Genomic DNA, 107,812 nt, shown 5'->3' on the forward strand with positions numbered 1-107,812 from the left:
GGGGCGCGAATCGGGCGTCGATCGGCCCGTAGTCGGCGAACTGCGTCGTGGTGATGGCGATGCGGCCGTCCGCCTGCGAGGTCGCCACCTTGGTGGCCCCGATGTGGATCGCCACCAGGAATCCTGACAGCAGGATTGCGACCACCACGGGCACTGCGATGGCTCCTGAGATGGCCGCGGTGCGGGACCGGTCCGAGCGCAGGGCATTGAGCGCGATGGTCAACGTCGCTCCGTGCGACCGGTCCGGTTTCGGCCGCAGGCTGGTGATCGCCTGCGCGCTCAGGTATGCGGTGGCCAGCAGCAGGCCGATGAGCGCGACGACCGCGCCGGCGTCGGCGATGACGGCCTGCCAGGCCACCAGCGCGCCGGACAGCGTCGCCAGCCGTGCCGCGATCACCCCGGTGAGGCCGATCGCCAGCAGCAGCAGCGCCTTGAACCAGATCTTGCGCTGAGTGGTCTGTTCCTGTGCCGCCCGTCCGGACAACTCGGCCGCGATGGGGGTGTTGGACGCCGAGACCGCGGGGCCGATCGCGGCCCCGACCGCCAGGAAGAGGCCGGCCAGCACGCCGACGATCAGGATGGCCGGCTTGAGGATCACCGGGACGGTGACGCCGACAAAACGTTCGGTCAGTTCACTGGCGCTGGCCACGATGGGTTCGGAGATCACGATCCCGGTCAGCACACCCATCGCCGAGCCCACGGCTCCCAACAGGGCGGCCTCACTGAGGAAGCCGGTCATGATCGACGCCGGTGAGGCGCCCAGCGCAGAGGCGATTGCGATCTCGCGGCGCCGCTCCTCGACCGAGAGCCGGGTGATCTGGGTGATCAGGATGACTCCGACGCCGATCGAGATCAGGGCGAAGATACCCAGCAGCGGCAGCAGAACGTCATTGACGTTGTAGCCCCGCGCGGGCTCGCTGCGGGGCTGCACGCTGTAGGTGGGACCGAGGGTGGTCTTCAACCGCTGCTGGACCTCGCCGGCATCGGCGTCTTTGTCCAGGGTCACGTACAGCATGTCCACCCGGTCGCCGCGGGCGAACTGCACCTTCGCCATGCTCAGCGGCAGCACCGCGACCAGGCCGTTGTTGACCTCGTCGAGGTCGGACACCCGCTGGAACTTCTCCAGCGACAACTGCCCGACGTCGGTGACCAGGGCCGCGGAGTCGTCCAGGGCGTCCCCCAGCGACTTCGAGATCGCCGGCGGCGGCTCCTGCTGTCCGGCCTGGCAGACCTTGGGGTCGACGATCCACTGCGCCGAGCAGTCCACGCCCAGACCCAGGCCGAAACTGTCCTTGCCGTCGGTGCGGATCATCGTCACGCCGCGGATGACGGGCACCACGGCCGCCACCCCGGGCACGGCCCGGGAGTCTTCGACGACGGCGGGACTGATGCCGCCGCGGGTGGCCGCACCGATCACCCGCAGGGGTGCGGGACCGGCGATCTGATAGCCGACGTCCTCGACGGCCTTGGAGACGCTGGTGACCTCGATCATGACGGCCACCACGACGGCGACGCCGCCGCCGAGCGAGAATGCGGCCAGCGCCGCCCGGAATGCGTGTTTACGAACAGCGCGGAAGTTGATTATCCGGAGCAGTCCGAATGTCGCGGCTAATGTTCCGCGAGCCATGTCACATTATTTGCCGCGTGAACCATTCCGCTGTCGGTCTCGATTTCACCGTCGAGTAAGGAAACGAGACGCGGAGCGTCGTCAGCTATTTTTCGATCGTGAGTCACCAGAACAATTGTCTGGCCGGCTGCATTCAGGTTGTACAAGGCGTCGATAACGCGTTGCCCATTTACGGTGTCCAGGTTGCCGGTCGGCTCATCGGCGAGAATCACGTCGGGTTTCATGAAAAGTGCCCGCGCGACCGCAACCCGCTGTTGCTCGCCGCCGGACAATTCCGACGGGACGCGCTTGGACTTGGTCGCCAGGCCGACCTGCTCGAGCAGGCTCATCGCATGGGCGTGCTGCGAACGGCCCGATTTGCCCGCCAACAGGCCCGGGAGCATCACGTTCTCGACCACCGACAGTCCCGCCAGAAGATTGAAGGCTTGGAAGACGTAACCGAGCGTCTGGCATCGCACGGCGGCCAATTGCCGGCGCGAGAGCTGTGAGACGCACTGGCCGTTGATCAGGACGTCACCGCTGGTGGGCGTGTCCAGCAGCCCCAGAATGCTCAACAAGGTGGACTTGCCCGAGCCGGACGGCCCGACCATGGCGACGAATTCTCCGCGCGTTATCTGGATATCGATGTTGCGCAAAATCGGCGTCGCGGTATCGCCCTGACCGAACTGTTTGTTGAGTTTGCGCGCTTCGAGGACCACGGGAGGCCTGAGAACGGCCGACGGCGTGTGTCCGTTCCGGGCGAGCTCCATATCCATGGTGTGCATCTCGGTCCTGATCATGAATCTCCGGCGGGCTCGTAACACTACGATGATGCCCGCGTTGGGCGCGTTTTCTCAATTCGTTACGCACTCCGCGAAGTTGGTGCGCTACGCGGCGCTGCGGCTGATCATAGGCGACGCAGGTCGCTGCCGAAAATCGTTCGGCGCGCGACCGCGGTGCCCACCCGCGGCTGAGCGGGAACCCGCTGCCCGTCGCGCTCAGCTGGGCCGCGCGGCCCGGGTGGCGGGGTGAATGGCCACTAGGCCCAGTTCGTTGCGCCGCTGGCAGATCGCCGCCAATTCGGCGTAGGCCGTGGCGCCCAGCAGCTCGGTCAGCTCGGGCGCCAGGCTCTGCCAGACCTGGCGGGTGCCGATGTGGGTCGCCGGGTCGCCGGTGCAGTACCAGTTCAGGTCCTCGCCGCCAGGACCCCACCCGCGCCGGTCGAACTCGGTGATCGTGGTCTTGAGGATCTCGCTGTCGTCGGGGCGGGTGACCCATTCCTGGCTGCGGCGGATCGGCAGCTGCCAGCAGACCTCGGGCTTCATCGTCAGGGGCTCCACGCCCAACCGGACGGCCTTGATGTGCAGGGCACAGCCCGCTCCGGCGGCGAAGCCGGGCCGGTTCAGGAAGATGCAGGCACCCTTGACCGTCCGGGTGCGCAGCTGCTCCTCGCCGTCGTTCTCGTCGTATTCCAGATAGCCCTTGCGGCCCAGGCCCTTGTCGCGCAGCTGCCAGTCGGCATCGGTGAGCTTGGCCACGGCGTCATCGAGGTTGGCCCGGTCGTCGTCGTCGCACAGGAACGCGCCGTGCGAGCAGCACCCGTCGTCGGGGCGGCCGGCCAGGATGCCCCGGCAGGCGGGGGTCCCGAAGACGCAGGTCCAGCGGGACAGCAGCCAGGTCAGGTCGGCGGCGATCAGGTGCTCGGGGTTGTCGGGGTCGTAGAACTCCACCCACTCGCGGGGGAAGTCCAGGCCGACCTCCCCGGGGTGGGAGCGAGGCTGCTCGGGGGTCACGAAACTCCACGCTAGACCAGAAATTCACGTTGCCTCACATCGTCTGGGCCGCGCACCACTAAGTTGGTTGGGTGCGATTAGGGGTGCTCGACGTCGGCAGCAACACCGTCCACCTGCTGGTGGTCGATGCCCACCGTGGTGGCCACCCGACGCCCATGAGCTCCACCAAGGCCACGTTGCGCCTGGCTGAGGCGACGGACAGCTCCGGCAAGATCACCCGGCGCGGTGCCGACAAGCTGGTCTCCACGGTCAGCGAATTCGCCACGATCGCAGCGAGTTCGGGTTGTGCGGAGCTGGTGGCGTTCGCCACCTCCGCGGTGCGCGACGCGTCCAATTCCGAGGACGTGCTGGCCCGGGTGCGGGCTGAGGCCGGGGTGGAACTGCAGGTACTGGCCGGCGAGGACGAGTCCCGGCTGACGTTCCTGGCGGTGCGGCGCTGGTTCGGCTGGAGCGCCGGGCGGATCAACAACCTCGACATCGGCGGCGGTTCCCTGGAGATGTCCAGCGGTGTCGACGAGGAGCCGGACGTGGCGCTGTCGCTGCCGTTGGGTGCCGGACGGCTCACCCGGGAGTGGCTGACCGAGGACCCCCCCGGCCGGCGCCGGGTGGCGATGCTGCGCGACTGGCTGGACACGGAGCTGGCGCCCGCGGCCGCAGCCGTGCTGGACGCCGGTCCGCCCGATCTGGCGGTAGCCAGCTCCAAGACATTTCGTTCGCTGGCGCGGCTCACCGGCGCCGCTCCCTCGGCGGCCGGGCCGCGGGTACGGCGCACATTGACCGCCACCGGCCTTAGGCAGCTCATATCATTTATCTCTAGGATGACCACGGCTGATCGGGCCGAATTGGAAGGGGTGAGCGCCGAGCGGGCGCCACAGATCGTGGCAGGCGCGCTGGTGGCGGAAGCGAGCATGCGAGCGCTGTCGATCGAAACAGTGGAGATTTGCCCGTGGGCGCTGCGGGAAGGCTTGATCCTGCGCCGACTCGACAGTGAAGCCGACGGCGTCACTCTCTTCGGATCCCCTTCGATGGGGCTGGCCCGCCAGGGAGGGGACCGATGACTGGACCCAAGCCCGACCCACGCGACGTCGAGACGCGGCCGATCTCGGTTGCCGAACTGCTCGCCAAGAACGGCACCATCGGTTCGCCGCCGGTGTCCGGACGGCGCCGCCGCAGGCGCGGCAACGCCGACGCCGTCACGGTGGCGGAGCTGACCGGCGAGATCCCGATCATCCGGGACACGGCCCCACCCGAGACCGAGGCCGGCCCGCCGGCCGCCGCCGACGGCGCGCCGAGCGGTGCGCTGCCCCTCGGCCCGGCACCCGGCTTCGTCGAGGACGACCGACCCCCGACCGGTCCGCGGCCGGCGCAGCGGGCCGAACCCGCCCGGCGGCCGGTGGCCGAGCCGCGCTGGCCCAAGTCGCCGCCACAGCTGCCGCAGGAGTCCGGCCGTCCCGAGCAGAGCGAGTATCCCCGGCCGCTGCGCCGGCGGGACCCCGTAGCCGCACCGGACGGTCCGCCGGCCGAGATTCGGCCGACGGGCTCGGGCGCCGAGGGGATGCGGCCCGACCCGGTCGACACCTACACCGACATCGCCGTCGACGTGATGGACGCCGACGTCCGCGACGCGGGCCTGCCGAGCGGGGACTCCGCATTCGTCCGGTCGTTTTTGACCAAGGGCGGCTCCGCCGGCCGCGCGGTGCAACCTGCCCGGGAAGACGAGGGCGCCGACGAAGCCACGGTGGCCGCGCAGGCCGCCGCGGGCGAGGAGGCGGCCGAGGACTACGCAGGGCGGCCTGGCCTGGTGGGCGCCGCGCTGGTGGTGCTGCAGTCGATCCTGGCGGTGGCCTTCGGTGGCGGCCTGTTCATCGCTTTCGACCAGCTGTGGCAGTGGAACAGCATCGTGGCCCTGGTGCTCACCGTCCTGGTCACTTTGGGCCTGGTGGCGGCGGTGCAGGTGGTCCGCAAGACCTCCGACATCGTCAGCACTTTGATCGCTGTCGCGGTCGGTTTGTTGGTCACACTGGGGCCGCTGGCACTGCACGCCAATTAGCCGGTCAGTATTAAGCCGTGCGCCCTGCCATCAAAGTCGGATTGTCGACCGCATCGGTCTACCCGCTGCGGACTGAGGCAGCCTTCGAATACGCGGCCCGGCTCGGCTACGACGGCGTCGAACTGATGGTGTGGGGCGAGTCGGTCAGCCAGGACGTCGGAGCCGTCCGGCGACTGTCCCGCAAGTATGGGGTGCCCGTGCTGTCGGTGCACGCGCCGTGCCTGTTGATCTCCCAACGGGTTTGGGGCCCGAACCCGATTCCCAAGCTGGAACGCAGCGTTCGGGCCGCCGAAGAGCTCGACGCCCAAACGGTTGTGGTGCATCCGCCGTTTCGCTGGCAGCGGCGCTACGCCGAGGGCTTCAGCGATCAGGTCGCGGAATTGGAGTCCGGCAGCGGCGTGGCGATAGCGGTGGAGAACATGTTCCCCTTCCGGGCCGACCGCTTCTTCGGCGCCGACCAGTCCCGCGAGCGGATGCGGCGCCGTGGCGGCGGACCCGGAGCGGGTATCTCGGCATTCGCGCCGTCCCACGACCCCCTCGACGGAAACCACGCGCACTTCACCCTGGACCTCTCCCACACCGCAACCGCAGGAGCCGACGGGTTGGAGATGGCCCAACGGATGGGTTCCGGTCTGACGCATCTGCACCTGTGCGACGGCACCGGCCTGCCGGCCGATGAGCATCTGGTGCCCGGACGCGGCGACCAGCCAGTCGCCGAAGTGTGCCAACTGTTGGCCGCCAGCGACTTCACCGGCCACGTGGTGCTGGAGGTGACGACCTCGCAGGCACGCTCGCCGCAGGAGCGCGAGGCGCTGCTGACCGAGTCGCTGCAGTTCGCCCGGACGCATCTGCTGCGCTGAGCAACACCAGACGTTCGCCGAGAACCCAGGGAGGCCCCGCGTGACCTCGTCCACGCTGTTCACCGACGCCATGGCCTTGGAGCCGATAGCCGGTCACCACGGCGACGATGTCGCAGTGTTCGCCGGTGCGCTCAACGAACACTGGACCATCGGCCCCAAGGTGCACGGCGGAGCGATGCTGGCGTTGTGCGCCAAGGCCGCGCGCACCGCGCACGGCGGGGGACTGCAGCCCGTTGCGGTGTCCGCCAGCTATCTGTGGGCCCCCGACCCCGGTCCGATGCAGTTGGTGGCGACGATCCGCAAGCGCGGCCGCCGCGTCAGCCTCGTCGACGTCGAACTCAACCAGGGGGAGCGCACCGCGGTGCGCGCGGTCATCACACTCAGCGAGCCGGAGCACGAGGCGCCGCCGCTGCTGTCGTTCAACCCGGTGGTGCCGCTGATGACACCGGAGCCGCCGCCCGGGCTGCAGCCGATCGGTCCCGGGCACCCGATGGAGCACATCGTGCACCTGGCCCACGGCTGCGACATCCGCCCGGCGCTGACCACGCTCGGCCCACGCTCCGACGGGGGCCCGCCGGTGATCGAGATGTGGGTGCGGCCTAAGGGCACCGCGCCCGATGTGCTGTTCGCACTGCTGTGCGGGGACGTGTCGGCGCCGGTGACCTACGCCGTCAATCGCACCGGCTGGGCGCCCACCGTGCAGCTCACCGCCTACCTGCGGGCGGTCCCGGCCGACGGGTGGCTGCGGGTGATCTGCAGCTGCGTGCAGATCGGTCAGGACTGGTTCGACGAGGACCACACCGTCGTCGACTGCAAGGGCCGAATCGTGGTGCAGTCGCGTCAGCTGGCGATGGTTCCCGCGCGGTAGCTCCGCCGCGCCGGGCTCCGCCGCGCTTGCGATCGCCCGGTGTTGTTGCGGGCGACCCGCCGCGCTCGGCTCCGCCGCGCTTGCGATCGCCCGGTGTTGTTGCGGGCGACCCGCCGCGCTCGGCTCCGCCGCGCTTGCGATCGCCCGGTGTTGTTGCGGGCGACCCGCCGCGCTCGGCTCCGCCGCGCTTGCGATCGCCCGGTCTGACATGCTGTCGCCATGGCCAGAATCGCGATCATCGGTGGCGGAAACATGGGCGAGGCAATGCTTGCGGGTCTGCTGGCCGCCGGACGTCCGGTCAAGGACCTGGTGGTCGCCGAACGGTACGGCGACCGGGCCCGGCAGCTGGCGGAGAAGTACTCGGTGTTGGTGACCTCGGTCGCCGACGCGGTGGAGAACGCCGCCATCGTGATCGTCGCGGTGAAGCCGCAGGACGTCGACTCGGTGGTCGAGGAGTACGCCAAGAACGTCACCGCCGCGTCCGGGGACAGCGCCGAGCAGGTGCTGGTCACCGTTGTGGCCGGTCTCACCACGGGATACGTGGAATCCAAGCTGCCTGCGGGCGCCGCGGTGGTGCGGGTGATGCCCAACACCCCGGTGAAGGTCGGTGTCGGGGCCAGTGCGCTGGCCAGGGGACGGTTCCCCACCAACGAACAAGTCAAAGAGGTGGCCGCCCTGTTCGAGTGCGTGGGGACGGTGGCGATCGTTCCGGAAGATCAGATGGATGCGGTGACCGCGGTGTCGGGTTCGGGGCCGGCCTACTTCTTCTTGATGGTCGAGGCGCTGGTCGACGCCGGAGTCGCGGCCGGGCTGAGCCGGCAGGCGGCCACCGATCTGGCCGTGCAGACGATGGCGGGAAGCGCGCAGATGCTGCTGGAGGAGCGCGGTGCCGACGAGGGGCAACCGAGGACCGGAATGGACACCGCCCCGGCTTACCTGAGAGCGATGGTGACTTCACCGGGCGGGACCACTGCGGCGGCGCTGCGCGAGCTGGAGGCCGGTGGCCTGCGGACCGCGGTCGATAGGGCGGTTCAAGCCGCAAAAACACGCTCTGAGCAGCTAAGAATTACATCAGAGTAATTCACTTATTTTTCACATATTGGCTCTCACTAGTCGCAGGAACCCCATCCGTCCCGCTATTCTCCTCTTGTCTGTGCGTGTTGGTGCAGCGGTGGGGAAGCCGCTGGGACTGCACGTGCCTGATTGAAATGGGTAACGATGACGTCTGCGAACGGGCCTTCGGCACGTGACTCGGCTGGCAGGGCGGCACGCGATGCCGGTTCTGCGGAGTCGGGTCGAACACAGTTCCTCACCGTGGCCGAGGTGGCCGCGTTGATGCGGGTCAGCAAGATGACGGTGTACCGCCTGGTGCACAACGGCGAGCTGCCCGCGGTACGGGTGGGACGGTCTTTCCGGGTGCACGCCAAGGCGGTGCACGACCTGCTGGAGACCTCCTTCTTCGACGCGGGCTAGCACCGGTCGACACGTAAGCGCCCCCCGGGCGTCGCCGTGCGGCGACGCCCGGGGTCGGCTGTCTTGGTGGCCGCGGTCGGGGTGCGGTTTTCCGGTCCGGGCCTGCCTACGGGTAAAGTAACCGGGTCGATCAAGTTCAGCAGCGCCAACACGGCGGCGCGGGCAGAAGCAGATAGCGGAGTTCATGGGTTCAGTCATTAAGAAGCGGCGCAAGCGCATGTCGAAGAAGAAGCACCGCAAGCTGCTTCGCCGTACTCGCGTCCAGCGCAGAAAACTCGGTAAGTAGCCCGTTCAGGCCCGTCTCGGCCGCAGCAGGAGGTGCCGATCGCCGGTATTGCTTTTGCGGCGTGGCCGTTAGGCTGACGGGGTGGACGAGGCCGGAACCCCCAGCGACGGCACGCGCAGCGACACCAGGCAATACCCCAAGGTTGTGTTGGTGACCGGCGCGTGCCGGTTTCTGGGTGGATTTCTCACCGCACGGCTCACGCAGAACCCATTGATCAACCGGGTGATCGCGGTGGATGCGGTCATGCCCAGCAAGGACATGCTGCGCCGGATGGGGCGCGCTGAGTTCGTCCGCGCTGACATCCGTAATCCCTTTATCGCCAAGGTGATCCGAAACAGCGACGTCGACACCGTCGTGCACGCCGCGGCGGCGTCGTACGTGCCGAGGTCCGGTGGTGGAGCGGCGCTCAAAGAGCTCAACGTGATGGGCGCGATGCAGTTGTTCGCCGCCTGCCAGAAGGCGCCTTCGGTCCGGCGGGTGGTGCTCAAGTCGACCTCGGAGGTCTACGGGTCGTGTTCGCGTGACCCGGTGATGTTCTCCGAGGACACCCTGAGCCGTCGACCGCCGACTCAGGGGTTCCCCCGCGACAGCGTCGACATCGAGGGCTACGCCCGCGGGCTGGGCCGACGGCGGCCCGACATCGCCGTCACGATCCTGCGGATGGCCAACATGATCGGTCCGGCCATGGACACCGCGTTGTCGCGTTACCTTGCCGGCCCACTGGTTCCGATGGTGGTCGGCCGCGACGCACGCCTGCAGTTGCTGCACGAGCAGGACGCCCTGGGCGCGCTGGAGCGGGCCACCACGGCGGGCAAGGCCGGCACCTTCAACGTCGGGGCCGACGGCATCATCATGATGTCGCAGGCGATCCGCCGGACGGGCCGCGTCCCGGTTCCGCTGCCCGGTGCCGGACTGTGGGTCATGGATTCGCTGCGCCGGGCCAACAATTACAGCGAGATCAACCGGGAGCAGTTGGATTATCTGAGCTTCGGCCGGGTGATGGACACGACTAGAATGCGAACCGAACTCGGGTACAGCACCAAGTGGACCACCGCCGAGGCGTTCGATGACTACGTGCGGGGCCGCGGACTGAACCCGATCGTCGACCCCAAGTGGGTCCGTTCGGTGGAGCGCCGAACAATAAGCGCAGCGCAGCGCCTGGGGGATATCGGCTTGAGCAGGGCGCGGGGAGGTTAGCCATGGCTGATGATGTGAAAGCGAAAGTCATTCCGCTGCATAAGCGTTCGAGTTCGGTGCGCCGGCACCCTTCGGCGCTGGCCGCGGAGAACGCCTCGGCCGGCCAGGTTGCCGCGGTGGTGCGCGAGCTCGACGAGCGGCGCGCGGCCGGAGCCTCCGGTGCCGCCGCGCCCACTCCCAACGAGTTCGCCCGCCGGGTGGCCGCGGTCGCGGGATTTCTGCGGGAGCGGATCACGGGGGACTACCAGGTCGACGAGTTCGGCTTCGACCCGCACTTCAACGAGGCAGTCATGCTGCCGGTGCTGCGGTTTTTCTTCAACGACTGGTTCCGGGTCGAGGTCAGCGGTGTGGAGAACCTGCCGGTCGACGGGCCCGCACTGTTGGTGGCCAACCACGCCGGGGTGTTGCCGATGGATGCGCTGATGCTCTCGGTGGCGGTGCACGACCATCACCCCGACCACCGGAATCTGCGAATGCTCGCCGCCGACCTGGTGTTCGACCTGCCGATGGTCGGCCCGACCGCCCGCAAGGCCGGCCACACCATGGCCTGCACCGCCGATGCGAACCGGTTGCTGGAGTCCGGCGAGCTGACCGCGGTCTTTCCGGAGGGTTACAAGGGCCTGGGAAAACGCTTCCAAGATCGCTACAAGCTGCAGCGGTTCGGCCGCGGCGGGTTCGTCTCCGCAGCGCTGCGCACCAAGGCGCCCATCGTGCCGTGCTCGATCGTCGGCTCCGAGGAGATCTACCCGATGATCGGCGACGTCAAGCTGTTGGCGCGGCTGCTCGGCGTGCCCTATTTCCCCATCACGCCGCTGTTTCCGCTGGCCGGCCCGGCCGGGTTGGTGCCGATGCCGTCCAAGTGGCACATCGCCTTCGGCGAGCCGATCCCGACCAGCCACTACGAGGCCGGTGCCGCCGACGACCCGATGGTCACCTTCGATCTGACCGATCAGGTGCGCGAGACCATCCAGCAGACGCTGTACCGGCTTCTCGCCGGCCGCCGCAACATGTTCTTCGGCTAGACCGGCTGCCAGCGACTACTTCTTGCCCAGGGCCCGATCGCGCATCGCCTCAAGGGCCGCGATGGTGGCCGCCTCGGTCTCGGGGTCCTGGTTGACCGATTCGCCGAGCATGGTGACCACGCTGGTCACCACCGGTTCGCCGTTGGCATCGGTGATCTCGCTGCGGACCTCGCTGACCACCGTGCCGTGGGACTCGATCACCGAGTCCAGGTAGGTGTCGAAGAACAGCTTGTCCCCGGCCACGATCGGCCGGTGGAAGGTGAACTTCTGGTCGCGGTGCAGCACCCGGGAAATGTTGATCGGGATGTCGAACTTGTCGAAGATCTCCAGCTGCACCTGACGTCCGGCGACCGCCAGGAACGTCAGCGATGCCACCAGGCCGGGATGCCCGGCCTCGGCCGCGGCGGCCTCGTCGAAATGGGCCGGGTGCTCGTCTTTGACCGAGCGGGCGAACTCCCGGATCTTCTCCCGGCCGACCTCGAAATAGTCCGGGAATCGGTAGTGCGTACCGATGACTCCCTGCGATTCGGTGTGTACTGACATGCCGGTTTACCCCTCCGCTCGCCGTGGTGCTCGGCGGCGGAAGTTTATCAGCGAGCAGCTCAGCCGCGCTCGTTCCGGTGCGCCACGGTGTTTGATTCGGTCGACCGGTCCTCGCGCGCTTCGCAAGCTCAGCCGCGCTCGTTCCGGTGCGCCACGGCTGCCGCCAGGGCCCCGCCGACGGCCCCCAGCGCCAGCGCCGAGGGCACGCCGATGCGCGCCGCCCGGCGGGCGGTGCGAAAGTCGCGGATCTCCCACCCTCGTTTGCGGGCCATCTCGCGCAACGCCGCATCGGGGTTGATCGCCACCGCCGTGCCCACCAGCGAGAGCATCGGCACGTCGTTGAAGCTGTCGGAGTAGGCCGTGCACCGCCGCAGGTTGAGCCCCTCCCGGATCGCCAGCGACCGCACCGCGTGCGCCTTGCCCGGACCGTGCAGGATTTCGCCGACCAGCCGGCCGGTGAACACCCCGTCCACCGACTCGGCGACGGTGCCCAGCGCGCCGGTCAGGCCGAGCCGGCGGGCGATGGTCTCGGCCAGCTCATAGGGGGTCGCGGTGACCAGCCAGACCTGCTGGCCGGCGTCGAGGTGCATCTGCGCCAGCTCCCGGGTGCCCGGCCAGATCTTGTCGGCGATGATCTCGTCGTAGATCTGCTCACCCAGATCGACCAGCTCCGACACCGGTCGCCCTTCGATGAACGCCAGGGCTTTGCGCCGGCCTGCCGCGACGTCGTCGCTGTTCTCCTTGCCGGTGAGCTGGAACTTCGCCTGGGCGTAGACGATGCCGACGACATCGCGGTAGGTGAAGTAATTGCGGGCGGCCAGACCACGTCCGAAGTGCACCATCGAGGAGCCCTGAACCAGGGTGTTGTCCACGTCGAAGAACGCCGCGGCGGTCAGGTCGACCGGTGGTGGTGTGCCGGTGTCGGCCATACCGGCAAGCGCCCGTTCCGCGCTGGCGTCGTAGGGCAGCGATGTCACCTCGGTTGCGGATTCGTGTTCGGGGCCCGGTGTCGTCATCACCTGACTCCTTCCGCAGCTGCAAGGGCCGGTGCTCCGGCCGTTCTCAACCCTATCCGGCCCCACCGCCGATGACCCGCAGGTGATCGCGCAGATCCCCTTTGAGATCGAACATCGAGTAGTCCCGGAAACTGAACCGCCAGACGCCGTCAACGCGCTCGAAGCTGTCGTGGTAGCGGCCGGCGGCGATCACCTGCAGCGCGACATCGTCGGTCTGCTGCAGCACGGTGTAGTAGGAGCGGCAGGTCGCGGTCCCGGTGACTTCGTCGATGTCGAGGATCGGGTTGGTGATCACGTGTTTGGTGCGCGGCGTGCCGTCGGCGTGGATCACCACGAGCCCGCGCCACAGCCCCAGGATTCCGGCGCTGTCCATGACGACGGTGCCCTGCGGGTCGGCGTTGATCCGGGCGTGGGCGAAGAGTCCCGCGGCGCCCTCCAGGTCGCCGGAGTCCATCAGCTCCGCATAGCGGTAGAGCAGGTTCGTGATCGACACGGCGCTGGAAGTCATGGCTCGCCCTTGTCCGCCCGAGGGTCCCGAGATGAGATGGTGCCGGCCGGTGGCCGGTCACACCGTAATCAATTCGCGGCGCCCCGTAGCGGCAATCCGGCCAACCCGGTGGCCGCAGATCAGGCCGGGGCTGCTGCTGCGACACTGAGACCATGGCCCGCCACCAGGTACAGCTGCTGACCCGCGAGGGCTGCCCGGTCTGCGTGCAGGTACACGCCCAGCTGACGCGGCTGGCCGACGAACTCGGATTCGACCTGCAGGCCGTCGACGTCGATGCCGCCGCGGCGGCCGGCGACACCGGTCTGCGGGCGGAGTTCGGCGACCGGCTGCCGGTGGTGCTGCTCGACGGAAACGAGCACAGCTACTGGGAAGTCGACGAGCCGCGTTTGCGCGCCGATTTGGCCGAATTTGGTAGGCCAGCACTTTAGCCTCTACCGTGGAGTGAAGTTTGTTCACTGGTGACAGCAAGGAGCGGACCAGGTGATATTGCCGTGAGCGTCCTGCTCTTCGGGGTCTCGCACCGCAGCGCCCCCGTCTCAGTACTCGAGCAGCTCAGCACCGCTGAATCCGACCAGGTCAAGATCGTCGAGCGAGTGCTGCAGTCACCGCTCGTCACCGAGGCGATGATTCTGTCGACCTGCAACCGGGTCGAGGTGTATGCCGTCGTCGAGGCGTTCCACGCCGGGTTGTCGGCGATCGGTCAGGTGCTCTCCGACCACTCCGGCATGCCGATGGCCGACCTGACCAAGTTCGCCTACGTGCGCTACAGCGAGGCAGCCGTCGAGCACCTGTTCACGGTGGCCAGCGGCCTGGACTCCGCCGTTGTCGGCGAGCAGCAGGTGCTGGGCCAGGTGCGCCGTGCCTACGCCTCCGCCGAGGCCAACGGCAGTGTCGGCCGGGTGCTGCACGAACTGGCGCAACGGGCGCTGTCGGTGGGCAAGCGGGTGCACTCCGAGACCGGCATCGACGCCGCCGGCGCCTCGGTGGTGTCGGTGGCCCTGAACATCGCGGCCAAACAGCTGGGCGACGACGCACTGCGGGGCCGCACGGCGGTGGTGATCGGCGCCGGTTCCATGGGCGCGCTCTCGGCGGCGCACCTGGTGCGTGCCGGCATCGAACACATCCACGTGGTCAACCGCTCGCTGCCGCGCGCGCAGCGACTGGCCCGCAAAGTCCGCGACACCGGTGTGACGGCCGACGCCGTCGCCCTGGACCGGATGGCCCCCGCACTGGCCGTCGCCGACATCGTGGTGAGCTCCACCGGAGCGGTCAGCCCCGTGGTGTCGTTGGCCGATGTGCACCATGCGCTGGCCGGCGGCAACCGCGACGAGCTGACCCAGCCGATGGTGATCTGCGACCTGGGAATGCCACGCGATGTCGACGCCGCGGTCGCCGGGCTGCCCGGGGTGCGGGTCATCGACATGGACCGGATTCAGCGCGAGCCCTCGGCACAGGTTGCGACTTCCGACACCGAGGCCGCGCGCGGCATCGTGGCCCGCGAGGTGGCCACCTATCTGGCCGGCCAGCGGATGGCCGAGGTCACCCCGACCGTGACCGCGCTGCGCCAGCGTGCCGCTGACGTGGTCACCGCCGAGTTGCTACGGCTGGACCACCGGCTGCCGGACCTGCAGGCCGCCCAGCGCGAGGAGGTGGCGCGCACCGTGCGCCGCGTCGTCGACAAGCTGCTGCATGCCCCCACCGTGCGGGTGAAACAACTCGCCAGTTCGCCCGGCGGCGATAGCTACGCCGAGGCGCTGCGCGAATTGTTCGAACTCGACCCGACCGCGGTGGACGCGGTTGCCACCGCCGGCGAGTTGCCCATGATCCCGGGTGGGCTCGATGTCGGCGCCGAAACCGGGTCGGCCGGGTAGACGTTTTGGATCCAGTAATCCGCATCGGCACCCGGGGCAGCCTGTTGGCCACCACCCAGGCCGGGACCATCCGCGACGCCCTGGTGGCCGCCGGGCATCCCGCCGAACTGGTCGTGATCAGCACCGCCGGTGACGTCACTTCGGGACCCATCGCCAACATCGGGGTGGGCGTGTTCACCGCCGAGCTGCGTGAGGCCATCCTCGACGGCAGGGTCGACGCCGCCGTGCACTCACACAAGGATCTCCCGACCGCTGCTGACCCGCGGTTCCTGATCGCTGCCATACCGCGTCGTGAGGACCCTCGAGACGCTCTGGTGGCACGCGACGGACTGGTGCTGGGAGAGTTGCCGGCGGGTGCCGTCGTGGGCACTTCGTCGCCCCGGCGGGCCGCACAGCTTAGAGCACTGGGTCTCGGTTTGGAAATTCGCCCCCTACGAGGCAACCTAGATAGCAGGTTGAACAGGGTAAGCAGCGGCGCACTCGACGCCATCGTGGTAGCCCGGGCGGGTCTGGCCCGGCTGGGACGCCTCGATGCCGTCACCGAGACGTTGGAGCCGGTACAGATGTTGCCGGCTCCGGCCCAAGGGGCACTGGCGGTGGAGTGCCGCGCCGGTGATTCCGCACTGGCGGCGCTGCTGGCGGAGTTGGATGACGCCGACACCCGCACGGCGGTCACCGCCGAGCGGACCCTGCTCGCTGAACTGGAGGCGGGTTGTTCCGCACCGGTGGGCGCGATCGCCGAAGTGGTCGAGTCCATCGATGAGGACGGCCGGGTCTTCGAAGAGCTGTCGCTGCGCGGTTGCGTGGCGGCGCTGGACGGATCCGACGTGATCCGCGCCTCCGGCATCGGCAGTCCAGACCGTGCCCGGGAACTGGGCGTGTCGGTCGCGGCGGAACTGTTCGAGTTGGGGGCGCGCGAGCTGATGTCGGAAGCTCGGTGAAACGGTGCGTGGGAAGTGACTGGGAGTAACGAATGGCTCGCCAAGTGAGCGTGCGAGGGCAGAAGCCCAAGCCGGGCCGCATTGTGTTCGTCGGCTCGGGTCCGGGCGATCCGGGCCTGCTGACGACGCGGGCGCGGACGGCGCTGACGAACGCCGCGCTGGTGTTCGTCGACCCCGACGTGCCCGAGGCGGTGCTGGCGCTGGTCGGCACGGACCTGCCGCCCGTCGCAGGTCCGGTGCCCCCGGCCCCGGATAAGGCCGACGACGCGGCCGGCGACGACGCCGCCGAGGCCGTCGACGAGGCCGCTACCGTTCCGGGCGGGCCGGACATCCGGCCGGCGCTGGGCGAGCCGGCCGAGGTGGCCAAGACGCTGACCGCGGAGGCCCGCTCGGGCGCCGACGTGGTGCGACTGGTGGCCGGGGACCCGCTGTCGATCGACGCGGTGATCACCGAGGTCAGCGCGGTCGCCCGGACCAATATCGCGTTCGAGATCGTGCCGGGCCTGCCTGCGACCAGCGCAGTGCCCACCTACGCGGGCCTGCCGCTCGGTTCGTCGCACACGGTGGCCGACGTCCGCGACCCGGAGGTGGACTGGGCCGCGCTGGCCGCGGCCCCGGGTCCGCTGATCTTGCAGGCCACCACCTCGCACCTGCCCGAGGCAGCCCGCACTCTGATCGAGTACGGACTGTCCGACGGCACACCGTGCGTCGTCACCACCTCGGGCACCACCTGCGCGCAGCGCTCGGTCGAGTCCAGCCTCGGTGGTCTGACGGAGGCTTCGGCGCTGGCCAGCATCGATCCGGTCATCCTGCCCAACGGCCAGGAGACCTCGGCCGGGCCGCTGGTGGTGACCATCGGCAAGACCGTCAACAACCGGGCCAAGCTGAACTGGTGGGAGAGCCGCGCGCTGTATGGCTGGACCGTCCTGGTGCCGCGCACCAAGGACCAGGCGGGCGAGATGAGCGACCGGCTGGTCGGGCACGGCGCCTCGCCGATCGAGGTCCCGACCATCGCCGTGGAGCCCCCGCGGAGCCCGGCCCAGATGGAGCGCGCCGTCAAGGGTTTGGTGGACGGCCGCTACCAGTGGGTGGTGTTCACCTCGACCAATGCGGTGCGCGCCGTGTGGGAGAAGTTCGCCGAGTTCGGTCTGGACGCTCGCGCGTTCTCCGGGGTGAAGATCGCCTGTGTCGGCGAGGCCACCGCGGAGCGCGTCCGGGCCTTCGGGATCAGCCCTGAGCTGGTGCCGTCCGGCGAGCAGTCCTCGCTGGGCCTGCTCGACGAGTTCCCGCCCTACGACGACGTCTTCGACCCGGTGAACCGGGTGCTGTTGCCGCGTGCCGACATCGCCACCGAGACGCTGGCCGAAGGCCTGCGCGAACGCGGCTGGGAGATCGAGGACGTCACCGCCTACCGCACGGTGCGGGCCGCTCCGCCGCCGGCGAACATCCGCGAGATGATCAAGACCGGTGGGTTCGACGCGGTGTGCTTCACGTCGAGTTCGACGGTGCGCAACCTGGTCGGCATCGCCGGCAAGCCGCACGCTCGCACCCTGGTGGCCTGCATCGGCCCCAAGACCGCCGAGACGGCGGCCGAGTTCGGGCTGCGGGTGGACGTGCAGCCCGAGACCGCGGCGGTGGGACCACTGGTCGACGCACTGGCCGAGCACGCCGCCCGGCTGCGGGCCGAGGGTGCGTTGCCCCCGCCGCGTAAGAAGAGCCGCAGGCGCTAGCGGTGACGGCGAGCGGGGCACGATGACTGCATTTCCTCGCCAACGCCCGCGCCGGCTGCGCTCCACCGCGGCGCTGCGCCGACTGGTGGCCGAGACCTCGCTGGAGCCCAGGCATCTGGTGCTGCCGATGTTCGTCGCCGACGGCATCGACGAACCGCGGGAAATCGGTTCCATGCCCGGGGTGTACCAGCACACCCGCGACTCGCTGCGCGCCGCGGCCGCCCAGGCGGTGGCGGCCGGGGTCGGCGGGCTGATGCTGTTCGGGGTTCCGGCGGCGGCCGACAAAGACAGCACGGGATCGGCCGGTGTTGCCGCCGACGGCGTGCTCAACCGCGCGCTGCGCGATCTGGCCGCTGACCTCGGCGATGCCACCGTGTTGATGGCCGACACCTGCCTGGATGAGTTCACCGATCACGGGCACTGCGGCGTGCTCGACGAACGGGGCCGGGTCGACAACGACGCCACTTTGGAATGTTATGTCGAACTTGCTGTGGCGCAAGCAGATTCGGGAGCTCACGTAGTCAGCCCGAGCGGCATGATGGATGGCCAGGTAGCCGCGATCCGGGATGGGCTGGATGCCGCCGGGTACGGCGATGTGGTGATCTTGGCCTACGCCGCGAAGTTCGCGTCGGCGTTCTACGGCCCGTTCCGTGAGGCAGTGGCCTCCACCCTGGCCGGTGACCGGCGCACCTACCAGCAGGAACCCGGCAATGCCCGCGAGGCGCTGCGCGAAGTCACGCTCGACCTCGCCGAGGGAGCCGACATCGTGATGGTCAAGCCCGCCATGGGGTACCTGGACGTGATAGCGGCCACCGCCGCCATGTCCTCGGTTCCGGTCGCCGCCTACCAGGTCTCCGGCGAGTACGCGATGATCGCGGCGGCTGCCGCCAACGGCTGGGTCGACGGGCGTTCGGCGGCGCTGGAATCCCTGATCGGTATCCGGCGTGCCGGGGCCGACATCGTGCTGACGTACTGGGCGGCCGAAGCGGCCGGTTGGCTGGCGTGACGGCCCCGCCCGAGGGCACCCGCCCCCCGGCCGAGGGCGCGCCCCCCCGCCCCGCCGATGTCGACACCGCGTTCTGGCTGTGGCTGGTCGCCCTGCCGCTGATGACGTGCGAATACGTGGTGAACATGCTGACCGGCCCGCAGATCGCGGGCCCCGAGATCGTCTATCCGGTCGCGGGGCTCACCGCGGTCGTGGTGATGGTCGTGGTCGCGACGTTTCTGATGTTGATGCGTTCGGGCTACCGGTGGGCGCGCACCGTGCTGACCGGCGGAGGAATCGGCGCCATGGCGTACGGGCTCAGCGGGCTCACCGACGCCGACGCACGGCCGTCGGTCGCCGTCCTGGCTGCAATCACCGGAATCGTCGGATCGGTGCTGATAGCCGCGGGCACGTTCCTGGTGCACCGCGCGGAGGCCAACGCCTACTTCGTCCGGTAGTTACCCGGCCGCCGACGTCACGACGACCTCGACGGTGCCGGCACCGTCGGCGGCGATGACCAGCACCGGTGCGCCGGGTGCCGAGACCACGTGCCCGCCGGTGACACTGACCTGGTAGCCGTCGGGGTACTGAATGGTCGGCACCGCGATCTCGGTCTGGGCGCCGGCAGCGAAGTGTCCTGCGCCGCTGGCCATCTGGGTGGAGTAGCTGAGCTGGAAAACGCCGGCGCCGTACGACCAGGAGATCGGGGTGCCGGCAACGACCTGCGCGTAGGGCACCGCCGACGCCTCCAGCCTGGCCCAGTCGACGTTGTCGCCGACCGGCGGCTTGCTGGGGTCATAGACCAGCGCCGCCCAGGGGCCGCTGCCGGTGAGGCTGGGCGTGCCGTTGTAGGCCCACTGCGACCAGCCCCACATCCGCTGGTCGGCGTTGTTCATCACCCGCATGATTTCGTCGGCGCCGTTCGCCGACCCGTACTCGGTGATCAATCCCGGCACCTCGTACCTGCTGGTGTAGGCCTCGCCGTTGGCGGCCAGCAGGTCGATGTAGTCCGGGCACAGCGGCGAGAGGGCCGCGCTCACGCTGGTCAGCATGCAGTAGTCGTGGAATGCGAAGACGCCGTGGGGGTCGTCCACCTCGCGCAGCTGCGTCGGAACCGCCTCGTTGAACAGGGTGTTGGGCTCGTAGATCATCGGTGTGGTCGGGTCGACGGACCGGATCGCCGCGCTGACCTGGTTGTAGAACGGAGTCAGCTGTTGAGCTTCGAAGTAGGAATTGCCGAATATCGTTGACAGCCATGTCGACCCGGGCCACGGTTCGTTGATGATCTCGTAGCCGGCGATGTTGGGGTCGTCCTTGAAGTAGTCCGCGACGGCCTGTGTCATGCGCGCGTAGTGGTTGAGCAGCCCCACCCCGTCGGGGCCTTTGGTGTTGGACCAGAACGCATCCCAGGCGTGGTTCTGGGCGGGGTTCAGCGGGTAGTTGAGCCCGAAGCCGATGTCGGGGTTGGGCAGTCCGCCGGTCTGGGTGGCCCACTCCGGCGCGCCCTCGCCGCGGAAGACCGGGCTGAAGTCGTCCTGGTGGAAGTCGATGATGCTGACGATGCCGTATCTGCCCAGGATCTGCACGGTCGTCTGGATCGAGGCCAGGTAGTTGTAGTCGATGACACCGGGCTCCGGCTCCACTCCCGCCCAGATGACGCCCAAACGCACCGAGTTGAAGCCGTTGGCCGCCAGGAACGCCGCGTCGTCCTCGTCGAATCCGCCGGCGGCCGGCTCGTAGGGCGGAATCTTGTAGACCTCGTTGAAACCGTGCATGACCAGCACCCGGCCGTCGGCGCCGGTGATCCAGGTCCCGGTGGTGCTGATGCCGGCGACGGCGGCAGGGGCACCGTCGAGCGTGCCGAAGTGGCCGTGATCGCCGTGGGCGCCGACCAGCAGGCCGGCGTTGCCGCCCGCGCCGCCGAGGGCGGGCAGGTCGCCGGGGCCGCTGTAGACGCCGTTGCCGGCATCCCCGCCGAGGCCGCCGATGCCGATCAGCCAGCCGCCGTTGCCGCCGTCCCCGCCGTTACCGCCGAGGCCGCCGTCTGCGCCGTCGCCGCCGTCACCGCCATTGCCGATCATGCCGGCGTTGCCGCCGGCGCCTCCCGTCCCGCCGGAACCGGTGTTGTCCCAACCGTCCCCACCGTCGCCGAACAGCCAGCCGCCATGGCCGCCGTTGGGTGCGGCGGCGGTACCGTCCACGCCGTCGCCGATCAGGGGGCGACCGGTGAGCAGGAGGGTGGGCTGGTTGACCAGGCTGAGCAGTAGTTGGCCGAGGTCGCTGTTGACCACGTCTTCCAGGCCGTCGTGGATCGGGGTGTAGAGGTACTGCAACAGCCAGGTGTTGGGATCGACGGCCGGTCCGGCCAGGGCTTCGCCGCTGAACGCGTTCAGAGCGGCATCCCAGTGGTCGGGGCTCAGGAAGGTTTCCCAGGCGTCCGGCGAGAACACCGCATCCCAGTCCGGCGCACCGGTCGTGGCGTCCAGAAACGGTTCCAGGATCTGGTCGGTCATCGGGTCGAAGAAGTCAGCGTGGGCTCCGGGCGCAGCGGCCAGCGGCCCCATCCCGAACGTCAGCACCGCCCCGGTGGAGGCGGCGAGACCGACGACTCGGGTGTGCATGGCGGGCTCTGCTGCAGTGCGGTAGCGGCGCATCATCCGAACCCTCTCCAAGGCAGGGACAAACCTGTGCAAAGCATGTATGCAGGCCAAAATCTAACTCGACCTACTTGCGCGTAAGGTAAGGATCGCCGAAAATCCCGCCACCCCGCGGCCCTGTGCACCGCGTTTGGGCGTCGCGTTAGGCTGACCCGACATGTCTGATTCCCAGCCGCAGCCCGCACCGCTGTTCTTCGAGAGCGGTGCCAGCTGGTACTGGGTGCTCTTCGGTCCGATCTCCGCGGGCCTGCTGTTGGTGATCCAGCACTCCAGCGGCTTCGGTTTCCAGCCGCTGGTCCCGGCGATCCTGCTGGTGCTCGTCTCGCTGATGCTCGCCATCCAGGTGAAAGCCGCACGCATCCACACCTCGGTCGAACTCACCGAGGACACGCTGCGCCAAGGCACCGAGACCATTCGGGTGGCCGACATCGTCGCGCTCTATCCCGAGGCCGAACGGCCCACCGGTTGGGGCAAGCAGGTGCTGCAGAAGTGGCAGGAATCCCGCGCGCTCGGGGAGCTGAGCGGTGTTCCCCGACGCCGGGTGGGGATCGGCCTGCGGCTGCGCGGCCGGCGCACCGTGCAGGCCTGGGCGCGCGACCACCGCCGACTGCGTGCGGCTCTGGGAGAGCTGATCCCCGAGACCGTCCCGCCGGGCGGGCCCGCTGAGACCGACGTCGACGACGGATCGTCGTGGTGAGAACCGGCCCGCTCATCCGGTCCCTGGTCGAACTGGCCCTGGCGGCCGCCGCGGCGGTGGGCTGCGCGGCCAGTTGGCTGCAGGTGCGCTACCCGGTGGTGGTCGCCCCGGTCATCGACGGCGAACCGGCCACCGTCTCGATCGGCTACCACCCTCCGATGCTGCTGCTGGCATGGGTGTTGGCGACGACGGCGGGGGTACTGGCGGTGGTGGGCGCCGCGCGGTTGCGTCGCGCCCGCCGCACCGCCCGGGGTCAATACCCCACGGGGGTATCATCGGCGGCGTGATCACCACCGACCTCGAGCTGCGGGGAATGACGTGTGCGTCGTGCGCGGCGCGGGTGGAGCGCGCTTTGAACGCCCTGGACGGGGTGGCGGCCACGGTCAACTTCGCGGTCGAGCGAGCCCATATCGAACACCAGCCCCATGTCTCGCCCGCCGACCTGGTGAACACCGTCGAAGCGACCGGATACCAGGCCGCCGTGCTCGGCTCGGCCGGCGAACACCATGGCGGGCACGCCGACGTATCCGCCGGCCAACTGCGCACCCGGCTGATCGTCTCGGCCCTGCTGGCCGCGCCCGTGGTGGCGCTGTCGATGGTGATGGCCTGGCAGTTCAGCGGTTGGCAGTGGGTCGCCCTCGCGCTGACCACCCCGATCGTGTTCTGGGGCGGTTATCCGTTCCATCGTGCCGCTGCGCGCACCGCCGTGCACCGTGCCGCCACCATGGACACCCTGGTCTCGCTGGGCACCTGCGCCGCCTATCTGTGGTCGGTGGTGGCGGTGTGCACGGGGGCGGGCCACGTGTACTTCGAAGTGGCCGCCGTGGTCACGGTATTTCTGCTGGCCGGCCGGTTTGCCGAGTCGCACGCCAAACGGTCGGCGGGCGCAGCGCTGCGCGAACTGCTGGAGCTCGGCGCCAAAGACGCCACGGTCATGAGCGCGGACGGGTCCACCGAGACCCGGGTGCCGATCGCCGACCTTCGGGTCGGTGACGTCATCGTCGTGCGGCCGGGGGAGCGAGTCGCCGCCGACGGCGTCGTCGTCGACGGGGCCAGCGCCCTGGACACCGCGGCGATGACCGGCGAACCGCTGCCGGTGGACGTCGCCGTCGGCGATTCGGTGCTGGGTGGTTCGCTCAACACCACCGGGCGGGTGTTGGTTCGGGCCGCCAAAGTCGGCGCCGACACCCAGCTGGCGCGGATGGCCACCATGGTCGCCGACGCCCAGGCCGGCAAGGCCTCGGTCCAGCGACTTGCCGATCGGGTCTCGGCGGTGTTTGTGCCCGCAGTGCTGGGTATCGCCGCGCTCACGCTGGCCGGCTGGCTGCTGACCGGCGCGTCCGCCGCGGCGGCGTTCACCGCGGCGGTGGCCGTGCTCATCATCGCCTGCCCGTGCGCGCTCGGGTTGGCCACGCCGACCGCCATCCTGGTCGGCACCGGCCGTGGTGCGCAGCTGGGCATCCTGATCAAGAACCCGCAGGTGCTCGAGACCGTCAAGGACATCGACACCGTCGTGCTGGACAAGACCGGCACCGTTACCAGCGGCGTGATGTCCGTCGGCGGCCTCGCGGCCGAACCGGGCGAGGACCCGGACACGGTGCTGGCCCGAGCCGCCGCCGTCGAGGCGGCGTCCGAGCATCCGATCGCCACGGCCATCGTCGCCGGGGCCAAGGCCGCCGGCCTGCAGATCGCCCCGGTGACCGATTTCGTCAGCCGGCCCGGCCACGGTGTGACCGGGGTCGTCGACGGCCTGCGGGTCGAGGTCGCGCGGGCGGCCGCCGCGGACGAGACCGGGACCGCGGTGGAGGTCTGCTGGGAAGGGCAGGTGCGCGGGACGATCACCGTGACCGACACGGTTCGGCCCACGAGCGCGGCCGCGGTGGCGCAGCTCAAAGCCCTGGGCATCACCCCGATCCTGCTCACCGGCGACGGTGCGGCGGCGGCCCGCAGGGTGGCCGGGCAGGTCGGTATCGACTCCGGCAACGTCATCGCCGACGTGTTGCCCGCGGACAAGGCTGCCGAGGTCAAGCGCCTGCAGGCCGACGGTCGGCGGGTGGCCATGGTCGGTGACGGCGTCAACGATTCGGTGGCGCTGGCCACCGCCGATATCGGGATGGCGATGGGCACCGGTACGGACGCCGCCATCGAGGCCGGTGATGTCACCCTGGTGCGCGGCGACCTCGGCACGGTGCCCACCGCGCTTCGGCTGTCGGCGCGCACCCTGCGCATCATCCGGCAGAACCTCGGCTGGGCGTTCGGCTACAACGTGGCGGCCATCCCGCTCGCGGCGGCCGGGTTGCTCAACCCGATGATCGCGGGCGCGGCGATGGCCGCCTCATCGGTCCTGGTGGTCGCCAACAGCCTGCGGCTTCGTCGTTTCGCGCGATAAGGCCGGGAACGCCGGCCGGGGTGTTGCGTGTGTCGGGCCGGAGTCAGGAGTCCAGCCAGCTCAACTGCGCCGGCAGCTGGCTGCGCCAGTAGGACACATCGTGGCCGCCGGGCGAAAAGCCCCCGGCCGGCGGCGGATTCAGGTGGGCGACGAAACTCTTGGTCGCGTAGGCGAAGCTGTCCCCGGTACCGCAGTCCACCCGCAGCGGGATCGGCGCCAACCGCGGCACCAGGTTGAACACCGAGTTGGTCCGCCAGTCATCGACACTGTCGAATGCACCGGCGGGCGCGCCGAAATACGTCATATAGATCGCCGGGCTGATGGCGCAGATGCCGGCGGTGCGTGCCGGGCCCAGACGGGTGCCCAGCAGCAGTGCGCCGTAGCCGCCCATCGACCAGCCCATGAACGCGACGCGGGAGGTGTCGATGCCCTTTTCGGTCAGCATCGGGATCAGCTCGTGCAGCACCATGGCGCCGGAGTCCTCGCCGGAGCTGTGCGGCCGCCAATAGGAGTTGCCGCCGTCGACGGCCACCACCGCGAACGGGGGCCGGCCGGCCGCGGCCAGCCTCGCCAGCTCCTCCTCCACACCCAGATCCATCACCCATGCGGCATCGCCGTCCTTGCAGTGCAGGGCGATCACCGGCCGCAGGGGAGCGGTCTGCCCCGGCGGGCGGGCGATGATCCAGTTGGTCTCGACGCCACCACGAGCCGCCGACACAAACGACCCGGATTCCCATGTGGGGTAACTGTTACCGGTGGCCCGGGAGGCGGCCGGGCGCCGAAGCGCACCCGCTCCGAACAGGCCCGCAGCCCCCACCGCGCCGACCCCAAGGCGCAAAGCAGCCCGGCGGGTCACATCAGCCATGGGCAGCATCATCGCGCGGCGGCCCCGGGCGGATCAGCTCGGCGCACCACCCTTGATCAGGTTGATGCCGGTTCGTTAGGAACGTCCGGGTTCGGGTTGCGGCCGAAGCGCTCGCGGAACGCCTCCACGGTGTAACCGACCAGGGTCGCTTCCCGGGGTGCCCGGACCGCAGCCGAGCGCGGAATCCGCACCAGGGGCCCGAGCGGACCGGTGAAGTGGCCGGACTTGCCGATCTTGAGCGGGCCGCCGCCGGGGTCGCCAGGATGCGGGGCGATCTCCACCTCCCCGTCGGTGACCACGTAGATCAGGTCCTCGACGGTGCCCTGTTCCAGCAGAACCGAGCCGGGCCCAAGCCGGACCGGGGCCTGCGGGGACGGCTCGGGCATACCGGACGGGGACAGCTCGACGACGATGTCGGCCAGGGGCACGATCCGGGTGTCGTGGGTGGCCACCACCACGACGCGGTCACCGGCGGCCAGCAGCCGCAGCAGTTGCACCACCTCGCCGGCCCGGGCGTAATCCAATTGCGCGGTGGGCTCGTCGGCCAGGATCAAGGGCGGATCCAGGGCCAGCGCGCGGGCCACCGCCACCCGCTGCTGCTGGCCGCCGCTGAGCTGCCCGGGCCGGTGATGCGTCCGGTCGGCCAGGCCGACCCGGGTCAGCAGGTCGCGGCCGCGCTCCTGAGCCGACCATTGTGTCCAGCCGGCCGCCCACATCGGGACCATCACGTTCTCCAGCGCCGTCAGGCTCGGCACCAGATTGAACGCCTGGAAGACGATTCCGACGGTGCGCCGGCGGTAAGCAGTGAGGTCGCGCCTGCGCAGTGCGGTGACGTCGGTGGCGCCGAAGCGGATCTGGCCGGCGGTGGGGCTCAAGATGCCGCCCAGGCAGGACAGCAGGGTGGTCTTGCCGCAGCCGCTGGGGCCCAGCACCACCACCAGCGAACCGGCCGGGACATCCAGGCTCAAGCCGTGAATCGGACGGACCGGGTCCCCGCCGCGGGTGGCGTACTCGATCACCAGATCGCGGATCCGCAAGTCCCCCATGGGCTAGGGCCCCCCGAACGCCAGCACCGGGTCCACCGCCACCGCATGCCGCAAGCCGGCCAGGCTGGCGAGCAGACCGATGCCCACCGCGGTCACCATCAGCAGGGCGAACGACGACGGCGTCACCGCGACCAGCATCGGGAACAGCGGGCCGACGGACACCGCGAGCACGCCGCCGAGGACGGCCGCGCTCACCGCGACCACCACCGCCTGCAGCGCCAGGCCCGCCAGCACCATCCAGGTGGTGACGCCCAGCGCCTTGAACACCGCGAAGTCGCGGGTGCGCTCCAGGGCCGACAGGTAGACCAGCGAGCCGACGATCAGTGCGGCCACGGCCCACAACAAGATCGACATGTAGGACAGGGCCATCTGCGCACCCGCCAGCGGGCGGACCATGTCGTCGACGGCGGCGGTCCGGTCCACGACGCGGTAGCCCGTCGGCACGTGCGCCGGGTTTCCCCGCACGCCGATCGCGGAGGCCACCGGTTGACCCGAATACATCAGCCGCTGGGCGCCGGCCACGGTCAGGAAGCCGTTGGGCTGGCCGGCCAGCGTCGTCGACTTCTCCACCAGCCCGACGATCCGTAGCTTCTCCGCGCCGAGCTCGATCTCATCGCCGAGGGAGCGCCGCAACGTTGTCGACATCGCGATCTCGTCGGGTGCGGCCGGAACCCGCCCGGCGCTCAGTGGCGGCATCGCGTCGCGGGGCACGCCGTAGATGTTCACGTTCAGCGGCGACCGGCCGTCCTGCACGATGGTGTTGCCGTAGACCACGGGCAACGCCGCCTGCACGCCGGAGATCCGGGCGACGTTCCCGGGCTCGTTCTGGGGGAACCGGGACGAGCCCATGAACGGTCCCACCGCGGCCGTCTGGATCAGGTAGGCGTCGATTCCCAGTGAATCGACCACATGTTCGGCCTCGACCCGGAAACCGTGGGTCAAACCGGCCAGCACCAGGGTCAGGGCGAAGACCAGCGCGGTGCCCACGACGGCCACGATGAACCTGCGTAATCGCCATTGCAGATCGCGAAGAGCGGTGATTAACAGCCGCACGCGCGCATGTTATCGCAGCGTGCGGCGCCTATCGTGGACGGCGGCCCGCCCGAGGGGTTGCGGCAAATCCGGAATGGTGGGTTAACCGCCGGGTTTTGGGCTACAAATACACTCACGCCAGCTTCATGGGCCCGGCGTACGCCGCACGGAGGGGGTCGGTGATGGACTACGCTGCGCTGCCACCGGAGATCAACTCACTGCGTATCTATACCGGGCCGGGATCTGCGCCGATGCGCGCGGCCGCCGCCGCCTGGGGTGCGGTGTCGGCCGAGCTGCACGCGGCCGCCGCATCCTATGAATCGGTGATCGCCGAGCTGACCGCCCAGGCCTGGCGGGGGCCGTCCGCGACGGCACTGGCACGGGCCGCCGACCTCTACGTCGCCTGGCTGGCCGCAACCGCGGCGCAGATCGACCAGACGACGGCGCAGGCGAACGCGGCGGCGGCGGCCTACGAGGCGGCGCACAGCGCCACGGTCCCGCCCTCGGTGGTGGCGGCCAACCGGGCCCAGTTGCTGCTGCTGATCGCCACCAACGTGCTGGGCACCAATACCGCGGCGATCGCTGCCAACGAGGCCGAGTACGGCGAGATGTGGGCCCAGGACGCAGCCGCGATGTACGCCTACGCCGCGGCGTCCGCGGCCGCCACCGGGCTCGCGCCGTTCGAGGAGCCGCCGCGGACCAGCAATCCCGCCGGGCCCGCCGGCCAGGACGCCGCCGCGGCGAGTGCCGAAGCCACGTCGTCGTCGCTGGATGTGCAGTCGCTGCTGGGGCAGCTGGCCTCGGGGATCTTCGGGTCGCCGCAGAGTGCCGCCGCGCAGGTCGGGACGGCGGCCGTGGTCGGGCCCGCCCAGGGGATCGAGGACATCTTCACGCTGCCCAGCCTCTCCGACATCTTCGGTCTCAACGCGCTGTCGGCGGTTGCCCTGGCGCTGTCCGCCGGTGCCTGGTCCTCGGCCAGCGCCAGCACCCGCGAAATCCTCGCCGAGCAGGATCAGCTGGAGCTGGTGGAGTACGAGATCCTCAACGCGATCGACCTGTTCTCGCCGTTGACCCCGTCGCGGCCGGCGGTTCCCGGTGTCGGGCTGTCGGCGGCGATGGGAGAGGCGTTCAGTGCCGGGAATCTTTCGGTGCCGGTCAATTGGGCGGCCAACGCCCCGGAGATCCGCACGCTGTCCTACACCAAGCCGCTGGTCGGGCCCGGCGTCGGCGCTGCGCCGGCGGCATCGCTGGCCGGCGCCGGCACGGCGTTCAGCCAGATGGCGCTGGCGGGCATGGGCGGCAGCGCCCTGGCCGGTTCGGTCAGTCGGGGCCGCGGCGGCACCGACGCGCCGGCGCGGGTCCAGACGCCGCAGCGGGCCGCCGCAGATGCCGGGGCCGGCGCCGCAACCGGAGATGGCGACGGCGTCCCGGCGCCGACGAAGATGGGTATCGCCGCCGAGATCCGCGAATTCGCCGAATTGCGCGACCGCGGCCTGATCAGCAACGACGAGTACAACGAACAGAAGATGCGCCTGCTGGGCCAGTGACCCGGCGCGGTGTCAGGCGCGGGTCAGCAACAACGTGTACGGGACCCCGGCGCGCCCGAGCAACTGACGCCACGGGGGCTTCAGCCGCCCGACCGCCTCCTCGGTCGACACCACCCGGGGATTGGTCACCGCGAACGTCTTTCCGCCGACCTTGACCCGCCCGCCGCCGGCGGCTTCCAGGTTCTTCACCCAGTCGCGGCGGGTGCCGTACGGCAGCAACACCGCGACGCCGTCGTCGGTGTGAAACATCGAGACCGGGGTGCGGTAGGCGGTGCCGGAACGCCGGCCGGTGTGCTCGACGAGCGACCACATCGGCACCCACCCGCAAAACGGCCGGAACAGCGGGTTCGTCACCACCCTGTTGAAGCGGGCGCGCCGGTCGGAGAAGCGCACCATCTAGCCCTGCCTGGTGAGCAGCACCGCCTGCTCGAACGGCAACCGGGCGAAGACGTTGCGGGTGCGGGGGCTGACATGCTCGGCCGCCTCGGCCCTGCTCACCACCCGGGGATTGGTCACCTCGAACGTCTTACCGCGGCGGCGCATCCGGCCGCCGCCGGCGGCCATGATGTTCTTCAGCCAGTCGCGGTCCGGGCCGTAGGTCAGCAGAACGGCCACGCCGTCATCGGTGCTGAACACGCTCAGCGGGGTCCGGTAGGGCTTGCCGGAGCGCCGGCCGACGTGCTCGAGGATGCCGAACGTAGGAGCCCAGCCGGCCCACATTCGCTGGATGGGGTTGGTGACGTACCGGTTGAACCGGGCCAGCCGCTGCGGTAGTTGCATGAGAGTCATCAAACCCCGTGGTCGTGGCCCCACTCAAGACCCAGTCGCAGTGACTGACTCCTACACCCCGTAGTCGACCGGGCCGGATCGGCTGGGACACTGGGCGTCGTGGGTAATGCGGAAGGTGCCACGGCAGTATCGGAACGGTTGTTCGCCGAGGCCTGCGCGGTGATCCCCGGCGGGGTGAACTCGCCCGCTCGGGCGTTCGCCGCGGTGGGGGGCACGCCGCGCTTCATCACCGAGGCGCACGGCTGCTGGCTGACCGACGCCGACGGCCACCGCTATGTCGACCTGGTCTGTTCGTGGGGACCGATGATCCTGGGCCACGCCCACCCCGCGGTGGTCGAGGCGGTCCGCGCCGCGGCCGGCGCCGGCCTGTCCTTCGGGGCGCCGACCCGAACCGAAACCGAGCTGGCGGCCGAGATCATCGCCCGGGTGCCCGCGGTGCACAAGGTCCGGCTGGTCAACTCCGGCACCGAAGCCACCATGAGCGCCCTGCGGCTGGCCCGCGGCTTCACCGGCCGGGCCAAGGTCATCAAGTTCTCCGGCTGCTACCACGGCCACGTCGATGCCCTGCTCGCCGACGCCGGATCGGGGGTGGCCACCCTGGCCCTGCCGTCGTCGCCGGGGGTCACCGGCGCCACCGCCGCCGACACCATCGTGCTGCCCTACAACGATGTCGACGCCGTCCGCGGGGCCTTCGCCGAGTTCGGCGACCAGATCGCCGCCGTCATCACCGAAGCCAGCCCCGGCAACATGGGCGTCGTGCCGCCGGCGCCCGGCTTCAACGCCGAACTGCGCGCGATCACCGCCGAACACGGCGCCCTGCTGATCATCGACGAGGTGATGACGGGTTTCCGGGTGAGCGCCGGTGGCTGGTACGGCCTGGACCCCGTGGACGCCGACCTGTTCACCTTCGGCAAGGTGATCAGCGGCGGCCTGCCGGCTGCGGCCTTCGGCGGCCGGGCCGACGTGATGGACCGGCTGGCGCCGCTGGGGCCGGTCTATCAGGCCGGGACCCTGTCGGGTAACCCGGTGGCCACCGCCGCGGGCCTGGCCACCCTGCGCGCCGCCGACGACGATGTCTACGCCGCGCTGGACAAGAACGCCGACCGGCTGACGGTGCTGCTGGCCGACGCGCTGACAGCCGCCGGGGTGCCGCACCAGATTCCGCGCGCGGGAAACATGTTCAGCGTGTTCTTCGCCGACGAACCGGTCACCGACTTCGCCGCCGCCCGGGCCAGCCAGACCTGGCGCTTCCCGGCGTTCTTCCACTCGCTGCTGGACGCCGGCGTCTACCCGCCGTGCAGTGCCTTCGAGGCATGGTTCGTCTCGGCGGCCCTCACCGAGGAGGCGTTCGACCGGATCGCCACCGCATTGCCCGCCGCGGCCCGTGCCGCGGCCACCACCACGGAGCCCAACCACTGATGGCCGAAGAAACCCGCGTCCACCTGATCCGCCACGGCGAGGTGCACAATCCCGACGGCATTCTCTACGGCCGGCTGCCCGGTTTCCGGCTGTCCGACACCGGCCGCGCCCAGGCCGTGGCCGCCGCCGAACTGCTGGCCGGCCGCGACATCGTCGCCGTGATCGCCTCGCCGCTGCAGCGCGCCCAGGAGACGGCCGCCCCGATCGCCGCCCGGCACAACCTGACGATCGACACCGACCATGACCTGATCGAGTCGGCCAACATCTTCGAGGGCAAGCGGGTTTCGCCCGGCGACGGCGCCTGGCGCAACCCCCGGTTCTGGTGGCACCTGCGCGACCCGTTCACCCCGTCGTGGGGCGAGCCCTACGGCCAGATCGCCGCCCGCATGGCCGCCGCGGTGGACAAGGCGCGGGCCCGCGCCGCCGGCCACGAGGCGGTGTGCGTCAGCCATCAGCTGCCGGTCTGGACCGCCCGTCAACACCTCACCGGCAACCGGCTCTGGCACGACCCGCGCCGCCGGCAGTGCGACGTGGGGTCGGTGACCACGCTGATCTACGCCGGTGATCGTCTCGTCGACGTCGATTACCAGGTCCCGGCCGGCGGCTGACGATGCGGGCGGTGCTGATCGTCGGGACGGTGCTGGCCGCCCTGATCTCGGGGTGTTCAGTCGGCGACGACGCCGTCACACACGGCGGCACCTTCGAATTCGTCTCCCCCGGGGGCAAGACCGACATCGTCTACGACCCGCCGGAAACCCGCGGCCGGCCCGGTCCGATCTCCGGGCCCGACCTGATGGACACCGGCCGCACCCTCAGCGTGGCCGACTTTCCCGGGCAGGTCGTCGTCGTCAACGTCTGGGGCCAGTGGTGCGGGCCCTGCCGTTCCGAGGTCAGCCAGCTGCAACAGGTTTACGACGCCACCCGCGCCCAGGGCGTTGCGTTCCTGGGCATCGACGTCCGCGACCCCGACCCGCAGGCGCCCCGCGACTTCATCGCCGATCGCCGGGTGACGTACCCGTCGATCTACGACCCGGCCATGCGCACCATGATCGCGTTCGGCGGACGCTATCCCTCCTCGGTGATCCCGGCGACCATGGTGCTCGACCGGGCGCACCGGGTGGCGGCGGTGTTCCTGCGCGAAGTCCTTGCCGAAGACCTGCAGCCCGTCGTGCAGCGGTTGGCCGCCGAGGCGGCGCCGTGAGCGGCTTCACCGCCACCGTCACCTCCGGTCCGTTGCTGCTGGCCGTCGCGGTGTCGACCCTGGCCGGGCTGGTGTCGTTCGCCTCGCCGTGCGTGGTGCCGCTGGTGCCCGGCTACCTGTCCTACCTGGCGGCGGTGGTCGGCGTCGAAGAAAGGCCCGACCTGCCCGATACCGGTGCAGCCCCTCCCGGCGCCCGGTGGCGCGTCGCGGGTTCGGCGGCGCTGTTCGTCGCCGGATTCACCGCGGTCTTTCTGCTCGGCTCGGTGGCCGTGCTGGGCATGACCAGCACGCTGATCACCAACCAGGTGCTGCTGCAGCGGGTCGGCGGCGTGGTGACGATTCTGATGGGGTTGGTGTTCGTCGGGTTCGTGCCGGCGCTGCAACGCCCCCTTCGCTTCACCCCTGCGCAGCTGTCGACCGTGGTCGGGGCACCGCTTCTGGGTGCGGTGTTCGCGCTCGGCTGGACACCCTGCCTGGGGCCGACCCTGACCGGCGTGATCGCAGTGGCCTCCACCACCGACGGCGCCGGGGTGGCCCGGGGAGTGCTGCTGGTGATCGCCTACTGCCTGGGGCTGGGGGTGCCGTTCGTGGCGCTGGCCTTCGGGTCGGCCAGCGCAGTGGCCGGGCTGGGCTGGCTGCGCCGGCACACCCGGTCCATTCAGGTGCTCGGCGGCGTGCTGCTGATCGCGGTGGGCCTGGCTCTGCTCACCGGCGTGTGGGATCACTTCGTCGCCGTGATCCGAGACGGCTTGGTCTCCGACGTCAGGCTTCCCATCTGATGGCCGCACCCACCACCGCCCCGGCCCGTCGGGGACCGATCGCGCGGCTGGCCGCCCGGGTCCGCAACACCTGGCGGGCGCTGACCTCGATGGGCACCGCGCTGGTGCTGCTGGTGCTGCTGGCGCTGGCCGCGATCCCGGGGGCACTGCTGCCACAACGCAGCCTCAACGCCGCCAAGGTCGACGAGTACTTGGCGCTGCACCCGGTACTGGGGCCCTGGCTCGACCGGCTGGAGGCGTTCGACGTCTTCTCCAGCTTCTGGTTCACCGCCATCTACGTCCTGCTGTGCGTGTCGCTGATCGGCTGTCTGACGCCCCGGACCCTCGAGCACCTGCGCAGCCTGCGCGCCGTACCGGTCGCCGCGCCGCGCAACCTGGCCCGGCTGCCCAAGCACGCCCAGACGCACCTGGCCGGCGACCCCGAACAGCTCGGCGCCCAGATGGCGGACGCGCTGCGCGGCTGGCGCCGGGTGATCCGTTCGGAGCAGGGCACCGTCGAAGTGTCGGCGGAAAAGGGCTACCTGCGCGAGTTCGGCAACCTGGTCTTCCATTTCGCGTTGCTGGGGCTGCTGGGCGCCGTTGCGGTGGGCCGGCTGTTCGGCTACGAGGGCAACGTGATGGTGATCGCCGACGGCGGGCCGGGTTTCTGCTCGGCCTCGCCCGCCGCGTTCGACTCGTTCCGCGCCGGGGCCACCGTGGACGGCACCAAACTGCATCCGTTGTGTGTGCGGGTCAACGACTTCACCGCCGACTACCTGCCCACCGGGCTGGCCACGTCCTTCACCGCGCACATCGACTACCAGGCCGGCGAGGACTTGACCACCGGGCAGTGGCGGCCCTACCGGCTGGAGGTCAACCACCCGCTGCGGGTCGGCGGTGTGCGCGCCTACCTGCAGGGGCACGGTTACGCACCCACCTTCACGGTGGTCTTCCCGGACGGGCAGACCCGGACCCAGACGGTGCAGTTCCGCCCGGACAACCCGCTGACCCTGTTGTCGTCGGGCGCGGTCCGGATCGACCCGCCGGCCGGGACCTATCCCGACGCCGCCGAGCGGCGGAAACACCAGATCGGCATCCAGGGGCTGTTCGCGCCGACCGAACAACTCGACAACCGGCTGCTGTCATCGGCATTCCCCGCGATGAACGACCCCGCGGTCGCGATCGACGTCTACCGCGGGGACACCGGGCTCGACACCGGCCGGCCGCAGAGCCTGTTCAGTCTGGATTCCCGGCTGATCGACCAGGGCCGGCTGACCAAGGTGGCCCGGTCCAATCTCAAGGCCGGTGAAGAGATCCGTCTCGACGACGGCACCCGGGTGCGTTTCGACGGCGCGCTGCCGTTCGTCAACATCCAGATCTCGCATGACCCGGCGGAGATCTGGGTGCTGGTGTTCGCCATGACGATGATGGCCGGCCTGGTGATCTCCCTGGTGGTGCGCCGCCGGCGGATCTGGATCCGGATCACGCCGGTGGGACCGAGTGGGCAGCCCGGTACGGTGAACGTCGAGGTGGGCGGGCTCGCTCGCACCGACAACTCCGGCTGGGGTGACGAGTTCGAGCGGTTGAGCACCCGGCTGTTCGGCAAGGAGACGTAGGTGAATACGAGTCATATCGACATCGGGCTGGCGCGCTACTCCGACTGGGCGTTCACCTCGGCGATGATCGTGCTGGTCATGGCGCTGCTGCTGCTGGCCGTCGAGCTGGCCTACAGCCGGGCACGCACCCCGGCCGAGGCCGAGCTGGTCGCGGCCGGCGGGGTGCGCACCGACAGTGCCACGCCGGGGCTGGTGGTTCCCGCGCAGCGCCGGCCCCTGGGCGAGCGGGTGGGCCGCGCCGGCCTGGCCCTGGTCTACCTGGGCATCGCCCTGCTGCTGGCCTGCATCGTGTTCCGCGGCGCCGCCACGCTGCGCCCGCCGTGGGGCAACATGTACGAGTTCATCAACCTGACCTGCTTCTCCGGGTTGGTGGCTTCCGCCGTCGCGCTGCGCCGGCCGCAACACCGCAGCCTGTGGGTGTTCGTGCTGCTGCCGGTGCTGATCCTGCTCACGGTCTCCGGGCGCTGGCTCTACGCCACGGCGGCGCCGGTCATGCCGGCCCTGCAGTCGTACTGGCTGCCGATCCACGTCTCGGTGGTCAGCATCGGATCCGGAGTGTTCCTGGTGGCCGGGGTGGCCAGCATTCTGTTTCTGATCCGCTCCTCGCGGCTCAGCGACCCCGAAACGCCCGGTGCCCTGGCGCGCATGGTGCGCCGGCTGCCCGATGCGCAGACCCTGGACCGCATCGCCTACCGGACCACCATTTTCGCGTTCCCGGTGTTCGGCTTCGGCGTGATTTTCGGCGCGATCTGGGCGGAGGGGGCGTGGGGCCGCTACTGGGGCTGGGACCCCAAGGAGACCGTCTCCTTCATCGCGTGGGTGGTCTACGCCGCCTACCTGCACGCGCGGTCCACCGCCGGGTGGCGCGACTACAAGGCGGCGTGGATCAACGTGGTGGGCTTCGCGGCGATGATCTTCAACCTGTTTTTCGTCAACCTCGTGACCGTCGGCCTGCACTCCTACGCCGGAGTCGGCTAATAAAGCTGTCAGTTTCCTTTATGACGGCTGCGCTACCCTGCGGTTATCGGCGTCCATCGACGTCCCAGCCACGCTGACAGGGGAGAATCACGTGTCCGACCACGCATCCGGTGATACCACTGCGAGCCACGACGTGACCGACCATCCGACCACCCAGTTCCGGCCGTACCAGCACGTCGGCGAGGCAGCTGACCGCCCCGCCGCCGGAACGGATTCCGGGGCCACCGGGTCGATCGACCAGCGTGCCGAGGCACCGGAGACCCGTTCCTTCGGGGGCTTCCGCACCGAGCGGCGGTTCTCCGAACCGGTCGACCCGTGGCCGCCGACCCCCGCGGAGGGCCGCGGCCGGCAACAGTCGTGGAACCCCAACGCCTCCACCACCTGGATTCCACAGCCGATGGAGAACCCCGCTCCCGTCTTCTACGGCGGCAGCCCCGGCGGTGCGGCCCATGCCCCCCAGCGTCCCGCCGAGTCCATCGCGCCGTTCTCGGACCTGTCCACCACGTCGTTGTTGCGGCAGGTCAAGCCGCCGCCGACCTCAGGCTGGCGGCGCCTGCTCTATGTGCTGTCCGGTCAGCTCATCAATGTCGGCGAGAGCCCCCGAACCATCCGGTTCAACGACTTGGTGTCGCAGGTGAACCGGCCGCTGCAGGGCTGTCACCGGATCGCGGTGCTGTCCCTGAAGGGCGGCGTCGGCAAGACCACCATCACCGCGACCCTGGGCTCGACGTTCGCCTCCATCCGAGGCGACCGGGTGGTCGCCGTGGACGCCAATCCCGACCGCGGCACGCTGAACCAGAAGGTGCCGATGGAGACGCCGGCCACGGTGCGGCACCTGTTGCGCGACGCCGACGGCATCCAGCGCTACAGCGACGTGCGCAGCTACACCAACCAGGGGCCCAGCCGCCTCGAGGTGCTGGCCTCCGACAGTGACCCGGCGGTCTCGGAGGCCTTCAGCGGCGAGGATTACGCCAGCACATTGCAGGTACTGGAGCGGTTCTACAGCCTGGTCCTGACCGACTGCGGCACCGGTCTGATGCACTCCGCCATGTCGGCGGTGCTCGCCAAGGCCGACACCCTGATCGTGGTCAGTTCCGGTTCGGTCGATGGTGCCCGCAGTGCCTCGGCGACGCTGGACTGGCTCGACGCGCACGGCCACGAGGACCTGGTGCGTAACTCGATCGCGGTCATCAACGCGGTGCGGCCCCGCTCCGGCAAGGTCGACATGCAGAAAGTGGTCGACCACTTCTCCCGCCGCTGCCGCGCGGTGCGGTTGGTGCCGTTCGACCCGCACTTGGAAGAGGGCGCGGAGATCGACCTATCGCGGCTGAAGCGGGAGACCCGCGAGGCACTGGTCGAACTGGCCGCCGTCGTCGCCGAGGCGTTCCCGGGCGACGACCGGTTCAACCAGCACTTCGTCTGATCGGACGGTTGCGGCCCGGGTGCAGCTCTAGGGCTGGTTGTCGCCGTGGCTGATGCGCCACAGGAATTCTGGATCGTCGTCGGGACCGATCACGCGCGTCTTCGGCCGGCTGCGAGCCGTACGCAGGCCGAGGTAGATCAGCGTTCCCAGGGTCAGGACGAGGAGCAGGTAGAGCACTCGCGACACCTCCTGGCGCCGAATATACCTTTAGCGGCCAACGAACCGGTCCGGCCCGTCAGTACCCTTGATGATCGTGGAGACAGGTCGGGCCCGGGCGGGCCGTGCGGTACTCGATGTGGCGCTGTACACCGTGGCACGGTTGGCGCTGGTAGTCGTACTGACTGCGGTGATCTACGGGCTGGGCCGGCTGATCGGGCTCAGCGACTTCCCGCCGATCATCGCGGCGATGCTGGCGCTGATCGTCGCGCTGCCGTTGGGGATGTGGCTTTTCACGCCGCTGCGCAGACGGGCGACTCAGAGCCTGTCGGTGGCCGGGGATCGCCGGCGCCAGGAGCGAGCGGAACTGCAGGCCCGGCTGCGCGGGGACACCGAGCCCGGCGGCGAGTAGGACAACGCGATCGCAGACCCAGGTGACTGTGCCCCGGGTCTAGAAATGAATCACCCCGCGGATGTTCTTTCCGGCGCGCAGATCCTGCATGGCCTCGTTGATCTGGTCGAGCTTGTAGCGCTGGGTGATCAACTCGTCGAGCTTGAGGGTCCCGGCTTCGTACATCGACAGTAAGCGCGGCATCGCCTCACGCGGATTCATCTCCCCGTACAGCACGCCCTTGAGGGTCTTGCAGGAGCTCACCATGTCCGGCAGGACCAGCGGCACCATCATGTCGGAGACCTTGGCCATCCCGGTCAGCACGCACGTTCCGCCTTTGCGCAGCAGCATCATGGCGATCATCACCAGCTCCGTCGGTACCACGCCCGGGCACAGCACCACCCGATCCGCCATCACGCCCCAGGTCAGCTCCTTGACCAGCTCGAGAGCGGCCGCGGCGTCGGGAGCGGTGTGGGTGGCGCCGAAGCTCGGCGCGATCTCGCGTTTGAACTCGTTCGGATCCACGGCGATCACATGCTTGGCACCGGCGGCCTTGGCGCCCTGCACGGCATTCATGCCGATTCCGCCCACTCCCACCACGACCACGGTGTCGCCGACCTCGGTGCCCGCCGCGACCGAACCCGAGCCGAAACCGGTTGTCACACCGCAGGACACCAGCGATGCCGCCTCCAGCGGGATCCAGTCGTTGATCCTGACCAGTGAGCGTTCGGACGCAACGACGTACTCAGCGAACGTGCCGACCTGCATCATGGCCATCAGGTCCTCGCCGCCCAGATGGCGGCGCCGGGTGTGGTCGGTGGTCATGTCTTTGCTGTAGATGTCGGCGCCGACATCGCACAGGTAGGTCTGGCCCACCACACAGAACCGGCAGCTGCCGCATGCTGGAAAAAATGAGATGGCCACATGGTCGCCGGGCTTGAGCGTGGTGACACCCGGTCCCACTTCTTCGACCACTCCGGAGCCCTCGTGTCCGCCGAGCATCGGGAACCATTCGGGAACCGGCACCCCGGCGGCCCGCATCATCTCCTCCATGTCGGGGCTGGGCACGCTGTCGCCGGAGTAGAAGTGTTCGTCGGAGTGGCAGATGCCCGCATAGGCCATCTTCACCAGCACCTCACCCGCTTTGGGCGGGTCGAGTTCGATTTCGGTGACTTCCCAGTCGATTCCGATGCCCCGCAGGACCGCCGCCGCGCACTTCACGGTGCCGGCCAACCGACGGTCTTGGTCTCGGTGAAGATCTCCAGACCCTCGAGGCCGCACTGGCGTCCGACCCCCGATTGCTTGTAGCCGCCGAACGGGGCATCGGCCCCGTACCACAGGCCACCGTTGATCCCCAGGGTGCCGGTGCGGATCCGGCCGGCTACGGCCTTGGCGCGCTCCAGATCATTGGCGAACAGCACGCCGGACAGGCCGTAGATGGAATCGTTGGCGATGCGCACCGCCTCGTCGTCGTCGGCGAAACCGATCACTGACAGGACCGGCCCGAAGATCTCTTCCTGCGCAATGGTCATCGAGTTGTCGACGTCGGCGAATATCGTTGGTTCGACGAAGAATCCCCTGGGGGTGTCCTTGGGGATGCCGCCGCCGGTGACCAGGCGCGCGCCCTCGTCCTTGCCCTTCTGGATATAGCCCAGCACGCGTTCCTGCTGCCGTCGGGAGACCTGCGGCCCCTGCAGCACCGACGGGTCGGTTGGGTCCCCGTACCTGTTGCGCTCCATGGCGACCTTCACGATCTCCACGGCCTCGGCGTAACGGGAGTGGGGCACCAACAGCCGGGTGGGCATCGCGCAGCCCTGGCCGGCATGCATGGAGATGAAGGCGCTGCCGCCGACCGCTGCGCTGATGTCGCCGTCGTCTTCGAGGATCAGATACACCGACTTGCCGCCGAGCTCGAGGAAGGTCGGCTTGATGGTCTGGGCGGCGGCGGTCATGATGCGGCGGCCGGTGGCGGTGGAACCGGTGAAAGCGACCATGTCCACCAGCGGAGACGTCGACAGCACCTCGCCGACCAGATGATCGGATGAGGTCACGATATTGATGACGCCGGGGGGGATATCGGTCTGTTCGGCAATGATCCTGCCGATGCGGGTGGCGTTCCACGGCGTATCCGGCGCCGGCTTGAGCACCATGGTGTTGCCCATAGCCAGAATCGGACCGATCTTGTTGAGAATGATTTCGACGGGGAAGTTCCACGGCGTGATGACCCCGACCACCCCGACGGGCTCTTTCCACACCTCGCGGCGGGCAGGGGCCCCGATGCCGAAAGCATCTTTGTCGGGAAGGGAACGCTTCCAGGGGAATTGGCCGATCATGTCGGCCGGCCAGGTGAGCGCCTCCTTCAGCGGCACGTCGAGCTGGGGCCCGTAGGTGCTCAGCAGCGGACAACCGGCTTCCGCGATCAGTTCGGCACGGACCTCCTCGCGTTCGGCTTCCAGTGCCGCCTGCAGTTGCCGTAGCCCGGTGGCCCGCAACTCGCCGTTGCGCGACCAGTCCGTGTTGTCGAAGGCGTGCCGCGCGGCGGCCACGGCCCGCTCCATATCTGCGCGGGTGCCGTCGGCGGTGCTGCCCAGGACCTCCTCGGTCGCCGGGTTGATGTTGTCGAAGGTACGTCCGGTCTCGGAATCGACGAGCTTGCCGTCAATGAGCATGCGGGATTCGTGAGCCATGTGGTTGCTGTCCTTTACCACTGTCGAAGTTCCTTGACCGCCGCCGATGGCCGGGGCGCAAGCGTCAGATAGGGGATGAAACTGCTGTTGCCGCAGACCAGTACGGAGTGCACGACATCGGCCAGGTGACCGGCGTCGACGAGGCCGCCCTGCATCTCGCCTCGCTCCATCCACAGTCGGATCGCCTTCTCGAAGTCGGCGGGGTCCCAGTTCTTGTTGAATTCGGTCTGCGAATCGCCCTGACCGCCGAAACTGTCGCCGACTGCGAGCCGGGTGAAACCGATGTTGGGATGTTCGATGCGCCATGCCTCGACGAGTTTGTCGAGCGCGGCCTTCGTGACGGCGTATGCCCCGAGCAGGGGCCACGGATTGGTGTAGGACGCACTCAGCGATGACAGGTAAACCGCCGATCCGCCCGAAGCTGCCAGGTGCGGCGCGGCCGCGGCCGTGGCCAGCGATGCGCCGGTGACGTTGGTCGCAAACAGTTGAGCCCACTGCCCGGCATCAAGTTCGGCAAGCGGTGCCAGGATGCCCATCCCGGTGGTGTAGACGATGGCGTCCAGGCCGCCGAATGTTGCGGCCACCTCCGACATCGCAGCCCGGCACGAGTCGGAGTCGGTGACATCGCAGACCACGCCGATCGCCCCGTTGCCCGCCTCGTCGGCCGCTTTGGTCAGCCGCTCGCGGCGACGCGCGAGAAAGGCGACCCGCGCTCCCTTTCCGGCCAGACCCATGCCGATACAACGGCCCAGGCCGGCGGAGGCGCCCACCACGGCCACCCGCAGCGAACCGTTTTGGTCAGACATTCGGCTTCTCCCCCAGTGGAGGCGTCCGATGGTCGGCCTGGTCGATCATGAGCCTCCTCCGTTTGTCGAGAACGAAATTATCACGCAACAGAAACCTCCACTCGTCAAATCTGATAATTTCAATTTTCACGATGGTGCAAGTGATCGCCACGATGCGATATTGCCTAGGGCAACAACGTATTTCGATCGCGTGAGCGGAAGCTCAACAGGAGTCGGTTGAACGCCCCGGCGGCCCGCTTGCGGGCGGTGTCCGGCTGGACGGCATGGGCCACGAGCAGGGCTGCTTCCTCCAGCGCCGATACGAGCATGTGAGTCAGTTCGGTGACCGGCTGATCATCGATGATGCCCTCGGCGATGGCGTCGCGGACGGCCTCCTCGATCAAGGCGATGCTGTTGCCCTGCTGGATGGCGCGCAGCGTCTCCCAGCCCAGCACAACGGGGCCGTCGAGCAACATGATGCGCTGAACTTCGGGCTCGAGCGCCGCGTCGAGGAAGCCGTGCAGTCCGGTGCTGAGCCGCTCCCACGGGTCGCTGCCCGGCGGCGGCGATGCCAACGAGCGCAGCGTGAGGTCGCGTTCGACTTCCTCGAACACCGCCCGAAACAGCTCCGACTTATCCCTGAAGTGGTGATAGAAGGCGCCCCGGGTCCCTGCGCCGGACCGGCTGACCAAATCGCCGATGCTGGTGTTGAAGAAGCCCTGTTCCACGAACAGGACGCGACCGGCATCGACGAGGTCGCGCCGGGTCTGATCACCGCGTTCGCGGCGTTCCTCGTCAGTGCCTCCGCGCTTGGCCACGCCTGCGATCCTATCAACATTCATAATGTATGTTGCCGATATGGCTGACGACGAAGTTCGGGCATACGGTTCGATCGCTCCGCTGAAGGTGGGCCTGCTCAACGACTATCCGACGCGCGGCGATACCGACGACGACACCTTCGCCGCCCTGTCGCTGGTGATGGAGGAGGCGCACGCGACAGGCCTGATCGATCGCCCGGTCGAGATCGTCCGGCGCGACGTGGTGGGGCTGCCCAACGGAACTTACCGCGTTGTCGAGCAGGCCTTCGATGAGCTTGTCGCCGACGGTTGTCTTGCCATCTTCGGGCCTTGGGTGTCGGATAACGTGGTTCCGCTTCGTCCCCATGTCGACGCAACGGCGCGTACCCCGATCATCACGCTGTCCGGCTCGGAAGGCGCGCTCGGCAAGTGGTGTTTCGCGCTGAACAACGGCTCGATGGCAGAGGAGCCGGTGATGCTGGCAGCGGTGATGATCGGAGACGGCCGCTCGCGGATCGCCATCGCCTATGAATCCTCGCTGATCGGAAAGGAGTACCTCGCAGCCTCCGAGAAGGCTTACAGCGCAGCCGGTCTCACGATCACCACGACCGTGGCGATTCCGCAGGTGGAGGCCGAGAAGGGGGCTGCGGTCGAGCGGTTGCGTGCCACGGACCCCGACGCGCTGGTGCATGTGGGTTTCGGCCACGGGCTCTGGGGTTTCTCCGACGCACTGTTGAGCGCCGGCTGGGATCCGCCGCGCTACACGACCACCGCCTTCGAGATGGCGCATATCAACGCCGAATGGATGCAGCAGCTGCGTGGCTGGATCGGTCTGGACAGCTACGACGAGCGCAATACGGTCGGCCAGCGGTTTCTGGACAGGTTCGAGGCCAAATTTGGTCGCCGACCGGGACATTCGATGCCGGGGTTGGCGCATGACGCGGCGACGGTGATAGCTCGCGGCCTGTCGGCGGCTCGCCCGCTGACCGGCGAGGGCGTGCGAACCGGCATCGAGCAGGTGAAGCTGATTCCGGCGGCCAGTGGCGCGCCGGGGACCTTCTTGCGCTTCGGTCGGTATATCCGCCAGGGCTGGCTTGGTTCGGACTATCTGGTGGCACGCCGAGTGGTGCCCGACGGCAGCGCGCACGTCTTTCACGCCGTACCCAGCGAGAACATCGCCCGCGCGGTGGGCGCCGGCTCAACCTAACCGGATGGCTCCGAACACCGGCGCGGTCACGACACCCGGGGGGTGGGCGAGCACGTAGGGGATGGCGCGTACGGCGCTCATCGCGATCATGAGATGCCCGGGCATCGTGGTCGCCGGGCCGGGTCGGCTCGGCGGTTGATGCGGCGGTTGCCCGGCCCCGACGTCGAGTTGCAGCGAGAAGCTGGGATCTCCGCTGACCTCCGCCCGGATCAGCGGAGCCTTCTCGCCCGGTTTCAGCGGACTCAAGCCCCATTGCGGCAGATCCCGCGTCAGCACCCATTCCTCGTGGATGGCCAGCAGCGCCCGGCCCGACCAATGTCCGACCCAGGAAAAGCGCTGTCCGACAACGGTCCCTGCTTCGATGGTCCCGGCCTTGACCTCGATGTCATGCGGCAGTGTCGCGGCGTCGACTGACACGTCGATCCTGTCGAGCTCGATGCCCAGGACATCCGCGGTGGCATTCAGTGCCTGCCGGTAAGCGAGGTCGAGTTTGCCGATGATGGGCGAGTCGATGCTGACGTCGGCGGGGGGACGTCCCATGCCCATCAGGTCGATCAGCATCGGGCGACTGTCCACGCCGGAGACGTCGGTGGCTTCGTAGAGGTCGATTCTGTCGACGGTCTTGCTCAGCCCGGTCAGGGTTGCCACGAGCCGTTCGAACATGAAACCGGGATTCTCGCCGGCGGCGTGGAAACGGGTCCCGCCGGTGCGGCAGGCTGCGACGAAAGCGGCCTCGGTCTCCGCCCCGTAGGTGGGCAGGTGGTTATACGACGTGGTGGTGATGACGTTGATTCCCGCGGCCAGCAGCCGGCAGATGTCCTCGGCGTTGGTCTCCACCGCGTGGGCCTTGCTGGCGGTATGTATCACCACGTCGGGGCGCAGCGCCGTGATCCGATCCTTGTCGCGGGTGGCGGGGACGCCCGTCGACGGCGGCAGACCGCAGAGTTCGCCTGCGTCCGCACCATCCTTTGCCGGGTCGTAGACCAACACGCCGGCCAGTTGCAGCCGGGGATTCTCGATGATCTCCCGCAATGCCGCACGACCGACTGCCCCGGTCGCCCACTGAACAACTCGCGGTGTCAATCGATCACTCCTGGTTGTGCATTCGAGATCCGCCGATGCCTGGTGGCGATCAACATACATCATGTAGTTTGGCAACCGACAGTATGAATGTTGACCCTGTTGCAGCAACGGTGGGGAGTCGTCACGTGGTCCAGCGGGCAACGGTGGAGGAACTTGAACAGGGTGTGCGCGACGCGCAGCGCAGATTCAACGAAGGAATGGGAGCAGACGGTGACGCGTCGCCCTACCCCCTTCTCACGACGTTGCGAGCACAGGCAGCGGTGCATCCCGGCTGGCCCGAGATGGGCATGGCCGGTAAGGACACCGACGGTCCGCAGACCTTCACGGCCTACTCCTTCGATGCGGTGAAAGCGGTCTTCACTGACAATCTGACCTTCAGCACGCGTTGCTATGAGAACGTGGTGCGGCCGCTGCAGGGGCCGACGATCCTGGAAATGCAGGAGCCCGAACACGCGACCTACCGCAAGCTGCACGAGTTCGCCTTCGCGAGGTCGTCGATGAAGAGATGGGACAGCGAGCTCGTCGGGCCGCTGGTCGACCGCACCATCGCCGCGTTCAAGGCCGACGGACAGGCCGACCTCGTCGACGCCGTCTTTTCGCCGATCCCGGTACGGGTGATCGCGGCACTGCTGGGGCTTCCCGAATCCGACGTGCTGTGGTTTCACCGGCTGGCGATCGACATTCTGGGTTTCCGCGGCGATATGAACACCGCCATGAACGCCTCGGCGGAGCTGCGGGAGTACTTCGTGGGCATTCTCGCCGACAAGCGGCGCAAGCCGGGCGACGACATGGTCTCGATCCTGGCCGCTGCGGAAGTCAACGGCGTCACCATGTCCGATGAGCAGATCTATGGGTTCATGCGGAATCTGCTGCCGGCCGGGGCTGAGACCACGTCCCGGTCCACCGCCTCCCTGGCGCTGGCACTGCTGACGCATCCCGATCAGTTCGAGGCGGTGCGTGCGGATCGGGGCCTGCTTCCCCAGGCCATCGAGGAGGGGATTCGCTGGGAGACGCCGTTGCTGAACTTCATGCGGGAAGTCGCCCGCGACACCGAGCTGGCCGGGGTCCGCATTCCGCAGGGGTCGACGATGATGCTCAGTCTCGGCAGTGCCAACCACGACGAGACGCGGTGGGATGAACCGGAGGCGTTCAACATCTTCCGGGAACGCAAGTCGCACCTCGGTTTCGCCCACGGTGCACACGTGTGCCTGGGCATGCATCTGGCCCGGTTGGAAACCACCAAGATCTTCAACGCCCTCTTCGACGAACTGCCCGGGTTGCGGCTGGATCCGGGAGCGCCGGCGCCTTACATCTCGGGCACCATGTTCCGCTCGCCACCCCGGCTCGACGTCATCTGGAATTGAGGGAGTCGCGTATGGCACGGGTGATCCAGTGGGCGACCGGCGTGACCGGCATGATGGCGTTACGTCACGTTGTCCAACGGCCGGACTTGGAGCTGGTGGGGGTCCGCGTCTACGACCCGGCCAAATCCGGTGTTGACGCCGGCGAACTGTGCGGGCTACCGCTGGCCGGGGTCACTGCCACCGACGACCGGGACGCGGTCATCAATGCCGACGCCGACATCGTGCTCTACATGGGAAAAGTCGAAACTGACACCCCGGGTTGCTTCCGCGACGTCTGTGACCTGCTCGCTTCCGGCAAGAACGTGATCGCCACGGGCAGTAGATTCATCCACCCGCGCTCGCTGGATGCCGGCCTGGCGGACGGTATCGAGTCCGCTTGCCGCGCCGGCTCCTCGTCGTTCCTCGGGCTGGGACTGTATCCCGGGTTCATCGGCGAATCGCTGACGCCGATCCTGGCGAGGCTGAGTGCGCGCACCACCCACATCGGGGTGCGTGAGGTCTTGAACTACTCGACCTATGCCAGCCATGACCTGATCTTCAACGCCATGGGTTTCGGTCACCATCCGGAGGACACGACGCCGTTGCTGTCGAACCCGGAGTACGCCGCGAGCGCCTGGATCGGCAGCGCGACCGTGCTGACCCAGGCCTTGGGGCTTGAGATCAAGGGGTTCAAGGGATATCGGGAGGTCATTACCACGCCTCGGGCGCTGACCGTGGCCGCCGGCCACATTCCGGAGGGCACCGTGGCAGCGATGCGCTTCGGGGTGAACGTCGATTGCGGCGAACTGACCCTGTCTGTCGAACACCTGACCCGGATGGCCGATGATTTGGCGCCGGACTGGCCGGCTGACATCGGCTACGAGGTGACCTTTACCGGAGAACCCGACATGCGACTGCACTTTGTGGTCGGCTCCGAGGGACAGGACCATGCCGAGCAGGGCTGCCTGGCGACCGCCATGCACGCCATCAACACGATCCCGGCGGTGCTCGCCGCGGAGCCCGGGCTTTACGACCTGTCGACCATCACGCGGCATTCCCGCACCGGCGGTTGAGGCGCACTGATAATGTCAGTTCTCGTTGAACGTAAAGAACTACTCTCGCAGGTGTGAGGTCGAAGGGATGTCGCTGATGGAGGACGCGCTGGGGTATGCAGGACAGTCCGTTGTCGTAACCGGTGCGGCATCGGGCATGGGGGAGGCCACCGCGCGCATCCTCTCCGATCTCGGCGCCGAAGTCACCGCGCTGGACATCAAGCCCACCAGCGTCAAGGTTGCCCGCTCTCTCACGATCGACCTTCGCGACCGGGCGAGCATCGAAGATGCCGCAGCATCCATCGATGGCCCCATCGACGGTCTGTTCAGCTGCGCCGGGCTGCCTGGCCCGCCGTTCAGCGAATGGGACACCATCATGGTCAATTTCGTCGGGGCACGGCATCTAGCCGAACAGTTGGTGCCCAAGATGTCGCAGGGATCGGCGATCAGTGTGATCTCCTCATCTGCCGCGATCGGATGGCAGAACCACATCAAGACCATCACCGGGTTACTCGAGACCGACGGGTTCGATGCCGCCGTGGAGTGGTTGAGCGCGAATGAGAGTAAATGGTCGTGGAGCGGTTACGCCTATTCCAAGTACGTCATCGATGCGTGGGTGGGCTGGTGGTACCCGGAGCTCGGACGAAAGGGCATCCGCATCAACTGCATCAACCCCGGCCCCACCGAGACTGCGATGATGCCGGTGTTTCAGGACTCTTTCGGTAAGAAGACGCTCGACGACGCTATCGGGCCGGTCGGGCGTTACGCCCGGGCCGAGGAACAGGCCTGGCCGTTGGTGTGCCTCGGCAGCCGCAGACTCAGCTACGTCGGCGGTACCGTGCTGTGGACCGACGGAGGATGGAACGGCGCGGTCACGATGGACCGCCACAGTGCCGAATGGACGGACACCGCCGCCGATCAGATGGCCAAAAAGAGCTGAGGCGGGCGCCCTCAGATGAAATCCGATCCGCCGTCGACATTGACCGTCGCGCCCGTCACGTAGCCGTTCCGGCGAGACGCGAGATAGGCCGTCACCGACGCGATCTCCTCGGGGCTGCCGGCACGTCCCAGATCGCAGGGGTGTCCGTAGGTCTGCTCGACCCAGCGCATGACGTCGTATGGGTCTGAGGAGTCGAAGCCGGCAGCGCCCAGCACGTTGCGCAGCTGCTCGGTGAAGCTCGCCGTCACGATGGTGCCCGGACACACGCAGTTGACCAGGATGCCCTCCGGTCCAAGGCTCTTCGAGAGGTTCTTGGTAACGCTCGACAGGGCCGCTTTGGTGGCCGTATAGGCCACCAAAGCGGGACTCTGCCGCTGGATGGAGTGGGCCGACAGCGTGACGATGCGGCCCCACTCGGCGGCACGCAACAACGGCAATGCGGCGCGGACCGACCGGACGGCCGACATCGTTCCCAAGTCGAAGGCCGCATGCCAGGCATCATCATCGAGCTCATCGAACGCGCCGGCATCAGGACCGATGGTGTGTACCAGGACGTTGAGCGCTCCCCACGCCTCTCGAACCGAGTCGAAGCCCGCCGCTATGGCTTCGGCATCGGACATGTCGACGCTGATCGGCAGGACTTCCGGCGCGCCGGCGGCCCGGATGCGTTCGGCCGCCGCGTTCAAACCGTCGCGCCCGCGTGCCATGACGGCCACCGAGGCGCCTTCGGCTGCCAGGACCTCGGCAATCGCCAGGCCCATGCCCTTGCTGCCGCCGGTGACCACCGCCGTCGACCCTGTAAAGCCGAGATCCATAACTGCACTCCCTAATTCGGTCTTGGCATCCGCGGCGCGAGGTGGACGATCTCGGTGACCACCGAGGGATTCGCCCGAGCTACCGCGATCAGCGACAGCATCGCATTGGCGACATCGGCCACCGCGGACATCCGGGCGGGAATCTGGCCTTCTTGCGCCCAGGCGCCGTAGAGGTCTGCCAGCATGTCGCGGTCGGCCCCGCGCAGAATCTCGGTGCCCTCGGTGGGACCCACGCTGACCCGGATGACAGGTAGCTCCGGGTGCTCGGCACGCCAGGAGCGCAGAATCTCGTCCAGGGCGGCCTTGCTGGCATGGTAGGCCGACACCCCGGCTCGTGGGCGGCCCACCTCGTGGCTGGATGCGATCAGTGCGACGGCGTCGTCGCTGAGATGCGGCAGGGCCGACCGCAGCAGGTGCGATGCACCGACTGCATTGACGGCGTACGCGTGCATCCAGGTGGTGACATCGGTGTCGTCGATCAGTGCGAACGGCACTACGGCACTGGTGAAGACCACCGCGTCGATGCGGCCGAACGCGGTGGCCACCTGGTCGACCACGCGCTCGATGTCGCGGGGGTTGGATACGTCGAGCTCGTGTGCGGTCCCGTCCAACTCGCGGGCGAGTTCACCGAGCACCTCGACCCGCCGGGCGGCCAAGGCCACCGTCGCGCCCCGCAGGTGGGCCGCGCGGGCAAGTGCCCGCCCGATCCCCGATGACGCTCCGACGATCAACATGCGGATGCCGGCGATGTTGGAATGGGGATCGCTCATGTGCGTCCTTCTCTGCTCGCGACGTGGTCGATGAGGTTCGCCGGTTCTTCAGGCGATGTCATGGGCTTGGATCTGCCTTGCGTGCCAGCATTTCCCGGATCTGTGTGGCCAGCTCCTGTCGCTTCACCTTGCCGCTCGCGGTGAACGGCAGCTGGTGCTTCTCGGTGACCCAGACGAATCTGGGTACCTTGTAAGCGGACAGCCGGGTACGCAGGTCTGCGCGTAGCGTCTCGGAGTCGAGCGCGGCCCCGTCGCGTGGCACCACGGCCGCGGTCACGATGACTCCCTGGTCCTCGTCTTCGACACCGACCACGTAAGCCTCAAGTACACCCGCGCAGTCTCCCAACGCGAGCTCCACTTCCGAGGGGGTGACGTTCGTGCCCCCGCCGGTCTTGATGAGTTCGCCGAGGCGGCCCGAAAACGTGATCCACCCGTCGGGAAAACGGACTCCGCAGTCGCCGGTTCGGTAGTAGCCGTCGGGGGTGAAGACCTCATCACGTTCCCTTTTGTGCAGGCGTTGCATGAGCGAACGTCCCCGTACCCAGATCTCCCCGGCGACGCCGAACGGCTGCTGCGCACCCGTTTCCGGGTCGACGATGATGTGCTCCAGGCCGTCGAGTGTCCACCCACCCGTACCGGTGCGCTCGGGGGGCTGCGGGCTGTAGGAGTCCACACCGATGTGGCTACCGCACAACTCGGTCATGCCCAGTGCGTTCGGACCTGGCGGCCGTCGCTCCGGTGGCACCATGGCCGGCATGCTCGTGCGGATCACCGAACTGATGTCCCGGTTGTTGAAATCGGGATGCGTGGCCATGCTCGTGCCCTGCTGAGGCCACCCCAGGGTGATCGTCGCCCGGTGATGCTCTATCAGCTCCAGGGCCTCGCCGGGGTCGAACGCCGGTTGGGTCACCAGGGTCGCGCCGTGATGGATCACCGCGTTCAGCCCGATGATCAACCCCCCGATCCAGAAGAACGGCATCGAGGTGAACATCACGGCGTCGGTGGTCACACCGTAGGAGAAGGTCAGGTTGTAGGAGTGGCGTACCACCACGCCCTGGGTGTGCACGGGAGCTTTGGGCTCACCGGTGCTGCCCGAGGTGTAGATGATCAAGGCCTCATCGGCAGGGGTCACGCAGGACTCGACTGCTGTCAGCAGTTCGGCGTCGACATCGCCGCAGTCGTCCTCGGAAAGGCTCGTCGCCCAGGGTCTGTCGGCCTCGTGCCAGATCGCCACCGTGCGTAGGTACGGAGCCGACAGCACCTGGATCCGGCCCGGTGTCTGCACCCGGGACAGTCCCGGTAGCGCCTCTTCGAGGAGCCGACAGAAATTCTGCTTACGAAAAGACGGCCAAGCAACGATGGTGCGCAGATCGGCATGGCGGATGGTCCAGGACAGTTCCGACGCCTTATAGAACGTGTTCAACGGTACGGCGACGGCGCCGATCCGGGTGACCGCGAACCAGGTGATCGCCCATTCCACACTGTTGGGCATCAGCAATCCGACGTGGTCGCCTTTGCCCACCCCCATCGACAGCAGGCGCAGCGCCAGGCGCGCGGACCGCCGCTCAAGGTCGTCGTAGCTCAGCACGTCCCCGTCGGCGATCAGGAAAGGCTTGTCCCCGAACCTGGCGGCCGCGGATCGCACCATGGCGGGAACGACCGGGGTGATCGAAGGGAACGGCATGAGCGCCAACAATACCGAAAATGAGAATGAATACTCTCAATCCAGTCATTCCCTGTCTGCCGGTGACCGTCGCCGGACCGCTGCACGGCGACCGGCTCGACGGTACGCACGGAGGTGGCGTGGTCTTCGCGGTGCTTTGATTAGTGAGCTGATCGGATCGTCCGTCGGGTATCGTTCTCAAAATCAAGAATTCGCGTTTCCATAGCTGCACCGCCGCCCTTGCGCCGGCAAAGCCGCACGAACAGTGGAGGGTTTGATGTCTCCCGACAAGGTGCTCAAGGGAGTACGGGTACTAGAAGTTGCGGCCTGGACCTTCGTCCCGTCCGCCGGTGCGGTGCTCGCGGAATGGGGCGCCGAGGTCATCAAGGTAGAACCCCGCGACGGCGGTGACCCCCAGCGCGGCCTGGTGACCATGGGCATCGTCGATGAGGGCGGGGGTTCGGTCAACTACATGATCGAGATTCCCAACCGTGGCAAGAAGTCCATCGGCGTCGATTTGGCCACGCCGGCTGGACGGCAGGTGGTTCACGAACTCGCCCGGACCTGCGATGTCTTTCTGACCAGCTACCTGCCGCAACGCCGCAAGAAGTTCGGGATCGACGTCGAGGACATCCGGGCCGTCAACCCCGGGATCGTCTACGTCCGGGGTTCGGGGCATGGACCCAAGGGGCCGGATGCCGACAAGCCCGGCTATGACGGTGTTTCCTACTGGGCGCGCGGCGGTATTGCGGCCATGCTGACCGAGGGGGCCGACGAGCTGGTGCGATCGCGCCCTGCCTTCGGCGACCTGCTGGGCGGCATGGCCATCGCTGGCGGTGTGGCCGCCGCGCTCTATAAGAAGGCCACCACCGGTGAAGGGTCCGTCGTCGATGTCTCCCTGCTGGGCCTTGCCGCATGGAACCTCAGCCCGGATGTCGCGGTCGGCCAGCTTCACGGCGGCACCTCGATCCCCAACTACAGTCATGCCGATGCGCCGAATCCCCTGGTGGGCACCTACCGCACCAAGGATGGCCGGTATGTGCAGCTGATGATGCTGCAACTCGACAAGTACTACGCGGAGGCCATGCGTGCGGTGGGTCTTGGGGAGTTGGTCGACGATCCGCGATTCCGCGATCCCGCTTCGCGATATGCGAACCGGGTGGAGCTGATTGCGCTGCTGGATCAGGCATTCGCCGAACGCACACTGGCCGAATGGCGCGACACGCTGGCGGTGCTGTCGGGTGCGTGGGGCATCGTGCAGACGCCCGGCGAGCTCTACGAAGACCCTGCGGTGACCGCCAACGGATACGTCGCGCAGACCACCACGATGAGTGGGGTCGGCTACGCGCTGCCCACCAACCCCGTTCAGTTCGACGAACAACCGGTGGTTCCAACGGGCGCTCCGGAACACGGCCAGCACACCGAAGAGGTTTTGATGGACGCCGGAATGACGTGGGAGACCATCGAGAAGTACAAGGAAAGCGGTGCCATCCTGTGAAACCCGTCGAGTTCGACCCGTTCTCCGAAGAGTTCTTCAACGGCGCGTATGACACCTACCGCCGGCTGCGGGATGAGGCACCGGTCTACTACAACGCCGAATGGGATTTCTGGGCGCTGTCGCGGTATGAGGACGTTGCGGCCGCATCGAGAGACCACGAGACGTATTCGTCGGCCAAGGGGGTGACGCTCGACATGGCCAAGGCGCATGATGACGCCATCCCGGTGCCGAGGGTCATCATCTCCATGGACCCGCCCGATCATACGAAAATGCGCAAGCTGGTCAGCAATGCGTTCACCCCGCGCGCCATTGCGTCGTTAGAGGACATGGTGCGGGAGAAGATCTACGAGCGCATCGAACAGGTGGATGCGGACTCGTTCGACGTCGTAGCCGACTTCTCGACCCTGTTTCCCAACGATGTCATCACCACCATGCTGGGAGTGCCCAAAGAGGATCGTACGCAGATCCGCGAGTGGCTGGATCTGCTGGTGGAGCGACGAGTAGGTGAAATCGCCGTCCCCCCCGAAGGTTTCGAGGCGTCGGTGAAGACGTGGATCTACTACCTCAAACTGATCCAAAGCCGCAGGGCGCAGCCCCACGACGATATGATCAGCCGCCTGATCGAGACCGAGATCGAGACCGAGGACGGTTCGCGGGAGCGTCTCACCGACGTCGATATCGCCGGGTTCGCAACGATGTTGGGTGGAGCGGGCGCCGAGACCGTGACCAAGCTGGTGGGAAACGCGATGGTGGCCTTCGCCGATTTCCCGGAGCAGTGGCAGGAGTTGCAGAACGACCGCAGCAAGATCCCGGCAGCGATCGAGGAGTTGCTGCGCTATGAACCCCCGTCGCAGTATCAGGTCAGGACCACCACCCGTGAGGTCACGCTGTACGGTCAGACCATTCCAGCCGACAGCACCATGGTACTGATCACGGGAGCGGCAACTCGAGATGAGCGGAAGTTTCCCGACCCGGACCGGCTCGACATCGACCGGGAGCGCATGATGGGATTCAATCTGTCGTTCGGCTACGGCGTGCACAGCTGTCTGGGCGCAGCCCTGGCTCGAATGGAGAGCCGTATCGCGCTGAACGCACTGCTGGACCTTTTGCCCGCCTACGAAGTGGACCGCCCCGGCCTTCGGCGTGTTGCCATGTCGAATGTCAGCGGGTGGTCCAATGTGCCGGTGCGGCGCACCGGTTGAGACCGGCGGCTACCGGCGTGACCCGGCGGCGAGTCCTTGAACGATAAACGGACGGACGAACTCGGCGACGGCGGTGTCATCTCGCAGATCGACTCGCAGTGAGGGAGTGGTGAACAACGAGAACAACATCCGCGCGAGCCATTCACCGGCCGCCGCGACGTCAAGGTCCTTGCGTACCTCACCGGTGTGCCGCGCTGCCGACAGATAGGGAGCGATGAACTCGGCGCATTCCTGCAGCAGCTTGGCAGCGTTCTTGGTCAGCATGAGGTCGACTTCTTCTTGGTCGAAGTACACCTCGGGCTCGACGGCCCGACGGCCCTGGCAGACGAAAACGGCCGCCCGGACCAGCTTGCCTTCCAGGGTGCTGCCGCCGTGACGGTCGATCGCCGTGGCCATGTTGCGGTAGAACCGTTGCGACGCCGCTTCGGCACAGGCCGCGACGACGGACTGCTTGTCTTTGAAGTATTCGTAGAAAGTGCTGCGGGAGATGTCGGCGCCCCGTGCGATGTCGACGATGGTCGTCTTCGCCAGCCCGCGGGTGCGGAAGCAGGCGAAGGCCGCCCAAATGATGGCGGTTCTGGTGTCTGCGGCCGCCGCTTGCGTCATCTGGGGAAGTTTAGTGGTCCGCCGCCAGGATCAGGCCGCTGGTGGGGACGCCGGTGCCCGAGGTGACCAAGACGTGTTCGACATCGTCGACCTGGTTGTAGGAGGTTCCGCGGAGCTGCCGGACGCCCTCGGTGATGCCGTTCATTCCGTGGATGTAGGCCTCACCGAGCAGGCCGCCGTTGGTGTTGATGGGCAGGCGCCCCCCGATCGAGAGTTCGTCGACGTCGACGAAGTCCTTCGCCTCACCCCGGCCGCAGAAGCCGAGTTCCTCCAGCTGGGTGAAGACAAACGGCGTGAAATGGTCGTAGAGGAATGCTGTGGAGATGTCCTCGGGTTTGAGTCCGGAGTTGGCCCACAGTCTGCGGCCCACGACGCCCATCTCGGGCAGGCCGGTGATGTCGTCGCGGTAGTAGCTTGTCATCACCTCGCCGTCGTAGGCGGCGCCCTGGGCGGCCGCGGTGATGACCGCCGGCGGGTGGGGCAGGTCGCGTGCACGCTCCACGCTGGTCACCACCATCGCCACCCCGCCGTCGCTCTCCTGGCAGCAGTCGAGCAGTCGAACCACCGGCTCGATGATCCAGCGGGACTGCTGGTGCTCCTCGATGGTGATCGGTTTGCCGTAGAACCAGGCATCCGGGTTGTTTGCCGCGTGCTTGCGGTCGATCACCGAAATCTTGCCGAAGTCGGCATTGGTCACGCCGTAGGTCGACATGTATCGCTGGGCGTGCAGAGATACCCAGGCAGCCGGCGTCATGAAGCCGAACGGGGCGTAGGGCGCCATCCACAGCGGGGTGACACCGGGTTGTCTTCCGGCACCGCCGAATCGGAAGCCGGAGCGTTCGTTGAAGGCGCGGTAGCACACCACCGCTTCGGCCGCCCCCGTCGCGACGGCCATCGCGGCCTGCATCACGGTGCCCGCGGCCGCACCGCCGCCGTGCGGGACCCGGGTGAAGAACGTCAGGTTCTCGATGCCGACGTTACGGGCGACTTCGATCTCCTCGTTCTCGTCGACGGTGAAGGTCACCATGCCGTCGATGTCGGACGGGCGCAGCCCGGCATCGGCGATCGCGGCCTTGACCGCTTCGCAGGCCAGTTGCATCTCGGTACGGCCGGACTCCTTGGAGAATTCGGTCTGACCGATACCTGCCAGGGCCGCCTTTCCGCCGATTCCGCTCATTCGCCCACACCCGTGAGCAGGCTGAGCACAGCGGTACCGGAGACGTGATCGCCCAGACGGTTGGTCCCCTTGAGCGACACCTCGATCAGGCCTTCGCCGTCGCCGGCAGACTTGCCGGTGACCGTCCCGGTGAAATGCAAGGTGTCGTTGGGAAACGTGGGTACGCCGAGGCGAATCGACAACTTCTTGACCATCGCCTCGGGGCCGGCCCAGTCGTGCAGGAACTTCACGCACAACCCGTTGGTGGTGAGGATATTCAGAAAGATGTCCGGGGAACCCTGGCGAGTGGCGAACTCGCGATCGTGATGCACCGGCATGTAGTCGCGCGAGGCGATCGCGCCCGCGACGATCAGCGTGGCGGTGACGGGCACGTCCAACGGGGTGATCTCGTCGCCGACGTGAATGGCATCGAACGCCAAGGTGGTGTGCCGGGTCGCAGTGGAGTTCATCAGTGTCCTTCCAGGTACGCGTTGCCGAGTCGGGCCAGTTGGTGGGAGGCGGAGCCCAGTGCGAGCTCGATGTGCTTAGCCCACAAGAAGTAGCGGGACAGCGGATAAGTGACGTCGATGCCCATACCGCCGTGTACCTGCTGGGCAGTGCCCAGCACGCGTGCGCCGGCTTCGGCCGCCCAGAACTTGGCGATCGACGCTTCCCGGTCGGCCGGGCGGCCCTCGGCGATCAGCCAGGCCGCGTGCCACGTGGTCCAGCGGATGGCCTCGGTGTCGATGAATGCGTCGGCCATGCGCTGCTGAACCGCCTGGAAGGAGCCGATGGGCCGGCCGAACTGCTCCCGCTGGCCGGTGTAGGTCGCTGCCAGTCGAAGAGCCCGTTCGCAGACACCGGTCTGTATCGCGGACATGGCGACCAGCGCCCGGGTGTACAGCGAAGTTACGAGGCTCGGGTCGGCCGATCCCAGACGCCGGCCGATCGCGCCCTCGAAGGACAGGTCGGCGTATGGCTCGCCGTGAGTGGTCTCCGCAGGCCTGACCTCGACAGCTGCCGCGTCTGACTCCACGATGAACAGGCCCGGCCCGTCATCGGCGACGGCCGACACGATGATCGCGTCGGCGAGTTGACCGGCCGGTACCAGGTCCTTGGAGCCGTCGATCCGCCAGGCGTCGCCGTCGCGCCGGGCTGTTGTCGAGCGCGGCTTGTCGGCAGCTGAATTGCCCGGTTCGGTCAGCGCCGCTGTGAGTATGGTCCGGCCGGCGACGACCTCGGGCAGATACTGCTGCTGGAGATCGGTGTCACCGTGGCGCGCTATGGTGTCGGCGCCCAAGGCGAGGGTGGAGTAGACGGGCACCGGCGCGACGCTTCTGCCGACCTCGGACAGCAGAATCCCCAGCTCGAGAAAGCTGCCGCCGCTGCCGCCGAAGGCTTCCGGCAGGCTGATGCCCAGCAGATCCGATGATGCCAGTTCGCTCCAGAGCGCGGGGTCGTAGCGGACCTCGCCGGATTCGACGTCGGTGAGCCGCTCCGGTGTGGCGTGGTGTTCGAAGAGTTGACGGGCCACCTTGGCGACGGACTCTTGATCGTCGGTGAAAGAGAAGTCCATGTGTGTGTCCAGCCTCGGGTCAGAGTGCCGGTCGGAATTGGTGCAGTACCAATTCGTCTCCGCTTGGCAGGGCTTCGAAGGTCTCGTAGAAGACCTGAACGGGCATGCCCACTGTGATGTCGCCGGGCTCGATGTCACACAGGTTCGAGACGATACGCACGCCCTCGTCCAATTCGATCAGGGCGACGACGTAGGGGTACTTCAGGAACGGCAAGGGCGGATACTGCGGCATCACAAAGCTGTAAACCGTTCCCCTGCCGGTGGATACCACGTAGTCCCAGTGCAATGACTGGCACTTGCCGCACATCGGGCGCGGCGGCACCCGAAGGGCTTTGCAGTCGGTGCACTGCTGTATCCGCAGCTCGTGATCCTTGAGGCCTTGCCAGAAGAACTCGGTGTCGGGGCTGATCGAGGGCGCAAGTCTGTGGGCCATGGTCAGCCGTCTTTCTTGAAGCGCAGCGTGCGGAACCGCTGGCGTCCGAGGACCTCGCCGCCTTGAGTCCGGTAAGTGGTGACCCAGGTGACGAAAAATCCGGTGCCCATCCCCGTCTTCTTCTCATCGGAGATGCTCTCGAACACCGTTTCGGCCGTAATGTCGTCACCGACGCGGGGGTAGCGTTCGATCTCGAATTCGGAGTTGGTGGCGACGATTCCGGTATAGCCGGCGTCGGCCAGGCATTGCAGTGGATTCTCGCCGATCTCGATCGGCACGCCCCCACGTTCGTGGATGCCCTCGAGCTTGGGTGGCGCCATGGTCCACGACTGCAGCATCACCGGAGGGGACACGATACCGCCGTAGCGCGAATTCGTCGCGAACTCCTCATCGAGGTACGCCGGGTTGAAGTCGCTCAATGCGTATGCCCAGTGCCGAATCATGGCCGCATTGACCGGATCCGGTGCCTGGACCGGTTGTCCCGAGCTGATCGGTTGCCCGACGAGTGCGTCAAGACGCTGGCGCAGGTCGTCTTTCGTCATTTCTGTCACGTCAAACCCTTCCTTCAGGAGGCTCGCGTATCGCGGGGAGCCCGGGGCATGAGCAAGCCCGCCATGGCGATGATGTCGCGCTGGATCTCGTTGGCGCCGCCACCGAACGTGTTGATGACCGCCAGGCGGTAGGCACTTTCCAGTTCGCCCTGCAGCGGAGCGGTGGAACCCTTGCGGAGGCCGGCTTGGCCGACGATGTCAAGCAGCTCGCGAGCGACCTGTTGTGTCAGTTCGGTTCCGAAGACTTTCGTGGCGGATGCCTCGCCCATGCCGAGCGCTCCGGTGCTCAGCGTGGTGTTCACCCGCAGGTTCATCAACCGATACGCCGCCACCTGCGCCTCGACCCGTGCCAAAGCCTGCCGGACCCAGGGCTGGTCGATCACCAGTCCGTCATCGAGCGGCGTCGACTCGGCCCAGCTGAGTGTCTTGCGGAACAGCGGTTCCAAAGCGCCGAGGTTCCCGAGTGCGGCCCTTTCCAGGTTCAGCTGGTTGGTGACGAGTTTCCAGCCCTCGTTCTCCCCGAGCACGATGGAATCCGCCGGTACCCGAACATCGTCATAGAAGGTGTAGTAGGTAGAGACCCCCGGCATGGTGTGCAGCGGTTTCCAGGAGAAACCGGGACTGTCGGTCGGGACGATGAACAGCGTAATGCCCTTGTGCTTCTTCGCGTCCGGATCGGTACGAGCCGCCAGCCAGATGTAGTCGGCGAACTCGGCACCGCTGGTGAACATCTTGGAGCCGTTGATCACGAACTCGTCGCCGTCGCGCACCGCGCTCGTCCGCAGGGAAGCCAGGTCGCTGCCGGCGCCGGGCTCGGAGTATCCGACTGCGAAATCGACTTCGCCCTTCAGGATCGCCGGCAGGAACCGGCTCTTCTGCTGCTCGGTTCCGAACTGAATCAGTGTCGGCCCCACAGTGTTCAGCGTGATCATCGGAAGCGGAGCATGGACCCGCCGAGCTTCCTCGTCGAAGATGTACTGCTCCAGAGCCGTCAGGCCGTGGCCGCCGTATTCGGTGGGCCAGGCCACGCCGAGCAGGCCGGCTTGCCCGAGCGCGCGGCGGCACTCGGTTACTGCCGGACCACCCTCCAGGCGTCCGGCCATGGCGGCCCGTCGTTCCGGGGTCATTACCGCTTCAAGGCGTGCTCGGTAGTCCCGGCGCAACTCTTCCTGCGCAGGCGTGTAGTCGAATTCCATCAGGATCCCGCGCTCATTCGAACCGGCATCCGCTTGACGCCCGGAACCATGGTGGCCCGCAGCCGAGTCACGTCGCCGGTCAGTTCAATCGTCGGATAGGCGCCCAGCAACACCTCGAACATCACCCTCGCTTCGAGGCGTGCCAATTGCGCTCCCAGGCATGCGTGTTCACCTGCACCGAAGGCGATGTGCGGGTTCGGCCGGCGGGTGATGTCGAAGGTCTCGCTGTCGGTGCCGAAGACCTCCTCGTCGCGGTTCGCCGACCCGTACAGCATGACCACGATGTCGCCGGCCGCGATCTGCTGTCCACGAATCTCGATGTCCTCGGTGGCCCGGCGCGCCATGTGGGTGACCGGGCTGGTGTACCTGAGCATCTCTTCGACGGCGTCCGGCAGCAACGAGGGGTCCCGTCGCAGCAGTGCGAACTGGTCCGGGTGGTCGATCAGGGCTTTGGTGCCCAGAGCGAGCAGGTTGCGGGTGGTTTCGTTACCGGCCACCAGCAGCAGGAACGAGAAATTGAGCAGGTCCTCGTCGGACAACCGCTCACCGTCGACCTCGGCCGCGGCGAGGATCGAGAGCAGATCCTCTCCGCTGACCTCTCCGCTGCGGCGATCCGCGATCAGCTTGGTGAAGTAGTTGAACAGCTCGGCCAGTGCCTGCAGGGAATCCATTTCGATGTCCGGGTCTGCGGTCCCGACGGCGGCATCCGACCACGTGCGAAATTGCTCCCAGTCCTCCGGTGGCGCCCCGAGCATCTCGGCGATCATCCGGGTCGGTAACGGTGCGGCGATCTCTTCGGCGAACTCGTACTCGCGGGTGGAATCGATACCGTCGACGATGCCCTTGACGAGGCTGCGGATCTTCGGCTCGAGCAGCGTGACCTGCCTGCGGGTGAAGCCGGCGTTGATGAGATTGCGGAGCTGGCGGTGCCGCGGCGGGTCGGTGAAGATCAGGTTGCCCTCCTGAACCGGCTCCGGCTGTTCGGGGTCGGGGATGGTGATGCCCTTGGTCGAGGTGAACAGGCCCGGATTCCCGGAGACGAAGCGCACGTCTTCGTACTTGCACAGCGCCCAGAAGTCGGTGACGTCGTTCCACACCACCGGCGTGCCGGCGCGAAGTTCACGGTAGGCGGGATAGGGGTCGCCGGCGTAGAAGTCCGGCGAATGCAGGGGATGGGTGGTGGTGGGGCGACTGGCGTGCTTCGTGGCCAATTCAGGTGCCCTTCCTTGACATAAAGCAGGCGGACAGTCATCCTTCAACTGTCGGGTTACGGGTCAGTCTTACCAGTAGGACTGCCGCCGCGTCAATCGGCAAAATAGCTTGTAGTAAGCCATTATCCAGGCCGATTGGAGCCGAGGGGCGTCGTGCAAAGAATGGGCAAATGTCGGATTCGTATCGACATATGCCCGCTGAATGTCTAGAGGGGCTGGGTGGTGGGATGGCCGATTCGCAGGCGCTGATCGACGGGCACTACATCGACGGGCACTACATCGACGGGCAGTGGGTCGATCCCGATATCGGCCGCTATGACGTCATCAACCCGGCGACCGAGCAGGTGGTGGCTTCAGCGCCGAACGCGAGCGTCGACCTCGTCGCGAAGGCCGTCGGAGCGGCGCGCAGCGCGTTCGACTCCGGCGTATGGTCGCAGGCCGCACCCGCCGAGCGAGCTGACTGCATCCAGCAGCTCAGTACGGCGCTGCTGGCCCACGCTGACGAGATCTATGCGTTGGCGCAGGCCGAATGGGGCTGCACGGCAAACGAACGACTCATCCATGTCGAAGGTCCCGCTGTCATGGTGGGCAATGCCGCAACGTTGGCACGCGAGCCGGCAGAGGCACCGCTTGAGGCCTGGGGCGCTTCCGGAAAGACCCTGCTGCGGTACGAGCCCCTGGGAGTCGTATCGATTCTGACGCCGTGGAACTTCCCGCACACGCTCAACGCGATGAAGGTGGGCGCTGCGCTGGCGGCCGGGAATACGATCGTGCTCAAACCGTCGCCGCTGACGCCGCTGGCCGCGTTGACGCTGGCGCGGCTGATCGACGAAGAGACCGATATCCCGCCCGGTGTGGTCAACGTTGTGACCCCGGACAGCGTCGAGGCGAGCGCGGCGCTGACCCAGGACCCCCGTGTCGACCTGGTCAGTTTCACCGGAAGCTCCGCGGTGGGACGCGCGGTGATGGCTGCCGCCGCGCCGACGATGAAACGCGTGCTGCTGGAATGCGGCGGCAAGTCGGCCGCCATTCTCACCGACGATGTCGAGGTCACCGACGAATTATTGGAACGACTGCTCTTCGACTGCTGCACCCTGCATGCCGGCCAGGCCTGCATCCTCAACAGCCGGTTGCTGCTTCCCGCGTCCCTGCACGACGATGTCCTCGGTCGGCTGGCTGAACTGGCGCGCGGCGTCGTGGTCGGGGATCCGACCGATGCCGGTGTCACCATGGGTCCGCTGATCAGCGCCCAACACCGGGACCGGGTGGCGGGGTTCGTCGCCCGAGCAGAATCCGATGGCGCGACCGTGGTCACCGGTGGCCGTCGCCCGAAGGAACTGTCTGCCGGTTTCTACTTCGAACCGACCATCCTCGCCGATGCGACGGCTGCTTCCCACATCGCCCAGGAGGAGGTTTTCGGACCGGTGCTGACGGTCCTGCGTTACCGCGACGACGACGAGGCTGTCGCCATTGCCAACAATTCGCAGTACGGACTCGGCGGGGCGGTATGGGCAGCCGACGTGGAGCGGGCCGTCGATATCGCGCGCCGCCTCAGGACGGGGCAGGTGTCGATAAACGGCACGATTGCCGGTGACGCGCCGTTCGGTGGATTCGGACAGAGCGGGATCGGTCGCGAAGGCGGTGTCCTGGGACTTCGTTCTTATATGGAGCCGAAAGTGATCGGTAGACCCGCATGACCGGGGCGCTGTCAGGACTGCGAGTCGTCGAGATCGGCGGGCAGATCGCGGGTCCCTACTGCACCAAGCTGCTGGCCGATCTCGGCGCTGAGGTCCACAAGATCGAGCCGCCGACCGGAGACCCCCTGCGGACCTGGGGTACCGGCGGTGGGTTGTTCGCGTATCTGAATGCCGGCAAGCACAGTACGACTGTGCGTCCGGAGGATTCGGCGGATCTCGAGGCGGCCCAAGCGCTGATTGCCGGCGCTGATGTGTTGGTCGAGAGCCTGGCGCCCGGAACCCTCGACGCATGGGGTCTGGGCGGCGCGGTCCTGCAACGCCTGAATCCAGGTCTGGTGGTCGTGCGCATCTCGGGATTCGGACAGCAGGGGCCACTGCGCGGTCGGGTGACGACGCCGCTGACCATGCAGGCATCCGCGGGGTGGGTCACCGACAGGCAGCCCGGGCGACCGCCGGTGCAGGCCGGCATTCGTATCCCGGAATACATCGCGGGGAGCTACGCGGCGATGGCAGCGCTGACGGCCGTTCGCATCGCGGCGGGCGGTGTCGACCACCCCGTCGAGGTCGACGTGTCGATGTTCGAATGTCTGCTCTCGACGCTGCCCTACCCCATGTTGTTGGCCGAGCGTCTCATGAAGATCGGGCTACCCGGGAACGCCAAAGGCGCACCGATGCTGGGCATCGTGAAGGCCGCCGACGGTTGGGTCGGCATCAACTGTCTGACCGGGCAGCACTGGCTTGATGTGTGTGCCATGGTCGGGCTGCCGGAGTTCGCCGAACACCAGATCGCCATCATGGTCGGTGGACCCGAGCGAGCAGAGTTCTTCGCCAAGGTGCAACCGTGGCTTGACGCCATGACGGTCGCCGACATCGTCGAGTTGAGCCAGGCGATGCGCATTCCGGCGGCGCCCATCACCGACGGCGCAACGATTGTCAGCTGCCCGCAGTATTCCGAGCGGGGATTCTTCATCGCGGGAAGCGGTCTCGGCAGCACCTTTACCCGCCCCGGAGCGCCCTTCCGGTTGTCCAAGACCCCGGCCCAAAGGCCGGGGGAGGTGCCGGTACCGTCGCCGACCCCCACGGGGTGGTCGTCCACCGCCGGTGCGGGATTCGCGCCGGCAGCGCAGGCCGCGCAACCGTTTCAGGGGCTGAAGGTCTTCGATCTCAGTACCTTCTGGGCTGGTGCCTACCTCACCTGCTACCTGGGTGCGTTCGGTGCCGATGTCGTCAAGGTCGAGTCGATCCAGCGGCCCGACGGGCACCGTTATTCGGGCTCGTTGCTCCGCGACGGCGACGACTGGTACGAGCGCGGCCCGCTCTGGCAGGGTACGAACCTCAACAAGCGGGACATCACTCTGGACCTCTCGTCGGAGGCGGGACGCGAACTCGCGCTGCGGATGGCCGCCGAGGCTGACGTGGTGGTGGAGAACTACTCGCCGCGTGTCGTCGAGCAGTTCGGTCTGGACTACGACTCCCTGGCGGAGGCGAACCCCGGGGTGATCATGGTGCGGATGCCCGGTTTCGGACTGGCCGGGCCGTGGCGCGACTACGTCGGTTGGGCATTGAACATCGAACAACTGTCCGGGATGTCGGCGTCGACCGGATACCCGGATGGTCCGCCGTGCAACCTGCAGGGCCCGGCCGATCCGATCGCAGGCGTCCACGCCGCGGTGGCGCTGCAGGCGGCGCTCGAACACCGGAATCGGACCGGTGAGGGCCAACTCATCGAGGTGGCGCAGATCGAGGTCGGCGCCGCGGTGGCCGCCGAGCCCGTCATCGAGTACTCCCTGACCGGTCAGCTTCCCGAACGTGAGGGCAATCGTCACCGCGAGTACGTTCAGGGCGTCTATCCGACGGCGGGCGCCGATGACTGGATCGCGCTTTCGATACGCGATGACACGGATTGGGCCGCGTTCGCCGAGGCCGCCGGGCAACCTGCCCTCGTCGACGATGCGCGGTTCGCCACAGCTCAGGCGCGGCGGACGAACCATGACGCGTTCGATGCCGTTGTGGCGGAGTGGACCGGTGGGTGTGACGCGGCGGCAGCGGTGGCGGAACTGAGCAGCCGCGGGGTGCCCGCCGAACGGGTGCTGACACCCGAGCGCATGTATGACGTCGAGCAGCTGGATGCCCGGGGGTTCTACCAGGAGCTGCGCCATCCGATCACAGGCGACCATCGCTATCCCGGTTGGCCCTTCCAGATGTCGCCGGGGCCTCGCCGGCACCACCGCTCGGCACCGCCCACCCTCGGCCAGCACAATGCCGAGGTGCTGTCGGAGCTGGGCCTGACCGCGGAGCAGATCGATGCGCTGCGCGCCGGCGAGGTGATCGGGGAGCGCCTTCGGGAACGATAGCGCCGCCGGCCGGGAGCGCATCGAAGTCGCTGACACGTTCGGCGCACGATGTGAGAATAGTCATTTACAGTATCTGAAAGGATCACTTCACTGTCGCGGAGGGGCGGTCGATGGCCATGACCAACGGTCCGGGGAGCCTACTGCGCGCAGGCGTGGGGCTTGCCACGGTCGTTGCCATCGGTTCGGTCATTTGGTTTGCCGCACAACTGTTCAACGGGGCCCTGTTCGACAATTCGGTACCGGTCACCGTCATCGCCGACCGAGCCGGGCTGATGATGAATCCGGCGGCAAAGGTCAAGATGCGCGACGTCGAGGTCGGCAGGGTCGCCTCGATCGAGGAAGGCGACCACGGCACTGCGATCATTCGTCTGGCCATGGATCCGGCCAGCCTGAAGCGCATTCCGGCCAACGTGTCGGTCGACATATCGGCGACAACGGTTTTCGGATCCAAATATGTGCAGCTGACATCCCCGCAGACCGCCGCCGTGGGCACCTTGCGAGCCGGTGAGGTCATCGCCGCCGACCGGGTCACCGTGGAGGTCAACACCGTCTTCCAGCAGCTCAACGAGGTGGTCTCGGCGGTGCAACCCGAAAAGTTGAACACCGTGGTCACCGCGTTGGCCGCCGGCTTGGCCGGTCGCGGCCAACAGTTGGGTGCCACCATCGCCGATGCCGACGGGCTGCTGAACCGGCTGCGACCCAGCCTGCCCAGCCTTCGCCACGACCTGGCCGCGACACCGTCAGTGGTGAGCACGTTTGCTGATGTGACGCCCGATCTGATGACGACACTGCGGAATTCGAGTCGGCTCAGTGCCCTGGTCGTCGATCAGCAGGCGAATCTGGAGCGCTCCCTGCTCAGCCTGGTCGGCTTGGCCGACGCCGGCAACGATGTCATCGGAGGTAACCGGGGCGCCCTGTCCGATACCCTGCGCCTGCTGGTACCGACCACTGATCTGCTGAACCGTTACAACCCGGCTCTGTACTGCCTGCTGAGCGGACTGATCCCGTTGGTCAAGGCCCCACCGCTGCGCCTGCCCGGCGCAGAGGTCAGTACCGGCTTCACCTGGGGAGTCGAACGCTACCGCTACCCACAGGATCTACCGAAGGTGGCGGCCACCGGCGGACCGCAGTGCGCGGGGTTGCCCGTTGCGTTCGAGAAGCGCCCGCCCTATGTGGTTGCCGATACCGGCGCCAACCCGTACCGCTACGGCAACCCCGGCATCGTGCTCAACGCCGATGGACTCAAACAAGTGCTGTTCGGACCGACCGACGGACCGCCCCGCAACAGCATGCAGATCGGCCATCCGGGATGAACGGTGCCAGAAGAACGCTCGTCAAGTTCAGTGCGTTCGCTGTGGTGATGTTCCTGGTGACGGTCGGTCTGGTGGTGGTGTTCAGCGAGTACCGCGGCGGCCGGGCCAACGCCTATTCCGCGACATTTGCCGACACCTCGGGGTTGAAGTCCGGGGATTCGGTGCGCGCGGCGGGCCTGCGGGTGGGGACGGTGACCGGCGTTTCTCTCAAGCCGGACAAGACCGTGGTGGTCGACTTCGACGCGGAACCGTCGGTCGTCCTGACCCTCGGAAGCCGGGTGGCCGTGCGCTATCTGAACCTGGTGGGCGACCGATACCTGGAGTTGGTCGATGCGCCCGGCTCCACCGCAGTCCTTCCGGCGGGCAGCCGCATACCGATCGACCAGACGGCGCCTGCTCTCGATCTCGATGTGCTGCTGGGGGGCCTCAAACCGGTGATCCAGGGGCTCAATCCGGCAGACGTCAACACGCTCACGGCGTCTCTGGTGCAGATCATGCAGGGGCAGGGACCCACGATGGAGTCGCTGTTCTCCAAGACATCGTCGTTCACCAACACTTTGGCAGACAACCAGCAGGTGCTCGAGCAGTTGATCGACAACCTCAACACAGCGATGGCCTCGATGTCACGTGACGGTGAGCATTTCGCCGGCGCCATTCGGCGGCTGGATCGACTGGTCGGCGAACTGGCACAGGAACGCGAGCCGATCGGCGCCGCGATCGATGCACTGAGCGCCGGAACCACGTCACTCGCCCAGCTGCTCACGCATGCACGCCCCCCGCTGACCGCGACGATCGCTGAGTTGGGCCGGCTGGCTCCCAACCTCGAGGGCGGCAACGACGATCTCGAAGCCGCCCTGATGAAGGCGCCCGACAACTATCGCAAGCTCGCCCGGATCGGGGCATACGGCAGCTTCCTGAACTACTACCTGTGCGGCATCCAGATCCGGGTCAGCGATCTGCAGGGGCGAACCGCGGTGTTCCCGTGGATCAAGCAGGAAACCGGAAGGTGTGCCGAGGCGCCATGATCAGATACCGCGGTGCACATCTGGCGCGGGGCGGCTTCCTCGGGTCCGTGGTCATCCTGCTGGTCATTGCCGTGGGCATGCGCCCGGAACTCTTCACCGAATGGGCCACATCTGCTCGCTACCAGGCGGAATTCCTCGAGGCGGGAGGGCTCAGCGTCGGCAACAAGGTGACGGTTTCGGGAATCAAGGTCGGATCGGTCACCGAGGTCTCCTTGGTGCGTGGCCGGGCGATGGTGGACTTCACCGTCGAGCGCAAGGTGGTGCTGGGATCGGAGACCACCGCCCACATCCGAACCGGGACCCTGCTCGGTGAGCGAATCCTCACGCTCGAGTCCGCCGGTCCCGGGGTGCTCGCTCCCCGAGCGGTGATTCCGGCCGCACGGACGGCATCACCTTATGCACTGTCGGAGGCCGTCGGTGAATTGACGGCCAACACCGCCGGAACCAGCTTCGACACGCTGAACCGATCACTGGACACGCTTGCCGACACCATCAACGAGATCGCTCCCCAACTCGGTCCCACGTTCGACGGACTGACCCGCCTGTCGCGATCTCTCAACAGCCGCAATCAGCAGGTGAGCGCCCTGCTGGACTCCACCCGGAAGGTCGTCGGAACCCTCGCCGATCACAGCAGCCAGGTCAACCAACTGATCCTCAACTCCAACGATCTCCTGGCGATTCTGGTGCCGCGGCGGCAGGCCATCGTCACTCTGCTTCATGCGACCTCCGCGCTGTCCCGGGAACTGTCGGCGCTGATTGCCGACAACGAGCAGGAGCTGGCACCGATGCTGGCGAAGCTGAACTCCGTAACGGCGGTGCTGGAGAGGAATCGGGACAACTTGGCCGAGGCTCTTCCCGGTCTCACCAAATACCTGTCCACGCTGAGCGAGATCGTGTCCAACGGCCCGTATTACACCGCGTACGTGCCGAACCTGATTCCGGGACAGTTCACCCAGGCATTCCTGGACTACATGTTCGGCTTCCGGCGGGGCGTCAACGCCGGCCAGCCTCCCGACAACGCCGGACCGCGAGCGGAGCTGCCCCTGCCGTACAACGGAATTCCGGAGCGGCCGTGATGACACTGAGAAACGCGCCACGGCGGGTGGTTGCGGTGGCGGCGATGATTCTGGTCGCGGTGCTGCTCGTCGGGACCGGCTTGGTCATCCGCGGGACCGTGTTCACACCCAAGACGTTCAGCGCGGCGTTCACCAAGGCCACCGGAATCTACCCGGGCGACCAGGTGCGGGTGGCCGGAGTGAAGGTCGGCTTGATCAAGTCCATCCAAGCCGAGGGTGATCGGGTTGTGCTCACCTTCACGGTCGCCCGTGACGTGCCGATTCCCGCTGAAGCATCGGCCATCATCGTGGCCCCGAACCTGATCTCGGCACGGTATGTGCAGCTGACTCCGGCCTATGTGGACAGCGGGCCCACCATGCCCGACGGGGCGGTTATTCCCCTGGAGCGCACGGGTATTCCCGTGGAGTGGGATGAGGTCAAGGAGCAGCTCAACCGGCTGGCCACCGAGCTCGGCGCCGGCGACGGTGTCTCGGGCACATCGCTGTCGCGATTGGTCGACAGCACGGCCGCCGCGTTCGCCGGCAACGGTGACAAGTTCAGGGAGACGCTGCGTCAGTTGGCTGGGACCGGCCGTATCCTCGCCGAGGGCAGCGGGGATCTGGTCGAGACGATCAAGAACCTCGCCACCTTCATCGGCGCCCTGCGCGACAGCAACACCCAGATCGTGCAGTTCCAGGATCGGCTGGCAACGCTGACAAGCGTCATCGACGGCAGCAGATCCGACCTTGATGCGGCGTTGGCCGACGTCTCCGGGATCGTCGAGGATGTGCGACGTTTCGTCGCCGGCACGCGTGCCGGTGCCGGCGAGCAGATCCAGCGACTGGCCACTGTCACCCAAGTGCTCGTCGACGGGCAGCGCAACCTCGAGCAGCTCCTCCATGTCAGTCCGACCGCGATAGCCAACACGCTCAACTTCTTCGATCCCCGGGACGGCGGGATCGTGGGCACCTTCGCGTTCGCCAACTTCGCCAATCCGCTGAAGTTCATCTGCGGGGCGATCGGTGCGATAGAGAACGTCACGGCGGCGGAGTCGGCGAAGCTGTGCGCTCAGTACCTCGGACCGGCGCTGAACGCCATGGACTTCAACTATCTGCCGTTCGGTGTCAACCCCTTCTTGGCTGCGGTGCCGCCGGCGCAGGATTACATCTACAGCGATCCCGAACTGGCCCCGGGGGGATCGGGGCCATCCCCGGGACCGCCGGAGACGCCACCGGCGGTGTCGGCCTACACCGGTGCCGACAACGATGTCCCCCCGCCGGCGGGGTACGTTCCGCTGCCCGGTCCGAGCAACCTGCCCGAGCTGCTGTTGCCTGGACAGCCCAACGACGAGGGTGCGGGCCGATGAGGCTGGCGCAGATCATCAATCGGGTGACCGCGCTGGCCTGCTGCGTAGCTGTGGCGACGGTCGGCTGCGGATTCCGGGGGATCAACTCCCTGCCCTTGCCCGGTACTGTCGGCACCGGGCCGACGGCACTGCTCTATCACCTTCAGGTCGCCAACATCGGCACTCTGGAGTCCAATTCGCCGGTCATGGTCGAGAACGTGGTGGTAGGCAGTGTTCGTCAGATGAGGTTCAACAACTGGCATGTCGATGTCGACGTGACGGTTCGTCCGGGGACCCGGGTTCCCGCCAATGCGGTTGCCACCGTCGGTCAGACAAGCCTGCTCGGCTCCATGCATGTGGCCCTGGACCCGCCGCTGGGGTCGGCTCCGGAGGGGATCCTGGAACCGAACTCGACGATTCCGCTGTCGGCGACCTCGTCCTACCCTTCCACCGAGCGGACACTCGCATCGCTGTCGGCACTGGTCAACGGGGGCGGCCTCGGGCAGATCGGCGACATCGTGCACGGCGTCAACACCGCATTGTCAGGACGTGAGCCCCAAGTCAGAGAACTGTTGGAACGCCTGGAGGAGTTCGTCGACCTGTTCGATCAGCAGCGCGGTGATGTCATCGAATCCGTCCAGGCACTTGATCGGCTGTCCGGCCAGCTGGCCACCCAGCGCGAGGTGATGTCGTCGGCCCTGCGCAGTCTTCCGGCGGCGCTGGACGTGTTGATACAACAGCGGCCCACGTTCACCTCGGCACTGGAAAAGTTGGGCCGGCTGGGGGATACGGCGCGCACTCTGGTCGACGAATCTCAAGCGGACCTGGTCGCCGATCTGGAGAAGCTCGCACCGACGCTGAAGGCCCTCGCCGATGTCGGACCTGAGATCGCGGCCGTACTCGGCTATCTGCCCACCGCCCCGTTCAGCCAGAACATCGTCGACCGGGGAGTTCGAGGCGATTTCATGAATCTTTTCGTCATCCTCGATTTCACGACGGCGCGGCTGAAGCGAACTCTGCTGGCCGGCACGCGCTTCGAGGACCAGAACGCGCAACTCGTGCCGGCTCCCGGTGATATCGGCTACGACGCGTATTACACCCGCAACCCCTTGGGCGCCCCTATCTCCCCGCCGCCGGCCACCTGGGAGGAAGCGCTGAAGATTCAGCCACCACCCCAACCGGGCGGTGGTGGCTGATGTTCACCCGCCTTGTTCGGCTCCAGTTGATCATCTTTGCCATTGCCGCGGTCGTGGGTATCACGGTCATGGCTTTCGGCTATCTGCGCCTTCCGGTCCTTCTGGGGATAGGGCGCATCACCGTCACCCTCGAACTGCCCTCCGGCGGCGGGCTTTACGAATTCGGCAATGTGACATATCGGGGAGTGCAGGTCGGGGTCGTCGTGGACGTCGCACTGACCCCCTCCGGGGCCGAAGCCACCCTCTCGCTGGAAACCAGCCCGCGGATACCCGCCGATCTGATCGCGGAGGTGCACAGCCTGTCGGCCGTGGGCGAGCAGTATGTGGATCTGTTGCCGCGCGGGTCGGGGCCACCGTACTTGGAGAACGGCTCGGTGATCTCGATGCGCAACAGCACAGTCCCGCAGCCCGTTGGCCCCATGCTCGACAACGCCAGCGCTCTTCTGAAGAGCCTGCCCAAAGACAAGATCACCGCGTTGCTCGACGAGTCGGCCAAGGGGCTCGCCGATGCCGGGTACGACCTCGGATCGCTGTTCGATTCGGCCGCTGTCATCTCGCGTGCCTCCCACAGCGTGACAGAGCAGATCCGTTCACTGATCGAGGACAGCGCGCCACTGCTGGACGGGGCAGCGCAGTCGTCCGATGCAACCAGGGTCTGGGCACGTGCAATGGCCGGTGTCACCGACCAGGTCGTCGCCGACGAACCGCATGTGCGCACTCTCCTCGCGCAGGGGCCGGCAACACTTGACGAGGTTTCGCGGCTGCTGGAGGACGTCAAGCCGACGCTGCCGGTGTTATTGGCCAACCTGGCCAGCCTCGGCCAGGTCGCAGTCACCTACAATCCTTCGTTGGAACAACTTTTGGTGCTTGTTCCCCCGTTTTTCGGGGGAATGGGCGCGTTGTCGCACATCGCAAACGCGACGGGATATCCGCTGGGCGACTTCCGGGTGGGGCTCAATGATCCGCCGCCGTGCACGGTGGGCTTCCTGCCGCCGTCGCAGTGGCGCTCACCGGCCGACACGACCACCATTGATACGCCGGACGGGTTGTACTGCAAGCTGCCCCAGGATTCACCGATTCTGGTTCGGGGCCTGCGCAATCTGCCGTGTATGGCGCACCCCGGTAAGCGTGCTCCGACCGTGGAGATCTGTGACAGCGACAAACCGTTCCAACCCATCGCGATGCGCCAGCACGCTCTGGGCCCGTACCCGTTCGACCCCAATCTGCTCGCCCAGGGCATCCCGGCTGACAGCCGGGTCGACGAGGGGGACCGACTTTACGCGCCGGTCGAGGGAACTCCACTGCCGCCGGGTGCGCGTCCCAGCTCGGCGCACACCACCGGTGATGACGGCCCGCGGATCGCCGTGGCCACCTACGATCCGCAGACAGGTCGCTACCTGGGTCCCGATGGTGTTGCCCGCAGCCAAGCGGATCTGAAAGTGTCCACCGCAGAGCAGAGTTGGCAGGACCTTGTCCTGCGTGATGAGTGAGCCATGCGCAGATTCGCCCTGACAACGGCCGGACTGGCGGCGCTGGTGGTGATGGGTCCGCCGGCGCAGGCCGACCCGAACAAGTACGCAGTCAACGGCCGGTTCACGGTGATCTCGGACGGGCAGTGGGCCAAGACGAATGACCGGTACGCCGACGAGTTGACCGTGACGAGCACCTGGACGATCACGACGAGTTGCAGCACGGTGCTCGAGTGCTCCGGCCGGGTGAGCAGTGATCAGGGCTGGACGGCGGACGTGAGCTACACCAAGCCGATGTGGTACGTCACACGCCGGATTGAGAACTGGATGACCTGCCCGGACGGTACGTCGGTCGATGGACAGCAGACGTTCAAGTTCTTCGTCGACCAGTATGCCTTGCCGCTTCTCCGCGGCTGGGACAACACCGTCGGCCCCAGCGGAGCGTGCGGAGTCAACAAGGTGCTCAATATCGAGATGCCGTTGAAGCTGGTCCCGTTGGATTAGTCGACCATCAGCGCGATGGTGTCCACCACGCATGCAGGCCGGTCCGACCCGTCCACCTCTACCGACACCCGCACCGTGGCCTTGGCGCCCTTCTTGTCCCGCTCCACCCCGATCAGTTCCGCGCCGCCCCGGATACGTGAGTCAACCGGCACCGGCGCGGGAAACCGGAGCTTGTCCACGCCGTAATTCATCTGCATCGACAGCCCCGTCACCTGGTAGATCTGCTTGACCAGGATCGGGATCAGCGCCAGGGTCAGGTATCCGTGGGCGATGGTGCGCCCGTACGGTCCGGAGGCAGCGCGCTCGGGATCGACGTGTATCCACTGGTGGTCACCGGTGGCGGCGGCGAACAGGTCGATCTGCTCCTGCGTGATGGTGTGCCAGCCGCTGTAGCCGAGGTGCTCGCCGACATGGGCTTGCAGGTCGGCGACCCCCTGGTAGATCGTTGGCTCGGTCGCAGACTGGGTCACACCGCAACCTTGTTGAGGCGCAGCTGTTTGAGCGCGTTTCCGCCCATGATCTTCGCCTTGGCAGTGTCGGACAGGCCCTCCAGCCGATCGACGAAGCTCAAGGGCTCACCGATGCCCTCCGGGTGCGGATAGTCGGAGCCGAACATCACGTGGTCTTCGCCCATGATTTCCACAATGCCCTCGATGTCGTCTTCCAGGAACGGGTGAATGTAGATGTTGCGCTTGAAGACCTCTACCGGATGCTCGTCGAACTCTTTGGGCATCACGCGGTAGGCCTTCTCCAATTGGCGGAGCAGATTGCGCACCCACCCACTGCCGTTCTCCACGACCAGGACCCGCAGATCGGGGAATCTGGTCAGCGCGCCGTGGCAGATCAGTGCCGCCAGCGTGTCCTCGATGGCGCGGAATCCCATCACCACCTCGCGCAGGGCGCTGGTCTTGAAGGACAGGTACTCGTTGCCGCCCTCCCATTCCATCAGGTGTTTCTGATATCCGCTGTCGGAGGCGTGCAGCGTCACCGGCATATCTGCCTTGACGACCTCCTCCCAGAACGGGTCGAACTCGGGCAGGCCCATGGAGCGCGAACCCCCGAACCGGCTGGGCACCGGCGCGGGACGCACCAGGAACGTCTTCATGCCGCGCTCGAGGCAGTAGTGGAACTCGCGAATGGCTTCCTCGACGATGGGCAGGCAGATCACCGGGGTCGCAAAGATACGGTCCTGATAGTTGAAGGTCCAGTGCTCGTGCATCCATTCGTTGAGCGCGTGGATGATCGCATGAGTCAGGATTACGTCATCGGTGGTGCGCTCTTCGATGAGGCTCGCCAGGGTCGGATACATCACGCACTGGTCGATGCCCAGTTCGTCCATCAACTCCAGGCGCGGGGCCGGGTACTGATAGGCGGGGATCACATCCATTGGCTCGCCGATGAACTGACGGAAGTCCAGCCCCTCAGGGTTGTTGCCGAGGAAGTAGTCTTCGGCGCTGCCGGGGCGGGCAACCCGTGCGAACGTCGGGTTGGGGATCATGTGGCTGATGTGGTCCTTGACCACCAGCTTGGGACGCCCGTTCACCTCGACATAGCCGACCTTGCCCCGGTGTTCGGCGGGAAGGTACTTGAGCAGCGCATCCTCTGTCTCGTACATGTGGTTGTCGATGTCGAACACCGGGTAGGGAAGCGAGCGGGCAGGCATGAGGCTGAATCCTCCTCGGACCAGTGATAATTATCATTTACTCTCAGCGGAAACGACGTTATCACTCTGACTGCCCAACATCCACATCCTGGCCGAATCAGCCCTCCGACCAGGCAGTCATCACGTCTTCGGTGCAGGTCACGGTCGCCAGCAGCGCCAGGGTGTTATCGATGACCGCCTCGGCGTATTCGCTGGGGTAGCCCGCGACCGCGTCGCGGGGGAGTACGAATTGATAGCTTCGGTTCACGGCGTCCATCACAAAGTTGGTTATCGCCACATTCACCGAAACGCCGACGCCGACAATGGTTGTGATGCCCATGTTGCGTAACACGGAGTCGAGGTCGGTGCCCGTCATGGGGCTGAGACCGTGGGTGCGGGTGAGCACCAGATCGGACTCGTGTGGGCCGAGCCCCGGCAGCAGTGACGCCCCGGCGCTGCCGGGGGTCAGGTCCGCGCCGAAAGAACTTCCGGCTGCGAACAGTCGGGCATTCGAATTGGACCCGCGACCGTCGGTCCGGCGCTGGATCAGGCAATGTACGACGGCGACGCCCGCTGCGCGGGCCGCCGGCAGCAGCTTGGTGATGTTCGGGATCGCCTCTTGCTCCGCCTCCCGGGCCAGCATCGGCAATCCGGCCTGGGGGCCGATCACACCGCCCTGGCACTCCTGGGTGACCAGGGCGGTGGTGCTCGGCGAGATGAGGTCACGAAGGCTGGGTCGAGGCATGAGAACACACGTTATCGTCTGAGCCAGGGCGTTTTCTAGAGGAGAGTCGATGCACCAGTGGGAACTGTTGGTCCGGGAGTCGGTGCGGCAGACACTGGCTGACTACACAGCGGCGACGGATCGTTTCGATCTGCATGCCCTCGCCGCGTGTTTCGCGCTCGAGGGCGTATTGGAGTTCACCGGTGCAGACGAGCCGCTTGTCGGGCCCCCGGCGATCGAGGCCGGCCTGGCCGCAGCGATGAGCCCGCGCGATGCGGCGCGCCGGACCCCGACATTTGTGCGACATCACGTATCCAGCATCAGATTCGGACTCGTCAACGCCGGGCGGGCCGAGGTGAGCAGCTACTTCGCGGTGCACACCGACATCGGGCTGGACCACTGGGGCAGGTACCGCGACGTGTTGGTACCCGAGAACGGCGTTTGGTTGTTCGCCCAGCGCCGGATCTCGGTGGACGCCTTCGCCGCGAACAGTCTGATGGCGGTGTGAGCAGGTATTCACGCGCTGACGAATTCCTTGGCGAAGGTCTGCGCGCGCTCGACGTATTCGTCGCGGTCATCGCCGGAGGGTGCGACGGTCAGCCACGTGACGCCGGCAGCGGCCAGGCGGTCGATCAGGTCGTGTCGTTCATCGGCAGACCGGTCCTCGTCCAGCATGTTTCCCGCCGAGAAGCAGATGTCCAAGGGGGCGCTACGGCCTACCTCGGCGGCGTAACCTCTGGCCCATGCGATCGCCGATTCCAGTTCCTCCACGGTGGAGATCTCGGCGGTACGAGACGCGGTGGCATAGCCGAAGGTGTTGAACGGCGCCCACCCCTGGCCCCGGTTGATCGCACGCCGAACCGCAGGCTTGCTGTTGCCGCCGATCCATACCGGTGGCCGGGTCGCCTCCGGGCGTAGCCGCACCCCGCGGGCGGCAAAGGACGTGCCGACGTAAGCGACGTCGTCACCGCTGAGTACCTGATCCAGCACGTCCAGCGCCTCATCGAGCAGTGCGCCGCGTTGGTCGAAGTCCACACCGAGCGCCCGGAACTCGGGTTTCAGATAGCCGGCCGCCGTGCCGAGGATGAGTCGGCCGCCGGACAGTACCTGGAGGCTGTGGATGGATTTGGCGCCGAGAAAGGGATTGCGGTACCCGGCGATGTAGACATTGGTGAGCAGCCGCAACGATGTCGTCGCGGCGGCCGCGAACGACAGGGCGACGAAGGGGTCCAGCGCGTGGTGCCCGCCGTGGTCAAGCCATTTGGCATCCGGGGCGGGGTGGTCGGTGACATGCACCGCCGCATATCCCGCGGCCTCGGCAAGGCGTGCGATATCGGCGATGGCCGAAGCGGTGATGAACTCATCCGTGCGATCGACGCGCTGGGTCGGCAGCTCCAGCGAAAAGGAAATCGTCAAGGGTGTCCTCCTGTCAGGCGGGTGTTGTGGTGACCAGTTCGCCGAGCCGTAGCGCGTGATGGTCGGGGTCGCCGAACATCAGCGAACTGGACTTGGCTCGCCGTACATAGAGATGCGCGTCGTGTTCCCAGGTGAAGCCCAGGCCGCCGTGGACTCGCATATTGTCGAGTGCCACCTGAGTAAACGTTTCGGAGGCAGTCAGTTTCGCCACCGATGCGGCAACGGCGAGTTCGTCCGGATCGGTCAACGCCGCCGCGTGCGCGACAGCTGAACGGGCGCCCTCGACGAGCACCAGCATGTCGGCGCACCGGTGTTTGACGGCCTGGAAGCTGCCGATCGGGCGACCGAATTGAATCCGGTCTTTGGCGTACCCGACGGCGGTGTCCAGGCAGCGCGCCGCACCACCGAGCTGCTCGGCCGCCAGCAGCATCGTGGCGACGTCGGCGACCAGGGCCAGTCCGGGCCCGGCGGCGCCGGGACGGCCGACCGGTCGGGCAGGTGCGCCGTCGAAGTGGAGGTGGCCGATCCGGCGGGTGCGGTCCAGTCCGGCAAGAGGGCGGCGGAACAGACCTTCCGCGCGTCCGTCGACGGCGAACAACGAGGTACCGGCCTCGCAGTCGGCGGCGACCAGCACGACGTCAGCGGTATGGCCGTCGAGAACCATCGGAGCATCGCCGTAAACGGTGTAGCCCACGCGGTCGTCTCCGCGGGCGGTCACTGCGATTGCCGACTCATCCCACGGGCCGAGTCGACCGTTGAGGACCAAGGTCGCGGTGGCCGAACCATCGGCGAGGGGTGGGACGAACTCGGCGATGGCGTCGTCGTCGGCGCTGCCGAGGATGGCGGGGATGGCCAGTGCCACCGTGGCGAAGAACGGCGCGCACAACAGGGCCGCGCCCATCTCCTCGAACACCACGGCCAGTTCGGCGTTGCCGGCGCCGGCGCCACCGAACCGCTCGGGGACCGCTATCCCGTGCAGCCCCAGCTCGGAGGCCATCCGGTGCCACGCGGTCGCGTCATAGCCGGTGTCGCTGTCGATCAAGCTTCTGACTGCGGCGCTGTCGGAAGTGGCGGCCAGGAACCCGCGGACGGCCTGCCGTAGTTCATCCTGCGCTGCGGTCATGGCCTCCCTCACTGTGGACAACCTCGATATAGGCATGGCCGGTTAAGGATAGTATCCTTTCTTAAAACAGAGAATAGTGATTCTCTTGAAGGGAGACGGCCGGTGACGGCGCAACTCGACTACGGGATCTTCGACTGCGATACCCATTGCTATGAAACACGCGATGCGTTTACGCGCTACTTGCCCACGGAGTTTCGCGACCGGGCCATCGCGCCGGTACGGGGCGCCGACGGCAAGGAGAGCATTCTCGCCGGGCACCGGATCGCCACCTTCAACAGTGAGGCGGGATTGGGATTCGATCTGGCCTACCGGCCGGGCTCGCTCAAAGAGATGCTCAAACAGATGGGCTCGGGAAACCCCGATGAGACCTACGAGCCGCAGCCCATGCAGCCGGAATGGCTGGAACGGGAACCGCGGCTGCGGGTGATGGCGGAGCAGAACGTCGAGCGCGCGGTCATCTTCCCGGCGGGTATGGCCTTGGCGGCCGAACACTATGTGGACGACACCGCTGCGCTCTATGCCAATATCCGCTCCTTCAACCGCTGGTTCGATGAGACCTGGGGCTTCAACCATCAGGACAAGATCTACGCCACCGCACTGCTTTCGCTGCGCGACCTTGATTCGGCTATCGCCGAGACAGAGGCGATCATCGAGCAGGGGGTCAAGCTGGTGTTGCTGCCGACCGGCCCGGCCTACGGACGCTCACCGGGGGATCCGTACTTCGACCCGATCTACGCTCGGCTTCAGGAGGCGGGCGCCACCCTGGTCTTCCATATCCAGCCGTTCTGGTATTTCACCGCGATCTCGCCCGCCTGGGGGCACACCGCCGACCCGGCGGCCTGGCACATGTCGGCCTGGCAGTGGATGAACGTCTACGGTCAGCGGCCCATCGAGGACACGTTGTCGGCACTGATCTTCGACAACCTCTTCGGGCGCTTTCCCGGGCTCAACGTTCTGGTCGCCGAGCACGGAGCGGAATGGGTGCCCCAGTTCCTGATCCACATGGACAAGAGCCGGGGCATGGGACGCAACGGACCGTGGATCGGTGGCAAGCTCACCGAGCGTCCCTCGGAGATATTCCGCCGTCATGTGGGCGTCGTGCCCTATCCCGAGGATGACATCCCCGCCATCGTCGACCGGCTCGGTTACGACGAATGCCTGCTGATGGGGTCGGACTACCCCCATGCCGAGGGCCTGGCCGAACCGGCCGACTTCGTCAAGCTGCTCGACCCGCTCGACGATGCGGCCAAGCGGCGGATCATGCGGGACAACGCCGACGCGCTGCTGCGCCGGAGCTAGCCTGCGGTGCCGACCGACGACGAACTCGGGGTCGACCTCGATTTCCTTCGTGCCTCCGCGCGCGCCTTCCTGGCCGAACGCGGCGAGAAGGACTCCGTCGAGGAGCTGGCCCGGATGGACTGGACCGGCCTGCTCGTCGACGAGGCCCACGGCGGCGTGGGTTGGCGTCCCGTGGAGGCAGCCGTCGTCGCCGAGGAAATCGGTCGTGCCGGCGACCGCAGCGCGTGGTTGGGCAGCGTGGTGGCCGCAGCCGCACTCGCCACGGCTCCCGACGCCGTCCGGCGGCGCCTGCTACCCGGTGTGCTCGACGGATCCGTCACCGCCGCGGTGGCGCTGCGGACCGCAGGGGCCGGGGCGGTCCGAGTGGCCCGGGTGGACCGCAGCGAGATCCTGATGCTCTTGGCCGACGAGGGGATCGAACTCATCGACGATCTCGATGCGCTGCCGCGATACGACGACGCGGATCTGCTCGACGTGCATCGGCCCGTGCACCGGGTGGACGTCAGCGCTGCCTCGAAACGCGATATCGGTACGGCCGGGCGGTCCGCGGCGCTGCGCGGGGTGGCCCGGCTGCTCGTCAGTGCCGACTCCATCGGTGCGCTCGCGGCCACTTTCGACCGCCTGGTCAGCTATCTGAACGACCGGACCGCCTTCGGCGCGCGCATCGCCAGCTTTCAGGCCGTACAGCACCGTCTGGTGGATCTGCTGGTGCTTCAAGTCAAATCCCGCGCGATCGTCATGAAGGCCATGCGGGCGGTGGCCGTGAACGATCCGCGCGCCGCAGTGCTGACCGCGGCCGCCCATGCCTTCGTGACTGCCAACACGACCGCCGCGGTCGATGAATGCATGCAGCTGTCCGGCGGGATCGGCTTCACCTGGGAGTACCCGCTGCACCATGAGCTGCGCCGGGTCTTCGGCAACGCGCAGCTGTTCGGCACCGCCCGATCGAGCCACCGCGAACTGGGGGAGGTGGCGGGCTGGTGACCACCACGGCTGTTCGGCCCAGCGCTGAGTCATTGGCGGCGTTTCGTTCTGCGGTAAGGAAATTCATCGCCCAAAACGCGCCCGACGTGCGCGCCCGAGAAGGGCACCGAGCGCCGGTCGATGCTGCCCAGGAAGCGCTGCTGCGCAGCTGGTTCGCGGCCCTGTTCGACGCCGGATTCGTGGGTGCGGACTGGCCCGTGGAATACGGGGGCCGGGCCGATTTCCACCCCCTGCACGATCGCATCGTCAGCGAGGAGATTCTGCGCGCCCGGGCGCCGCGGCCCGTCGACCAGGTCAATCTCGCCGCACACGTACTACTGCATTACGGATCGCCGGAACAGAAGCAGACACTGCTGCCCCCCATCCGCAGCAGTGAGCACGTCTGGTGCCAGCTGTTGAGCGAGCCCGATGCGGGTAGCGATATCGCCGCCGTGCGGTGCCGCGGAGCGCAGCAGGCCGACGGCAGCTGGGAACTGCACGGCCAGAAGACCTGGATCACCGACGGGCACTGGGCGGATATGGGTCTGGCGCTGGTCCGCACCGATCCGTCGTCATCGCGTCACCACGGACTGTCGGTCTTTGCGGTCCCCCTCACCGCGGCCGGTGTCGAGGTGCGCCCTATTCGCACAGTCGGTGACGCCATCGAGGTGAACGAGGTCTTCCTCAACGGGGTCAGACTGTCGGCCGACAGTGTGGTCGGGGAGCCGGGCCAGGGCTGGTCGATCATCATGACCGGTCTGGACTTCGAACGGTTCGGCATCGGCGGTAACGTCATCTTGCTCGAACTGCTCATCGATGACCTGATCATGCTGGCCAAAGCCGGCACAGTGGGAGGTGTTCCCGCTCTGCAATGCGCCGACATTCGTCACAGATTGTCCGAACTCGCCGTCGAGGTCGAGGTGGCAAAAGCGTTCATCGATGATCACGTGGAGCGCATGATCGTCGGTGCCGACGAGGTCGGAGACGGTTCGATCGCCAAGCTGAGCTTCGCTGAGACCTATCATCGGGTATCTGCTTACGGCGCTGAGTTGGCGGCTGCCACCGAACTCGACCCATCGAGCGATTCGGCCGCCCACGGCGCCAAACAACGTCTGCGCGAATGTTGGCTGTGGTCAAGGGCGTACACCATATCCGGTGGTAGCTCGGAGATCATGCGCAATATTCTCGCCAAGCGCCGGCTGATGTTGCCGAGCCGGTGACAACGTTTTGGGGCCTGGTGGAGACCGCGGCCAGCCGGCATCCCGACCGGGTAGTGCTGATCGATGATTACGGTCGCAGCCTGACCAACGCGCAGCTGCGCGCCGCGGCACTGGGCACGGCCGCCGCCCTCACGCAGCGCGGGGTGTCCGCCGAAACCGTCGTGTCCTGGCAGTTGCCGACCACCCTGGAGACGATGGTCGTGATGGTGGCGCTGGCCCGGTTGGGTGCTGTTCAGAACCCCGTGCTGCCGATCTGGCGTTCCAGCGAGTTGGGTTTCGTGACTGCGCAGCTCGGTACCGAGGTGTTGATCATCCCCGGGGTGTGGCGGGGTTTCGACCACCGGGCACTGGCCGGTGAACTCAGCCGAGAACGGAACATGTCCGTGGTGGTCATCGACCACGAGATGCCGCTCACCGCCGGCCTGAGACTACCGGCGGGAGATCCGGCGGTACTCGGGCCGCCACCGCATTCGGCGGAATGCCCTCGCTGGGTCTATTACTCTTCGGGAACAACCGCCGCTCCCAAGGGCATTCGGCATTGTGATCGCTCGGTCATCGCCGGGGCGGCCGGCGTGATCAAGATGGTGGGCGCGTCCAGCGGAGATGTCAACCCGATCGCTTTCCCGATCTCGCACATCGGCGGTGCCGCGATGTTGGCCGCCGCTCTGTTGACCGGTATGCGGCTGGTCCTGTTCGACGTCTTCGACCCGACCGACACTCCCCGGGCGATGGCCGCCCACGGGGCGACCCTGCTGGGATCGGCCACCCCCTTCTTTGCGGCATTCATCGCCGCCCAGCGGGCGAACGGATCCGAGCCGCTGTTCGATCGACTCCGCGGGTGTGTCGGAGGGGGTGCGCCGATCACCGCCGAGCTCGGCCAGCGGGTGCGGCAGACTCTCGCGGTGGCCGGAGTGGCCAACGCCTGGGGTTTGACCGAGTTCCCGGTGGCCACATCACCGCCTCCGGACGGCGACGCCTACACCCTCGACCACACCGTCGGCAGACCCGTACCGGGCGTCGCGGTACGGGTGGTCGATGATGCCGAGCGCGAGGTGGGTGTGGGTGATGAAGGGGAGTTGCGGCTGAAAGGTCCGCAGTGCTTCCTGGGCTATGTCGACGCTGAGCTGGACGCGGACGCTTTCGACGGTGACGGCTGGTTCCGCAGCGGTGATCGGGGGCGTATCGACATCCACGGCAACGTGATCGTGACCGGCCGGATCAAGGACACGATCATCCGCAATGCGGAGAACATCTCCACGCTGGAGGTCGAGGGAGTGCTTGCCACTCATCCCGCGGTGGCCGATGTCGCTGTGATCGGGGTGCCCGACCCGCGGACCGGGGAACGGGTCTGTGCTGTCGTCGTCGCACAGGCGGCCGGGCCGGTGACGCTGGACTCGCTGGTAGCGCACTGCCGGCAGCGCGGACTGAGCGCCCACAAGGCGCCCGAGCGTCTCGAACTGGTGGAAGCGCTACCGCGCAACCTCACCGGCAAGGTCCTCAAAACCGAACTGCGTGAGCGGTTCGGGCGATCAGCAGGAGATCCGGGTCCACGCAGGGAGAAAACATCATTCGAGACATCAGAGACCTCGTAGACGACCGGGTTGCCTACGCCGCCGAACTGCAGCGGCGCTGGGGTGGCCTATTGAGCTATCGCTACATCGGCCGAAATCATGGGTCGATGAACGTCGGCCCCTCCGACGACACCGTCGCCCTACGTTCCGATATGCGTGACGAAACCGGAGCGATTCTGTTGTGCGTCTTCGGCATCGCCTCGCCCGAGGGCGGTGTTGTCTCAGATCTGGAAGCAGTCCCCAACCCGGTGGTGCACTCGTGCCAGGTTCTGGACACCGCTGCGGGCGTGACCCGCTTCGAGGTGCGCACCGAAGACTTGAAACGCGGTCGCAGCATGGCCTACAGCCGATCGCTGATCGTCGATGCCGACGAACCGGCCCGCCTGCTGGCGGTCACCGAAGGCCAGGGAGTGATCATCGGTACCCCGCCTGACGGTCTGCAGAAGATGAAGGTGGAGCCGATCGAGGTGGTCGACTCGCCGGATCTGCCGCCCTTGTGGCAGGTGTTCGGCGGCAGCCAGGTCGATGCGTGCACCTGGGTTCTGCCCGAACTTTCGGTCGAGATCGCCTCGCCGGATGCCGCGTTGCATGTGGGTCCTCAGTTCGTGCTGACTGAGACCGCGGCCCGCAGCTGCGTCGCCGATTCGGTGCGAACCGATGCATTCTTCGGCGTCTCTTCGCACACCATGTTCCTCGCCAGGGCTAAGGTCGGTCCGTTCCGCTTCGTGGCCGAATCTCTTCCCGGAGTGGACGGCACTGTTGCGGCACGCACGCGGGTCTACGACGACGGTGCTGACGGAAAGCTGGTCACCGTGGCGACACACGTGTTCAGACGGGTCTGAGGGTATGACGGGCGTTTGCCGTCACTTATGAGGAGGCTGCCGTGGCAATAACTGTGGTTCACGCCGGGACAGGATTGACCGGCCGCGAAGCTCTTCGCGGCGTGCTCGATGACCCGGACCTGGACCTGATCGGGCTACTCGTGTCTGCTCGGGACAAGGTCGGCAGAGACGCGGGCAGCTTCTGCGGACGCGGTGACACCGGTGTCTTGGCGCACGCCGATTTCGACGCCGTCCTTCGCCAGCGGCCGGACTGCGTCACGTACTGCTCGACGGCTGTGGGTCGCGAAGAAGCGGCATATGACCAGATCGCTCGGCTGTTGCAGGCGGGCATCAACGTCGTGACCATCTCGACCATCCCGATGGTCTACCCGCCCGCAGCGCCGAGTCAGTGGCGCTCATTGCTCGAATCGGCTTGCAAGCAAGGCGGTTCGACGTTCTACGCATCGGGATGTGAACCGGGGATCATCAGCATGCATCTGCCGGTCGCGCTACTGGCGGGCGCCGGTCGGATCGACAGCTACAGAATGGATGAGTACGCGGTCGGGATGGACGAGGTTTACCCGATTTGGGATGTGCTGCACGAGTCCATGGGCTTCGGAAAGCCGGACGGACACGTGCCGGCACGTATCGCGTCGGGCAAGGTCCACCACGACTGGGAACCGGTGGTGCGTTATATCGCCGATGTGCTCGGCCTGCGACTGGATTCCGTGGACCTCGAATGGGAGACATTACTGGCCCCCGACGATCTGAAGACCGCACTCGGGACGATCGGCAAGGGGACCATCTGTGGTCACCGCTGGAAGTTGGCGGGCATGGTCGACGGCCGGCCGCTGGTCTCCATCCAGTACTTCGCGACCGTGTCGTCGACACCGTGGCCCGATTCGTGGCCCAAGCCCGAGGGTGGCGCGGGAATGGTGCACCGCATCGTCGGGCGTCCCAGTCTGCGATTGCAGGTGAGCTTCGAGGAAGGGCCGGACGAGGACGCGAATCCGTCTCTGGTCTTCACCGGGCAGGCAATCGTCAACGCGATTCCACATGTCGTCGAAAGCCCGCCCGGACTGCTGGAACCGGTCCTGGGACGATCGGTTGCCACGCGAGGGTCGCGGACGGCTGTCAGGACATGACTGCGGCCCGGTTATCCCGCCGGGGAAGCTGTCGGATCACTCGTGATCGCCGGGCAGCAGGTTGCGTTTGACCACCTTGCCGACCTCGTTGCGCGGAAGCTGATCGACGAACACGATGCGCGCGGGCACCCGGTAGGGGGTCAGTCGTGCGCGGCACCAGGCATCCAGATCCTGCACGGTCACTGTGTCGTCAAGACGAACCACGAACGCCCACGGCACCTCACCGACACGCTCGTCGGGGACGCCGACGACGGCGGCCTCCTGCACCCCCGCCGCGGACAGCAGAACATCCTCCACGGTGCCCGGGAACACCTTCAACCCGCCGCGGTTGATCATGTCCGACACTCTGCCGTCGAGCCAGAGGAATCCGTCGTCGTCGAACCAGCCGAGATCGCCGGTGCGAAACCAGCCGTCGGCGGTGAGCCGGTCCCAAAACGCCGGGTCGATTTTGCGGGCCTTCGTCGTCGGAGTGCGCACCAGCACTTCGTCATCGGCGATCATGACATCGATCCCCGGCAACGGGCGCCCGACGGACCCCAGTTTGGTCTCACCCCATTCGCGGGCGTCAGCGGCTGACCAGCCGACCACCTCGCCGCCGAGTTCGGTCTGACCGTAGGAGTTGAGCACCACGACCCCGAACTTGTCGCGGAAGGCCGCGGCGTGGATCGGAGACAACGGGGCGGTGACCGATCGCACGATCGTCAGTGGTGACAGGTCGGTCACCGTCGTCTCGTGCAGCACCATGGTCAACGCGGCCGGCGGCAGCACGGTGGAGCGCAACCGGTGTCGCTTGACCAGCATGGCGAAATCTCGTGGTGTGAAGCGCTCCATCAGCACCACACCGGAGCCTGCGCGGAACGCGAACAGCACCTGGTAGATACCCGCCCACAACGACAGCGACAGGGGTACCAGATTCGGCATCGGCGCCCGTTTGGCCCTGGGGGCGTTCGAATTTCCCCGAAGTTTGCTCAGCAGGCGGTCGATGAGATCGAGCACCGTGGCGTGCCGCAGCGGCACCGGCTTCGGCTTCCCGGTGGTGCCCGAGGTGAACTGCAGCAGTGCGACGTCGGCGTCGTATTGCCGGGGGTCGTTCGGGCCGGCGCCGTCGGCAGACAGCTGCCAGGCCGGCCCGTTGTCGGTGATCACCGGCAGTCCGCAAGCGGCGAAGCGATGCGCCGACTCCGCTGTGGTGACCACGGCGACCGGCCGCAGGGTAGCCAGCTGCTCGGCAAGTTCTGCGTCGGCCGCCCGCGGATTGAGCGGGGTATAGACGCCGCCGGCGAGCCAGGTGCCGAAAAGCGCCGCGACGGTGATGGCGTCGTTGGGCAGCATCGCCGCCACCACCTGCCCGGTCTGCAATCCTGCGGCAGTCAGCAGGTCGCCGAGCAACTGGGCTCCGCCGATCAGTTGTTCGCGGCTGACGTCGTGATCGACGGTATGCACAGCGATGGGCGGCAGACCGTCGAGCAGCTGCGCCAGGCTCATGAATCCGGCTCCAACGGAAGCCATTGCGGGGAGCGTTTGTCGGCGAAGGCGCGCGGGCCCTCGTCTTGGTCGGGGTGACCCCACATCGATGTCAGGTGTTTGGCGCCTTCCCGGCACGCGTCGGTCAACCCGTACTCCAGGGCGCCCCACAGTGCGCGCTTGGTGGCGCGCATCGCCGCCGGCGAGTTTTGGGCGATCTTCTCCGCGAGTTCCTGGGCGACGTCGCGCAGCTTCTCCGGTGGATCGACGACCTGGCTGATCATGCCGAGTTGGTGGGCGCGCTGCGCGGTGAGTCGCTCGTGGCTGCCGACCAGCGCCATCCGCAGCACGGCCTCGGCGGGCATCTTGCGCATCAGCGCGATGGTCTCCAGCGCGCTGACCTGACCGATCGAGACATGGGGATCGACGAAAGTCGCATCGGCGGAGGCGATGACGATGTCGGCGTCGGCGACCCAGTGCAGGCCGCCACCTGCGCACACGCCGTTGACCGCGGTGATGACCGGCTTGCCGACGTTGCAATGCCAGGCGGTGAGCCCGAGGTCGAGGGAGGACATCGTCTCCCCGAACTGCTCGGCTGTCCCTTCGTCGAGTTCCTCGACGTCGGTGCCCACCTGGAACGCGCGGCCGTTGCCGGTGTGCACGATGACCCGGACGCTGGTGTCAGCGTCGAGTTCAGCCCATGCCCTGCGGAACTCCTGGCGCATGAGCAGGTCATAGGCGTTGAGTCGCTCGGGACGGTTGTTGATGATCCAACCGACCGGTCCGCGACGCTCTACGATCAGCCGCTGGTAAGTCATGACACCTCCGAAGAACCCATGCGCCGGATCGCCTCTGCCGCTTCGCGGCGGGCTTGAGTCAGTCCGACTTCCAACGACCGCCACAGCGCCTGCTTGGTCACTCGCATCGCAGTCGGGCAGTTGGTCGCGATCGCTGCGGCCAACGTGCCCGCCGCGGTGCGCAGCCGGTCTTGCGCGACGACCTCCGATACGATGCCCAGTTCGTAGGCGCGTTGTGCGGAGATACGTTCGCCTCGACCGCTCAACGCCATTCGGGTTATCCCCTCCATCGGCGATTTGCGCAACAGGGTGATCGCTTCGTAGGCGACGGCCTGCCCGACGGAAACGTGTGGGTCGACGAAGGAGGCGCACTCGGCGGCGATCACGATATCGGCGTCGGCGACCAGATGCAGCCCGCCGCCGGCGCACACGCCGTTCACCGCGGCGATCACCGGTTTCCAGACATCGCAGTGCCAAGACGAGATCTTCAGCTCGGCGTCCCGGGTCCGCCGGGAGTGCTTGCGCATGGCGTCCCTGTCGCGCGCCACCTGTACGACGTCCATGCCGGTGCAGAACGCCTTTCCGTTGGCGGTGTTGACGATCACCCGAACGTCGGGGTCGGCCTCGAGGTCAGCCCAGGCGTGTTCGAGCTCGTCGAGCATCAGCGCATCAAAGGCGTTGCCGGCCTCCGGGCGGTTCAGGATGAGCCAGCCGATGCCGCCGCTCTTCTGCACAATCAGCCGTTCGTAGTCGGTCACGATCGCGGAATGTCCTTCCACGGCTTTCCCTTCCAGGGATCGGGCTCCTTGGGCAGTCCGAGCACCCGTTCGCCGAGGATGTTCTTGTTGATATCGGTGGTGCCGCCCTCGGTGCCGTTGGCCAGACTGCGCATCCAGCCCTGGACGTCCCGCGGCAGCGCGTCGTCGTCATCGGAGCGGGGCCAGGCGATCGAAGCGGTGCCGGCCAGGTCGACGATGAGATCCTGAATCTGCTGGTTGAGCGTGGCCTGGTGGACCTTTCCGATAGACGACGCGGCGCCGGGTGACTGGCCGGCCGCCAGCGCCTGCCGTACCCGGGCGTTGGTCCAGCCGCGTACCTGTTCCTGCGCCCATAGACGCATCACCTTGGTGCGGATGACGGGATCGGCCCAGCGGCCGGTCTCCTGCGCCAATGCGATCAACCGCTGCGCGCTGGAACCGCCGAGCCGGCCCATGCCGCCGGAGCCCGATCCCGAAACCATCTGGCGCTCGACCGACAGCGTCGATGCGCTGACCCGCCAGCCGTCGTTGAGGTCGCCCACCCGGTGCGCATCAGGAACCCGCGCGCCGTCTAGGAACACCTCGTTGAACTCGCGCTCACCGGTGATCTGACGCAACGGGCGCACGTCGACACCGGATTGGTGCATATCGAGCAGAAAGTAGGTGATGCCCCGATGTTTTGGCAGTTCGGGATCGGTGCGCGCCAGCAAGATCCCGAAATCGGCCTCATCGGCCCAGGTCGTCCAGACCTTCTGACCGGTGATCACCCATTCGTCGCCGTCGCGTACCGCGCGAGTGGCCAGTGAAGCCAGGTCCGAGCGGCACCGGGCTCGCTGAACAGCTGGCACCACTTCTCCTCGTTCCGCACGATGGGGGGCAGGAACCGCAAGCGCTGCTGTTCGGTCCCGTGACTGAACAGAGCCGCCGCCGTGTTGTTGAGGCCCAACGGGTTCAGGCGCGTCAACCGCAGTGGGGCGAGCGCGGTTTCGATGGCGCGCGCCACGTCGCCGGAGACCCCCAGCCCACCGTGCTCCGGCTGCCAGCCCGGCACGACCAGGCCGGATGAGGCGAAGGTGGGATACCACCGCCGGTAGGCGTCCGCGGTGCGGACGGTGCGCAGTGCCCGCGGACCTTCGGCCGCCGCGGCGCGCCAGTGTTCAGGCACCTCGGCCCGTATCCATTGCTCAACTGTGGCTACCGCTTGTTCTGCGGTGCTCGAGGCGTCGATCGGCAGTGTCATCGACCCTGAAACTCCGCTTCCCGCTTCTCCCGGAAGGCCGCCAGGCCCGCTTTGAAGTCGTCACTGCGGGTCGCCAGTTCCAGAGCCATGGCTTCGTTGTGGAGGTGCCGGTCGAGGTCCAGTCCGTTCCCGCTCTGTAGCAGCCATTTGGTGAGGCCCAGCGCGACCGTCGGCCCGGTCGCGATCCGGTTCGTGAACTCGTCGGCAGCGGCAGCCAGATCGGTTGGGGCGTGGGCCTCGTGGATGATCTCCCATGCTGCGGCCTGAGCACCGGAGAGCTCCTCGCCGAGCATCAGTAGTCGGCGGGTGCGCACCATCCCGATCAGGCGGGGCAGCAGCCATGCGGCGCCGCTGTCCGGACTCAGACCGCGGGCCATGAACGGTTCCCAGAATTTCGTGTCGTCGGCGGCCAGGCAGAAGTCGGATGCCAGGGCGATATGGAACCCGAGTCCGGCAGCCCAGCCGTGCACCACCGAGACGATCGGCACCTGCGTCTCGAGCATCAGCGGGATGAGCCGGTTGGCCTTATTCGGCAGTCTGCGCTGGGTGGCGCCGACGCGCGGTTTGCGTGCAAAAGGTGCGGTCGTTGTGATCAGGTCCGACCCCGCGCAGAAGTCCGGCCCGTTGGCGTCGATGCGGATGACGCGCACCTCTTCGTCGGTACCGGCTGCCGCGACGTGGGCCACCAGGGCGTCGAGGACTACATCGTCGATCGCGTTGCGCCGCTCGGCACGGTCGAGGGTCAGGCGCAACTCGTGGCCCCGGTGTTCTACCACGAGGCCCGGGACGCCGGCGTAGGTCATCAGCGGCTCAATCCTGCGCGAACCGCGCCGACACCGCGGTCAGCAGTTGGGTGAGGTCGGTTGCTCCGCCGGGCGGATCGGGTAGCCGGACCGGACCTCGTTCACGGCTGGGCAGCAGGACGGTGGCATGGCCCGGCGCGGTGATTTCGCCTCGGTGGTTGGTGGCCGCCAATTCCAATTCGACGGCCGGCCGGTCCCCCTCGGCGAGGAACTTGCGCACCACGGTCCCTGAGATGGTGTGCAGGTCGCCGACGTAGTTGAACAGCCGGAACTCGCAGTCCAATTTCCACAGCCAGGCGTCATCGCCCATCCAATCGGTGCACAGATGGATGAGCCACGTCTCGCGCATCCGGCCATAGTCGAACGTGGTCGGGTTTCCGGCGCCGCGGGCAGCATCGGGGTCCCAGTGGACGCGCTGCGCAACATCGGGCACACCTTGCTCATTGGGCGTGTAGAACCGGGGAATTCGCTGCCGGTTGCGCCATGCCAGCCGTAGCGGTCGCACACCGTACATACCGGTGCCCATGCCGACGTGCCAGCAGACCATGTCGGTGACGGTCAGTGGCCCCTTGGTCAGCGGCCCGACGGCGTCACCCTCCCGGACGTCTTCCCACCATCGCGGCTCGGACCCGCGCGGGGCCTCCTCGGGTACCGCGCGTCGATCTCGGTGATCTCCTCCGGTGTCCAGGTCTTGAGCTCGACCCCCTGGTATTTCTTGCGACCGCGGGCCTTGCTGCGTTCGGTGCGGATCATGTTGCGGTACTGGCCTCCGAGGATGGTTCCCTCGTCGTCGCGGAAGACCTGCGCCGTCCACTCGTGGACGGCGCGCTCGGCGAAATCGCTGGTCTTGTCGAGTGCTGCCACCAGGGCGTTGCGCCGATAGACGCGATGTCCTGCTCGCAGCGGCGCCCACCATTCCCGCGACGATGACGCGTAGAAGGCGTGTACACCCGCAGCGGGTCGCCCTTGGTGAGCGCGCGGTCCGCCTCGGACAGCTCGGTGACTTCGTCCTCTCCGATCACGGTGTCACCGCCTATCAGCGGCGGCGGCGCGATCGGTTCGCCCCAAACCGATTTGGACGCATAGTCGGGATCGCACCACAGTGGATTTCCGTCGCCGTAGCTCTCCGCGGCATGGCGAAAGGCGTCTTCGTTGGGACGCCGGTAGTGCGGTGGCTGCGGGTTGGGGACGGCGATGCCGATGGTGGCCCGCAGCCGTTCCAGCGCCTCATCGGTGATTTGGCCGGTGCCGGTCATCGCGCAACCTCCTCATGGCGCATGCACTTGGTCGAGACCAAAGTGAGAATTAAGATACCCGAAAACGGAAAGCGACGTTAACGTAGGGCGGGTTTGGATGCCGGAAGAACCGATCGGGATCAATTACGACGTGGGGTCCGACAATGTGGGCCGCATCGTCATAGACCGCCCAGACGTCGGAAACTCTTTGTCGCCATTGGCTCGAGATGCGCTCGCCGACGTCCTGATCAGTGCACACGCAGACCCCGGAGTTCGAGCGGTACTCTTGGCGTCAACGGGTTCGCGGCACTTCTGTACCGGTGCGGGCTTGGCATCGGCACCAGCCGATACGTCCAGGCAGCTTCCCCCCGACCGGCGTCCGGGTGATATTGCGCGCCAACTGGCGCACGGCTGGCAACGGTTGGTGGGCGCTGTCCTCGACTGTGACAAACCGGTTGTGGCGGCATTCAGCGGAACAGCGTTAGGTGGCGGTGCCAGTCTGGTGCTGGCGTGCGATCTGGTGGTGATGGGGCAGCAGTCGGCGTTGGTCGAGGGATTCGTGCATCGCGGGATCGTGCCCGACTCCGGGGCCGTGCACCTGCTGACCAGGATCGTCGGCCTGCGTAAGGCCACCGAACTGCTGATGTTGGGTCAGCCGGTGGATGCCGAGGAGTGTTTGCGGCTGGGTCTGGTGAACCGCGTAGTGCCCGCCGACGAGGTGCACCAGGCCGCGGACGCCCTGGCGGTACAGCTGGCGGCGGGGCCGTCGGTGATGCTTGCCCTGACCAAGCGCCTGCTCGCGGTTTCGGCGGAGTCGCCGCGGGAGCGTGGGTTCGAGCAGGAGGCATGGGCGGCCGAACTGAACTCCCGCACAGCTGATCTGCACGAAGGTCTGCAGTCCTTCGCCGAGCGCCGGTCGCCGCGGTTCCGCGGGCGCTGAGCGTGCCTTCAGCCGGCGGCGGGCCCGCCCCGGATGGTGAACGACGAGCTGTCGTCGATCTGGTCGATCGCGGCGGCCACGCCTTCGGCGGTCAGGGCGGGGTCCTCGATTCCTTTCGTCACGCCGATGAACACCCGAGACACCTTGCCGGCGCCGACCGAATAGATATGGGCCGTGCGCTCACAGCTGCGGTGCGCCAGATACACCACCACCGGGGTGACCAACTCCGGGTCCATCGCCTTGGCCGCCTCGCCCATGATGTCCTCGGTCATCCGGGTCCGCGCGATGGGCGCGATGGCGTTGACGGTGATGCCGTTGCGTGCCCCCTCGATCGCCAGCACATGCATCATTCCGACCAGGCCCATCTTGGCGGCCCCATAGTTGGTCTGTCCGAAGTTGCCGAAAAGACCGGTGCCCGAAGTGGTATGCACTATCCGGCCGTAGTTCTGCTCCCGCATGATCGGCCACACTGCGCGGGTCACGTTGAACGCGCCGGTGAGATGTACGGCAATCACTGCGCCGAACTGGTCGGCTGTCATGTTCTTGAAGGCGGCGTCGCGCAGAATCCCGGCATTGTTGACCAGGATGTCGACGCGCCCGTAAGCCTCCAGTGCCGCCGTGACGATGGCCTCACCACCCGCCTCGGTGGCCACCGAATCGGCGTTCGCTATGGCTGTTCCCCCCTCCGCGGTGATCTCGTCCACAACGCGCTGGGCCACCGACTCGGAGGCGCCGCTGCCGTCGACTGCGCTGCCGAGGTCGTTCACCACAACCCGGGCCCCGCGGCGCGCCAGTTCGATCGCGTGGCAGCGGCCGAGCCCTCCGCCGGCACCGGTGACGATGGCTACCTGGTTGTCGAATGCAAGTGTCATGGGTGAGAGGTTACATTCGCAGTATCGAGAATTATTGTTTGCATCGGAGGATCTCATGACGTGCCCGACCGGTCTTCTGGGCAATGCGGGGCCGCGCGCCGCCGGACTGCGGCGCGCTATCGGGCCGCCGGGCATTGGTCGCAGCAGTCGCTGGACCTTGTACACGACACTGCGGCAAGGCATCCCGAGAGGATCGCATTGATCGATCGGGGCGAACAGATCAGCTTTGCTGAACTGGACGGCCGCATCGACAGGATATGCCGGGAGCTGACCGGGGCTGGCGCGGCGCCGGGGAGTGCGGTTGTCGTGGTGGCCGGCAACGACGTCGACTCGGTGGCCGCCGTGCACGCGGTTCAGCGTTGTGATGCCGTCGTGCTGCTGGTGCCACGCAGCGCCGGCGCTGCGCAGATCGCTCAGATCATTGATCGCACCGGGGCATCGTTCGGTTTGGCGCCGAACTGGCCGACGGCGGCCGAAGAGCTGGCCACGAGGTGCAGGTGGATCGCGAGCTCAGAGGGTGACTCGTTCAGGGCACCGGCACCGCATCGGCCCCACCGGCCCGCCGATGAACCGTCGTTTGTGCTGTACACCTCGGGGACCACCGCCGAGCCCAAGGGGGTGGTGCACTCGCTGAGCACCCTGCACAAGGCGTCCGCCAACTACATCGCCGCCGCCGGACTGGGGCCGGCGGACCGGATCTTCCTGATCAGCCCGCTGGCGTCTGTCACCGGTGTGGTGCAGGCCTTGTTCATCGGTCCCATGCTTGCGGCGCCGATCGTGCTGGAGGACCGTTGGGATCCCGCGGGGACGTGCGACTTCCTATTGTCCAGCGGGGCGACGTGGTACGGCGGACCCGACCGCCTGCTGGACCGGCTGCTCGACGAGGCGGTGGCACGGGAAAGTCCGGTGCCGCTGCGTGCGGTATATCTTGGCGGCACCATGCTCGACCCACGGATCGTCGAACGCGTCGAGGATGACTTCGGCATCGTCGTGATGCGAGCGTATGGATCCTCGGAGGTCCCGGTCAGCACCTCCGGGCAGCGGACGGACGCCCGGCAGGTGCGACATGCCGACGACGGAGTGCCGCTGGCCGATGTCGAGGTGCGACTGGGTTCGAGCGGGGATTCGGCGGAGTGTTGCATCCGTGGTCCGCACACCTTTCTGGGTTATACCGATCCCGCCGCCGACGACAACGCCTTCGACGGAGAGTGGTTCCGCACCGGCGACGTCGCCGAGGTCGACGGCGGACGGGTCCGCATCGTGGGGCGGATCAAGGACATCGTGATCCGCAACGGGATGAAGATTCCCGCTGCCGAGGTCGAGCAGGCGGTGGCCGCGATAGCCGGTGTCGGCGAATGCGCGGCGTACTCGGTTCCCGATGCGACCACCGGAGAGCGATTGGCCCTGGCTCTGGTGCTCGACGGCGACGCGGAGTTGTCGCTGGCAGAGTTGACTGCGGCGCTGGTGTCGGCCGGACTGCCCAAGTACAAGCTGCCCGAGGAATTGGTGTTCTGGGATCAGCCGCTGCCGGTCAATGCCAACGGCAAGGTGGCGCGCAACAGGTTGCACGAGCATGCGGCCGGTCGGCCACGGGTGGTGGCCGACCGCCTGGTCGCAGCAGATTGATCGCCAGACGTCAGTCGGAACCGCTGACGTTGACGGTGGCCTCTTTGATCTGGGCCTGCCAGTCCGACGACTGGCTACTGTGGTCCCGTTTGGACAGCGCCTGAATCGAGACATCGTGGCCCTCGGCGGCCTTGCGCAGACTTCCGACGGTGGCCTGCTCGCGGGTGATGTGGGTGAACGGGTCCCAGTGATACCAGCGCATGGCGTTCTCGTGGGTCATCTTGTTGATGTCGGCGTCGGGTACGTCGAACTGCTTGAGCACCGCATCGAGTTCCTCGGGGGCGCTGGGCCACATGGAGTCCGAGTGCGGGTAGTCGGCCTCCCAGCAGATGTTGTCGACGCCGATCTTGTTGCGCAGTTCCACCCCGACCGGGTCGGAGATGAAGCAGGTCAGAAAATGGTCGCGGAAGAACTCCGAGGGTTTCTGCTGACCGAAGTCCTGACCGGTCCACGTCGAGTGCATCTCGTAGGTGCGGTCGACACGGTCGAGGAAATACGGGATCCACCCGGTGCCGCCCTCGGACAGCGCGATCTTGAGGTCCGGGTAGGCCTTGACCGGCTTGGACCACAGCAGATCCGCGGCGGCCTGCACGATGTTCATCGGCTGCAGGGTGATCATCACATCCATCGGAGCGTCCGGTGCGGTGATGGCCAGTCGACCCGAGGAGCCGATGTGCACATTGAGCACGGTATCGGTGTCGACCAGCGCATCCCACATGGGTTTCCAGTGCTCCAGGTCGTGGAAACTCGGGTAGCCCATCGCCGCCGGGTTCTCGGTGAAGGTCATCGAGTGCACGCCGCGGGCGGCGTTGCGGCGAATCTCCTTGGCGCATGCTGCGGGATCCCAGATCACGGGCAGCGTCATCGGGATGAACCGGGCCGGATAGGCGCCACACCACTCCTCGACGTGCCAGTCGTTGTAGGCCTGGATGAGTGCCAGGGAGAAGTCGTGGTCCTCGGTGGCGAACAGCCGCCCGGCGAAGCCCGGGAAGGAGGGAAAGCACATCGAACCCAGGATGCCGCCGGCGTTCATGTCCATGACGCGTTCGTCGACGTTGTAACAGCCGGGCCGGATCTCATCGAGTGCCTGCGGCTCGAGTCCGTACTCCTCCTTGGGCCGGCCGGCAACGGCGTTGAGCGCCACGTTCGGGATGGTGACGTCGCGGAACTGCCACCGGTCGCTGCCGTCTGCGTCGTGCACCAGTCGCGGAGCGTCGTGCTGGTACTTCTTGGGCAGGTGGTTGGCAAACATGTCGGGCGGTTCGACGATGTGATCGTCGACGCTGACCAGGATCATGTCGTCTTTGTTCACTTCATTTCCTCTCGCGTGCCGGCGTGAAAATCGGGATGGCGAAGCCGTCTTCGCCGTGGCGAAAGTCGAGAATGAGCTCCAGCCCGGCATCGAGCTGCTCGACGGTGCAGTTTTCGATGTTGGTCATCAGGCGTGGCCCCTCGGCCAGGTCCACCATGGCGACCACATACGGAGTGCGCGCGTCGAAAGGAGCGGCGTTCTGGTGGACGACGGTCCAGGTATAGAGCGTTGCGCGGCCACATGCCGGGTTGGGCGATACGTCTTCGCTCCAGCAGTGTGGGCAGAACGACCTGTGATGCAGCGAGTTTCGGCCACAATCCCGGCACGCGTTGACCAGCAGCCTGCCGTTCTGGATGGCCGACCACCATGCCGCGCTGTCCACGTCGATGGTGGGTCGATCGGGGCTCGTCATCACTGCCTCCCCAGGATCATCGTGGCACTGTGACTGAAGAAGCCGCCGGTAGCGTGTACGCAGGCGAGCTCGGCATCCTCGACCTGGCGTTCGCCGCACTCACCGCGAAGCTGCCGCACCGCTTCGACCATGAGGAACATGCCGCGCATTCCCGGGTGGCAGGCGGCCAGCCCGCCGCCGTCGGTGTTGGTGGGCAGCGCGCCACCGGGCCGCAATGCCCCCGAACCGATGAATGCGCCTCCCTCGCCCTTGGCGCAGAAGCCGAGGTCTTCGACGGTGAACAGCACAGTGGCGGTGAAGGAGTCGTAGAGCTGGCACACATCGATATCGGCGGGACGCACACCGGCCTGGGCGAAGGCGGCCGGTCCGGACAGGGCACCGGCCGACGTGGTGAAGTCATCCCAGGCGCTCATGCTGACGTGCGAGGCGGCGTCGGCGGAACCGAGTACCCAGACCGGCTCCTTGGCGCAGTTGCGGGCCACGGCTTCACTGGCCAGCACCACCGCGCCGCCACCGTCGGTGCGCAGGCAGACGTGTTTGGCGGTGAAGGGATCGGCCAGCATGGGCGCGGCCGCCACGTCGTCTACGGTGATGCGTTCCCGGTCGAAGGCGTTCTCGTTGCCGGCCGCCCACTCGTGCGCGGCGACCGCGACCTCGGCCAGTTGCTCGGCAGTGGTGCCGAACTCGATCATGTGCCTGCGGGCGGCCATGGCGTACTTGGCGATCAGCGTGGCGCCATAGGGAGCCTCGTACTGCATGGCACCTCCGGCACCCATCGCCGCAGCCGAGGCTCGGGTTCGCCGTTTGACGTCCGAGCGGGCGGTGGAGCCGTAGGTGAGCAGGATGACGTCGACCTCGCCCGCCGCGATGGCGGCGACCGCATGTCGGGCCATCACCTCCCACGAGGAGCCGCCCACATTGGTGGCATCGACCCAGCGCGGCCCCAGGCCGAGGTACTCGCTGACCTCGATCGGTGGCAGCAGCGTCCCGTGGCCGCCGAAACCCTCGATATCGTCCTTGGACAGGCCGGCGTCGGCAATAGCACGGCGTGCGGCCTGGGCCATCAGCCCCATCGCGGTCATATCGGGCACCCGCCCGCAGTCGGAGAGTCCCGCTCCCACGATGGCAACGCGCTTGGACGGCATAGCACATGGTAACCACACCGGTAACGGCGTTTACCGAACACCGTCAATAGTGATTCTCATTCCGCTAACGTCAGCATGATGCGGAACAACCTCAGGGCGGAGTTGCGCGGCGACCGGTTGGTGCTGTGTCTGGCCCTGCTGAACTCTCGGACGCCCGAGGTGCCGGCGATCGCTGCCGCCTGCGGTTACGACGCGATCTACGTCGACCTTGAGCACACCTCGACGTCGTTGGAGACGGCAGCGCTGATGTGTGTGGGCGCCGTCGGTGCGGGCATCGCGGGCCTGGTCCGAGTGCCCTCACAGGACCCCGGGGTGATCGCGCGAGTTCTCGATGGTGGCGCAGTGGGAGTTATTGTTCCACATGTCAATTCGGCAGACGAGGCGGCCGCGGTGGTGGCTGCGGCCAGGTTCCCTCCGGTCGGGCGGCGGTCGATCTCCGGCCCCAGTGTGGTGAGCGGATATCGTCCCCTCGAACCGTCCGGACTCACCGCCGAGCTGGAGCGCCAGACGGTCGTGGCCGTCATGATCGAAACCGTGCAAGCCGTAGCGGATTGTGACCTGATTGCCGCGGTCCCCGGTGTCGACATGATCCTGCTGGGCCCGAGTGACCTGACCGCCGAGATGGGAATCCACGGCGATTACGAGAATGATGATTTCCATTCTGCGGTACGCTCTGTTGCAGCGGCTTGTCGTAGACACGGCGTGGCGCTGGGAATCGCCGGTATCAAGTCGGTTGAACTGCTGGAACGGTTTGTGGGCCTGGGCCTGCGATTCATTTCGGCGGGGACCGATGTCGGGATGATGACCGAGGCGGCCGGCTCCCGCGCGCTGGCGCTCCGTGCTTTGTCGACGGGTCGCTGACAAGCGCACAGGCCGCGCACGACGACAGGAGCCCGGGATGCCCACCGCGATACACACCGCACAGGTCAGCGACTCGATGGCGTGGACCGGCGCTGACTTCACCAGCAAAGAGGAACTCTGCTTCGACCTGTCCGCCCGCAATGTGGCGGCGCTGGAGTCGATCCTGGTGCGGACAGCGGCAAGGGACCGAGACGACATCACCTTCGACGACGTGCGCCATCCCGACCTCGATGACGACCTCGCGAGGCTGTATCGCGACCTGATGTTCGGCAAGGGCTTGGCGTGCGTCCGCGGATTCCCGGTCGAGCAGCACTCCGTGGAGGATCTGGAGCGGATCTACTGGGCGTTCTGCTGGCATCTGGGATATCCGGTGTCCAACAACTCCTTCGGTGACCGTCTGGTTCGGGTCCAGGAGGAGATCCTGCCCAACGGTGTACAACCGGCCCGGGGCACCAAGTCCAGCGCGGAGCTGGCGATGCACAACGATGCCGCCGACATTCTGTCGCTGCTGTGTGTGTATCCGGCGCTGTCCGGTGGTGAGAGCCAGTTCGCCAGCGGCCCCGCGGCGCACAATCGGATCCTGGCGGAGCGACCTGACCTGCTGCCGGTTCTTTACCAGGGGTTCCCGCACCATCGTCGCAGCGAGCAGCCCGATGACCAGCCCGATGTCACGCCGTACGACGTGCCGGTGTTCTCGCAGGTCGACGGCCGGGTCTGCATCAACTTCACGTACAGCAGCATCCTGCCCGCGATGAAGACCCTGGGCCGCGAGTTCACGCCCGAACAGAATGAGGCCATTGAGTTGCTCCGGCGGGTACTCGTCGAGCAACAGGTCGAGTTCCGGCTCGAATCGGGGGAGGCCGCGGTGGCCAATAACTTTGCGATGTGCCACTCACGCTCCGATTTCGTCAGCAGCACGGACCCGAAGAAGGCGCGCTGCTTCCTGCGAGCCTGGATGGAGGTGCCGCGCGAGGACCGCCGACTGCCGCTCGGCCGCGAGTACTTCCACATGGAGAACAAGGACATGCGGCTCGGGTACGACGTAGTGCCGGGCCGGGACGGCTCCATAGCGCGCAACGACTACAAGAATGTTGACGCCGAGCTGGCCGACATGTTCAAGGCCGCCCAGGTGAAGCCCAAGCCAAGCCGGTGAGCAGGACGTACCCGCGGCTGGCATACGAGCGGTGGACCGACCCGTCGCCGGCGACGTGCTGGAGACCGCCGACATCGATGTCGTCAGGCTGGATCTGTCGGCGCCGGCCGAACGCAACTGGTCGGTACTGGAGTCGGCGCACGGCTACCAGGTGGCCACCCGTACCGACACCGCGTCACTACCCGGCGCCTCGCAGTATCTGGCCGGGGCCGAGCTGATCGCACGGTGCGAGAACCTGTTGGCGGTCTGTTCTGCCGGGGCCGGTTACGACGTGATCGATGTGCAGGCCTGCACGCGTGCCGGTGTGGCGGTGTGCAACAACTCGGGGCCCGGCGCGGAGGCGGTGGCCGAACACGCGCTCGGGTTCATGCTCGATCTGGCGAAGAAGATCACCGTCTCAGACCGCGCCCTGCGCGCGGGACCGGTGGAGAACCGGCTGACCCTGCGCGGAACTCAGCTGCTCGGCAAGACTCTCGGGGTCATCGGCCTCGGGGCGATCGGCTCTCGACTCGTGGAACTCTGCGCTCCGTTCGGGATGAACGTGCTCGCCTACGATCCGTATCTGGACGAGGCCAGAGCAGCAGAACTCGGGGTGGTCGGGGTCGCGCTTGCCGAGCTGATGCGATGCTCGGACTTCGTCCAGGTCACCTGTCCGCTGACGGCCGAGACCGAGGGACTTCTCGGGCGCGCGGTTTGCCGCGATGAAATCGACGGCGTACTTCATCACCACCGCGCGCGGGCCGGTCCACGACGAGCACGCGCTGCTGGACGCCTTGCGCAGCGGCGCGATAGCAGGGGCCGGCCTCGATGTGTTCCATACCGAACCGCCCCGGCCTGATGATCCGCTGCTGCAGATGGACAATGTCGTGGCGACCCCCCACACCGCCGGAATCACCGTCGAGGCGGCACGCGATATCGCGGTCGCCACCGCGACCCAGTGGAAGGCGATCTTTGCCGGCCAGCTGCCGCCCCGGCTGCTCAATCCCGATGTGTGGCCGCGCTACTGCGAGCGGTTCAACGACGTGTTCGGTTTCCGTCCACACGCCGAATCTGACCCGGCGGATTTCGACTCAACGCGAAGGTGAGGACTGTGGGATACCAGACGATCGAGTTCGAGGTGCGCGGGCACACGGCATGTGTGACCCTCAATCGACCCGAGGTGCTCAACGCCATCAACGACGAGATGATCGCCGAGCTGGCCGAGGTGTACGCCGAGGTCGAGACGTCATCGGACATCTGGACCCTGATCATCACCGGCGCGGGCCGGGCGCTGTGTGTGGGCGCCGATGTCAACAAGGCCGCCGACCACGACATGGAAAACGCCGCGGGAATCGACAACCAAGGCGAACCCATCCTGAGCTCGCTGCGGCAGTGGGATGCCCCGCAGGAGGCGACACCGCCCTGGCTGCAGATGACCAAACCGATTATCTGTGCGGTCAACGGAATCGCGTGCGGTGCAGGTATGGATCTGGTCACCACGGCGGACATCACCATCGCCGCGGAGAGCGCATCCTTGATGGACCCGCATGTGAGTATCGGCGTGGCGTCGGGGCGGGAAGCCGTACGACTGGCCCGGATCCTGCCGCTTCCGGTGGCGATGCGGCTGGTGCTCATGGGGCGTCATGAGCGGCTCAGTGCCCAGCGGGCCTACGATCTGGGCATCTTCACCGAGGTGGTGCCAGACGCCGCGTTGTTGGACCGGTCCTGGGAGATCGCCGAGATCGTCAACGCGAATGCGCCGCTGGCCGTGCGCGGATCACGGATGGCGGTGCGCAACGGCCTGACGCTGCCGATTCACGAGGCGGAGTTGCTGGCCGAGAACTACCGCATGAAGGTGGCACTGACCAAGGATGCGATCGAGGGACCGCGAGCGTTCTTGGAGAAGCGCACGCCGCAGTGGCAGGCGCGCTAGATCGTCGCGCTTTTCGCGCTTGAAGCCTCGCCCGTTCTCCTACGCCAAGCCGAAGAAATTCTTCGCGTTGGTGGACAATACCTTTCGCTTGGTTTCCTCATCGAGACCTTCGGTCGCCTTGTTGGCGACCTCGGTGCTGTGTGGCCAGTTGGTGTCGTTGTGCGGGTAGTCGGTCTCGAACATCAGCTGATCGGGCCCGATGAGGTCGAGGATGCGAAACGCCACCGGATCGCCGAAGGTCGAGAACCACACCCGGCCGGGTATCTGGCTGCTCGGCGGCGCGGTGAGCAACGGGTGGATACCGCCCCATCCCCGACGGTCTTCCCACACCTCGTCGACGCGTTGTAGGTAATAGGGGATCCAACCGGCCTGTGCCTCGGCGAACGCCAGCTTGAGCTGGGGAAACTGCATCAGCTTGGCCGAGAACAGCCAGTCCACCAGTGCGATCGTGCAGTTGACCGCCATGAGCGCACTGGTGACCACGTGCGGGGCGTCGGGCGACGACTTGGTCAGTGATGAGCTCGACCCGATGTGCATCATGATGCCGACGTTGTTGCGTTCGCAGGCGGCGAAGAACGGGTCCCAGTAGCCGCTGTGGATCGACGGCAGATCGAGGCGTGCGGGGAGCTCGGAGAAGCAGACGGCGGGCATGCCTTTGGCCGCAACCCGCTCCACTTCTTTGGCGGCCAGCTCTGCGTCCCACAGCGGGATGATTCCGAGTGGAATCAGCCGACCGTTCGACCCCGCGCCCCACTCGTCGATCTGGAAGTCGTTGTAGGCCTGGACGCAGAGCAGGGACAGGTCTTTGTCCTTGCCGTAGAGGAATCGTTGCCCGCAGAACCGGACGAGCGTGTTGGGGAAGCACGCCGAGGCCTCGATCCCAGCGATATCCATGTCGGCGAGACGGTCCGCGACGCGGTAGCAGCCGGGGCGCATCTCGTCGTAGGTGATCGGGTCGGTGGTGAGTTCGTCGATCTCGTAGCCGGCCGCCGCGCTGATGAGCGGGATCGGGATGAGGGCGTCTTCGTAATGCCAGATGTCGGCTTCGCGGCCGCCCGCGTCGTCAATGAACGCGACGTCGGAGGTGACACTGGGGTCCATACGTCCGCGGTGCCTGACGATTCGCGGCCCGACGTCCCGGTAGCGCGCGGGCAGCCTGCTGGTCCACAGGTCGGCCGGCTCGACGAGGTGGTCGTCCGGCGAGACGATCGGAATATCTGCAGAGCTGATTGAACTCAACGCCGTACTCCTTCGCCACGCCCGACAGCAAGTATTTGTTAAAAACGAGAATGCGCGTTTCCACGATAGCGTATCGGTACCGCGCCCGGTGCTGGGATGGCGGGGCGCGGCCGGCGAAAATCAACATGCTCGTGTAGGTAGACGGACAATTTCGCCGGCGATCCCGTATCCTTCGAGGCATCATGAACGCGAAGAAAGCACTCGGCGGCGCGCCGCCGAGTTGGAGATTGTCGAAGCCGAACTGGACAGCCCCGGCACGACCTGGCAACAGCGAACCATCGACCGGCGACTCAGTGCTGCGCGGGCACGCGCCCTTGCGCGGAGTTCGCGATTCCTGGCCACGGCTCTCGAGCTCATCGAAGAGTCCGGGCGAGCCGACTTCACCATCCAGACGCTGATCGATCGCTCCAGCCTGAGTCTGCGGGCTTTCTACCAGCACTTTGCGGGCAAGGAAGAGCTGCTGCTCGCGCTCTACGAAGACGTCACCAGTCAGTTCACCGAAAGTATCCGCCAGGAGGTCGCGGCCGCGGACGGGCCGATGGAGCAACTCGAAGCGTTCTGCCGCGGATTCCTCTCCCGTGCTGAATCCTCGGAGAAGTCCGGCGGTCGGGTCATGACCATCTACAACCTCAGCCTGGAGATCGAACGTCCCACCGACTTTGCGAAGATCTGGGAGCCGCATCAGAAGCTTCTCACCAAGATCGTGACGGCCTGTTCGCGTGCCGGTCTGGTTCGCAGGGATCTGACGCCCGCGCAGCTGACCACACTGTTGAACTCGACTCTGACCGCACTCGCGCAGATCGGCGTGTTCCAGCTCGGCACCAAGGGTGCCGAGCTCACCGAAGATCAGTTGTGGGCCTGGTGTAAGCAGGCGATCTCGCCGCCGGCGGACGAGAAGCCGGCGCCAGTGCGGGCTTCGCGCCCGTCGCGCGCGCGCACGGCCCGTAAGTAGCGCAGGCTAACGGGGTAGACCCAGGCCGTGTTGCGCAATGATCGATCGTTGAACTTCGCTGGTGCCGGCGTAGATCGTGGTACCGAGGGCGAACCGGAGTAGCTGTTCGAACCTGCCCCGCTCGGGGGAGGTCGGGTCCAGATAGGCCCGGGCCCCGTCAGGGCCACCAGTTCGACGATGTCCTGACTCGCACGCTCCAGGGCTTCGGTGCTGAAGACCTTGACATCGGGCCTTCGGCGACCGGTTGTCTGCCCTGCTCGCTGAGCCATACACAGCGTCGCTGCAGCAACGTGGCGACTTCGGTCTCCATTGCGACTCTGGCGATTCGGCGTCGCACATCGGGCCGGCTCATCGGTACCGCGCCACCGTCGGGTGGGGTCGCCTGCGCCCACTGCTCGGCGTGGTGCAGAAGACGGGCGATGTGCGGCCCCCAGCCCGAGGCGTGCTCGTACTCCAGCGAGAGCCGCAGCACCTGCCAGCCGCCGTCGATCTCGCCGATACGCCACTGGTCGCCGATACGCACGTCGCTGTAGAAGGTGACGTTGGTGCGCTCCCCGACAGCGTCCAGACCGCCTGCGCCTCGAACCCGGGGCTGTCTCGCGGTACCAGGAACATGGTTAGTCCCTTGTGCTTCGGCTTGTCCGGACTGGTCCTGGCGAGCAGGAACACGTAGTCGGCGATGTGACCGTTGGTGGTGAACATCTTCGATCCGTTGATGATCCAGTCTCGCCTTCGCGCACAGCGCGGGTCGCCGCTGCGACGTCCGAGCCGCACTCGGGTTCGGTGAATCCCAGCGCGATGGTGATATCGCCGCATGGCGTCGGCAACGATCCTCCCGCATCGCGGGGGTGCCGGCGGTTTGAATGATCTTCGCCACCATGCGGGTTTCTCGGACAGGTATACCGGTGCGTCGAAGCGCATCATCTGTCCACATCCCACCATTGAGTCCACCTCGCTCGGGACGCCAGCAGTCCGCAAGATTCTGTACCGCGCCAATTTCCAGTCGATACTGAGAAATGACAGCACGACTCCGCCCGCCAAACACAGGGCGAACACCCAGAACATCAGATCGCTCAGCATCATCCGCCCAGTCCCCACGTAGCTATCTTGTCCCCGAGCAACCCGCCCCCAGCCGCGCCGAGAAGGCCCGCAATTACGCTGCCCTCCGGCCCAATTAGCGAACCCCAAACTACCCCTGCGGCGAATCCGCCAACCGCACCGCCGAGATTGCGTCCGCTTGGCCCATTCTTCGTAAGCCGGAGCTCCCTGCCAGATGTCATCGGCGGTTACTAAGAGGTCGAGCCCGAAACCGGCAATGCCCTGCGGCCCAGCGTCTTAAGGGCATCGACGTCTGCCGCAGACCACGTCGGAGCGTTGCCCCAATGCCTACCCTGGGGCAGGGCATTCGCCTGCGAACTGAGTCCGCTGCCCAAACCACCTACTCCGGTGGAGATTTCAGACCCCGCTTCGTGGATCAGCTGTCGGGGCGACTTGCCGCTTCGCACCTCTTCGAGTGCTTGGCTGATCCCTGCCGGGGACACCCCCGCCGATTTCAACTGGTCGGCGAAGCCTCCCAGGACCAATTCCCGAGCCTGCAACTCACACCGATCGAGCATCTGGGTTGCTTGATCGGGTGTCGAGGTGGCCGGTCTGAATAGGCCCGCCCGGATTCGAGGAAACGCTGAAACTGCAGTCTGGCTTGGGCGCGGGTACGCGCGTCGCCGAGCACCGGATCGGTTGGCAGGGGCCGATGAACTGCGAATTCCGCAAGTCATCCAGACGTTCCTGGGCCAGTCGGCGCGCCGCCGGGTCTGCGGTGGGATCATCGGCAATCGCCTGATCGCGTTGCCGCACCGCATCTGATGGATCTGGTGTGAGCGGAGCCGGCGTCTGCGGTTTCGTGCCGGCACCGGTTGAGTCATGGGCGCCGTCTTCGCCGAAGGCGAAGTAGTGCAGAACCTGTTGTTGCGGTGGTCAGGTCGCGGGCGATCTGGTCTTCGTTGGTGACCAGGTTGGCCACGCGGGACTTGATGAAACTTCCATGATCGGCCGCGGCCTGCTCGCGTTGAGCCTGCTCGGCGGTGGAGCTGTAGTAGGGCCACGTATCGGTGACGGCGTAGTCGTCGCCGACGCGGAATTCATCGCGTTCGGCGGCGGCGACGGCGTAGAGCACCTCGGCTTTGTTGTTGTGTTGGGTCTGCGCCGCGGGTGGCGGTAGTGGCGGCGTTGCGCAGCGCGTCGGCTGGACCGTGGACTTTGACCAGATCTGCGGCGGATCGGCGCTGAAAGCCTTCGGCGCCGGCGCCGTCCAGGGCGTGCCGCCGGGCCTGGTCGCAGCGTCGCGGACTTCGGTGAACGCGGCTTCCCAGGAGTCGGCGAGGTTGGTCCAGGCGGTGGCGTTGGCGATCAGGTGATCCCAGGTGGCGTCTTCGACTTCGGTCAGTGTCGGTAGCCCGGACATCGCGGCCTACCTGCCGGTTCCGAGCGCGCCGGCGCCGGCGTCGACGCCGGAGTGCGGGGCCAAGGGTGGGGGGCCGCCTGCTCGCTGGGCGACCGCGGTCAGGGCGGCTGCGGCGTTGTTGTCCGTCGCCTCGTATTCGTCGGCGGTGGTGGTGAGCTTTGTCGCGTTGGCTGTCAGCCGGGCGCGCATCGCCGCTGCGGCCGTGCGGCGCCAGTGTTGGTGGTGTTGCATGCTGCACTGCTGGTCTGCCATGCGGACGCTGGAAGTGTTGGTAACTGCGGTGCGACCTGGCCCGCCAGCATCGCGCAGCGTTGCGCCAGTTGGCGCAGGTCGGCTGGGACGACCCGCAGGACGGGGCTGGTCACCCGCCAAGCGTATAAGTGAATCCGAATTTGCGGAATTCAGTCGCCGAACGAGCTGAGTCAAAAAGATGGCATTTTGTGTGGTGCCCCCGGCAGGATTCGAACCTGCGGCCTTCTGCTCCGGAGGCAGACGCTCTATCCCCTGAGCTACGGGGGCGCTCGCGTAATGCGGCGCCATGTGGGCTTTGACAGAGTAGCGCATGAATGCCCCGAGCCGAGAACCGGACGGATTCGGGGCCTGACCACGACAGACCATAGGATGGGGCCTCGTGACCCCCCGATCTGGCCGAATTGCTCAAAACCACCGCTGCCGCGGTGCTGGCCAGCACGACCTGGACACCGCCGCGCTGCCCGCGACGGTGACGGTCGAGCGGCCGCGCAACCCCGAACACGGTGACTACGCCACCAACCTGGCCCTTCAGCTGGGCAAGAAGGTGGGCGCCAACCCGCGTGAGCTGGCCGGCTGGCTGGCGCAGGCGCTGGAGCAGGCCGACGGGATCGCCGCGGCCGAGGTCGCCGGCCCGGGGTTTGTGAACCTGCGCATCGAGGCCTCGGCGCAGGGCGCCGTGGTGGCCAACATCGTCGCCGCGGGCGCCGACTACGGCCATTCCGCGAGTTCGCCGACCTCAACGTCAACCTCGAGTTCGTCTCGGCCAACCCCACCGGCCCCATCCACATCGGCGGCACCCGCTGGGCCGCGGTCGGTGACGCGCTGGGCCGCTGCTGAGCACCAGGGCGCCGCGGTGACCCGCGAGTACTACTTCAACGATCACGGCGCCCAGATCGACCGGTTCGCCAACTCGCTGATCGCCGCGGCCAGGGCGAGCCCGCCCCGAGGACGGCTACGCCGGCGCCTACATCACTGATATCGCGGCTCAAATCCAGGCCCAGGCCCCGGACGCGCTGAACAGCCCGGATGCCCAGGAGACGTTCCGCGCGATCGGCGTCGACCTGATGTTCACCCACATCAAGGCCTCGCTGCACGAGTTCGGCACCGACTTCGACGTGTTCACCCACGAAGACTCGATGCACACCTCCGGGCGGGTCGAAGGCCATCGCGCGGCTGCGCACAGAAGGCAACATCTACGAAAGGACGGTGCCACCTGGCTGCGCACCAGTTCCTACGGCGACGACAAAGACCGCGTCGTGATCAAGAGCGACGGCAAGCCCGCCTACATCGCCGGGGACCTGGCCTACTACCTGGACAAGCGCGAACGCGGCTTCAACCTGTGCATCTACATGCTCGGCGCCGACCACCACGGCTACATCGCCCGGCTCAAGGCGGCTGCGGCGGCCTTCGGCGACGACCCGGCAACGGTCGAGGTGCTCATCGGACAGATGGTCAACCTGGTGCGCGACGGCCAGCCGGTCAAGATGAGCAAGCGCGCCGGCACGGTGATCACCCTGGACGACCTGGTCGAGGCCATCGGCGTGGACGCCGCGCGCTACAGCCTGACCCGCTCCTCGGTGGACACGCCCATCGACATCGACCTTCAGCTGTGGTCCTCGGCGAGCAACGAAAACCCGGTCTACTACGTGCAATACGCGCACGCCCGGCTCTGCGCGCTGGCCCGCAACGCCGCCGAACTGGGCCTGGTCCCGAGCACCGCCAACCTCGGACTGCTGAACCACGACAAGGAAGGCGCGCTGATCCGCAACCTGGGCGAGTTCCCCCGGGTGTTGGAAACCGCTGCCGCGCTGCGTGAGCCGCACCGGGTGTGCCGGTACCTCGAAGACCTCGCCGGCGACTACCACCGTTTCTACGACAGCTGCCGGGTGCTGCCGCAGGGCGACGAAGAACCCACGGATCTGCACGTCGCGCGCCTGGCGCTGTGTCAGGCCACCCGCCAGGTGATCGCCAACGGGCTGGGCATCCTGGGCGTGAGCGCACCGGGCGGATGTGAACGTCCACCCGCCGGCCCCCGCCACGCCGAAGCGATCCAGCCCGACGGCCTGCCGCCGCGGCCGCAGAGCCCGCAGCAACTGCTGGAGCTGGCGCCGAACGTCTGGCCCCGCACCGTTCGCGACGACGACGGCGTGACGCGGATCGCCGGTGTGAAACTGACCGACCTGGCCGCCGAGTACGGCACCCGCTGTTCGT

101 protein-coding genes, 1 tRNA gene and 5 pseudogenes (1 of these 107 cut by a window edge) are annotated in these 107,812 nt (G+C 67.1%); 58 read left to right on the forward strand and 49 right to left on the reverse strand.

Annotation, left to right across the window (positions count from 1 at the left end; all coding sequences use genetic code 11):
* From G6N14_RS19960 to G6N14_RS19970, 3 genes are all read right to left on the reverse strand, one after another.
* Positions 1-1,627: the 5' portion of an FtsX-like permease family protein gene (locus tag G6N14_RS19960; RefSeq protein ID WP_234808972.1), read on the reverse strand. It extends 905 nt beyond the left edge of the window; the window shows 1,627 of its 2,532 coding nt (coding positions 1-1,627); the start codon lies at positions 1,625-1,627; its stop codon lies beyond the left edge, outside the window.
* Positions 1,609-2,406, reverse strand: a complete 798-nt coding sequence (locus G6N14_RS19965) for an ABC transporter ATP-binding protein (RefSeq protein WP_234808973.1) — start codon at positions 2,404-2,406, stop codon at positions 1,609-1,611. The genes G6N14_RS19960 and G6N14_RS19965 overlap by 19 nt, the downstream gene beginning before the upstream one ends.
* A gap of 198 nt (positions 2,407-2,604) precedes the next feature.
* On the reverse strand, positions 2,605-3,399 hold the full coding sequence (locus G6N14_RS19970; RefSeq protein WP_085136536.1) for a DUF3109 family protein: 795 nt from the start codon (positions 3,397-3,399) through the stop codon (positions 2,605-2,607).
* 71 nt (positions 3,400-3,470) lie between these two features.
* Here G6N14_RS19970 and G6N14_RS19975 point away from each other — a divergent pair, with 71 nt between their 5' ends.
* The 9 genes from G6N14_RS19975 to G6N14_RS20015 all read left to right on the forward strand — a co-directional run bounded on the left by G6N14_RS19975 (position 3,471) and on the right by G6N14_RS20015 (position 11,155).
* A complete protein-coding gene (locus G6N14_RS19975) occupies positions 3,471-4,457 on the forward strand; it encodes a Ppx/GppA family phosphatase (protein ID WP_085127637.1) in 987 nt (328 codons plus the stop codon).
* The gene (locus G6N14_RS19980) at positions 4,454-5,449 is read left to right on the forward strand and encodes an Rv0497 family membrane protein (RefSeq protein ID WP_085136537.1); all 996 of its coding nucleotides are present in this window, start codon (positions 4,454-4,456) and stop codon (positions 5,447-5,449) included. The genes G6N14_RS19975 and G6N14_RS19980 overlap by 4 nt, the downstream gene beginning before the upstream one ends.
* Positions 5,450-5,466: 17 nt before the next feature.
* Complete coding sequence (locus G6N14_RS19985; RefSeq protein ID WP_085136538.1) at positions 5,467-6,309, forward strand: sugar phosphate isomerase/epimerase family protein; 843 nt, start codon at positions 5,467-5,469, stop codon at positions 6,307-6,309.
* Between the two features lie 40 nt (positions 6,310-6,349).
* Positions 6,350-7,177: a thioesterase family protein gene (locus G6N14_RS19990; protein WP_085136539.1), complete on the forward strand. Its 828-nt coding sequence runs from the start codon at positions 6,350-6,352 to the stop codon at positions 7,175-7,177.
* 219 nt (positions 7,178-7,396) lie between these two features.
* Positions 7,397-8,257 (forward strand): pyrroline-5-carboxylate reductase, encoded by an 861-nt coding sequence (gene proC, locus G6N14_RS19995; RefSeq protein ID WP_085136540.1) that lies wholly within the window; start codon positions 7,397-7,399, stop codon positions 8,255-8,257.
* Between the two features lie 138 nt (positions 8,258-8,395).
* Positions 8,396-8,650, forward strand: coding sequence for a helix-turn-helix domain-containing protein (locus G6N14_RS20000; RefSeq protein ID WP_085127642.1), 255 nt, complete (start codon positions 8,396-8,398; stop codon positions 8,648-8,650).
* Between the two features lie 184 nt (positions 8,651-8,834).
* On the forward strand, positions 8,835-8,936 hold the full coding sequence (locus G6N14_RS20005; protein ID WP_003402602.1) for a 30S ribosomal protein bS22: 102 nt from the start codon (positions 8,835-8,837) through the stop codon (positions 8,934-8,936).
* 81 nt (positions 8,937-9,017) lie between these two features.
* Positions 9,018-10,133: an SDR family oxidoreductase gene (locus G6N14_RS20010; RefSeq protein ID WP_085136541.1), complete on the forward strand. Its 1,116-nt coding sequence runs from the start codon at positions 9,018-9,020 to the stop codon at positions 10,131-10,133.
* Between the two features lie 2 nt (positions 10,134-10,135).
* Entirely contained in the window at positions 10,136-11,155 is a 1,020-nt protein-coding gene (locus tag G6N14_RS20015; protein WP_085136542.1) for a lysophospholipid acyltransferase family protein, read from the forward strand.
* Between the two features lie 15 nt (positions 11,156-11,170).
* On the opposite strand, the gene G6N14_RS20020 is transcribed toward G6N14_RS20015, so the two are convergent.
* The 3 genes from G6N14_RS20020 to G6N14_RS20030 all read right to left on the reverse strand — a co-directional run bounded on the left by G6N14_RS20020 (position 11,171) and on the right by G6N14_RS20030 (position 13,222).
* The gene (locus tag G6N14_RS20020; protein WP_085136543.1) at positions 11,171-11,698 is read right to left on the reverse strand and encodes an FAS1-like dehydratase domain-containing protein; all 528 of its coding nucleotides are present in this window, start codon (positions 11,696-11,698) and stop codon (positions 11,171-11,173) included.
* Between the two features lie 128 nt (positions 11,699-11,826).
* Complete coding sequence (locus G6N14_RS20025; RefSeq protein ID WP_085136544.1) at positions 11,827-12,714, reverse strand: HAD family hydrolase; 888 nt, start codon at positions 12,712-12,714, stop codon at positions 11,827-11,829.
* A gap of 52 nt (positions 12,715-12,766) precedes the next feature.
* Positions 12,767-13,222 carry a nuclear transport factor 2 family protein gene (locus G6N14_RS20030; RefSeq protein ID WP_085136545.1) on the reverse strand — a complete coding sequence of 152 codons (456 nt, stop codon included), beginning with the start codon at positions 13,220-13,222 and terminating at the stop codon, positions 12,767-12,769.
* 152 nt (positions 13,223-13,374) lie between these two features.
* On the opposite strand from G6N14_RS20030, the gene G6N14_RS20035 reads away from it, so the two are divergent.
* The 6 genes from G6N14_RS20035 to G6N14_RS20060 all read left to right on the forward strand — a co-directional run bounded on the left by G6N14_RS20035 (position 13,375) and on the right by G6N14_RS20060 (position 19,207).
* A complete protein-coding gene (locus tag G6N14_RS20035) occupies positions 13,375-13,650 on the forward strand; it encodes a glutaredoxin family protein (protein WP_085136546.1) in 276 nt (91 codons plus the stop codon).
* A gap of 63 nt (positions 13,651-13,713) precedes the next feature.
* On the forward strand, positions 13,714-15,093 hold the full coding sequence (locus G6N14_RS20040; protein ID WP_085136547.1) for a glutamyl-tRNA reductase: 1,380 nt from the start codon (positions 13,714-13,716) through the stop codon (positions 15,091-15,093).
* A gap of 5 nt (positions 15,094-15,098) precedes the next feature.
* Positions 15,099-16,034 carry a hydroxymethylbilane synthase gene (gene hemC / locus G6N14_RS20045; RefSeq protein ID WP_085136548.1) on the forward strand — a complete coding sequence of 312 codons (936 nt, stop codon included), beginning with the start codon at positions 15,099-15,101 and terminating at the stop codon, positions 16,032-16,034.
* A gap of 32 nt (positions 16,035-16,066) precedes the next feature.
* On the forward strand, positions 16,067-17,764 hold the full coding sequence (locus G6N14_RS20050) for a bifunctional uroporphyrinogen-III C-methyltransferase/uroporphyrinogen-III synthase (RefSeq protein WP_085136549.1): 1,698 nt from the start codon (positions 16,067-16,069) through the stop codon (positions 17,762-17,764).
* Positions 17,765-17,786: 22 nt separating this feature from the next.
* The gene (gene hemB / locus G6N14_RS20055; RefSeq protein ID WP_085136550.1) at positions 17,787-18,770 is read left to right on the forward strand and encodes a porphobilinogen synthase; all 984 of its coding nucleotides are present in this window, start codon (positions 17,787-17,789) and stop codon (positions 18,768-18,770) included.
* Positions 18,767-19,207: a hypothetical protein gene (locus tag G6N14_RS20060; protein WP_085136551.1), complete on the forward strand. Its 441-nt coding sequence runs from the start codon at positions 18,767-18,769 to the stop codon at positions 19,205-19,207. The genes hemB and G6N14_RS20060 overlap by 4 nt, the downstream gene beginning before the upstream one ends.
* Here the strand turns inward: G6N14_RS20060 and G6N14_RS20065 are convergent, their stop codons facing one another.
* Positions 19,208-21,406 carry a cellulase family glycosylhydrolase gene (locus G6N14_RS20065; protein ID WP_234808974.1) on the reverse strand — a complete coding sequence of 733 codons (2,199 nt, stop codon included), beginning with the start codon at positions 21,404-21,406 and terminating at the stop codon, positions 19,208-19,210.
* 157 nt (positions 21,407-21,563) lie between these two features.
* Between G6N14_RS20065 and G6N14_RS20070 the strand changes: the two genes are divergently transcribed.
* Genes G6N14_RS20070 through G6N14_RS20080 form a run of 3 tightly spaced genes read left to right on the forward strand, consistent with a single transcriptional unit; the run spans position 21,564 to position 24,492 of the window.
* Positions 21,564-22,103 (forward strand): transport-regulating membrane protein Mce1N, encoded by a 540-nt coding sequence (locus tag G6N14_RS20070; RefSeq protein ID WP_085136552.1) that lies wholly within the window; start codon positions 21,564-21,566, stop codon positions 22,101-22,103.
* Positions 22,100-22,390 (forward strand): hypothetical protein, encoded by a 291-nt coding sequence (locus tag G6N14_RS20075; protein ID WP_407663149.1) that lies wholly within the window; start codon positions 22,100-22,102, stop codon positions 22,388-22,390. The genes G6N14_RS20070 and G6N14_RS20075 overlap by 4 nt, the downstream gene beginning before the upstream one ends.
* Positions 22,391-22,416: 26 nt before the next feature.
* Positions 22,417-24,492, forward strand: a complete 2,076-nt coding sequence (locus tag G6N14_RS20080; protein ID WP_085136750.1) for a heavy metal translocating P-type ATPase — start codon at positions 22,417-22,419, stop codon at positions 24,490-24,492.
* A gap of 43 nt (positions 24,493-24,535) precedes the next feature.
* Here the strand turns inward: G6N14_RS20080 and G6N14_RS20085 are convergent, their stop codons facing one another.
* From G6N14_RS20085 to G6N14_RS20095, 3 genes are read right to left on the reverse strand one after another with little or no spacing between them, the layout of a single operon-like run.
* The gene (locus G6N14_RS20085) at positions 24,536-25,369 is read right to left on the reverse strand and encodes an alpha/beta hydrolase (protein WP_109559874.1); all 834 of its coding nucleotides are present in this window, start codon (positions 25,367-25,369) and stop codon (positions 24,536-24,538) included.
* A gap of 44 nt (positions 25,370-25,413) precedes the next feature.
* Positions 25,414-26,403 carry an ABC transporter ATP-binding protein gene (locus tag G6N14_RS20090; RefSeq protein WP_085136554.1) on the reverse strand — a complete coding sequence of 330 codons (990 nt, stop codon included), beginning with the start codon at positions 26,401-26,403 and terminating at the stop codon, positions 25,414-25,416.
* A 3-nt stretch (positions 26,404-26,406) separates the two neighbouring features.
* Positions 26,407-27,450: an ABC transporter permease gene (locus G6N14_RS20095; protein ID WP_085136752.1), complete on the reverse strand. Its 1,044-nt coding sequence runs from the start codon at positions 27,448-27,450 to the stop codon at positions 26,407-26,409.
* 167 nt (positions 27,451-27,617) lie between these two features.
* Between G6N14_RS20095 and G6N14_RS21390 the strand changes: the two genes are divergently transcribed.
* Positions 27,618-28,982, forward strand: coding sequence for a PPE family protein, SVP subgroup (locus G6N14_RS21390; protein WP_109559875.1), 1,365 nt, complete (start codon positions 27,618-27,620; stop codon positions 28,980-28,982).
* Between the two features lie 12 nt (positions 28,983-28,994).
* On the opposite strand, the gene G6N14_RS20105 is transcribed toward G6N14_RS21390, so the two are convergent.
* Together G6N14_RS20105 and G6N14_RS20110 are read right to left on the reverse strand one after the other, a co-directional pair.
* Complete coding sequence (locus G6N14_RS20105; protein WP_085136556.1) at positions 28,995-29,378, reverse strand: nitroreductase family deazaflavin-dependent oxidoreductase; 384 nt, start codon at positions 29,376-29,378, stop codon at positions 28,995-28,997.
* Positions 29,379-29,762 (reverse strand): nitroreductase family deazaflavin-dependent oxidoreductase, encoded by a 384-nt coding sequence (locus G6N14_RS20110; RefSeq protein WP_085136557.1) that lies wholly within the window; start codon positions 29,760-29,762, stop codon positions 29,379-29,381.
* A gap of 108 nt (positions 29,763-29,870) precedes the next feature.
* Between G6N14_RS20110 and hemL the strand changes: the two genes are divergently transcribed.
* The 7 genes from hemL to G6N14_RS20145 all read left to right on the forward strand — a co-directional run bounded on the left by hemL (position 29,871) and on the right by G6N14_RS20145 (position 37,166).
* Positions 29,871-31,190 (forward strand): glutamate-1-semialdehyde 2,1-aminomutase, encoded by a 1,320-nt coding sequence (hemL, locus tag G6N14_RS20115; protein WP_085136558.1) that lies wholly within the window; start codon positions 29,871-29,873, stop codon positions 31,188-31,190.
* Positions 31,190-31,798 (forward strand): histidine phosphatase family protein, encoded by a 609-nt coding sequence (locus G6N14_RS20120; RefSeq protein WP_085128106.1) that lies wholly within the window; start codon positions 31,190-31,192, stop codon positions 31,796-31,798. The genes hemL and G6N14_RS20120 overlap by 1 nt, the downstream gene beginning before the upstream one ends.
* A gap of 2 nt (positions 31,799-31,800) precedes the next feature.
* On the forward strand, positions 31,801-32,391 hold the full coding sequence (locus G6N14_RS20125; protein ID WP_085128107.1) for a TlpA disulfide reductase family protein: 591 nt from the start codon (positions 31,801-31,803) through the stop codon (positions 32,389-32,391).
* Positions 32,388-33,170, forward strand: coding sequence for a cytochrome c biogenesis CcdA family protein (locus G6N14_RS20130; protein WP_085128108.1), 783 nt, complete (start codon positions 32,388-32,390; stop codon positions 33,168-33,170). Before G6N14_RS20125 ends, G6N14_RS20130 begins: the two co-directional genes overlap by 4 nt.
* Entirely contained in the window at positions 33,170-34,765 is a 1,596-nt protein-coding gene (gene resB, locus G6N14_RS20135; RefSeq protein WP_085128109.1) for a cytochrome c biogenesis protein ResB, read from the forward strand. Before G6N14_RS20130 ends, resB begins: the two co-directional genes overlap by 1 nt.
* Positions 34,766-35,743: a c-type cytochrome biogenesis protein CcsB gene (ccsB, locus tag G6N14_RS20140; RefSeq protein ID WP_085128110.1), complete on the forward strand. Its 978-nt coding sequence runs from the start codon at positions 34,766-34,768 to the stop codon at positions 35,741-35,743.
* A gap of 91 nt (positions 35,744-35,834) precedes the next feature.
* Positions 35,835-37,166 (forward strand): MinD/ParA family ATP-binding protein, encoded by a 1,332-nt coding sequence (locus G6N14_RS20145; RefSeq protein WP_109559876.1) that lies wholly within the window; start codon positions 35,835-35,837, stop codon positions 37,164-37,166.
* A gap of 27 nt (positions 37,167-37,193) precedes the next feature.
* On the opposite strand, the gene G6N14_RS20150 is transcribed toward G6N14_RS20145, so the two are convergent.
* Positions 37,194-37,343, reverse strand: coding sequence for a hypothetical protein (locus G6N14_RS20150; protein ID WP_109559877.1), 150 nt, complete (start codon positions 37,341-37,343; stop codon positions 37,194-37,196).
* Between the two features lie 76 nt (positions 37,344-37,419).
* Between G6N14_RS20150 and G6N14_RS20155 the strand changes: the two genes are divergently transcribed.
* Complete coding sequence (locus tag G6N14_RS20155) at positions 37,420-37,734, forward strand: DUF4229 domain-containing protein (RefSeq protein ID WP_234808975.1); 315 nt, start codon at positions 37,420-37,422, stop codon at positions 37,732-37,734.
* Between the two features lie 39 nt (positions 37,735-37,773).
* On the opposite strand, the gene G6N14_RS20160 is transcribed toward G6N14_RS20155, so the two are convergent.
* The 4 genes from G6N14_RS20160 to G6N14_RS20175 all read right to left on the reverse strand — a co-directional run bounded on the left by G6N14_RS20160 (position 37,774) and on the right by G6N14_RS20175 (position 42,003).
* Entirely contained in the window at positions 37,774-38,934 is a 1,161-nt protein-coding gene (locus G6N14_RS20160; RefSeq protein WP_085136753.1) for an NDMA-dependent alcohol dehydrogenase, read from the reverse strand.
* Positions 38,931-40,400: an aldehyde dehydrogenase family protein gene (locus tag G6N14_RS20165; protein ID WP_234808976.1), complete on the reverse strand. Its 1,470-nt coding sequence runs from the start codon at positions 40,398-40,400 to the stop codon at positions 38,931-38,933. Before G6N14_RS20165 ends, G6N14_RS20160 begins: the two co-directional genes overlap by 4 nt.
* A gap of 14 nt (positions 40,401-40,414) precedes the next feature.
* On the reverse strand, positions 40,415-41,206 hold the full coding sequence (locus tag G6N14_RS20170; RefSeq protein WP_085136560.1) for an SDR family oxidoreductase: 792 nt from the start codon (positions 41,204-41,206) through the stop codon (positions 40,415-40,417).
* Positions 41,207-41,370: 164 nt separating this feature from the next.
* A complete protein-coding gene (locus tag G6N14_RS20175) occupies positions 41,371-42,003 on the reverse strand; it encodes a TetR/AcrR family transcriptional regulator (RefSeq protein ID WP_085136561.1) in 633 nt (210 codons plus the stop codon).
* A gap of 40 nt (positions 42,004-42,043) precedes the next feature.
* Here G6N14_RS20175 and G6N14_RS20180 point away from each other — a divergent pair, with 40 nt between their 5' ends.
* Entirely contained in the window at positions 42,044-43,189 is a 1,146-nt protein-coding gene (locus G6N14_RS20180) for an ABC transporter substrate-binding protein (protein WP_085136562.1), read from the forward strand.
* Here the strand turns inward: G6N14_RS20180 and G6N14_RS20185 are convergent.
* The gene (locus tag G6N14_RS20185) at positions 43,181-44,272 is read right to left on the reverse strand and encodes an NAD(P)H-dependent amine dehydrogenase family protein (RefSeq protein WP_234808977.1); all 1,092 of its coding nucleotides are present in this window, start codon (positions 44,270-44,272) and stop codon (positions 43,181-43,183) included. The two genes, G6N14_RS20180 and G6N14_RS20185, sit on opposite strands and share 9 nt — an antisense overlap.
* Positions 44,273-44,469: 197 nt before the next feature.
* On the opposite strand from G6N14_RS20185, the gene G6N14_RS20190 reads away from it, so the two are divergent.
* From G6N14_RS20190 to G6N14_RS20200, 3 genes are all read left to right on the forward strand, one after another.
* A complete protein-coding gene (locus G6N14_RS20190; protein ID WP_234808996.1) occupies positions 44,470-45,636 on the forward strand; it encodes a cytochrome P450 in 1,167 nt (388 codons plus the stop codon).
* A gap of 11 nt (positions 45,637-45,647) precedes the next feature.
* Positions 45,648-46,688 carry an NAD(P)H-dependent amine dehydrogenase family protein gene (locus G6N14_RS20195; RefSeq protein WP_085136565.1) on the forward strand — a complete coding sequence of 347 codons (1,041 nt, stop codon included), beginning with the start codon at positions 45,648-45,650 and terminating at the stop codon, positions 46,686-46,688.
* Positions 46,689-46,755: 67 nt separating this feature from the next.
* The gene (locus G6N14_RS20200) at positions 46,756-47,607 is read left to right on the forward strand and encodes an SDR family oxidoreductase (RefSeq protein ID WP_234808978.1); all 852 of its coding nucleotides are present in this window, start codon (positions 46,756-46,758) and stop codon (positions 47,605-47,607) included.
* 11 nt (positions 47,608-47,618) lie between these two features.
* Here G6N14_RS20200 and G6N14_RS20205 read toward each other — a convergent pair whose 3' ends face one another.
* From G6N14_RS20205 to G6N14_RS20215, 3 genes are read right to left on the reverse strand one after another with little or no spacing between them, the layout of a single operon-like run.
* On the reverse strand, positions 47,619-48,422 hold the full coding sequence (locus tag G6N14_RS20205) for an SDR family NAD(P)-dependent oxidoreductase (protein WP_085136566.1): 804 nt from the start codon (positions 48,420-48,422) through the stop codon (positions 47,619-47,621).
* An 11-nt stretch (positions 48,423-48,433) separates the two neighbouring features.
* Positions 48,434-49,192 carry an SDR family oxidoreductase gene (locus G6N14_RS20210; protein WP_085136567.1) on the reverse strand — a complete coding sequence of 253 codons (759 nt, stop codon included), beginning with the start codon at positions 49,190-49,192 and terminating at the stop codon, positions 48,434-48,436.
* 58 nt (positions 49,193-49,250) lie between these two features.
* Entirely contained in the window at positions 49,251-50,876 is a 1,626-nt protein-coding gene (locus tag G6N14_RS20215) for a class I adenylate-forming enzyme family protein (protein WP_085136568.1), read from the reverse strand.
* A gap of 256 nt (positions 50,877-51,132) precedes the next feature.
* Here G6N14_RS20215 and G6N14_RS20220 point away from each other — a divergent pair, with 256 nt between their 5' ends.
* Both G6N14_RS20220 and G6N14_RS20225 read left to right on the forward strand, forming a co-directional pair.
* Positions 51,133-52,353: a CaiB/BaiF CoA transferase family protein gene (locus tag G6N14_RS20220; RefSeq protein ID WP_275986586.1), complete on the forward strand. Its 1,221-nt coding sequence runs from the start codon at positions 51,133-51,135 to the stop codon at positions 52,351-52,353.
* Complete coding sequence (locus G6N14_RS20225; protein WP_085136570.1) at positions 52,350-53,555, forward strand: cytochrome P450; 1,206 nt, start codon at positions 52,350-52,352, stop codon at positions 53,553-53,555. Before G6N14_RS20220 ends, G6N14_RS20225 begins: the two co-directional genes overlap by 4 nt.
* Before the next feature lie 9 nt (positions 53,556-53,564).
* On the opposite strand, the gene G6N14_RS20230 is transcribed toward G6N14_RS20225, so the two are convergent.
* From G6N14_RS20230 to G6N14_RS20265, 8 genes are read right to left on the reverse strand one after another with little or no spacing between them, the layout of a single operon-like run.
* On the reverse strand, positions 53,565-54,161 hold the full coding sequence (locus G6N14_RS20230; RefSeq protein WP_085136571.1) for a TetR/AcrR family transcriptional regulator: 597 nt from the start codon (positions 54,159-54,161) through the stop codon (positions 53,565-53,567).
* A 10-nt stretch (positions 54,162-54,171) separates the two neighbouring features.
* Complete coding sequence (locus G6N14_RS20235) at positions 54,172-55,338, reverse strand: lipid-transfer protein (protein WP_085136572.1); 1,167 nt, start codon at positions 55,336-55,338, stop codon at positions 54,172-54,174.
* Positions 55,335-55,787 (reverse strand): MaoC family dehydratase, encoded by a 453-nt coding sequence (locus G6N14_RS20240; RefSeq protein WP_085136573.1) that lies wholly within the window; start codon positions 55,785-55,787, stop codon positions 55,335-55,337. The genes G6N14_RS20235 and G6N14_RS20240 overlap by 4 nt, the downstream gene beginning before the upstream one ends.
* The gene (locus tag G6N14_RS20245) at positions 55,787-56,893 is read right to left on the reverse strand and encodes an acyl-CoA dehydrogenase family protein (RefSeq protein ID WP_085136574.1); all 1,107 of its coding nucleotides are present in this window, start codon (positions 56,891-56,893) and stop codon (positions 55,787-55,789) included. Before G6N14_RS20245 ends, G6N14_RS20240 begins: the two co-directional genes overlap by 1 nt.
* A 19-nt stretch (positions 56,894-56,912) precedes the next feature.
* Positions 56,913-57,326 (reverse strand): Zn-ribbon domain-containing OB-fold protein, encoded by a 414-nt coding sequence (locus G6N14_RS20250; RefSeq protein WP_085136575.1) that lies wholly within the window; start codon positions 57,324-57,326, stop codon positions 56,913-56,915.
* 2 nt (positions 57,327-57,328) lie between these two features.
* Complete coding sequence (locus G6N14_RS20255) at positions 57,329-57,877, reverse strand: MaoC family dehydratase (protein WP_085136576.1); 549 nt, start codon at positions 57,875-57,877, stop codon at positions 57,329-57,331.
* Positions 57,878-57,891: 14 nt separating this feature from the next.
* A complete protein-coding gene (locus G6N14_RS20260) occupies positions 57,892-59,073 on the reverse strand; it encodes an acyl-CoA dehydrogenase family protein (RefSeq protein ID WP_085136577.1) in 1,182 nt (393 codons plus the stop codon).
* Positions 59,073-60,242, reverse strand: coding sequence for a cytochrome P450 (locus G6N14_RS20265; RefSeq protein WP_085136756.1), 1,170 nt, complete (start codon positions 60,240-60,242; stop codon positions 59,073-59,075). The genes G6N14_RS20260 and G6N14_RS20265 overlap by 1 nt, the downstream gene beginning before the upstream one ends.
* Positions 60,243-60,511: 269 nt before the next feature.
* On the opposite strand from G6N14_RS20265, the gene G6N14_RS20270 reads away from it, so the two are divergent.
* From G6N14_RS20270 to G6N14_RS20310, 9 genes are all read left to right on the forward strand, one after another.
* Positions 60,512-61,981 carry an aldehyde dehydrogenase family protein gene (locus G6N14_RS20270; protein ID WP_085136578.1) on the forward strand — a complete coding sequence of 490 codons (1,470 nt, stop codon included), beginning with the start codon at positions 60,512-60,514 and terminating at the stop codon, positions 61,979-61,981.
* A complete protein-coding gene (locus G6N14_RS20275) occupies positions 61,978-64,335 on the forward strand; it encodes a CaiB/BaiF CoA transferase family protein (RefSeq protein ID WP_085136579.1) in 2,358 nt (785 codons plus the stop codon). Before G6N14_RS20270 ends, G6N14_RS20275 begins: the two co-directional genes overlap by 4 nt.
* A gap of 110 nt (positions 64,336-64,445) precedes the next feature.
* On the forward strand, positions 64,446-65,648 hold the full coding sequence (locus G6N14_RS20280; protein WP_308214871.1) for an MCE family protein: 1,203 nt from the start codon (positions 64,446-64,448) through the stop codon (positions 65,646-65,648).
* The gene (locus G6N14_RS20285; RefSeq protein ID WP_085136581.1) at positions 65,645-66,673 is read left to right on the forward strand and encodes an MCE family protein; all 1,029 of its coding nucleotides are present in this window, start codon (positions 65,645-65,647) and stop codon (positions 66,671-66,673) included. Before G6N14_RS20280 ends, G6N14_RS20285 begins: the two co-directional genes overlap by 4 nt.
* Positions 66,670-67,749: an MCE family protein gene (locus G6N14_RS20290; protein ID WP_085136582.1), complete on the forward strand. Its 1,080-nt coding sequence runs from the start codon at positions 66,670-66,672 to the stop codon at positions 67,747-67,749. The genes G6N14_RS20285 and G6N14_RS20290 overlap by 4 nt, the downstream gene beginning before the upstream one ends.
* A complete protein-coding gene (locus G6N14_RS20295; protein ID WP_085136583.1) occupies positions 67,749-69,095 on the forward strand; it encodes an MCE family protein in 1,347 nt (448 codons plus the stop codon). Before G6N14_RS20290 ends, G6N14_RS20295 begins: the two co-directional genes overlap by 1 nt.
* The gene (locus G6N14_RS20300; protein WP_085136584.1) at positions 69,092-70,270 is read left to right on the forward strand and encodes an MCE family protein; all 1,179 of its coding nucleotides are present in this window, start codon (positions 69,092-69,094) and stop codon (positions 70,268-70,270) included. Before G6N14_RS20295 ends, G6N14_RS20300 begins: the two co-directional genes overlap by 4 nt.
* On the forward strand, positions 70,270-71,760 hold the full coding sequence (locus tag G6N14_RS20305; protein WP_085136585.1) for an MCE family protein: 1,491 nt from the start codon (positions 70,270-70,272) through the stop codon (positions 71,758-71,760). The genes G6N14_RS20300 and G6N14_RS20305 overlap by 1 nt, the downstream gene beginning before the upstream one ends.
* Before the next feature lie 3 nt (positions 71,761-71,763).
* Positions 71,764-72,243 (forward strand): Rv2253/PknI dimerization domain-containing protein, encoded by a 480-nt coding sequence (locus G6N14_RS20310; RefSeq protein ID WP_085136586.1) that lies wholly within the window; start codon positions 71,764-71,766, stop codon positions 72,241-72,243.
* Here G6N14_RS20310 and G6N14_RS20315 read toward each other — a convergent pair.
* From G6N14_RS20315 to G6N14_RS20325, 3 genes are all read right to left on the reverse strand, one after another.
* The gene (locus G6N14_RS20315) at positions 72,240-72,713 is read right to left on the reverse strand and encodes a MaoC family dehydratase (RefSeq protein WP_085136587.1); all 474 of its coding nucleotides are present in this window, start codon (positions 72,711-72,713) and stop codon (positions 72,240-72,242) included. The two genes, G6N14_RS20310 and G6N14_RS20315, sit on opposite strands and share 4 nt — an antisense overlap.
* On the reverse strand, positions 72,710-73,906 hold the full coding sequence (locus tag G6N14_RS20320) for an amidohydrolase family protein (RefSeq protein WP_085136588.1): 1,197 nt from the start codon (positions 73,904-73,906) through the stop codon (positions 72,710-72,712). Before G6N14_RS20320 ends, G6N14_RS20315 begins: the two co-directional genes overlap by 4 nt.
* Positions 73,907-74,003: 97 nt before the next feature.
* Positions 74,004-74,630, reverse strand: a complete 627-nt coding sequence (locus G6N14_RS20325; protein WP_085136589.1) for a cysteine hydrolase family protein — start codon at positions 74,628-74,630, stop codon at positions 74,004-74,006.
* Positions 74,631-74,679: 49 nt separating this feature from the next.
* Between G6N14_RS20325 and G6N14_RS20330 the strand changes: the two genes are divergently transcribed.
* Positions 74,680-75,117: a nuclear transport factor 2 family protein gene (locus G6N14_RS20330; protein WP_085136590.1), complete on the forward strand. Its 438-nt coding sequence runs from the start codon at positions 74,680-74,682 to the stop codon at positions 75,115-75,117.
* An 8-nt stretch (positions 75,118-75,125) separates the two neighbouring features.
* Here the strand turns inward: G6N14_RS20330 and G6N14_RS20335 are convergent, their stop codons facing one another.
* Both G6N14_RS20335 and G6N14_RS20340 read right to left on the reverse strand, forming a co-directional pair.
* A complete protein-coding gene (locus G6N14_RS20335) occupies positions 75,126-76,025 on the reverse strand; it encodes a TIGR03619 family F420-dependent LLM class oxidoreductase (RefSeq protein ID WP_085136591.1) in 900 nt (299 codons plus the stop codon).
* Positions 76,026-76,038: 13 nt separating this feature from the next.
* Positions 76,039-77,148 (reverse strand): acyl-CoA dehydrogenase family protein, encoded by a 1,110-nt coding sequence (locus G6N14_RS20340; RefSeq protein WP_085136592.1) that lies wholly within the window; start codon positions 77,146-77,148, stop codon positions 76,039-76,041.
* Between the two features lie 102 nt (positions 77,149-77,250).
* Here G6N14_RS20340 and G6N14_RS20345 point away from each other — a divergent pair, with 102 nt between their 5' ends.
* From G6N14_RS20345 to G6N14_RS20370, 6 genes are read left to right on the forward strand one after another with little or no spacing between them, the layout of a single operon-like run.
* Positions 77,251-78,447 carry an amidohydrolase family protein gene (locus G6N14_RS20345; protein ID WP_085136593.1) on the forward strand — a complete coding sequence of 399 codons (1,197 nt, stop codon included), beginning with the start codon at positions 77,251-77,253 and terminating at the stop codon, positions 78,445-78,447.
* A 6-nt stretch (positions 78,448-78,453) separates the two neighbouring features.
* Positions 78,454-79,431: an acyl-CoA dehydrogenase family protein gene (locus G6N14_RS20350; RefSeq protein ID WP_085136594.1), complete on the forward strand. Its 978-nt coding sequence runs from the start codon at positions 78,454-78,456 to the stop codon at positions 79,429-79,431.
* On the forward strand, positions 79,428-80,630 hold the full coding sequence (locus G6N14_RS20355; RefSeq protein ID WP_085136595.1) for an acyl-CoA dehydrogenase family protein: 1,203 nt from the start codon (positions 79,428-79,430) through the stop codon (positions 80,628-80,630). Before G6N14_RS20350 ends, G6N14_RS20355 begins: the two co-directional genes overlap by 4 nt.
* Entirely contained in the window at positions 80,627-82,222 is a 1,596-nt protein-coding gene (locus tag G6N14_RS20360) for a class I adenylate-forming enzyme family protein (RefSeq protein ID WP_085136596.1), read from the forward strand. The genes G6N14_RS20355 and G6N14_RS20360 overlap by 4 nt, the downstream gene beginning before the upstream one ends.
* A complete protein-coding gene (locus G6N14_RS20365; RefSeq protein WP_085136597.1) occupies positions 82,195-83,043 on the forward strand; it encodes a hypothetical protein in 849 nt (282 codons plus the stop codon). The genes G6N14_RS20360 and G6N14_RS20365 overlap by 28 nt, the downstream gene beginning before the upstream one ends.
* A 41-nt stretch (positions 83,044-83,084) precedes the next feature.
* Complete coding sequence (locus G6N14_RS20370) at positions 83,085-84,167, forward strand: dihydrodipicolinate reductase (protein WP_179960856.1); 1,083 nt, start codon at positions 83,085-83,087, stop codon at positions 84,165-84,167.
* Between the two features lie 36 nt (positions 84,168-84,203).
* Here G6N14_RS20370 and G6N14_RS20375 read toward each other — a convergent pair whose 3' ends face one another.
* From G6N14_RS20375 to G6N14_RS21395, 6 genes and pseudogenes are all read right to left on the reverse strand, one after another.
* Positions 84,204-85,652 (reverse strand): class I adenylate-forming enzyme family protein, encoded by a 1,449-nt coding sequence (locus tag G6N14_RS20375; protein ID WP_085136598.1) that lies wholly within the window; start codon positions 85,650-85,652, stop codon positions 84,204-84,206.
* The gene (locus G6N14_RS20380; protein WP_085136599.1) at positions 85,649-86,449 is read right to left on the reverse strand and encodes an enoyl-CoA hydratase/isomerase family protein; all 801 of its coding nucleotides are present in this window, start codon (positions 86,447-86,449) and stop codon (positions 85,649-85,651) included. The genes G6N14_RS20375 and G6N14_RS20380 overlap by 4 nt, the downstream gene beginning before the upstream one ends.
* Positions 86,446-87,186: an enoyl-CoA hydratase/isomerase family protein gene (locus G6N14_RS20385; RefSeq protein WP_109559890.1), complete on the reverse strand. Its 741-nt coding sequence runs from the start codon at positions 87,184-87,186 to the stop codon at positions 86,446-86,448. Before G6N14_RS20385 ends, G6N14_RS20380 begins: the two co-directional genes overlap by 4 nt.
* A pseudogene (locus tag G6N14_RS20390) lies at positions 87,183-88,426 on the reverse strand (acyl-CoA dehydrogenase family protein). The gene G6N14_RS20385 and the pseudogene G6N14_RS20390 overlap by 4 nt, the downstream one beginning before the upstream one ends.
* The gene (locus tag G6N14_RS20395; RefSeq protein WP_085136601.1) at positions 88,423-89,229 is read right to left on the reverse strand and encodes an enoyl-CoA hydratase/isomerase family protein; all 807 of its coding nucleotides are present in this window, start codon (positions 89,227-89,229) and stop codon (positions 88,423-88,425) included. Before G6N14_RS20395 ends, G6N14_RS20390 begins: the two are co-directional and overlap by 4 nt.
* Before the next feature lie 7 nt (positions 89,230-89,236).
* A pseudogene (locus tag G6N14_RS21395) lies at positions 89,237-90,485 on the reverse strand (hypothetical protein).
* Positions 90,486-90,582: 97 nt separating this feature from the next.
* Here G6N14_RS21395 and G6N14_RS20405 point away from each other — a divergent pair.
* Positions 90,583-91,404, forward strand: a complete 822-nt coding sequence (locus G6N14_RS20405) for an enoyl-CoA hydratase/isomerase family protein (protein ID WP_085136603.1) — start codon at positions 90,583-90,585, stop codon at positions 91,402-91,404.
* An 8-nt stretch (positions 91,405-91,412) separates the two neighbouring features.
* Here G6N14_RS20405 and G6N14_RS20410 read toward each other — a convergent pair whose 3' ends face one another.
* Positions 91,413-92,276 carry an SDR family NAD(P)-dependent oxidoreductase gene (locus G6N14_RS20410; protein WP_085136604.1) on the reverse strand — a complete coding sequence of 288 codons (864 nt, stop codon included), beginning with the start codon at positions 92,274-92,276 and terminating at the stop codon, positions 91,413-91,415.
* A gap of 60 nt (positions 92,277-92,336) precedes the next feature.
* Here G6N14_RS20410 and G6N14_RS20415 point away from each other — a divergent pair, with 60 nt between their 5' ends.
* On the forward strand, positions 92,337-93,902 hold the full coding sequence (locus G6N14_RS20415; RefSeq protein WP_163787281.1) for a class I adenylate-forming enzyme family protein: 1,566 nt from the start codon (positions 92,337-92,339) through the stop codon (positions 93,900-93,902).
* A gap of 10 nt (positions 93,903-93,912) precedes the next feature.
* Here the strand turns inward: G6N14_RS20415 and G6N14_RS20420 are convergent, their stop codons facing one another.
* From G6N14_RS20420 to G6N14_RS20430, 3 genes are read right to left on the reverse strand one after another with little or no spacing between them, the layout of a single operon-like run.
* A complete protein-coding gene (locus G6N14_RS20420; protein WP_085136606.1) occupies positions 93,913-95,214 on the reverse strand; it encodes an amidohydrolase family protein in 1,302 nt (433 codons plus the stop codon).
* 1 nt (position 95,215) lies between these two features.
* Complete coding sequence (locus G6N14_RS20425; protein ID WP_085136607.1) at positions 95,216-95,626, reverse strand: Zn-ribbon domain-containing OB-fold protein; 411 nt, start codon at positions 95,624-95,626, stop codon at positions 95,216-95,218.
* A complete protein-coding gene (locus G6N14_RS20430; RefSeq protein ID WP_085136608.1) occupies positions 95,626-96,771 on the reverse strand; it encodes an acetyl-CoA acetyltransferase in 1,146 nt (381 codons plus the stop codon). The genes G6N14_RS20425 and G6N14_RS20430 overlap by 1 nt, the downstream gene beginning before the upstream one ends.
* A gap of 78 nt (positions 96,772-96,849) precedes the next feature.
* Between G6N14_RS20430 and G6N14_RS20435 the strand changes: the two genes are divergently transcribed.
* From G6N14_RS20435 to G6N14_RS20450, 4 genes and pseudogenes are all read left to right on the forward strand, one after another.
* Entirely contained in the window at positions 96,850-97,632 is a 783-nt protein-coding gene (locus tag G6N14_RS20435) for an HpcH/HpaI aldolase family protein (RefSeq protein ID WP_085136758.1), read from the forward strand.
* A gap of 37 nt (positions 97,633-97,669) precedes the next feature.
* The gene (locus G6N14_RS20440; protein WP_085136609.1) at positions 97,670-98,785 is read left to right on the forward strand and encodes a TauD/TfdA family dioxygenase; all 1,116 of its coding nucleotides are present in this window, start codon (positions 97,670-97,672) and stop codon (positions 98,783-98,785) included.
* Positions 98,782-99,870: pseudogene (locus G6N14_RS21400) on the forward strand (hydroxyacid dehydrogenase). Before G6N14_RS20440 ends, G6N14_RS21400 begins: the two are co-directional and overlap by 4 nt.
* 5 nt (positions 99,871-99,875) lie before the next feature.
* A complete protein-coding gene (locus G6N14_RS20450) occupies positions 99,876-100,697 on the forward strand; it encodes an enoyl-CoA hydratase/isomerase family protein (protein WP_085136611.1) in 822 nt (273 codons plus the stop codon).
* A gap of 39 nt (positions 100,698-100,736) precedes the next feature.
* Here G6N14_RS20450 and G6N14_RS20455 read toward each other — a convergent pair whose 3' ends face one another.
* A complete protein-coding gene (locus tag G6N14_RS20455; RefSeq protein WP_234808980.1) occupies positions 100,737-101,936 on the reverse strand; it encodes an amidohydrolase family protein in 1,200 nt (399 codons plus the stop codon).
* Positions 101,937-102,156: 220 nt separating this feature from the next.
* Between G6N14_RS20455 and G6N14_RS20460 the strand changes: the two genes are divergently transcribed.
* Positions 102,157-102,888 (forward strand): TetR/AcrR family transcriptional regulator, encoded by a 732-nt coding sequence (locus G6N14_RS20460; RefSeq protein ID WP_163787282.1) that lies wholly within the window; start codon positions 102,157-102,159, stop codon positions 102,886-102,888.
* A gap of 6 nt (positions 102,889-102,894) precedes the next feature.
* Here G6N14_RS20460 and G6N14_RS21320 read toward each other — a convergent pair.
* Positions 102,895-103,809, reverse strand: a pseudogene (locus G6N14_RS21320) (acyl-CoA dehydrogenase family protein); the annotation flags it as partial.
* Between the two features lie 816 nt (positions 103,810-104,625).
* On the opposite strand from G6N14_RS21320, the gene G6N14_RS21325 reads away from it, so the two are divergent.
* Positions 104,626-104,751: a hypothetical protein gene (locus tag G6N14_RS21325; protein WP_268967492.1), complete on the forward strand. Its 126-nt coding sequence runs from the start codon at positions 104,626-104,628 to the stop codon at positions 104,749-104,751.
* A 55-nt stretch (positions 104,752-104,806) separates the two neighbouring features.
* On the opposite strand, the gene G6N14_RS20470 is transcribed toward G6N14_RS21325, so the two are convergent.
* From G6N14_RS20470 to G6N14_RS20480, 3 genes are all read right to left on the reverse strand, one after another.
* Positions 104,807-105,349: a hypothetical protein gene (locus G6N14_RS20470; RefSeq protein WP_163787284.1), complete on the reverse strand. Its 543-nt coding sequence runs from the start codon at positions 105,347-105,349 to the stop codon at positions 104,807-104,809.
* Between the two features lie 6 nt (positions 105,350-105,355).
* The gene (locus G6N14_RS21515) at positions 105,356-105,775 is read right to left on the reverse strand and encodes a type VII secretion target (RefSeq protein WP_407663151.1); all 420 of its coding nucleotides are present in this window, start codon (positions 105,773-105,775) and stop codon (positions 105,356-105,358) included.
* Positions 105,776-105,792: 17 nt separating this feature from the next.
* Positions 105,793-105,868, reverse strand: a tRNA-Arg gene (locus tag G6N14_RS20480).
* A gap of 125 nt (positions 105,869-105,993) precedes the next feature.
* Here G6N14_RS20480 and argS point away from each other — a divergent pair.
* A pseudogene (argS, locus tag G6N14_RS20680) lies at positions 105,994-107,604 on the forward strand (arginine--tRNA ligase); the annotation flags it as partial.
* Between the last annotated feature and the right edge of the window lie 208 nt (positions 107,605-107,812).

Origin of the sequence: Mycolicibacter hiberniae, from assembly GCF_010729485.1 — a bacterium.
In the GTDB taxonomy this organism is placed as follows: Bacteria; Actinomycetota; Actinomycetes; order Mycobacteriales; family Mycobacteriaceae; genus Mycobacterium; species Mycobacterium hiberniae.

Coding starts and splice junctions, on each gene's coding strand:
- G6N14_RS20260 (WP_085136577.1), bottom strand. CDS start 59,073: ATGGAATTCGACTACACGCCTGCGCAGGAAGAGTTGCGCCGGGACTAC.
- G6N14_RS20035 (WP_085136546.1), top strand. CDS start 13,375: ATGGCCCGCCACCAGGTACAGCTGCTGACCCGCGAGGGCTGCCCGGTC.
- G6N14_RS20245 (WP_085136574.1), bottom strand. CDS start 56,893: ATGGACTTCTCTTTCACCGACGATCAAGAGTCCGTCGCCAAGGTGGCC.
- G6N14_RS20230 (WP_085136571.1), bottom strand. CDS start 54,161: ATGACGCAAGCGGCGGCCGCAGACACCAGAACCGCCATCATTTGGGCG.
- G6N14_RS20020 (WP_085136543.1), bottom strand. CDS start 11,698: ATGTCAGTACACACCGAATCGCAGGGAGTCATCGGTACGCACTACCGA.
- G6N14_RS20305 (WP_085136585.1), top strand. CDS start 70,270: ATGTTCACCCGCCTTGTTCGGCTCCAGTTGATCATCTTTGCCATTGCC.
- G6N14_RS20065 (WP_234808974.1), bottom strand. CDS start 21,406: ATGATGCGCCGCTACCGCACTGCAGCAGAGCCCGCCATGCACACCCGA.
- G6N14_RS20120 (WP_085128106.1), top strand. CDS start 31,190: ATGGCCGAAGAAACCCGCGTCCACCTGATCCGCCACGGCGAGGTGCAC.
- G6N14_RS21390 (WP_109559875.1), top strand. CDS start 27,618: ATGGACTACGCTGCGCTGCCACCGGAGATCAACTCACTGCGTATCTAT.
- G6N14_RS20170 (WP_085136560.1), bottom strand. CDS start 41,206: ATGTCTGACCAAAACGGTTCGCTGCGGGTGGCCGTGGTGGGCGCCTCC.
- G6N14_RS19965 (WP_234808973.1), bottom strand. CDS start 2,406: ATGATCAGGACCGAGATGCACACCATGGATATGGAGCTCGCCCGGAAC.
- G6N14_RS20240 (WP_085136573.1), bottom strand. CDS start 55,787: ATGAACTCCACTGCGACCCGGCACACCACCTTGGCGTTCGATGCCATT.
- G6N14_RS20200 (WP_234808978.1), top strand. CDS start 46,756: ATGTCGCTGATGGAGGACGCGCTGGGGTATGCAGGACAGTCCGTTGTC.
- G6N14_RS20110 (WP_085136557.1), bottom strand. CDS start 29,762: ATGCAACTACCGCAGCGGCTGGCCCGGTTCAACCGGTACGTCACCAAC.
- G6N14_RS20195 (WP_085136565.1), top strand. CDS start 45,648: ATGGCACGGGTGATCCAGTGGGCGACCGGCGTGACCGGCATGATGGCG.
- G6N14_RS20290 (WP_085136582.1), top strand. CDS start 66,670: ATGATCAGATACCGCGGTGCACATCTGGCGCGGGGCGGCTTCCTCGGG.
- G6N14_RS20050 (WP_085136549.1), top strand. CDS start 16,067: ATGGCTCGCCAAGTGAGCGTGCGAGGGCAGAAGCCCAAGCCGGGCCGC.
- G6N14_RS20235 (WP_085136572.1), bottom strand. CDS start 55,338: ATGAGCGGAATCGGCGGAAAGGCGGCCCTGGCAGGTATCGGTCAGACC.
- G6N14_RS20330 (WP_085136590.1), top strand. CDS start 74,680: ATGCACCAGTGGGAACTGTTGGTCCGGGAGTCGGTGCGGCAGACACTG.
- G6N14_RS20440 (WP_085136609.1), top strand. CDS start 97,670: ATGCCCACCGCGATACACACCGCACAGGTCAGCGACTCGATGGCGTGG.
- G6N14_RS20025 (WP_085136544.1), bottom strand. CDS start 12,714: ATGACGACACCGGGCCCCGAACACGAATCCGCAACCGAGGTGACATCG.
- G6N14_RS20125 (WP_085128107.1), top strand. CDS start 31,801: ATGCGGGCGGTGCTGATCGTCGGGACGGTGCTGGCCGCCCTGATCTCG.
- G6N14_RS20190 (WP_234808996.1), top strand. CDS start 44,470: ATGGGAGCAGACGGTGACGCGTCGCCCTACCCCCTTCTCACGACGTTG.
- G6N14_RS20250 (WP_085136575.1), bottom strand. CDS start 57,326: ATGGCCCACAGACTTGCGCCCTCGATCAGCCCCGACACCGAGTTCTTC.
- G6N14_RS20405 (WP_085136603.1), top strand. CDS start 90,583: ATGCCGGAAGAACCGATCGGGATCAATTACGACGTGGGGTCCGACAAT.
- G6N14_RS20080 (WP_085136750.1), top strand. CDS start 22,417: ATGACGTGTGCGTCGTGCGCGGCGCGGGTGGAGCGCGCTTTGAACGCC.
- G6N14_RS20205 (WP_085136566.1), bottom strand. CDS start 48,422: ATGGATCTCGGCTTTACAGGGTCGACGGCGGTGGTCACCGGCGGCAGC.
- G6N14_RS20210 (WP_085136567.1), bottom strand. CDS start 49,192: ATGAGCGATCCCCATTCCAACATCGCCGGCATCCGCATGTTGATCGTC.
- G6N14_RS20165 (WP_234808976.1), bottom strand. CDS start 40,400: ATGGCTCACGAATCCCGCATGCTCATTGACGGCAAGCTCGTCGATTCC.
- G6N14_RS20070 (WP_085136552.1), top strand. CDS start 21,564: ATGTCTGATTCCCAGCCGCAGCCCGCACCGCTGTTCTTCGAGAGCGGT.
- G6N14_RS20395 (WP_085136601.1), bottom strand. CDS start 89,229: ATGACCTACGCCGGCGTCCCGGGCCTCGTGGTAGAACACCGGGGCCAC.
- G6N14_RS20375 (WP_085136598.1), bottom strand. CDS start 85,652: ATGAGCCTGGCGCAGCTGCTCGACGGTCTGCCGCCCATCGCTGTGCAT.
- G6N14_RS20285 (WP_085136581.1), top strand. CDS start 65,645: ATGAACGGTGCCAGAAGAACGCTCGTCAAGTTCAGTGCGTTCGCTGTG.
- G6N14_RS20430 (WP_085136608.1), bottom strand. CDS start 96,771: ATGCCGTCCAAGCGCGTTGCCATCGTGGGAGCGGGACTCTCCGACTGC.
- G6N14_RS20000 (WP_085127642.1), top strand. CDS start 8,396: ATGACGTCTGCGAACGGGCCTTCGGCACGTGACTCGGCTGGCAGGGCG.
- G6N14_RS20105 (WP_085136556.1), bottom strand. CDS start 29,378: ATGGTGCGCTTCTCCGACCGGCGCGCCCGCTTCAACAGGGTGGTGACG.
- G6N14_RS19980 (WP_085136537.1), top strand. CDS start 4,454: ATGACTGGACCCAAGCCCGACCCACGCGACGTCGAGACGCGGCCGATC.
- G6N14_RS20015 (WP_085136542.1), top strand. CDS start 10,136: ATGGCTGATGATGTGAAAGCGAAAGTCATTCCGCTGCATAAGCGTTCG.
- G6N14_RS20090 (WP_085136554.1), bottom strand. CDS start 26,403: ATGGGGGACTTGCGGATCCGCGATCTGGTGATCGAGTACGCCACCCGC.
- G6N14_RS20380 (WP_085136599.1), bottom strand. CDS start 86,449: ATGACTTACCAGCGGCTGATCGTAGAGCGTCGCGGACCGGTCGGTTGG.
- hemB (WP_085136550.1), top strand. CDS start 17,787: ATGACTGCATTTCCTCGCCAACGCCCGCGCCGGCTGCGCTCCACCGCG.
- G6N14_RS20215 (WP_085136568.1), bottom strand. CDS start 50,876: ATGCCGTTCCCTTCGATCACCCCGGTCGTTCCCGCCATGGTGCGATCC.
- G6N14_RS20300 (WP_085136584.1), top strand. CDS start 69,092: ATGAGGCTGGCGCAGATCATCAATCGGGTGACCGCGCTGGCCTGCTGC.
- G6N14_RS20320 (WP_085136588.1), bottom strand. CDS start 73,906: ATGCCTGCCCGCTCGCTTCCCTACCCGGTGTTCGACATCGACAACCAC.
- G6N14_RS20270 (WP_085136578.1), top strand. CDS start 60,512: ATGGCCGATTCGCAGGCGCTGATCGACGGGCACTACATCGACGGGCAC.
- G6N14_RS20325 (WP_085136589.1), bottom strand. CDS start 74,630: ATGCCTCGACCCAGCCTTCGTGACCTCATCTCGCCGAGCACCACCGCC.
- G6N14_RS20220 (WP_275986586.1), top strand. CDS start 51,133: ATGTCTCCCGACAAGGTGCTCAAGGGAGTACGGGTACTAGAAGTTGCG.
- G6N14_RS20470 (WP_163787284.1), bottom strand. CDS start 105,349: ATGTCCGGGCTACCGACACTGACCGAAGTCGAAGACGCCACCTGGGAT.
- G6N14_RS20085 (WP_109559874.1), bottom strand. CDS start 25,369: ATGATGCTGCCCATGGCTGATGTGACCCGCCGGGCTGCTTTGCGCCTT.
- G6N14_RS20005 (WP_003402602.1), top strand. CDS start 8,835: ATGGGTTCAGTCATTAAGAAGCGGCGCAAGCGCATGTCGAAGAAGAAG.
- G6N14_RS20310 (WP_085136586.1), top strand. CDS start 71,764: ATGCGCAGATTCGCCCTGACAACGGCCGGACTGGCGGCGCTGGTGGTG.
- G6N14_RS20425 (WP_085136607.1), bottom strand. CDS start 95,626: ATGACGAGCCCCGATCGACCCACCATCGACGTGGACAGCGCGGCATGG.
- G6N14_RS20180 (WP_085136562.1), top strand. CDS start 42,044: ATGGCTGACGACGAAGTTCGGGCATACGGTTCGATCGCTCCGCTGAAG.
- G6N14_RS20275 (WP_085136579.1), top strand. CDS start 61,978: ATGACCGGGGCGCTGTCAGGACTGCGAGTCGTCGAGATCGGCGGGCAG.
- G6N14_RS20280 (WP_308214871.1), top strand. CDS start 64,446: ATGGCCATGACCAACGGTCCGGGGAGCCTACTGCGCGCAGGCGTGGGG.
- G6N14_RS20435 (WP_085136758.1), top strand. CDS start 96,850: ATGCGGAACAACCTCAGGGCGGAGTTGCGCGGCGACCGGTTGGTGCTG.
- proC (WP_085136540.1), top strand. CDS start 7,397: ATGGCCAGAATCGCGATCATCGGTGGCGGAAACATGGGCGAGGCAATG.
- G6N14_RS20295 (WP_085136583.1), top strand. CDS start 67,749: ATGACACTGAGAAACGCGCCACGGCGGGTGGTTGCGGTGGCGGCGATG.
- G6N14_RS20340 (WP_085136592.1), bottom strand. CDS start 77,148: ATGACCGCAGCGCAGGATGAACTACGGCAGGCCGTCCGCGGGTTCCTG.
- G6N14_RS20030 (WP_085136545.1), bottom strand. CDS start 13,222: ATGACTTCCAGCGCCGTGTCGATCACGAACCTGCTCTACCGCTATGCG.
- resB (WP_085128109.1), top strand. CDS start 33,170: ATGGCCGCACCCACCACCGCCCCGGCCCGTCGGGGACCGATCGCGCGG.
- G6N14_RS20410 (WP_085136604.1), bottom strand. CDS start 92,276: ATGACACTTGCATTCGACAACCAGGTAGCCATCGTCACCGGTGCCGGC.